Source organism: Rhizobium sp. RU36D (genome assembly GCF_900176345.1).
GTDB lineage: Bacteria > Pseudomonadota > Alphaproteobacteria > Rhizobiales > Rhizobiaceae > Allorhizobium.
In genome coordinates this window covers 1-115,343 of record NZ_FWXU01000015.1, presented here as the reverse complement: position 1 = coordinate 115,343, position 115,343 = coordinate 1, and the positions used below count along the sequence as shown (strand labels likewise).

The following is a 115,343-nucleotide window of genomic DNA, read 5'->3' as shown; positions in this document are numbered from 1 at the left end:
TCGTAAACGGCGAGCGCATCTTTTGCCGCGGGGCGGTCTGGACCAATGCGGATATCCTGAGGCTTCCAGGCGCAGCCGAAGACTACGCGCCCTGGCTCGCCAGCGCCGCTGAAGCCGACATGAACATGATCCGCATCGGCGGAACCATGACCTATGAAAGCGCCGATTTCTTCCGGCTCTGCGATCGCCTGGGAATACTTGTTTGGCAGGACCTGATGCTTGCCAATTTTGACTATCCCGCCGGCGACGAGACATTCGTCGCCCATGTCGAGAGCGAGATCCGGCAACTCCTCGCCGCAAGTCAGGGCTCCCCTTCCCTGGCGGTGATCTGTGGCGGCAGCGAAATCTTTCAGCAGGCCGCCATGCTGGGCCTGCCTGAACGCATCTGGAAGAGTGACTTTTTCGAAGATGCCTTGCCGCGCCTGGTGTCGTCCCATCGCCCCGATACCGCCTATGTGGCCAACTCTCCGTCAGGCGGCCCCATGCCCTTCTCGCCGGGAGAAGGCGTCGCGCATTATTATGGCGTCGGCGCCTATTGCCGACCCCTCGATGATGCCCGTCGCGCCAATCTGCGCTTCGCCGCCGAAAGCCTGGCCTTCGCCCATATCCCACAACAGACGACCCTTGACGCCCAATTGCCGGTTGCTCCGGTTCACGATCCCCGCTGGAAGGCGCGCGTGCCTCGCGACCGCAGCGCATCCTGGGACTTCGAGGATATCCGTGACCACTACCTCACCGAACTCTACGGACTTGATCCGGCCCGGTTGCGCCGAGAGAATCCCGAACGCTATCTTCAGTTCTCTCGCGCGGTGACGGCAGAGGTGGTGACCGAGACCTTTGCCGAATGGCGCCGTCCTGGGTCGAGCTGCAACGGCGCCCTGGTCTGGACGCTGCAGGATCTACAGCCGGGTCCCGGCTGGGGCGTCATCGATTCCACCGGACGTCCAAAACCGGTCTGGTACGGGCTGAAACGCGCCTTCCGTCCCATCCAGGTGGCTTTGACCGATGAAGGCACGAACGGACTGGATGTCCATGTCATCAATGAAAGCCCGCGCCATCGCGAGGTCATCCTGGAACTCACCTGCCGGCGCGAGGGAACACAGCCGGTGGTTTCCGGCCGCCAAACGCTGATCCTTGAGCCCCGCGGCCAGCAGACACTGGCTGCCACCTCGCTTTTCGGTGCCTTTTTCGACACCACCTATGCCTTCCGCTTTGGCCCGCCATCGCATGACGTAACGATCGCCCGCCTCAGCGATGCCACGACGGGCGATATCCTGGCGGAAGCCTTCCACTTTCCGCTCGGGCGAAGCCAGGCACTGCACGCAGCGGACCTGAAGGTCGAAGTAGTGGAAAGCGGCAGGGGCTGGATGATCGAAATCGCCTCCGACACGCTCGCGCAATCGGTTCACGTCGCCGCCGACGGCTATCGTGCGTCAGATGACTGGTTCCACCTCGCGCCGGGCGCTCCTAAACGCGTCAAGCTCATCCCTGAAGGCTCCGCGACGCCGACCGGCAAACCGAGCGGGACCGTCACCCATCTCGGATCGTCAAAGCGCTTCTCGTTCTGATATCAGTTCGCAGGCGCCTTCCGTGCCACCGACTTCACCGCCTCGAAAAACACCTGCCGGGCAGCGGGCGGCGTGAGATTATGGTCGGTGTCCGCCAGCATGGTCAGACGAACATTGGGAAAGCGCGCAAGTCCGCCGCCCGACTTGCCGAAATACTCCGAGAAGTGAATCAGGCCGATATCCTGCTCGCTGTAGATCAGCTCGAAGGGTGCTTTGCGCTCAGCAAGGTCGCGGAACGCCTTCATGATCCAGCGATGGGCATCTCCTGACCCCGGCAAGAGGCGCAGGACAGGCAGCAGGTGGCGACCCAGTCGACGCCCGACGGACTTAAGAACGTTGATGCCGGCTGCGCGAATGTCGATCTGGCCTTTAATGAGCCGCTTTACGGTCGCAAGCTGAAACATGCGTTCCCGATATTCATGGAGCTGGCGCGGCCCCCCATGCAGGATTGCATCGACATCCACACGCTTGTCCCAGAGAAAAGCGTAAGGGTTGGCCGCGACGAGACCGTGAATTCGCCGGTCGGCTACAGCACTCCGGAACGCCAAGTAGCTGCCGCTGCAACGCCCGCTGACCACCGCCGGCAGCAGGGCGCGCGTTTCCAGGAAGTCGAGCGCCGCGATGACATCAACCAGCTGCGCCTCGTGATAAAGCACCTGCGTCGGCACGCCCGGTACCGGCGGACTATCGCCGACATTGGCGGCATCAAACCGCAGCGATGCGATCCCAGCCTGGGCCAGCTTGCGCGCCAGTTCCACCCCGCAGCCGCCCCAGCCGGTGCTCCTGTCATAGGCCGTTCCAAGGATCAGCGCGGTGGCCCCGGATCGCGGCCCCTGCGGCTCGCAGAGAACACCGAACAACCTGTCATTGGCGCCGAAACGGACGGGCGTCTCAAGAAACCCCAATCCGACGAGGGCGGCGGCAGGCGCTAGCGGCGCCGGAGACGATGACCGGCTGCCAGACGCAGCGGGAAGGCCGGTGACCCAGCGAAGGATGTCCTCGGCAACTTCAAGCGGTAAGACCGAAATAAGGGGATTGGAGACAAAGGCATCATAGCCGACATAGTCCCGCAAGGTGACCACGGCACCGGCGGCCGTCAGCGCCTGACCAAGCTCCGCCTCTGCCGGTCGATCCGGCCGATGGACGAGGAGGACATGCGCCGCCGGGGGAGCCTGGAGAGTTGGGACCACCAGCTTCTTGATATCAGCAGCGATCGCATCGGGCATTCTAAAACCGGCAATCGAGACCTGGTCACGGATCCGATCTTCTTCCCGCAGCCCCAGCCCCTCATCCACGACACGCGACCAGATCTGCAGCTCCCGGAGATAGGCTCGCCCCGAGATTACAGGCCCCAGGCATGCAAGCCCTTCCAGCCCCTCAACCCGCTCGGCCACGTGAAGCGACAGCAAACCGCCCAGACCCTGCGAGAGGATCGCAATCCGGTCGCAACCCGACAGCCGCCTGAGCTCGGCGGCCGCCTTGACGATGGCGTCCAGCCATGCCTGAACACCGATTGCAGGATCGTCCAGATCAAGCGCATCGCCGGTTCCGGGTAGGTCGAAACGCAGGCTTGCAATCCCGGCATCGGCCAATTGCTCCGCCAACACGCGCCAGAATTTGTGGGTGCAAAGCTCCTCCAGGCCCCAGGGGCTGACGAAAAGGACGGCGACACCACGGGCCTCGGTGCCAGCAGGCTCAAAAAGCCCTGGCATGCCCGAAAAGGTGACCGGAACCGCCGCCGATCTTTGGCCGGCGAGATGGCGTTGCCCTCCAGATCTCATGTCCATCATTATCCTCCCCAGGATTAACCCGCCGCCGTCTTTGGACCACCCGCAATGAAGCCGATCACTCTCTTGCCGATCGAACCGGGCACGCGCTGCGCAATCCGCTCCAGAACCTGCCGATCATCAGCCGGAACCGCACGAAACAGGCGCAATGAGACCGCATATGTCGCGCCGCCAGCCACGATGGCTAGGATCAGGCCGACAACGCCGGGCAGCTCATAAAGCACAAGCCACGCAACCACCGCACAGGCCACCGATGCGAGAGCGACCCTCGTGACGGGAAGCAGCAGATGGCGCGCGGAGAGGCCGACATCCATCTGTCTCAGCATCAGAATGCTCATGACCAGGAAGACGACAAAGCGGGCAATTGCGGCACCTTCGCCACCCAGCCACGGGATCAACAGGAACAGGCAGGCCACCATGAGACCCGAGCCGAGGGCGAGGATCACCACTCGTTGGCGCACCATATCGTGCGACAGCAGATACTGCGTGCACACCAGGTTGAAGATGTAGACCGGCGAGGCAAGCGCCAGCGTGGCCAGGATCTGCCCGCTGGCGCTGTATTCGGCGCCAAGAACCAGATCCACCAGCCGAGGCGCAATCGCCGCAAGACCGAAGCTCATCGGCAGGGTGACATAGGACAGGCTGCGCACCACGCCTTCGAAGACGCTGGCCGGCAGCTTGTCACCCTCCTGTTGATGCAGCTGTTCAGAGTAGTAGGGCAAGAGGCTGCCGGTCAATTGCACCGGCAGTTGGATGGCAAGGTTGGCAAGCGAAGACGCCGCGGCATAAAGACCGACAGTGGCAATGCCCTGATATTGCTGGAGGAAGAAGAATTCGAGCCGTGTGAGAAACAGCGCATTGAGGAAGAACTCGACCGACAGCAGGAAGGACGAGTTCACCAGATAGCGCGTTGAGACGCCACAGGCATTCGGCCGCGACCTGAGGATGTTGAGGGCATAGATGAACTGGATGATATGGCCGCAGATATAGCCGGCAAGTGCCCCCTCCAGTCCGAAGAACACCGTGCCCAGCACCACGCCGGTCAGTTGCAATCCCCCCGCCGCCGCCGTCATGCGGAAGAAGGTCACCATGGCCTGCTCGCCGATCAGGTAGTTCTTCGAAAACGACCCGATCGACTGCACGAAAAACAGAAGCCCCGTCACCACCACGACCGCGGGGGCATTCTGTGCCCAATGCTCCTGCTCCGCCACCCACATGCCCAAGCCATAAAGGATCACGAACAGGACGGTGGAGGCGACGATGGCCCGCAGCATGCGCGCCGCAAAGCCGCGCCGCTCGGCATCGCTGAAGCCATCTCCCTTCAACTGCGGCAGCAGGCGCATCAAGGTGACGCCGGTGCCCAGTTCCGCGACCAGCGACGCGGTCAGCGTAAGCCATAGCGAGAAGGCAATGACCCCGTTTGCCTCTGGCCCCAACACACGCGCCACCACGACGGAGCAGATGAAGCCGACAAAGAGCAGAGACAGTCCGGCCGCCGCGTTCAAGGCAGATTTGACGACGATACTGTTCGACATGGACTTTACTCTGTCTTGTTGCGTCGCATCCAGGCGCTGACCGCGAGCATGGAGCGATTTTTATCGACCAAAGCTTAATTTTCCGGGGCCGAAGCGCTGCGGCCGGGCACCAGCGACCCGCTGAACAGGATATCCACAGTCTTGTTCCAATCACGAACCGCGCTGGTATCGATAACAGCACGATCATAGCCGATCGCCTTCGCGAAGGCCTTGCGAAGCGATGCCGGGTCACCGGGATCATAGGCGCAGACATGCGGCCGGCCAGCCGCGGCAAACGCAGGTGCCACGATCGGCAGGCGGCAATAGGTATACTGGATCATCTTCAGGCTGGACTGGCTCAGATAATCGGCATTCTCTCCCGCGCCATAGGGCGCCAGTCCGATATCCGCGAATTTGATGAACCCGGCGATCTCGGCAAATGCCACCTCGCCATGAACGACGATATTGCCCCGGGCCTGATGCGGCGCCGCCTTCTTGCCAAACAGGTGAAACGTCCAGTCCGGATAGGCCTCCGCCAGGACTTCCAGCACATCGGCATCGAACAGCATGTCGCCCACCGAAACCGCATTGCGTGGTGTCTTGAAGGGATTTGCGGTCGCCCCGTCAAAGACGTCCTTGCTGATGCCATGGGGCAGATAGAACACCGGAGCGTTCGGCGGAAAATCGGCCCGGAGCGCCTCAGCCATCAGATGGACCGAATCGTAGAGACCGATGGTTTCGTGCAGGACCGAAATCACCACAGGATGCACATTGATGGTCTCAAGCCGATCGGCGGCGTGATAGATGATCTGTGCCTCAGGCGCCGCCTTTCGGATGGCGGGGACCAGCAAGGGAGAGGGACCACTCTCGACCAGGATATGGCTGTAGGACGGAAGGCGCTCGATGATCGCTCTGGGAAGCATCGAGCCGAAACGGCGGAAGAGCGGACCCGTCAATGCGTTCAACCAGGGGGCTTTCAGGTTCAATGGATGGATGGGGGTGAACCAGATGAATTGCTCAAGACCGGGCGCGGCCTCGACCCAACGATTGAGCGCATGGCTGCGGGCAAAGGTCCAGCGGCCATCATCCAGAAATCGGCTTGCATAGCTCAGCCGCCACGAGACAAAGTCGACCGGAACGCCTTGGGCATGCAGGGCGTCCGCGATGAAATGCAGATCCACCTTGCGAGGCGCATCGACAAAATGCTGGCCTGTGAGGATGAGAACCCGGCTCGGCTTCATCTTGTTGGTCCCGCACCATCCACGTCAGCCAAGTCGGGCAAGATGCGACGGTAGACGTCATAGTACCGCGCCGCCATGCGCTGCCAGGAATGACTTTGCGCGTCGGCAATCATCGTCGACCGCAGTTCAGGCTTCGCGATAAGTGCGGCATGCGCCGATATCACCGCATCGGCTGCGGCTTCCGAAGTGGTGAAATCCACCAGGCGGATATCGGGATGGCGTGTAGCAAGGCTTCGAAATGCCTCGTTCGGATGAAGGATGGGCACCAGCCCCGCGCTCATGGCCTCGACGGCCACGAGACCAAACCCCTCATATTCCGAGGCCGACGCGAAGAACGAAGCCTCGCGCATCAAGGCGCCAATCGCGGGATTGTCTATTCCCACATGAAGCACAACGGTATCATTGAGGCCGCGCGCGGCAATCTCACGCCGCAGATCCTCCGCCGACTGATCCGATGGTTGGCCGACGACATCGAGTTTCCAGCCGGGCGCCTTGCGCTTCAGCGATACCATCATGTCCAGCAGCAAATTGAGCCGCTTGTTCACCGAGAACCGACCGATCGTCATCAGCCGCTGCCGAGGTTCCGTCGACGCGAGATCCGTGAACTTGTCGACGTTGACGCCATTTTCCAAGAGTTGGAGCTTCTTGCCGACGATCTGGGAAAACAGCGCATGGTCCGACTGGCTGCAGGTGATGACGCTGCGATAGGCGCTGGCAGACGCACGGGTCATCGTTTTGAACCAGATATCCTTGATCTGGCGGTACTTCTGCGTGTGGAAGAACCCGCCATGGGTGGTGACCACCATCGGCTTGCGATGCAGCAGCCAGCCCAGCGCAAGCGCGTCGTAAAAGAAGTCGATCGCATGGACATGAACGAGATCAGCATCCGCAAGATGACGAAAGACCTGCGGAGCGATCGGATAGCGCGAAGAGCCAGACCAGGGGATCCGCACAACCTCGATCCCGCCGATCACGTCAAAGTGAGGAAGCGTCTTTTTCGGCTCCCTGAACAGCCGGTCGCAGGTGACGACACGCACCCTGAGCCCCCGCTTCAGCAGTTGCTGGCCAAGATTGGCCACCACATCCTCGAGCCCGCCGACCCCTGGCGAAAATTGCCTGACGACATGAACAACCAGCCGTTGGCTTCGGCCTTTGGTTCGTTCGGAGGAATTGTCAACGCGTTCGAGCAATGTCGCTATCCATCCGGCTTGCGGAACCATCCCGCAAGATACCGGGCATTCATTGCGCCAAAACTCTTAAGATGACGTTGTCCGCCATGCGCCTTCAGGCGTTTTCCACGGGCTCTTGCACGACGCAGCCTCCGGCATGACGGCAATTTTTAATTCCCGTTAACCATATTCTGCGAAAACAGGCTCTCGCGTGTCGTTGCGTCGCAAATCGTCACGCACGGCATCCAAGGCAGTCCGGTGGGGGAGATCCCCGCGGGTAGAGACATATCGAACATGGGCCGTCGCACGACCCTGGGCAGGAAAATGGATATCGATATATTTCAGCTACCCGGAATCCTGTGGCGCAGAAAGCATTACATTCTGCTCGGCATCATCGGCTGCGTGGGGGCCGCCGCTCTTTATGTGGCCACTCTCAAGCCTCTTTACACGTCTTCGGCGGAATTGCTGCTTGATCCGGCCGGTCTCTCCGTCAACGGTGGGGATATCGCCAGCCCTCAGGCATCGACCGTCCAGGACCAATCCAACCTCGACAGCCAGATCTACGTCGTGATGTCGCGCAATACGATGGATGCGGTGGTCGACAAGCTCGATCTCTTCAAGGACCCGTTTTTCGTCGGCAAGAATCCGCCGGCGACGGAGCGCGAAGCGGCGGTGGCCGCAGCCGGTGCGCTGAAACAACGTCTCAAGGTCGAACGCGCCGGGCAATCCCTGGTTCTCGCGATCAGCGCCACCCATTCCGACCCCACCAAGGCGGCGCAGATCGCCAATGCCGTGGCCGCCGCCTATCTCAAGCAGGTCGAGGATGCGCGCTCCGATGCCGCGCGCCGGGCCAGCAGCGCCTTCCAGGTCCAGGCCGCCGAATTGCGCGACCGCGTGCTGAAAGCCGAACTGGCGGTCGAAAACTTCAAATCGGAGAATGGCCTGGTCAGCACTGGCGAGAGGGGTCTCGTGGTGGACCAGCAGCTCGCCGGCATCAACGATCAGTTGATCGCCGCACGCGCAACGGAAGAACAGCAGCGCACGATCTATGAGCAGGCGCAGAGGCTGAACGTCGCCGCCGTTGAAGCCGGCGCCATCCCCGAGGTACTGCAATCAGTCAGCATGGGTCAGTTGCGGGATCGCTATACGCAGCTGCTCGACCGGCAAACGCAATTGTCCGCGACCTTGGGCTCGGGCCACCCGCAACTGCGCACGATCCGCTCGCAGGTCGCCAATATGCAGCAATCGATCTCGCAGGAGCTTGAACGCATCCGCCAGTCGATGAAGTCGAATTACGATCGCGCAGCCGCCAATACCAGGGCACTGACCGAGCGGCTGGACGCCATGGCGAAATCGAGCTTCGACAGCGATGAGGCGCAGATCAAGATGCGTCAGCTGGAAAACGAGGCCGACGCGGTGCGCGCGGTCTACAAGACCTTCCTGAGCCGCGCCGAAGAACTGGGACAGCAACAGACCGTCAATACCAACAATTCGCGCATCATCACCGAGGCAACACCGAACCTGAAATCCCAGACAGTGCTGAAGCTCGTGATCCTCGCCGCGGCGGCACTCTTCGGCACGGCGCTCGGAACGGGTCTTGCCGTCGCGCGCGAGATCGGGGGGCGTCTCCTCAGGCGTCCGGCACCCCAAGCCGCGCAGCCGGATCTTCCGCTGATTGCGCGCATTCCGGTCGCGGAACCCGGGGACAAGCCCCGTGGCACGATCATGTTCTTCCTGCCGTCAAAGGCGAAGAACGCGCCGGAGATCACCTCGCGGCGCCATCTCGGCGTATTGAAATCGGCTGAAAACCTGCTGGAGACGTTTCACGATCACCTGCCGGCCAGGGTGGCCTTTGTCGGCATCGGCGAGATGTCCTATGCGAGCGGCGTGGTGTCCGAGATTGTCCAGGCGCTCATCGACTGCGGCCAGGAGGTGGTCTTCGCCCCGGGGAATCTGCAGGATCGACGCCGGTCCTCCAGCCGCATCGGTGGCTACGGACGCACGCGCCATGACGTTGACGATTATGGCAGCAACGGCGACCTGCCGCTTCAGGACATCCTGCAATATGAGCGGCTGACCATCCCGGCCAAGGCGAGGTATGGCGGCCGACCGACCTATTCTCACTTTATCGAACGCACTGACTTCCAGGACAATCAACTGGTGCTGATCAACGCCACCAGCGGTTCCCTGCAGGACTATGTGCCGGCGATTCTTGAGGAGTGCGATGCCTTCGTGGTGATCTGCGAGGATGGCAAGATCGACAAGACCGCCTTGCGGCAGTTCGAAGCCACCTCCGGTCCCTGGCGCGACCGTGCGCTCGGCCAGATCATCCTAGAGCCCTGAGTCCGCGCGCCAATGTCCCTGCAACACCAATCCATGACAGGCTATACCGGCTATCCCGGCCTGGATTGGCACGCGCTGATGCAGCGGCGCGTGGCGATTATGACCATCATCGGCGCGCTGGTGTTCAACCTGCTGCTGTGCTTTGTGAACACCCGCGTCCTGCCGGTGCGTGACAGCTATGTGATGGGCGTGGAAATGCTGCTCATCGGCGCGGCATTCCTGGTGCTCATCGGCCGGCAGCTGGATATCTACCTGATCCTGTTTCTCTATCTCAGCTACATGATGATGCTGTTTGCCCTTCGTGGCGAGGTGGACCTCAAGGCCGTGCGCGACATGCTGGTGCCGGTCGCGTTCTACCTTTTGGGCACGCGCGTGGGCGATCTCCGGCTGGCCGATACGCTGGTGCTGGTCTCTGCGGCCATCGTCATCTTCTTCGGCCTGTTCGAATACCTGCTGACCGAGTTCTATCTCGATAACTTCAACGTGCTCGGCTACTTCCTCGCCCGCGGCTCCCTGTTGCCGGAAGAAACCTTCGGCGCGACCCGCGGATTGTTCATCAGCGGCATCCGGCCGGAACCGCGCACGCTCCTGTCCTTCCTGGGGCAGCATCGTGTGTCCTCGGTATTTCTGGAGCCAGTATCCGCAGGCAATTTCGGCGTGATCGCCTATGCCTGGGCTCTGTTTCGCTCCGACATGCGGGCGCGGTGGCTCACCATGGCGCTCGCGCTCGGCACGATCGTCCTGGCGGATGCCCGTTTCGGCTTCTACACCTGCATCCTGCTGACGCTCATGGTCCCGTTCTACCGTTTCGTCCCCCGCCCGATCTGGCTGGTAGCACCGTTCCTGATGCTCGCCATCATCGCGGCCTACGGGCTTTCGACGGGTACGGAGGGCGGGCCCAACGACATCATTGGGCGCCTGCGCGTAACAGCCTCGATCCTCACCCAGCTCGACCTCCCCATCGTGCTCGGGATTGCGACGACAGACCAGTTCACCGCTGATTCCGGTCTCGCCTACACCCTCACGAAATTCGGCCTGCTGGGCTTTGTGGCACTTTGGGCGCTCTTCATTTACGCGCCGATGAAGTCGCCCACGGCCTGGCGGTTCCATTCCATGGTGATCATCTATCTCTTGCTGCTCATGCTGATCAGCAATTCCTTTTATTCGATCAAGACGGCGGCGCTTCTGTGGTACCTGCTCGGCACCGCCCATCGGATCGAATGGTATCCCGGAGATCCGGCCCGACCGTACTTGGTAGGCGCATCAGCGCCGGTTGAGCGCCGGGCAAACGGAACTCGCTGCCGAGAAATCCTTTAGGTAGGGCGAAAGTCCCTTCATTTGCGGGCGATCACCGCTCGCGGTCGGTTGGATATTGAGCTCCTCGCCCTCCGGCCACCAATCTCCGGCCACCCAATAGGTCCATCCGACCCAGATATCCCTGTTGTCTTCCATCACGGCGACCATATCGCTCAGCGCCTGGATGCATTGAGGCTCAGCCGGAACGCCGAACTCTCCGAGAAATGCCCGATGGCCGTGCTTGGCTGCCCACTGGGTGAAGCGCTCAAGTGCCGCCACGGCATCGGCACCACGGGAACAGTTGTTCTTGGTCCCGGAGAAATCATCGTCGAGATACTGGTGTACTTCAAAGGCCGAGTTGTTGCCGGGATCGACATATCCCAGCATCACGGTGCCATTCGCGCCGCCATAACCGTCGCTTTCCCAGGAATGCGCACCGGTCCAGGAGGTCCCCGGCACGAGTATGAGGTTCTGGGCGCCGGTAGCACGGATCGCCGCAGTGGCCGCGTTGGCGCTGACCAGCCATTGTGCCGCGGTGATCTGGTAGGGCTCGTTCATCAGGCCAAAGGTCACATCCGGCGCGTCCTTGTAGAGCAAGGCCAGCTTGCCCCAGAAATCGGCAAAGGCGCTTTCCGGCACGTCGACGCCCAGGAACTTGCCATGATATTGCGCATAGTTGTGCGGATCGAGAATGACCCTCACCCCGTATTGCCGCAGCAGATCCACCGCACTTTTCAGCCGGTCCACTTCTTCCTGATCGAAAGCGCCGTTCATCTCCGGCTGAAGCCGCTCCCACAGGAATGGCAGTCGCACAGTGTCGAACCCCTTGTTGACGAAGTATCGAACCGTCTCCTCGCTGGGATAGGTATAGTCCTTGGAATAGAGGCCGCCGGGATCGCCGAATTCGGCACCGGAGAGATTGATGCCGCGAAAACAGCCCTGCGCCATGGCTCCAGATGTGGTTGCGAGAAGGGATAATGCCAGGGCCGAGCTCCGCAAAGCCGACCGCATCAGGCCTGAACTCGTCTTCGTGCTAGGTTTCTGCTGCATGGTATTCTCCCATAGCGACATCGCAGGACATGGCGCATCATGCGCAAACGCGCAATTCTTGGGGTCCAATGCCTTTAAAAACCTCTAAGGCGGCTCGAAAATCGAAGGACTGCATGAAAGACACAGACAGCAATATCCAGGACATCGGCTTCATCCTGATACCGGGTTTCGCGCTGATGTGCTTTGCCTCAGCCGTGGAACCGCTGCGAGCCGCCAATCTGCTTGCGGGCAGCGATCTTTACCGGGTGCATGTCTATTCCCCGACAGGCGAGGCGGTTCCCTCCTCCTCGGGGGCCGTTATGCCGGCAGAACCCCTGGCGAAAGCGCGGCGTGAGCGGCTGCATTCGGTCTTCGTCGTGGCGGGCGGCCATCCCTCTGGCTGGCAATGGCCCGCGGTGCATGCCGCCTTGCGCGGCTTCGAGCGGGACGGCGTGCGGATCGGCGGCATCTCCGGCGGCCCCTATCTGCTGGCAGCGGCCGGACTGCTGGCAGACCACCGCTTCACCATCCATTGGGAGCATGCCCCTGCCCTGGTGGAGGACTTTCCCGGCCTGAAACCGGAACAGGCGCGCTATATCTTCGACCGCAACCGCCTGACCTGCGGCGGCGGCGTGGCACCGCTGGACATGATGCATGCACTGATCCTGGCCCGCTTCGGACCAGCCTTCGCGACACGTGTCAGCGACTGGTACCTGCATACCCATGTGGCCTCGGCCGCCGAACCGCAACGCGCCTCGCTCGTGGAGCGCCACGGCCTGCATCATCCTGCATTGCTGGCCGTGCTCGAAAAGATGGAAGCAACAATCGAGCACCCCTTGAATCGTACGGCGATGGCGCGGCTTGCCGGCATCACGCCGCGACACCTCGACCGTCTCTTCGCCGAACATCTCGGTTCGAGCTTCCTGAGGGAATACCGGCGCCTGCGGTTGGAGCAGGCACGCATGCTGTTGCAACAGAGTGCCCTCTCCGTGTCGGAAATAGCCTTTGCCTGCGGCTTCTCCAGCCCTGGCCACTTCGCCAGGCGTTACAAGGAACTCTACGGAACCACGCCGAAGAAGGAGCGCGGCTAAGTTTAACCAAGCAATCTTCGCTCAATTCAATAAAATTTTCATATAAGGAAATTAAGTTTCTCTGGGGTTGATCTCCGCATTTTCCTTTGCTAGCCAAGGTCATCAAGGCGCAAAAAGGAGATCGAGCGATGTGTGGGATTGTCGGCCTGTTCCTCAAAGACAAGAGCCTGGAGCCTCAACTCGGCAGCCTGCTGTCCGATATGCTGGTCATCATGACCGATCGCGGGCCCGATAGCGCCGGCATTGCCATCTATGGCGGCGCCGATGATGGCAAGGCCAAGATCACGGTGCAGTCGGCCAAGCCCGAAGCGGAGTTCGCCGGGCTCGCCGAATTCCTCTCAACGTCCATCGGCGCGATTGCAGACGTAACCGTCAAGAACACCCATGCGGTCATAACGCTGGACGCCGCCAAACTAGACGCCGCGCGCCAGGCGCTGATGACGGAGCGCCCGGGCCTTCGCATCATGTCCAGCGGCGCGGCCATCGAGATCTACAAGGAAACTGGATTGCCGCGGGATGTCGTATCCCGTTTCGACGTGAGGAAAATGTCCGGCACCCATGGCATCGGCCACACCCGCATGGCCACCGAGTCGGCGGTCACCACGCTTGGTGCCCACCCCTTTTCAACCGGTGCCGACCAGTGCCTGGTGCACAACGGTTCGCTCTCCAACCACAACAACCTGCGCCGCGAACTGACGCGTCTTGGCATGAAGTTCGAAACCGAAAATGACTCAGAAGTTGCCGCCGCCTACCTGACGGCGGAAATGGCCGGTGGAAAGAACCTCGGAGCAGCCCTCGAAGGGGCCGTGAAGGATCTCGACGGCTTCTTCACCTTCGTGGTTGGCACCAAATCCGGCTTCGGCGTGCTGCGCGATGCCATTGCCTGCAAGCCGGCTGTGATGGCTGAAACCGACCAGTATGTCGCCTTCGGCTCCGAATACCGCGCACTGGTCGGTCTTCCCGGCATCGAAAACGCCCGTGTTTGGGAGCCGGAACCCGCCACTGTCTATTTCTGGGACCACGATCTGGCTGCCTGAGGAAACCGCACATGCCCATATTCGATCTCGCCGTCGCGCCGTTGCGTGACCTGAACCAGGCGCTGCACCAGATTGCACCCGGCAGCAACGACACCACTTTCGAAGTGCTGAACCCACGTGGGAGCCATTCCGTGGCTGTCGGCGTGGATGCCCCCGTCACCATCGAGGTGCGCGGCAATGTCGGCTACTACTGTGCCGGCATGAATGCGGAAGCCAGCATCACGGTCCATGGCTCCGCAGGCCCCGGCGTCGCCGAAAACATGATGTCCGGCACGGTGATCATCAAGGGCGATGCCAGCCAATATGCGGGAGCCACCGGCCGGGGAGGCCTGCTCGTCATCGAAGGCAACGCGTCCTCCCGCTGCGGCATTTCGATGAAGGGCATCGACATCGTGGTGAAGGGATCCATCGGCCACATGTCGGCCTTCATGGCCCAGTCCGGCAACCTCGTCGTCCTGGGAGACGCGGGCGAGGCGCTGGGCGACAGCCTCTATGAGGCCCGACTGTTCGTGCGCGGCAGCGTCAAAAGCCTCGGCGCTGACTGCATCGAGAAGGACATGCGGCCCGAGCACTTTGAGATTCTCGGCGCCCTGCTCGCGAAGGCCGGAATTGAGGATGTCAGCCCTTCCGAGTTCAAGCGCTATGGGTCCGCCCGCAAGCTCTACAATTTCAACATCGACAATGCCGATGCGTACTGACGAGAGGCAGACATCATGAGCTATCAGAACCCGCCGACCACGCCCCGCAAGTCCGCAACCTTTGACGATTACACGCTGTCCGAGATCCGCCGGGCAGCAGCGACCGGCATCTACGACATCCGCGGCGGCGGCGCCAAGCGCAAGGTGCCGCATTTCGACGACCTGCTGTTCCTCGGTGCCTCCATCTCGCGCTATCCCCTGGAAGGTTACCGCGAGCGCTGCGATACCAATGTCGTCTTGGGTTCGCGCTTTGCCAAGAAGCCGATCGAACTTAAGATCCCGATCACCATTGCCGGCATGAGCTTCGGCTCCCTTTCCGCCCAGGCAAAGGAGGCGCTCGGCCGCGGCGCCACCTTGTCCGGAACCTCCACCACCACAGGCGATGGCGGCATGACCGAGGAGGAACGGGGACACTCCTCAATTCTCGTCTATCAGTACCTGCCATCCCGCTATGGCATGAATCCGCGGGACCTCCGGCGGGCCGATGCCATCGAGGTCGTCGTCGGACAGGGAGCCAAGCCCGGCGGCGGCGGCATGCTGCTGGGCCAGAAGATTTCCGACCGGGTTGCGGAGATGCGCACCCTGCCCAAGGGTATCGACCAGCGTTCCGCCTGCCGCCACCCGGACTGGACAGGGCCTGACGATCTGGAAATCAAGATAAACGAACTGCGCGAGATCACTGATTGGGAAAAGCCGATCTACGTGAAGGTCGGAGGCGCCCGGCCCTATTACGATACCGCGCTTGCCGTGAAGTCCGGGGCGGATGTCGTGGTTCTGGACGGCATGCAGGGCGGCACCGCGGCCACCCAGGAGGTCTTCATCGAGAATGTCGGCATGCCGACACTCGCCTGCATCAGACCGGCGGTCCAGGCGCTCCAGGACCTTGGCATGCATCGCAAGGTGCAACTGATCATCTCGGGCGGCATCCGCTCTGGTGCAGATGTCGCCAAGGCCCTGGCACTGGGAGCCGACGCGGTCTCGATCGGAACGGCGGCACTGGTTGCCATCGGCGACAATGATCCACGCTGGGAAGCGGATTATAACGCGCTTGGCACGACATCAGGTGCCTATGACGACTGGCACGAGGGCAAGGACCCCGCTGGCATTACCACGCAGGATCCGGAGCTATCGAAGCGTCTGGATCCGATCGCAGCCGGTCGGCGCCTGGCAAACTATCTCAAGGTGATGACACTGGAAGCCCAGACGATCGCCCGCGCCTGCGGCAAGAACCACGTGCACAATCTCGAACCGGAAGACCTGTGCGCGCTCACCATGGAAGCAGCCGCCATGGCGCAGGTGCCGTTGGCCGGCACCAATTGGTACCCCGGCAAGGGAGGCTTCTGACCTCCCAAAGCCTGCCATCACCGAAGTGTCGACATAAATCCAATAAGGGGAACGACATGACACTGGATCTCGAAGGCTACGCGAAGGAGCGTGGCATCAAATATTTCATGATCAGCTATACCGATCTCTTCGGCGGGCAACGGGCAAAGCTCGTTCCCACCCAGGCGATCAAGGGCATGCAGGAGGAGGGGGCCGGATTTGCCGGCTTCGCCACCTGGCTGGACATGACGCCCGCCCATCCGGACCTCTTCGCCCTGCCCGATGCCTCCTCCGTCATCCAGCTCCCATGGAAGAAGGAAGTCGCCTGGGTTGCCGCGGATTGCCATATGGAAGGCAAGCCTGTCGAGCAGGCGCCGCGCAATGTGCTGAAACGCCTGATCGCCGAGGCCGCTGCCGAGGGCATGCGCGTCAAGACCGGCGTCGAGGCCGAATTCTTCCTGATCTCGTCGGACGGATCGGAAATCTCCGATGGTTTCGACACGGCCGAGAAGCCCTGCTACGACCAGCAGGCGCTGCTGCGTCGCTACGATGTCATTTCGGAAATCTGCGATTACATGCTGGAACTCGGCTGGGGGCCGTACCAGAACGACCACGAAGATGCCAATGGCCAGTTCGAGATGAACTGGGAATTCGACGATGCGCTGGCCACCGCCGACAAGCATTCCTTCTTCAAGTTCATGGTGAAATCCGTCGCGGAAAAGCATGGTCTGCGCGCGACCTTCATGCCCAAGCCCTTCAAAGGACTGACCGGCAATGGCTGCCATTGCCATATCTCGGTCTGGAATGTGGACGGCACGGTGAACGCATTCGCCGATGCCACCGCCGAATTCGGCCTCTCCGCCAAGGGCCGCAACTTCCTCGGCGGCATCATGACCCATGCCTCGGCAATATCGGCCATCACTAATCCCACCGTGAATTCCTACAAGCGCATCAATGCCCCGCGCACCATTTCGGGCGCAACCTGGTCACCCAACACCGTCACCTGGACCGGCAACAACCGGACCCACATGGTGCGCGTGCCGGGACCCGGCCGTTTCGAACTTCGGCTTCCCGATGGCGCGGTGAACCCTTATCTCCTGCAAGCCGTCATCATCGCCTGCGGCATGACCGGCATCCGCAACGCTGCCGATCCCGGCCAGCATTACGATATCGACATGTATCAGGATGGCCATCTGGTCAAGGACGCGCCGCGCCTGCCGCTCAACCTGTTGGACGCCTTGCGTCAATACGACGGGGATACGCTGTTGAAAGACGCAATGGGAACGGAGTTTTCCGCAGCCTATCTTAAGCTCAAGCATCATGAATGGAACGCATATGCAGCCCATTTCACCCAGTGGGAACGGTCAACCACGCTCGACATCTAGGTGATACGGAACCTCTGTTCCGCTGCAGCACTGCGCGTTCCAGGATCAAGGCGTCGGGGCCTTCCCGGCGCCTTTCGATTGGGATAGACAAAGCGCCGTTCCGTGCGGCGGAGGAGAGGTTTTAGAATGACGAGCTATGTATTGACGGTGTCCTGCAAGTCCACACGCGGCATCGTTGCGGCGATCTCTGGCTATCTCGCGGAAAAGGGCTGCAACATCGTTGACAGTTCCCAGTTCGATGACCTGGACACCGGCAAATTCTTCATGCGCGTCAGCTTCATCTCCGAGGCAGGGGCAACCGGCGACCAGATCGTTGAAGGCTTCAAGCCGATCGGCGACAAATTCGACATGACCTACGAGTTTCATGACGCCACCAAGCGCATGAAGGTTCTGCTGATGGTCTCGCGCTTCGGCCATTGCCTGAACGACCTGCTCTACCGCTGGAAGATCGGCGCCCTGCCGATCGATATCGTCGGCGTGGTTTCCAACCATTTCGACTATCAGAAGGTGGTGGTGAACCACGATATCCCTTTCCACCACATCCCAGTCACCAAGGCCAACAAGCCGCAGGCGGAAGCGCGGATCATGGAAGTCGCCGAGCAGAGCGGCACCGAACTCATCGTGCTGGCGCGCTACATGCAGATCCTGTCGGATAACATGTGCCAGAAGATGTCCGGCAAGATCATCAACATCCACCACTCATTCCTGCCGAGCTTCAAGGGCGCCAACCCCTACAAGCAGGCCTATGAGCGTGGGGTAAAGCTGATCGGCGCCACGGCCCACTACGTCACCGCCGACCTCGACGAAGGCCCGATCATCGAGCAGGACATCGCCCGCATCACCCATGCGCAGTCTGCGGAAGACTACGTCTCGATCGGCCGTGACGTGGAGAGCCAGGTGCTGGCCCGCGCCATCCACGCCCACATCCATCACCGCACCTTCATCAACGGCAACCGCACCGTCGTCTTCCCGGCAAGCCCTGGCTCCTACGCCTCCGAACGCATGGGATAATCGCTCCGGTTGACTGTCGCGCCCATCCTTCGGGATGGACGCGCTGAAATCCTTTGCTAATGTCGCTCTTGAAACGAGTCGCAAGGGAGTGCGCCCATGCCTGATTCCGACCATTTGAAGCGTATGGAACTGGCGAGGCCGAAACTTTCCCTCGAAGATGCCATCGCGCTTCTCAAGGAACATTACGGACGCGAAGGCAGCGTCAGCGAACTCGGCAGCCAGCAGGACAGGAATTTTCTGCTGGCGACGACCGAAGGCAATTATGTCCTGAAGGTCTGCCACGCCTCCTATGCCACGGTCGAACTGGAAGCGCAGAATGCCGCCATGCGCCATCTCGGGGCATTGGGGGCGCCGGCCGTACCCGTGCCCGTTGCAGCACTGAACGGGGATGAGATCCTGCCGCTGGAGATCGATGGCGAGGCTCTGCAGATTCGCCTCCTGACCTTCCTCGATGGTGAACAGCTAACCCGCCAGAAATATCTCGGTACCGACATCGTCGCGGCCATGGGCTCCATCTGCGCGCGCACGGCGCTGGGACTCGCCAATTTCGAGCATGCGGGCCTCGACCGAACGCTGCAATGGGATCTGCGCCGTGCCGGTCCTGTCGCGCTGCAACTGCTGGCGACGATCTCGGACCATGGGAAGCGGGACCGGATCGCCAAGTCGATGATCGCGGCCGTGAAGCGCCTTCATCCTCTCGCCCCGCAATTGCGCGTCCAAGCGATCCATGACGACGTCACCGACGACAATGTCGTGGCGCTGCCGGATGGCCGCGGCGGCTACCTGCCCTTCGGCGTCATTGATTTCGGCGACATCATGCGCGGCTGGCTGGTCGCCGATATCGCCGTTACCTGTGCCTCGCTGCTGCATCACGCCGATGGCGATCCCTTCTTCGTGCTTCCCGCGATCAGGGCCTTTCACGATGTCTATCCGCTACATCAGGAAGAGCTGAAGGCGCTCTGGCCGCTGATCGTCGCCCGCGCCGGCATCCTCGTGGCCAGCAGCGAGCGACAACTGGCGATCGAGCCCGACAATGCCTATGTCGCCGGCAATATCGATCATGAATGGACGATCTTCGACACGGCCACATCGGTTCCTTATTCCCTGATGGAGACGGCGATCCTGTCGGCCGTGGCAGACGAGCCCGTGGAATACCCACCGGTCCCGACATCGCCGCTGATGCCGGATATCGAGCCTGATATCATCGGCGTTGCGGATCTCTCGGTGCAAAGCCTCGATTTCAACAATGACAACTGGTCAGACCCGGAAATCGACTGGAAACTTCTGGCCGCCGCGGCAGGCGATACGGGCATAGCCACCACGCGCTACGGCGAATATCGCCTCTCCTACACCAAGACACTCTCCCCTCGGGCGCCCGCCACCTATGCCCTGCATATCGATATGTGCCTGCCGGCCGGCACGCGCGTGGTGGCACCCTTCGCGGGAACCGTGTTGATGCGGGGGCACCATCTGGTTCTCGTCTCCCCGGATTTCTGCCTGCATATCGACGGGCTGGACTGTCCGCTTGATGCTGGCGATGCGATTGAGCAAGGAGAACCCCTTGGCGTCATTGCAGGCGAGACCGGAGCAATAGGCGGTCTGCGCCTTCAGCTCTGCCGCGATCCGGATCTGGTGCCGCCATTGTTCTCGCGGCCGGAACATGCGCAGGCGTGGTCGGTGATCTGCCCGTCTCCGTCGCCGTTGTTCGGCGTGGATGTCTCAGCACCCGAGCCAGAGACGGCCGCACTTCTTCAGCGCCGGCGTCAGGCCTTTGCGGCATCGCAGAAGTATTATTACGCCGACCCTCCACAGATCGAACGTGGCTGGCAGGAACATCTCTTCGATGTGACCGGCCGCGCCTACCTCGACATGGTCAACAACGTGACCACGGTCGGTCACGGCCATGCCCGCATTGCGCGCGCCGCCGGTCGGCAATGGGCCATGCTCAACACCAATTCCCGGTTCCATTACGGCATCCTGGCGGAATATTCGGAGCGGCTCGCCGCGCTCGCCCCGGAGGGACTGGATACGGTCTTCCTGGTGAACAGCGGCTCCGAGGCGGTGGATCTGGCTCTGCGCCTTGCCTGGGCGAAATCCGGCAAGCGCAATATCCTGAGCCTGCTGGAGGCCTATCACGGCTGGACGGTGGCAAGCGATGCCGTCTCGACCTCGATTGCGGACAATCCCAATGCGCTGGCCACACGGCCGGGCTGGGTGCATCCGGTGCTCTCGCCCAATGCCTACAGGGGCATGTTCCGCGGCGGCAATGCCCTCGCCGGCTATGTCGATGCTGTCTCAGCCAAGCTCGATGAGCTGGGCACGGACGATCTCGCGGGCTTTATCAGCGAAAGTGTCTACGGCAATGCCGGCGGCATTCCCCTGCCCCAAGGCTATCTGAAATCTGTCTACGAGATGGTTCGCGCAAGGGGTGGGGTTTGCATAGCCGATGAAGTGCAGGTCGGCTTTGGCAGGCTCGGCCATTACTTCTGGGGTTTCGAGGAACAGGATGTCGTGCCCGACATCATCACCGTGGCCAAGGGCATGGGCAGCGGCCAGCCTCTGGGTGCCGTCATCACCCGTCGGGACATCGCCGACGCTCTTGAGAATGAAGGCTATTTCTTCTCCTCGTCAGGCGGCAGTCCGGTCAGTTGTGCCGTCGGCATGACGGTGCTGGACATCATGCGCGACGAGGCCCTGCAGCAGAATGCCCGCGAGGTAGGCGACCATCTCAAGGAGGGGCTGCAAGCTCTGGGTGACCGTCACGATCTGGTGGGCGCCGTCCACGGCATGGGGCTTTATCTCGGCCTGGAATTCGTCCGGGATCGGGAAACGCTGGAGCCGGCCACCGAGGAAACCGCAGCCATTTGCGAACGGCTGCTCAAGCTCGGCGTCATCATGCAGCCGACCGGCGACCATCTCAACGTGCTGAAAATCAAGCCGCCGCTTTGCCTCAGCCGAGGAAGCGCCGACTTCTTTGTCTCGATGCTGGACAAGGTGCTGAGCGAAGGCTGGTAGGAGCCTGGCTCAGAAGGCCTTGAAGGTCATTGTCGTCAGCGAGCGGACGATGCCGGGCAGGCAGGCAATGTGTTCATTGACGAACCGGCCGATATCCTGCTCGTCTTCGACATAGGCCTTCAAAAGCAGGTCGTATTCCCCCGAGGTGGAATAGAGTTCGGACACCAGTTCCGTCTTGTAAATCGCGTCTGCCACTTCATAGGCCTTGCCGGGTACGCATTGAAGCTGGATGAAGATCGGTTTCATGGTCATGTCCTGAGAAATGCTGCTGGTGTATTTGACCGATTGCAGGCCGTGCTTGCAAGTCCGTTCACGGTAAATCGCGGCCTGATCGCGCCTCGCGAACGATCCACTCGCGGAAGGCCGCAAGTGGCGGATAGCTGGCGCGCTCGCGTGGATAGGCAAGATAGTATCGCTCCGCGCTTTCAATTTCCCGATCAATCGCGGCCACCAGCTCGCCGCGCTGCAACTCCTCCTGGATCAGGAACACCGGCAAGAGGGCCACGCCAAGGCCTGCAATCGCGGCCTGCGCTGCCGTCGCGAACTGGTCGAACAGCATGCCGTGAACGCTGTCGAACTCCACACCGTTCTGCCGCAGCCATTTTTCCCAGGCGTCCGGCCTGGTCGTCAGATGCAGGAGAGGCGCTTTCAGCACATCGGCCGGTTCTTCGATATGGTGCGCCTGCTTGAAGGCGGAGCTGCAGGCCGGCACCGTCGTTTCCGTCATCAGGAATTCCAGGTCTGCCCCGGGCCACACAGCCTGGCCGAAATGAATCGCCGCATCGATGGCATCGAGGCGAAAATCAAACGGCGCAATCCGGGTGACCAGATTGATGGTGATGCCGGCATTCTGCGACAGGAACCGCCCGAGCCGCGGTGCCAGCCAACGGGCGCCGAAGGTCGGCAGAATTGCCAGGTTCAGGGTGCCGCCATGAGGATTGGCCCTGAGATTGAGCGAGGCGCTGGAAATACGCCGCAACGCCTCGCGGATTTCGCGCGCATAGCCGTCCCCCGCTACAGTCAACCGGATCGTCTGGCGCTCGCGAATAAAGAGCTCCACGCCAAGCTGGTCCTCCAGGGCCTTGATCTGCCGGCTGACGGCGCTCTGGGTCAGATGCAGCTCGCGTGCGGCCGCGGTTATGCTGCCGGTGCGGGCGGCCGCCTCGAAGGCGGCAAGCAGGGAAAGCGACGGTAGGAAGCGCCGGGCCGGCAGCATGTTATGCCTCCAATGAATGAACTCTTGAGTTATTATCGCTAGATGGCTGCAAAATCACGCGCTAAGGTTTGCAGCATTGTACAATTTGGAATGACTGGCGTCTGTTATAACCCGGCGGACGGGCCTGTCGAACCGCATGCAATGCCCCGGCGGCGCGCTCGTGCCGCGTCACGCTATCTGGACGATCCACATGCTGAACGATCCTCGCACGCACGGACTTTGGGAAAAGACCGCCCCACCGGCACCGCAAACCCAGCCGTTGGCGGGCAAAATCGAGGCTGATGTGGTGATCGTAGGTGGCGGATATACCGGCCTGTCGGCTGCCTTGCATTTGGCGGAGGCCGGAACCCGTGTCGTGGTGCTGGAGGCAAAGGAAATCGGCTTCGGCGGCGCGGGTCGCAATGTCGGCCTCATCAATGCCGGCATGTGGGTCATGCCGGATGACCTGCCGGGAGAACTAGGTCCTGTGCACGGGGAGCGCCTGCTCGACCTGCTCGGCAATGGCCCCAGAGCCGTGATGGAGATCATCGAGAAGCACCAGATCGCTTGCGAACTCACGAAGAACGGCACCTTGCATTGCGCGGTTGGCGATAGCGGTCGCAAGGAGATCGAAGCGCGCGCCGAGCAATGGCAACGCCGCGGCGCTCCGGTGGAACTGCTTTCGGCTGCCGAGGCTGAGGCACGGATCGGGACATCGGCGTATCAGGGCGCGCTGCTCGACCGGCGTGCGGGCACGCTGCAGCCGCTGGCCTATGCGCGCGGCCTTGCCCATGCTGCCCTGTCTGCCGGCGCAACGCTGCATACCGGCAGCGCCGTCACCGCGGCCGCCCGCAACGGCACCCGCTGGACGATCGACACGACGGAAGGCACCGTCTCGGCCGACTGGCTGATCGTCGCCACCGACGCCTATAGCCACGGCCCCTGGCAGACCGTCAGGGAAGAACAGGTGCACCTACCCTATTTCAACTTCGCGACCGTCCCGCTGACCGACGATCAGCGCCGCAAGATCCTACCGGGCCTGGAAGGCTGCTGGGATACGGTGGAGATCCTGTCGTCTTTCCGCATGGACGCCCGCGGCCGGCTGGTTTTTGGCAGCGTCGGTGCCTTGCGCGGCCCCGGAGCGACGATCCACGAGGCCTGGGCGCGGCGCGCCCTCGCCAAGCTCTTACCCGAGCTTGCCGACATCGACTTCGAAACCGAATGGTACGGCCAGATCGGCATGACCGACAATGCCTTGCCGCGCTTCCATAAGTTCGGCCCGGCGGCAATCGGTTTTTCCGGATACAATGGACGCGGCATCGCCCCGGGCACCGTGTTCGGCAAGGTGCTGGCGAGACATATCCTCGGCCAAATCTCTGAGGAAGAACTGCCTCTTCCCGTCACCGATCCTAAGGCGCCGCCCTTCCGCACAGCCAAGGAAGCATGGTACGAGGCCGGAGCCGCCATTGCGCATTTCGCCGGCGCAAGATTGTAAAGCAGACTTATATTCGGGATGCCGGAACACGGTTTTGTCCCGCGAACGACCAGCCACGAAACGGAAAGACGATCATGACCCTCGCCAATCTCAATCTCGCCGCGGAAGTGAGCACCATCCTCAGCTCGCTCGGCGTTTCCAAGGAAAGCTTGACCGGCGGCACGCTTGAGGTGCGCTCGCCCATCAATGGCGAGGTCATCGGCAAGATCGCCGAAATTTCCGAGGGTGATGCGAAAGCCGCAATCGACAAGGCCCATGCCGCTTTCCTCGAATGGCGCCTGGTACCGGCGCCGAAGCGCGGCGAACTGATCCGCCTGCTGGGCGAGGAGCTGCGCGCCGCCAAGACGGCCCTCGGCAAGCTGGTATCGATCGAAGTCGGCAAGATCGTTTCCGAAGGCCTCGGCGAGGTGCAGGAGATGATCGACATCTGCGATTTCGCGGTTGGCCTGTCACGCCAGCTCTATGGCCTGACGATCGCGACCGAGCGTTCTGAACACCGGATGATGGAAAGCTGGCACCCCCTGGGCGTGACCGGCATCATCTCCGCCTTCAATTTCCCGGTCGCCGTCTGGTCCTGGAATGCGGCGCTGGCACTGGTCTGCGGCAATTCGACGGTATGGAAGCCGTCTGAGAAGACGCCGCTGACGGCCATCGCGACCCAGGCTATCATGGAAAAGGCAATCGCCCGCTTCAAGGCCGAAGGCGGCACGGCCCCTGATAATCTCTCGGTGCTGCTGATCGGTGGCCGCGCCATCGGCGAAGCCCTGGTCGATCATCCCAAGGTTCCGCTCGTCTCGGCCACCGGCTCCACGGCCATGGGTCGTACCGTGGGTCCGCGCCTTGCCGCCCGCTTTGGCCGCGCGATCCTGGAACTCGGCGGCAACAACGCCGCTATCGTCACACCGACTGCCGACCTTGACCTCACCTTGCGCGGCGTGGCCTTCGCTGCCATGGGCACGGCCGGCCAGCGCTGCACCACGCTGCGCCGTCTCTTCGTCCATGAAAGCGTCTACGACACGCTCGTGCCGCGCCTGATCAAGGCCTATGGCTCGGTCAGCGTCGGCAATCCGCTGGAGGCCTCGACCCTGGTCGGTCCGCTGATCGACGGCGGCGCCTATGCCCGCATGCAGAAAGCCCTGGACGAAGCCAAGACCCATGGCGGCAAAGTTTCGGGCGGCGAGCGCCTGTCCAGGGACGAAGCCGGCGACGCCTATTACGTGCGGCCCGCCATTGTCGAGATGCCGGGTCAGGTCGGTCCCGTCTGCGACGAAACCTTCGCCCCGATCCTCTATGTGGTGAAATACAAGGACTTCGACGAGGCTTTGGCTCTGAACAACGACGTGCCGCAAGGCCTGTCGTCGTCGATCTTCACCAATGACATGCGCGAGGCCGAAACCTTCGTGTCACCGCGCGGCTCGGACTGCGGCATCGCCAATGTCAATATCGGCCCCTCCGGCGCCGAAATTGGCGGCGCGTTTGGCGGCGAGAAGGAAACCGGCGGCGGCCGCGAATCCGGATCGGATTCCTGGAAGGCCTATATGCGCCGCGCCACCAACACCATCAATTACGGCCGCACCCTGCCGCTCGCCCAAGGCGTGAAGTTCGACGTCGGCTAACCCTCGTCATCTGTAACGTGCTTTGATCGCCGTGTCTGCCACACCGCAGGCGCGGCGATTTGCGTCATGGCATGGACCAAGGTCCTACTGGTCCGCATGATGGAAATCGGTGAGGATGACGATAGATGGTGGCGGGGGCGTAGCATTGGATATTCACGATCAGTCTGAGGCGATCGCTTTCCTGAGCCAGGCGGCAAGCTATGGCCAGACCGGCACCGTGAGGATCATCGAAACCCATATCTCCGTCGTCTTCCTGGTCGGCGACCGGGCATTCAAGCTGAAGCGCGCCATCAAGCTGCCCTATGTCGATTTCTCCACCTATGAGCTGCGCCACAAGCTCAGCCTGCGGGAAGTGGAACTTAATAGCCGCGCGACACCCGATCTCTATCTCGGCATTCGCCGGATAACCCGGCAGCCGGATGGCAGCCTTGTCTTCGATGGCGCAGGAGAACCTGTCGATGTCGTCGTGGAAATGGCGCGGTTCTCGCAGCACGACCTGTTCGACCGCATGGCCGACGAGGGACGGCTGACACCTGCGCTCATGGAGCAGACGGCCCATATCATCGCCGACTTCCACGCGAAGGCGCCTGTGCTGCACACATGCAGCGGCTCCGCCAATATCGCCGGCGTGCTAGATATCAACGAAGCGGGCTTTGCCACCAGCCATGTTTTCGAACCTGGAAAACTGGCTGATCTGACCTCAGCCTTCCGCGACGCCTGGCGCACCCATGTCGGCCTTCTCGACCGCCGCGAAGCCGAAGGGCATGTTCGCCTCTGTCACGGCGACCTGCACCTGCGCAATATCTATAGGAGCGACGGCGGGCCGCGGCTGTTCGACTGCATCGACTTCAACGACCAGATCGCAACGGTCGATGTGCTCTACGACCTCGCCTTTCTGCTGATGGACCTGTGGCATCGCGGCTTGCCGGATCTCGCCAATCTCGCCATGAACCGCTATCTCGACCAGACCGGCGATGACGCCGGCTTTGGCCTTCTGCCCCTCTTCATGGCCGTGCGAGCCGCCGTCCGCGCCCATGTGACGGGCACGCAAATCGAAGAAATGGCCGATACCGACGGCCGGATGACCAAAGCTGCGAAGGCCTATTTCGATTTTGCGGCGGATCTCCTGAAGCCATCACAGCCCCGGCTGATCGCCATCGGCGGCTTCAGCGGCACGGGCAAATCGACCCTAGCCGAAGCCCTGGTGCCCCGGATCGGCCAGCCGCCAGGCGCCCGCATTCTCGAAAGCGACCGCCTTCGCAAGGCGCTATACGCCACCGAACTCTCCACGCGTCTGCCGCTGGAAGCCTATCAGCCTGACGTCTCTGCCAAGGTCTACGCGCTGATGCGCGACAAGGCACGCAGCCTGCTCACCAGCGGCGGTACAGTCATCGTCAACGCCGTCTTTGACCGGCCGCAAGAGCGTGCGGAAATCCAGAGAGTTGCCCGCGAGGCCGGGGCTTCGTTTGATGGGGTGTGGCTGAAGGCCGATCCCGAGACCCTACGCCGAAGGATACTGGCTCGGCCGCAGGGCGCCTCGGATGCAACGGTGGATGTGCTGGAGAAGCAGTTGCAAAAGGATATCGCCGACCTGACTTGGCATGAGGTAGATGCCGGGCAGACAATGGCGGCGGTCTTGGCCGCAGTCGAACGGCTTATGATGGCTTGAACTGAAGCGGCCTCATTCTTGGAAGGTCTACATGCGGTTGACGCGAATGTACATGTTGACCTAAGTCGCCGCGCCTTGATCACAATTTTAACTTTCTAAGAGGAAACGTGAGCGTCATTTATGCCTTTGATAAATACGAGTGCTATTTGAATACGAATGCCTGAGTAAAAGAGCCTCCGCCATTCGGAGGTACGGGCAGCGGCGATGAGCGGTGTATAATAGATACTGCCGCTGCGTTTAGATCTGAATCTCCAGTCGAGCTTTTGGCCGCAACCGAGGTAATATTTCCTGCACCGTCGTAGGAAAAACTAATCGTAACAGTTACAGAATCACGAATGTTTTTGTTAACAGATTTGACACGACGGCGAATGTGGGCAGATACTTTTGCTTTCCAATCAGCAGGCTTCATAGAACTACCACGGCCGGCGCTGGTCTGCTGCGCCGCCGTCCTGTTGGACTGCTGCACCTCGGCCTTTGCCACCTGCGCTGCCTTGGAGGCCGGCGGTGGCGGTGGCGGCTTCTTCGCTACCTTCTTTTCCGGCTTTTTCTTCTCGACCTTCTTTTCCGGCACCTTCTGTGGCTCCGGCGGTGGCGGCCGCATGATCGGCAGCGGCACCTCGACATTCTCAAGCGCGGCCGTCACCTGCTCTTCGATCGGCTCGATCTCCTCGATAGGCTCGGCGATGTCTGGCGGCGGGATCACCGGCGCCTCGGGCGGAAGCTCCATCAAGGGCTCGGGCATCGGCTCCGGCACGCTTTCAGTGACAGGTTCCGGATCGGGCTCAATGACGGGTTCGGCCATCTCAGGTGGCGGAATGACCGGCGGCTCCGGCGGAAGCTCCATAATCGGTTGCGGCAGCGGCTCGATCGCCGCCGACTGGACCTCTTCGGACTCCACGACGTCAGATGTTATCTGCTGCTCTTCGACGATGACCGCCTCTGGCTCCGGTGCCAGCTCGATCATGATCGCCGCCGGCGGTGAATCGTCGGCCATCACGGCCTCCGGTTCCTGAAGCATCAGCGCGACCGCATAGGCATGGGCGGCAAACACCACCAAAGCGGCAGAGGACCACAACGCGACCTCACCAATCCGGGCCGCCCGGCTGCGCCGAAATCCGTCTGACGTGCTCATGGCGTTGCTCCTGTCGCCGGTGCAGCCTCTTCCGACGCGGGCGCCGCGGCCGCAGGCGGCTGCGGCAGCGTCTCCAGGCCGACAAGCGCGATCTTCAGGTATCCCGCGTTCCGCAGGAGGTTCATGACCTCCATGAAGGCGCCGTAGTCCACGGCCTTGTCAGCCCTCAGGAAGATGCGCGCATCCTTGTTGCCCTGGGTCAGAGCATCGAGATCCTGTCCGAGCATCTCACGCTGCACGGTTTCATTGCCGAGCGCCAGGCTCATATCCGCCTGCAGGGTAACGTAGACAGGCTCGTCCGGGCGCTTCGCCGGCGTGGCGGAAGAGGCAGGCAAGTCGACATTGATGTCCACGGTGGACAGCGGCGCGGCCACCATAAAGATGATCAGAAGCACCAGCATCACATCGATGAACGGCGTGACATTGATCTCGTGGTTCTCGGCGAGATCGTCGTCTCCGTGATTTTCCCTGATGCCTCCGGCCATGGGCTCACTCCGTGACGAGCTTGATCTTGGGGTTGTTGCGGGCCTCGACCGGGATCTTGCGGAAATCCAGGTCTCGGCTCACCAGGCGTTCAATGCCGGCCGCCGCATCGGCAAGCGATTGGCGATAGGCGGTCACAGAGCGCGCGAACACGTTGTATATGATGACGGCGGGGATAGCGGCCACGAGGCCGATCGCCGTGGCGAGCAAGGCCTCGGCAATGCCGGGCGCAACGACGGCAAGATTGGTGGTCTGCGATTCCGAGATGCCGATGAACGAGTTCATGATGCCCCAGACGGTGCCGAACAGGCCGACGAAAGGAGCGGTCGAACCGATGGTGGCAAGCACGCCGGTGCCCTTCGACATGCCGCGCCCAGCCCGCACCTCGATACGGTTCAGCGCAGAACCGACGCGCTCCTTCACGCCCTCGCCGCCTGCATGGTCGATCGCGGCATCGGAAAGTCTGACTTCGTGGGCAGCGACGCGCACCATGGATGCCACCGTGCCGCCGCGCTGTCCCAGAACCTCAAGCGCACCGGCCAGCGAGCGAGCCGTGGTGACGGCCTTGATGCCTTTCGCCGCCCGCGCCTTGGCGCCGGTCAGTTGCAGCGTCTTGGCGATCCAGACGGTCCAGGTGACAAGCGAGGCGAAAATCAGGGAGAGCATCACGCCCTTCACCACCCAGTCTGCAGCCAGGAACATGCCGATCGGCGAGAGATCATGGGGCAGGTTTTCGTTCCGCTCCGGCAACAGGCCAGGCACGTAGCTCTCGATCAAGGCTTCCATGCCGCTTGGTTCATCCGCAATCGGCTGCAGCTGCGTTTCCGCCGGGGTCAAGCTCTGCTGGCTCGGCGGCGCAAGCTGCACCGGCTGACCGGGCTGGCCTTCCGGTAGAGTGACTGCCGGAGAGGCCGGAGCCTGAGCCTGGGTGGCGCCAGGAGCAGCCTGGGCGCCCGCATCAGAGGACGCCGCCACACCGGGAGCCGGATCGGCAGGCGCCGCGGGCGAGGCCGAGGTCTGCGGTACGGCGGGCAGAGCTGATGACGCGGCAGGCTGCGAGGCCTGAGGCGGTGCAGGCATTGCCTGGGGTTCCGCAGGCGGAGCGACCGCAGCGCCGTCTGCGTTGGCCGGCGTCACCACGCGATCCGTTGTCGGCGCAGGGAGTGATCCTGGAGATACCTGCTGCGTGGGAGCAACCGTCTCGCCCTGCTGCGCGGAGACATCCGCGCTCGCATAGACAAAGGTGGCCAGTGCTACCGCCAAAATGGAAGGTCCCGAATGGCGTTGAAGCATTGGGAGCTCCTTTTAAGTCAGACATTGAACAGAAACCGCGATCCCGGAGGCCGCCGGAGCGTCGGCGGGATCACGTCACGCATTTCTCTTCGATATTTAACCTGACTTATTTTGACAAGTAATATTATGGCTTATGCCACAAAAAATTGAGAAGTCTTGTCTACTTCAGCTCCTCGACGATGTCGGGGAAGAGCCGCTGATAGGCTTCACCATAGGTCATGGCCCGGCCGGAATTGCGCCCGCCTTGCATGCCGCGATTCAGCGCGACCCGGGTGTAATAGTCCCAGAGGTGCTTTTGCGCGGCCAGGATCTCGAAGGCCTTGCGCTTGGTTTCCCAGACATCATCGATGTTGAGAATGACATTCGGCTTGTAATCGCATTGTTCCGGCTGGTGCGGCTCGAACAGGAAGACCGGCGGCGCGGTATAGGCTCGCGTCGGATCCGGCTTGTGGCCCGCCGCCTGGGCAATGACGCGCGCCTCCTGGGCCAGATGCGTGGCCAGCGGATGATCGAAATTGTAGGGGTCGTGCAGCGAGTGCGTGAGCACGAAAGCCGGTTTCACCTCGCGATAGATATCGACAAGCCGATCCAGCATGGCTTCACTGGACCTCAGCGGGTAGTCGCCGGCATCGAAGAACTCGATTTCAGCCCCCAGAATAGCGGCCGCCCGTTCCGCCTCGTCGCGCCGCTGCGCCTTCACGTCTTCCAGTTTCACGCCGGCCTGCTTCCAGGCAAACTGGCTTTCACCGCGCTCGCCATAGGAAAGGCAGGCTATCTTCATGCGATAGCCCTTGCGCGCGTGGAGAGCGATTGCGCCCCCTGCCCGCCAGACAAAATCACCCGGATGGGCCGTGATCACGAGACCCGATTTCTGTTCCATGAGACTTCCTCCATTGATGGATCCGGCAAACGCCTGGGATCCTTGCGATGCGTCTAAAATTGCGAGCGGGCGAAGACTGTGCCGTCGAACAGGGCCCGGGCCGTTCGCAACAGCCCCGCAGAAGCCACCTTGGGGTTATCCTCGGACCCTTCCAGCACCAGCCGGACACTGAATTCGCCGGTCGGATGCTCGACGCTGATCGTCTTGTCCTGCCCCGGATCAAGCCGTGCCACGCGATGCGCCGGCGAGCCCGGCAGCACACAGGCCGTCGCCACCGTGACGGCAGCAAAGACGCCGATCGCGGAATGGCATTCATGCGGAATAAAGCTGCGGGTCGAGACATGGCCACCGGCCGTCGGTGCGGATACCAAGGCGATCTTCGGCACCACCTTGCCCGAGACGTCGCCCAGGTTCATCAGCGGGCCGGCGGCAAGCCGGATGCGCTCCAGCCGCGCCTTGAGTTCGGTGTCCTTGTCCAGTTGATCGCGCGGCTCCTGCCCGGTCCGCCCGACGGATTCCGCCGCCAGCACAATCACCGGCATGCCATTGTCGATCAGCGTGGCCTCCACGCCATCGACCAGATCTACGGCGTTGCCGGTTGGCAGAAGCGATCCGCACATCGATCCCGCCGCATCGCGAAAGTCAATACTGACTGGGGCGGAGGTTCCCGGCACACCATCGATCCGCGCATCACCATCATAGCGAACCCGCCGACCAGGGGTCTGAACCTCCAGTTCCGCCACTGTGCCTGTATTGATCGTGCGCACCACGACACGGGTGGTGCCATCCGTCGCCTCCACGAGACCGCGCTCGATGGCAAAGGGCGCGACGCCAGCCAGAATGTTTCCGCAATTCGGCGAGGTATCGACCACGGGCTTGTCGACCACCACCTGGCAGAAGAGAAAATCGATGTCGCAGCCAGGCTCAGTCGAACGGGAGACGATGGCCACCTTGCTGGTGAGGGGATGCGCGCCACCCACGCCATCCACCTGTCGCGGATCGGGCGAGCCCATCACTTCCAGGAGAAGCCTGTCCCGGCTTTCCAAATCGGAGGGAAGATCCTCAGCCAGAAAATAGGCGCCCTTGGATGTCCCGCCTCGCATCAGCATGCAACGAATGCCGGTTTGCATTTTCAAATCCTCCCATTTCGATGCGCGGGCGATCAACCCTTACCGTTCGCCAAAGCGCCCTGCTCCTGCCGATCGGCAACAGCTCGCGCGAGGCCGCTTTCGAAGCCCATTTCCGCCAGCATGTCGGCCGCCTCCCGCATCTCCGCGGCGCGCCGTATTCCGTGACGTGCGACACGCTCGCCCATCGCGGCCGCCAGTTGAGGCCAGTCAATGGATGGAAATGTCTCGGCCAGGCTGGCATAGACAGCTTTTTCAACGCCCGCCTTTTTTGCCGCAGCAGCGCAGTCCGATATCAGGGCCTCCAGCCCCTTGATCATAATGCTGCGGCAGAGTTTGGTGGCCGAGGCTTCGCCGATTTCGGTCGCAACGGGCGTGATGTTCATGCCAAGCGGATTGAGCTTTTCTGCAAGCTCGACCGCGCGCACCCCACCACCCAGAATCGGCACGGCAAGCTTGGGCGCCAGCACGGCTGCCATGACAGCCCCCTCGACATAGCTGCCGCCCTTGGCCGTGATATGAGCGGCGGCCCGGCGCTTGGTGTTGGGCGAAGCGGAGTTGACGTCAAAGAAGATCTGCTCAGGGGATAGATAGGTTGCCGCGTCCTGCGCAACCGCCTCGCACTGATCAGCCGTGACAGCCGACAACACCACATCCGCGCCCGCTGCGGCGAGAGCCGCCTTGCCCGCAGCCTCCACGCCCAGGCTCTCCGCGCGCTGATGCAGCACCTCGTTGCGACCGAAGGCAATGTCGAAGGCAGATATCGAAACGCCAGAATTCTGGAGAAAACCGGCGGCAAAGGTCTGGCCCACCTCGCCAAAGCCGATCAATGCAATCTTCATATCCGTCATCCCTCCGCACTGGAGGGGCACCATGACCGAAAGAATTCATGCAATCAAATGATAGAATTTTCAGATTTGATGAACCGAGATCATGATTTTCCCGCTGCAACTGCGCGCGCTTTATCTTCCCGGAACTCCCGTTGGACCAGTTCCCGCAATCTGTCGGCCGGTGGACTGAGCGGCACGCCGCGACGGGTCAGGATGCCGATGGTCCTGCTAACCGAGGGGTTTCGGATCGGCACGCCAACGATGCCCGACGCCTCGCTGCCGGCAAGCGCGCCTTCCGGCAAGACCGTCACGCCCAGACCGGCCTTGACCATATTGACCGCCGTGGCGATGTGGCGAACCTCATAGCGCCACAAGAGGCTCTCGCGGCGGGAGCCCAAGGCATCGTCGATCAGGATGCGATTGCCAGTCAGCGTTCCGACGCGAATGAGCGGCATGGCTTCGATATCTTGCCAGGTCACGGTCGCCTGCACCGCCAAGGGGCTGGAGGCCTGGCATGCCACGACGAAATTCTCCTTGAACAGCGGCGTGATCTCCAGATCCGGCGAGGTCGAGGAGACGATCGAAATGCCGAATTCAACCTCTCCCAGCCGCACATGCTCGGTAATCTCTGTGGCGGAATGGTCAAGGATGCGCACACGTACCCCGCCGAAGGAGGCAAGGAAACTGTCGAGGATGCGCGGTAGCATGTAGGAGGCAAGCGTCGGCAGGCAGGCAATCGCCACATGCTCCTGGCCCTCATGTCCGCGCAGCCTAAGCTCGTCCAGCGAGGATGCCATGTCGTCCATCAGCCGCCGTGCCTTGGGCAGCAATTCCAAACCCGCGGGTGTGAGGGAAACCTGGCGCGTGGTCCGCGCCAGCAGCTTGAGCCCCAGATCCTCCTCAAGCTTGCGGATGCGATGGCTGAGCGCCGTTTGCGACAGGTTGAGCGAGGCGGCCGCCCGGTGGAAGCTGCCACGCTCGGCAATGCTGAGAAACGCTTCCAGCCCTAGAAAATCGATGCGCATTCTGCCCACTCATGAACCAATTCGATGAATTGTGACCATTGGGCATTTTGGCGCAAGAGGCATAGCGGCAGAAACCGGCCTTCTTTCGTGTTGCAAGCCCGTGCATTGATCGTTGTCAAAGCGCGCCAGCCAAGCCGGGCCTAGCTTGTCCACAACGGGAAGTGGAACCCGAAAGCAGGAGGAAGCGCTATGTCATCCGATTTTCAGACGATTGCCTGGTTCGAAACCCTTGGCCGACGCGATGTCGCTGGTGTGGGCGGCAAGAATGCATCGCTCGGAGAATTGGTCCAGACGCTGGCAGCCGAAGGAATTCGCGTGCCGCCAGGTTTTGCGACCACCGCCGACACCTACTGGCTCTACGTGAAGGCCAACAACCTTGAGGAGCGCATGACCTCCCTCCTGGCGGACTGGGAGGCGGGCAAGACGACGCTGGCGGATACCGGGCAGGCGATCCGCTCGATCTTCCTGCGCGGCGACTGGCCGGAAGCGGTTTCGGCATCGATTACTGAGGCCTATCGGGAGCTGTCGCGGCGGGCCGGCGTGGTCGGTGTAGAAGTCGCCGTGCGTTCCAGCGCCACGGCTGAGGACCTGCCGGATGCCAGCTTTGCCGGCCAGCAGGAGACATTCTTGAACATCAAGGGCGAGGCCGCGCTCATCGACGCTTGCCGACGCTGCTACGCCTCGCTCTTCACCGACCGTGCCATCAGCTACCGCAAGGCCAAGGGCTTCGACCACATGAAGGTGGCGCTCTCCATTGGCGTGCAGCAGATGGTGCGATCCGATCTCGGCGGCTCCGGCGTCATGTTCTCCATCGATACCGAGACCGGCTTCGACAAGGTCGTGCTGATCAATGCCGCCTGGGGTCTTGGCGAAAACGTGGTTCAGGGGACCGTTGATCCCGATGAATACCAGGTGTTCAAGCCATTGCTGTCAAAGCCGGAGTTGATGCCAATCATCGAGAAGAAGCGCGGCGCCAAGGAGATCAAGATGATCTACGCGACCGGCGACAAGCCGACGCGGAACGTTCCCACCTCCAAAGCCGAACGCGCTGCCTATGTGCTGAACGACCGTGAGATCGTCGATCTGGCGAAATGGGCGGTGACGATCGAACAGCATTATGGCTGCCCCATGGATATGGAATGGGCCCGCGACGGCCGAACCGGCGAAATGTACATCGTCCAGGCTCGACCGGAAACGGTGCAGGCGCGTCGCGATGCCGGCGCTTTCCGCTCCTACTCAATCCAGAACAAGGGCAAACAGCTTGTAAAAGGCCTTTCCATTGGGGATGCCGTCGCCGCCGGCCAGGTCTGCCTGATCGAAAGCGTCAGAGACATCGACCAGTTTGTCGATGGCGCGATCCTGGTGACGCAGACCACCGATCCCGACTGGGTGCCGATCATGAAGCGCGCCGCCGCCATTGTCACGGACCACGGCGGACGGACCTCCCATGCGGCCATCGTCAGCCGCGAACTGGGCCTGCCCGCCATCGTCGGTGCCGGCAATGCGACGGAGGTGCTGCATAGTGGCCAGGAGGTCACCATTTCCTGCGCCGAAGGCGACGAGGGTTTCGTCTATGATGGGACCGCCGATGTCTCGGTGGAAGAACTGGATGTAACCCACCTCCCGGAGACCCGGACGAAAGTCATGCTGAACCTGGCTAATCCCGGCTCGGCCTTCCGCTGGTGGCGGTTGCCATCCGACGGCATCGGGCTTGCGCGCATGGAATTCGTGGTCAGCAACGCCATCCGCGTGCATCCCATGGCCCTGATCCACTTCGATACCCTGAAGGACGCCGCCGCCAAGGCCGAAATAGCAGCACTGACCGCCGGCTATGCCAACAAGCCTGACTATTTTGTCGATAAACTCGCACTGGGCCTGGGGCGGCTGGCGGCGGCGGTCTATCCGGCGCCCGTCATCGTGCGCATGAGCGATTTCAAGACCAACGAATATGCCGGGCTGCTGGGTGGCGCCGAGTTCGAGCGGGCGGAAGAAAACCCCATGATCGGCTTCCGCGGCGCCTCGCGCTATTATTCGCCGCGATACCGGGATGGTTTCGCCCTGGAGTGCCGGGCCATCAAGCGCCTGCGAGAGGAGATGGGCTTCAGCAATGTCGTCGTGATGATTCCGTTCTGCCGATCGGTCAGCGAAGCCGACAAGGTGCTGGCGGTCATGGCGGAAAACGGACTGACCCGCGGAGAGAACGGCCTCCAGGTCTATGTGATGTGCGAGATACCGTCCAACGTCATTCTCGCTGCGAAATTTGCCGATCGGTTCGATGGCTTTTCCATTGGCTCGAACGACCTGACGCAACTCACGCTGGGGGTCGATCGTGACTCAGGCGATCTCGCGGATCTGTTTGACGAACAGGACGAGGCCGTCAAATGGATGATCGAGCGGGTCGTGACGGAAGCGCGCAAGGCAGGCGCCAAGATCGGTCTTTGCGGCCAGGCCCCCAGCGACCATCCCGAATTTGCTGCCTTCCTGGTCGGGTGCGGCATCGATTCCATGTCCGTCACCCCCGACAGCTTCATTGCGGTGAAGCAGATCGTCGCGAAGGCCGAGGCAAAGAACGCTTAAAGCGACTTCGGCTGCGAAGCATAGAGCCGGTGGACATCGCTCCGCCGGCAAAGCTCCGTGCCCGGCGTCATCACCGTGGCCGCACCGGCCGCCAGACCGAAGCGGAACGCCTCCTCGATGCCGTGGCCTTCGGCGATCGACCAGGTCATGGCGGCGACGAAGCTGTCCCCCGCGCCGACAGCCGATTGAACCGGCACCTCGATCGCCGGCACACGCGTCACGCCACCGGCATGTGCCAGGATCGCGCCATCGCCGCCAAGCGTCACCGCGACGTTGTCGGCGATGCCCTTCCTCACGATTTCGAGGGCGGCTTCGCCCGCCGATTGATGGTCCAGCTCCCGCCCGACAAAGCTCTGCAATTCACCAAGGCTTGGCTTCACCAGAAACACATGGGATTGGGATAGGGTCTCCCGGAGCGCATCGCCTGAGGTATCCAGGATGAAGCGGCCACCGTTCTTGCCCACGATGTCAGCCATCCGCGCATAGGTATCGCTTGCTATGCCACGCGGTAGACTGCCGCTGGCGACGACATAGTCCGCATCGCTCTGCTCGAGCAGATCGAAAACCGGCATCAGTTCGGAAGCACTGACCTCAGGCCCTTCGGGAACAAAACGGTATTCGAGATTGGTCGAGGTCTCCCGGACATTATAGGCAACGCGCACCGGATCATGGATTTTCAGCGCATGCTGCACAATGCCAAGGGGCCTCAGCATGGCTTCGAGCAGTTCCCCGGTCGCGCCACCGGAAAAATAGAGAAGCTCGCAACGTCCACCCAGTTCGACGATGACGCGAGCGACGTTTATGCCGCCACCGCCGGCATGCTGCTGCTGGTCATGCGTGCGCGTCTTGTGGGTATGGCGAACCGTCTCTGCATCGGCTGAAATGTCGATGGCCGGGTTCAGAGCGATCGAAAGGATTTTCGACATGTGTTGCTGACCTTGTCACTGTGCCAGCGCAGACGGACCCTGCGCCACTACCTCTTACCTATCGAATGCGACACCCGGGCGACCATGACTTTGATCAAGGCTGGCAGCGCATGTATCTCGTGACCCCTAGACCTGTCCGCAGCATGTATCAGATGAACGGCCGCTTGGGAGGCTCCGAGGGGTGCCAGTTGGCAACGGCCGCCAAGCCGGCGGGGTCCAGCACCTCGCAACCCCGGTCAAGCCAGCGAATGAGACCTCGGGCAGCCAGCTTGCGCAGGGTCTTGTTTGTATGGACGATGGAAAGCCCCAACGTATCGGCGACATGAATTTGGGTTACGGGGATCGGGCCCCGCGCGCTGCCGGAAGGGCTGCAATATTTCTCTCGCTCCTGCAGGAAAGCCAGGAGGTAAGCGGCCCTTTCGACGGCCGACCGCCGGCCAATGCTCAACAGATGCTCGTCCAGAATGCTTTCTTCACGCGCCGCGATCCAGGTCAGATCATAGCTCAGGCCAGGATGTTTCTCGAAAAGCGAGAAAATCCGGCTGCGCTCAAAGACACAGAGCGTGATGGGGGTGAGCGCTTCGACAGAGTGCTGCATTTCCTCCATCAGCGCGCCCTGCAGGCCGATCATGTCGCCCGGCACTACGTAATTCAGGATTTGCCGCCGCCCGTCCTCCAGGATCTTGTAACGGAAGCCCCAGCCATCGAGCACCGTGTAGAGATGTGCACTATGCGTTCCCTCCACGAGAATGGTGGCGCCGGCATCGGCATTCAATTCCCCCGTCTTGAAGTGCGAAACGAAATCAACTTCGCTGGCGGTAAAGGCGCGAAATGCGGGGTTGTCTCTCAGCGGACAGTTCGAACAGGCAACTCTGGCCGTATTCTTGCGATTTTCCCCGTTCATGATGACCCCCGTATATGTCCCAGCAGAGATGACATGATTGCGCACGTCATGTCTTTTTTAAATGACGCATTTTCCAGCCCATGAAAAGAAAGGCGCCTAACGAGGATCAATCAATGCTCCAAACCCAGATGCGGGTTCTCATCGCCGATTCGCACTATCTGATTGCGATGGATCTCGAGCGGATTTTGACGGAAACACTTCTATGCGACGTCAGTCTGTGCCCGCTCACGGACCTACAGACCATGCTGCGTTCGAACAGCTACGATGTCGTGATGGTTGACGCAGTTTCGTCGTTGAAAATCAATCAACAGCACGTCGACGCCGTAAACGCTGCCGGCTCGCGGCCGGTGTTTCTAACGACGATCAATGATTTTCATCAGGCTTATCCGGACCTTGCCGCTTATCCCTTGCTTGAGAAACCTTTTGACCCGGATGCTGTGGCAGCGGTGATATCCAAACTTCGGGATGAGATTGCTCTGGCCCGCCCCGTGCAATGACAGGGCGGGAGGCCGTCTTATATATTGACTTGCTCGGTGATGCAGTCAGCCCAAACAAGAGAGGTTCCGGCCAAGTTCCATGTATCGATCTGGGCGGATTGCTTTACACGGCAAAGGCGCGCTTCGTCACGGCCGCACTGTGGGCATCCGGACCATAGTCAGCCTCGCCCGTGACACCCAGCAACTCCTGGAGTTTGTTACGCGCGCGGTTGATGCGGCTCTTGATGGTGCCGACGGCGCAGCCGCAGATCTCGGCCGCCTCTTCATAAGCAAAGCCCGAAGCACCCACCAGAATAATGGCTTCACGCTGGTCGCTTGGCAATTGTTCAAGCGCCCGCTTGAAATCCTGCATGTCCAGCGAGCCGTATTGCTGGGGATGGACTGACAGCTGCGAGGTGAAGATGCCATCGGGATCGGACACTTCGCGGCCATGCTTGCGCATCTGCGAATAGAATTCGTTGCGAAGGATCGTGAAAAGCCAGGCCTTGATGTTTGTGCCCGGCTCGAAATGATCCTGCTTGGCCCAGGCCTTCATGATGGTGTCCTGCACCAGATCATCGGCCGCATGGTGCCGGCCGGTCAGGGATACGGCGAAAGCCCGCAGGCTGGGAAGAGCCGCGAGCAAGTCCTTTTTGAAGGTACGTGCGATCACCGGATCCTCAGAAATCATGGCGGACCCTCCCTGCTTCCATCGAAGATGCGTCGGACATTTGCCCGGCCGAGGACCGTGAAGCGGCTTTGCGTTCCGCCTCATCCAGCTTCTCAAGAAGCGTGAGCAGCCGGTCCGGAATCTCTTCGTTCTGGATCGAACTGTAAAATTTACGAAGCTGAACGGAGATGCCCGCGCCGACATTGGCATCGACGCTTTCTTCCGTCCTCTCCATACTCATGGACTCGTTGAATTGGGTCATCAGGTTCCACATGTTTCGTTTGCGTGCACCAACAACGGACGGCTTTGTAGAAAGTTCCGGCGAGATTTGATTTTGAGCACCCCACCGCTGCATGGCCGCCATGAATTTTCTGCATTGGCACGGTGACCGGCAGGAACTTCCACGAACACTTCTGCGTTACCGAGCCATTCAACAAGGAGAAGTGACATGCTGTATTATTCCCTGGTATTCCTGGTCGTCGCTCTGGTCGCAGGCGTTCTTGGATTTGGTGGTATTGCTGGCGCATCGGCCGGTATCGCCAAGATCCTTTTCATGATCTTCATTGTGCTGTTCCTGGTCTCCCTGGCAAGCCGCTTGATCCGCCGCGCCTAAACACGTTGACCGTCATGCAACGAATAAGCCCGGACCCCCGGGCTTATTTGTGTTTTCAGCGGACGAAAATAGCAGAGCGCTTGGGCTTCCACTTCCCTAGGCGAAGGCCAGCACCAGACTGCCGACAAGAATAGCCCCCAGCAGGGCGGAAGCGATCCACAACAGCGACGAACCCGAGGCTGCGCCGCTGGACGCCTGCAGCGACTGGCGGCGGACCGAATACTTCGCAAAATCCCGAGTCAGATTTTCTGCTTCTGTCACATCCATGATCACCCCTCCTGTCACCGGCTCGCGACATCGCCACGAGGCGAAGCAAAGGCGGTTTCGCGCGCTGGCCTCTCAGTCAATGCGCCTGCGAGCTTTTGCGGATCGATCGACCGACGGATCTCCGGCTTTCCTGCAAGAAGAGCAGGGTCCACCGGAATGCAATCTCCGTAGACAAACTGTGCAAATTGCTTCGCCTTCTGAACTTCCTTGGGCATGGCCCTTTGGCATTCGGAAGGCGATTTATAGGAGGCGACAGAGAGGGGTTCGTTGATGCAGCCTGATCCATCTGCATGGCAGGCGATAATCACCATCAGGGCTGCAAAACTGTCCATCTTTCGCTCTCCTTTAACGAAAGATGAACGCTGCCCGGTAAACAAAGTTCCCGTTAACGCTATTGCAGCGGCATCGGTGCGTCACTCTGCGCAGCCACGGGATGGATGAGCTCGTGGATGAACTGCAGCTTGGCTATGACCGGTTCTGACAACACAAAAGGATAGAGATCACGCTGGCCCATGGCTCTGTTGATACCATTGACGGCCAGGGTCAGGGGTACCCAGGCGTCCACCAGCACTTGCGCATTCAGCGCCTTGTAGGCATCAAACGTCGTCGTCAAAGCCGGGTCATTGGTAACGGGATCTGTCCGCAGGCCATAGGCATGCGCAGTCTCCAGAGCGTCCACAATGTGGAAGTAGTGGGCCCAGGTCTCGGCAAAATCCTCCCAGGCATGGCTGGATGCATAGGCACTGATGAAGGCCTGTTCCCAGCCGGGGACTGGGCCGTTTTCATAGTAGTTCTGCAGCGCCTGCCCATAGTCTTCGCGATCATCACCGAAGATTTCGCGGCAGCGATCGGCGAGACCCGCGTCCCGCACCAGGCGATCCCAATAGAAATGGCCAACCTCATGCCGGAAATGGCCGACGAGCGTGCGGAACGGCTCTCCCAAAGCCACGCGCCGTGTCTCCCGCTCCGCATCGGAGCCTTCGGCAATATTCAAGGTAATGAGGCCGTTGAGGTGCCCGGTCAACACCGGCTTGTCCGAAGGCGTTGCATCATCTGACAGAAAATCGAAACCGAGGCCGCCCTCCGGATCGTCCACCCGCGTTACCAGGGGCAACCGGAACCGGATCAGCGAATAAAACAGATGGCGCTTGGCCGCCTCAATGCGCCGCCAATTGTCCACGTTGTCGGGATTATCGAGGTTCGGAATGGTCAGGTTGTGGCGACACGCCAGACAAAAAGTATTCGGGTCACCCTCCGCCACCAGCCAGTTGCAGGCGTCATGCTCGGCATTGGCGCACAACACAACCAAATGATTAAGCCCACGCTCGACAGCGACCCAATGGTCGTCCTCGGGCTCCAGCGCCACCATGTCCAGATGGTCAGGCCGAAACCCAAGCCGCCGGTGGCAGGTGACACAGGCCGTATTGTCGAAATGCACAGTGTTGGCGCAACCCGAACAGGTAAAGAGGCGCATGATCGCGTGTCTCCATGAAAAAGAGAAAGAATGCCACCGACGACGTCGGCAGACACTGATGTTGGGAATGCGCAATGAACGACGGCACGGAGATTTTGTTCCGGCCGCTACTGACTGTCAGTCCGCCGCTTCGACTGGGAATACCAGTTCATAAACCAGCCGGCCGCCGTGAAATTCCAGGCTCGCGCGGCCGTTGACCGAGGCGGGAACAACCCGCTCAAGAACAGTGCTGCCAAATTTAGGCTTCGCCGCTTCCGTCTCCGGCTCCGGCTTCGCACTGAACGGCTCGTTCCACGTGACTGTGATCATCTCTCCCTCGGCCGCCACCGACCGACGACAACTCACTTCGATCGCCGAATGCTGGCGCAAGAAGCTACCATGGCTCACCGCGTTGACCGCCAGTTCATGCAGGGCCAGCCCGATATGCAACGACGCATTTGGCGACAACAACACGTTTTCGCCAGAAAAATGCACGAGACCTCGGTTTTCGGGCACGTACTTTTCGACCTGCTGGGTCAGCAGGTCTTTAAAATAGGCCCCTCGCCAGCTGGAATCGGTGATGAGATCTTGCGACTGCGACAGCGAATGCAGTCGTCCGCGAAATTTGTTGAGGAAGCCTTCCAAGGTCCCGGAGTAACGCGCGGTCTGGAAGGCGATGCTCTGGATGATTGCCAGCAGGTTCTTCGATCGGTGGCTCACCTCTCGCAATAGGGCGCGCAGCAATCGCTCGCGTCGACGCTCCTCCGTCCGGTCTATCACCGTCGTCATCAGATAGGTCGCGCCATCGGTCATCTGAATCATGCTGCAGCGAAAATCGAAGGCGCAATCGTCCGGGACCAGGACCTCGATTTCTGCCTTGTCGCCGGGCGCACGCAGGCTTTCCTTCAGCGTCATCAGCCGCTGGCCAACCTCCTCGCCGAAGATCAACGTGTCGGTGAGTTCGCCATCTTGTGGAAGCGACCAACGCGGCGGCAGGGTGGTGATGCAGATGTAGTCTCCCTTCGCGCTCTGAAGGGTCAGGCTGACGCCGACGTCAAGCAAGGCGGATATGAAAAATTCGCGCAATTGCGCGTCCCCGCCCTGAGACCTAAACCATGTCAGCCTGTGTACCAATGTCTCAACTCCGCCGACCGGACGACCCCATTGTCACTATTTGTGCACAAACACCGTCGTCGCAAGGGCGATCGAACCAGCTAAAATATTTTCAGCCATGCCAGATCAATATTCACGACGGCTTACCCGGCCTTCCGGCCGGGTGAAACCGAGAATGCAATACTTGATGCAATGGACTCCGGCACGTTTGAAACGACTTACGCCTTTTCCAAAACGCCTTCGTTGAAGAACAGCGCCTGGCTGATCAAGGCTTTCACCATGTCGGGATTGAACGGCTTGGTGACAAGGAAGGCCGGCTCAGGTCGTTCACCGGTCAACAGCCTTTCGGGGAAGGCCGTTATGAAGATAACCGGAACGGAATCCGACTTGAGGATATCGTTGACGGCGTCGATGCCCGAGCTTCCATCCGCAAGCTGGATGTCGGCAAGAATCATCTTCGGATTGGTCCGCTTGTAGAGTGCCATCGCCTCGCTATGGGTGCGCGCAATTCCGGTCACGCTATGGCCGAGCTCTTCCACCATCTGCTCGATGTCGAGCGCGATCAGCGGCTCGTCTTCGATGATCATGATGTCGGTTGCGACCTGCCTCGAGATTTCGACGGAAGCTTCGTTGAAAAGTTGCATGAAGCCCTTCTCGTCCACACCGAGGATTTCGGCCGCTTCGTCGCGGCTGAAGCCTTCGACCGAAGTGAGGAGGAAAGCATGACGCGCTCTTGTCGGTACCGCTGCAAGATTGGCAGCTGCTCGTTTTTCCCACGCAAAAGGCGAAGACGACGGCCGGATCTCGATATTGGTCGAGTCGAAGATGGTCACGAACAGCTTGTACAGTGCCACCCGGTCGTCGCTGGTTTGCGGAAATACCGACAGATCGGCAATAAGAGCCTCAAGCACGGCGGCGACATAGGCATCGCCAGACGTCTGTGAGCCGGTGACGGCACGTGCATAACGCCTCAAATAGGGAATATGCACGGCGACGCGGGCGGTAATAGACATACGATATCTCCAATTGGCAGAGAGCTGCAAACAACCCTCTTAACGTCGGCCTGCAAAAAAAGTTCCACTGGTGAGGAACATTTTTTTTCGATCTTCGTTCCCAGTGTACTAAATAGTCAATAGCGCGATCGGCTGGGAAGCAGGAATATGACGAACGAAAATTCTGGCGAGAAGAAAGCTCGAAAATCTTCAGGCTCCCGCCGCAACAATGCCAATACACTAATCGGCACGAAACTTCGCACCTATTACGACGCGATCGTGGAAGAAGGGACGCCGGACCACCTTCTCGATTTGTTGCAGCGCCTGGACGAGGCCGAACGCGAGCTGTCAAAAAAGTAGATCGCGTCAAGGTTTTCCTTATTTCGAACTGCGACCCACACCCTTCGATTTTGCAAGCGCATAAGCCAGGCACGCGACGACCACAGTGCTCGCAATCGGACTTTGCCGGATCATCACCGGAAGCAGGGGATGAAGCGCACCCATCAGTTGTCCCTGGAAAGGCGCCATCGCACCCTGCATCGACAGCGCCTGCTGCCGCAGGATCAAGGCCTGCATCCGCGCCCGCCTGTCCAGATAGCCCATGATCGCAAGCGCGATGAGAGCGGACGCAACCGCCAGCGCAGCGACCAGAAACGCTGCCGTTATGGGACCTTCCTCCCGCGCTACATAAAGGCATAGGCCGACCACCAACGCCACATAGGCAGTCAGAAGCAACAGGCCGATGACGAAATAACCGACAATGGACCGCTTGATTGCCGCAGGCGTGGGCAGCACCCCGCCCATCGCAGTCATTGCAAGTCGCTCGAAAAGCTGAAGCATGGTGAATCAGCGCCGCGTCAGGAGGGCAGCGATAAAACCAATGCCGGCAGCGATACCGATGGCCTGCAGGGGACGGCTGCGGATCTGCGCCTCCAAATCCTGCTCCATCGACGCCAGGCTTGAGCGGGTCGCTTCAATCGCCTGCGCCGACCGCTCCGCAACGTCGGCACCCACCATCGTTGCCCGATCGCCAGCTTCCTTGACCTTTGCATTGCCAAAGGCTGCGACGATCTTGGTCAATTCGCTGATGTCCTGGCTGAGTTTTTCCAACTGCTGCTGCACATCGGCTGCGGTCGCCTTGGAGTCGTTGATGTCTTCGACTTTGATGCCGGCCGTGCTTGCCATTGATGCTCTCCTTGCGCTGGACGTCTATCGACGAGGACTTGTTCAGTGTCGCGGTCAAAACGCGCAAAGGTCGGGTTTGTTCCAAGCCACGGGAGATATTCCCGCCACAGGCACACTGAGCACTTAGGACTGCGGCGGGAGCGGAATTTGCATGCGGATGGCCAATCCGCTGCCTGTAGCGATGCGATCAATCAGGCCGCCGAGTTCAGAGCCGATGTTGATATCGACGAGCCGGGTTCCAAATCCTCGCTTGGATCCATTGAATTGCGTGAGGGTGCGAACCTCTCGCCATTCCAGTTCCAGACGCTCTTCGCCATCCTGATCGACAACCCGCCATCGCACAAGCACTTCACCATCGGCCGCACCTGCTGCTCCATATTTCAGCGAGTTGGTCGCCAACTCGTGAAATGTCAGGCCCAGAGCCTGGACCATGCGTTCCGTCAGCCTGACATCCGGACCTTCGAGGCGCGTGCTGTTGAGTGCCGGGCCAAAGACGGGCGCAAGCTCCAGCTTCAGGAGGCTGCGCAGATCCGTTTCCCGTCCCTGAGACCGTGTCAGCACGTCCTGGGCGGCGACCATCGCCTGAAGCCGGGTCGCAAACGACGTGTTGAACTCCTGGATGGACTTGGAACTCAGCCCCGTTTGCCGGGCAATGGCGATGATCCGGGCAATCGAGTTTTTGATGCGATGCTTCGTCTCATGCAGCAACAACTCCTTTTCATCGGCGGCCTTCTCGAGCACATCGTTCACCTCGTGCGCCATGTCGCGCGCGCGCGTCCACCAAAGCGCCGCGAGCGTCGCCAATATGGCGAGCATCGCGAAAATCGTTGAGACAGCATAGGTGAAAACGGGGGGCGCGAGCTTGTAGCCGGGACCCGGCCGGGCGGTGACGGTCCACTCCCGCCCTCCGATGATCACGGCCTGCGATGCCTGGAATGCCTCGGAGAAACGTTGCTCCGCAAAATTGGAGGATTGGTAGAGGACGCTATCCAGATCGCTGGTGGTATCCCGGGTCTGTATTTCGATTTGCGCCGGCTTGGCGTCGCCCAAAACTGCGCGGTGCAGGGCACCGGCCTGAAATGTCGCCTGCACAAACCCTTGAGGGCGCCCGCCATCCTGCGGGGCCGATGGAACGGCACGATAGGCGAAGAAACCTTTTTGTGTGGCGTCACTCCTGCCCGGAAACAATTCCAAGGGCACTGTGATGCTCACCTGGCGGTCCTGCATCGCCTTGATGATGGCTTCCCTGCGGGACAGTTCCGAGAACATGTCATAGCCGAGCAGCCCTCGATTTCGCTCATCCTGAGGTTCTATGAGCGATATGGGCGTCCGCATCGGCTGTTGCGTCGCCGGCCAGACTTCCCTTGTTATGGCATAGTCGGCTGCGAGTCGGTTGACGACGGCCGCTTCCGCACCGGTTGCCACATAGGGAGCATAGCCAATGGCTTGCACGCCGACGTAAGCGTCCTTGAGACGCAGGCTTTCGATATAGCGTCGAAACAGCGCTGCATCGACCTGCTCTCCGGCCACCGAGGCGAGAGCAACTGTGGAGTCCAGCAACCCGAATTCTCGCTCCACATGCTCATGCAAGCGATCTATCAAGGCATCGGCCGTTACCTGAAACGACGCCACGGTAGCGGCGTTTTCAGCGCGGTGTGCCGCACTCGAGCCGATCACTCCAATCAAGACGAAGACGACAAAAACGCCCCAAACGAGGCGCCCCCTGTCACGGGAAAAAGACGCGGCTGCAGGACGCAAGCGGCGAGACTTGGGTTTGGACTTGTTGGCGGACGCATCCCCGCCGGCCCCTCTGGACCGCGAGCCCTCGCCCTGCCTCGGTGCGCCCGATTCCCGCCCCAGCGTTGCAACAATTTTCCGCAGCAAGCCGGAACTCCCGCGATTCAGGCGCGTTCATGGAGCGATGCAAATCACTCATATTCACAAGGAGATGTAGCATGAACTGGAATCAGGTTGAAGGCAATTGGGAGCAGTTCAAGGGCAAGGTCCAGACCCAGTGGGGCAAGCTGACCGGCGACGATCTTGATGTGGTCAAGGGCAACCGCAAGCAGCTGTCCGGCCGCCTGCAGGAGCTTTACGGCAAGTCTCAGGAAGAGACCGAACGCGAGATCGACACCTGGCTTGGCCGTCACTGACGGCCCCGTATCGTCTCCAAACATCTACCATGACGGAGGCTTCGGCCTCCGTCTTGCGTTAGCGGTCATCCCGGTCTAACCCCTGGCAATCTCCTGCAATGTCTCTACGACGATGCGCTGCAAGGCCGTCGGTTGCCATCCCATGCGAAAGGTCATGCCAATGCGCCTTTCGGTATTTTCAAGATCATAAGCGACCACCCCCAGCAGACCGGAATCGATCTCATGGGCGATCTGTCGAGGCGACAGGATGGTAAGCCGGTCCGTTTCCAAGAGAATGCCGCGCACGATGTCCGAAGAGCCCGCGATGATCGGCGGCGAGACAGTGTTGGATATTCCATGAGCGCCTAGGGCCAACCTGTCGAATATCGCCCGCGTCGGCGTTCCCTGCCGTGAGACCACCCAGGGATAGTTCGCCAAATCCTGTCTCGTGACCATCTCCCGCATCAGCAATGGGTGTTTGCGACGGGCGATGACCGATAGCGCATCGCAGAACAGTTCCTGCTGGATCAAGCCCACGTCCTGTGTTGACCTGAGCGCTCCCACCAGCATGTCGATACGCCCCGCCACAAGGGCTGCGATCTGGCTGTCGTAATCGCCATCGCTGATCTCGAACACCGCTTGCGGGTGTTGCCGCGACACGCGCGCCACGAGTTGTGGCACGATACTGTTACGCACGAGCGGCAGCGTGCCGATCCTCACGCGGCCCGAAAAACTGCCCTCGTATTCCAGAAGTTCTTCATGGGCACTGACGATCTCAGCGAGAAAAAGATTGGCCTGCACAGCCAGCAGACGGCCTACCGACGTTAGCCTGAGGTGTCGGCTGCGCTCCTCGAACAGCGGCACGCCGGCGATGCGCTCAAGTTGGCGCGCCGCTCGGTGCACGGAGGACTCGGCCTGATCCAGAAACTTGCCGGCAGCGGCGAAACTTCCGGTATCTGCAAACGCAGCTATCGCCCGTAGATGCGCAATCGTCGAATGGGTCTCCAGGATATCAGACGCTCCGCCGTCGACCCTTGACTGCCTCTGGATATCCTGACCGGCCTTGCGAAGGCACTGAAGCGCGCGGCGGAAGCGTGCAACAACCAGCGCCCCTCTTTCTGTCAGCGATATGCCATTGCTGCCGCGGAGAAGGAGTTGCACGCCAAACTGCTCTTCCAATCGCGTAATGGCCTGCGTCGCCGCAGGCTGCGAGATATGGATCTCGTTGGCGGCGCGGGACAGCGAGCCGCAGGCGGCCGCACTGTCGAGCAAGCGGATATGCCGCAGGTTTGGATAGGAGCAGCGGGCGGGCCGCTCCTCCATCTCTTCATTCGTAGGCGCCTGCCTCTGATCGACAAAGTTAAGCATGGCTTTTCCTCCCGCCGCGCCGGATGGCCCGCCTCCTACAGCACCTCCGAGCAGCGATTTCGATGTCCAGCAGTCCTTCCTTGACGAGCCCTCGAACGAACAGTCGCCCGCATCAGACCGCCGAAACGCCGCCTGTCAGATATACTTCAATCCCTTTTCCGCCAGTCGCTCGCGCATGGAGTAGATGTCGAGCCCCAACTCACCGGCTGCCAGCCGACGCCGCTTGTCTTCCTCTGCCGCGACGCGTGCTTGTGCCTTTTTCAAAACGTCCGCGGCCTCCTCGCGGCGGACGATGCACACGCCATCATCATCGGCAATGATGACATCGCCCGGGTTGACCAGCGCACCGGCGCAGACGACGGGGATATTGACCGAACCCAACGTCTCCTTGACAGTACCCTGGGCAAAAACGGCTTTGGACCAGACCGGGAAACCCATCTTGGTCAGATCACGGACATCTCGCACGCCGGCGTCGATGATCAGGCCCACACCGCCGCGCGCCTGCATTGATGTCGCCAACAGGTCGCCGAAATAGCCGTCTTCGCAGGGCGAAGTCGGTGCCAGCACCAGGATATCGCCCGCCTTCACCTGCTCGATCGCGACATGCACCATCCAGTTGTCACCGGGGGCCGCGGAGATCGTGACGGCGCTGGCGCCAACCTGCGCGCCGGCAAAGATCGGCCGCATGTAAGAGGCCATCAGGCCCTTGCGCCCCTGGGCCTCGTGCACGGTGGCCACGCCGCATTCCGCAAGCCCCGCGATCACTGCGCTGTCAGCGCGCTCGATATTCTGCACCACGACCGCCATGTTTTTCCTCCCATCTGCGAACACGTATCCAGATGGCCCCAGGGGCCATCGAAATCATCACTTCGTCATCGGTTCGATCCGATGCGCCTGAAAGCTATCAGGCAGGCGGGTGATCTCAATGGTTTCCACCACACCGCCTTTGTTGAAAGGGTCGCCTTCGGCAAAAGCTCTTGCCTGCTCAAGGCTGTCGGCCTCCAGGATACCGAAGTTTCCAGACCCCTGCTCGCTTTGAGGGTCCAGCAGAGCGCTGCCGATCAGCACCCGTGCCGTGCCGCCACCTCCATCAGCCACATAGGCCCTGTGAGACGGACGCAACTCGTCACGCAGCGCGGCGACACCTGATTTGTGCCGGTTGATCATCAGGAAATACATCAGGCAGCCGCCTTCAGGTTTTCCAGCACCACCATCCCGGCACCCGTCAGCGACGCCGGTGCGAAATAGTGCTTGTGGACCGTTTCGACGTCGGCATCCATGGCGCCACGCATGACCAGCCACATGATGAGTTCGGCACCCTCGCTGCCGAAGGTCTCGACATAGTCCTGCCGCGTCATATTGCGGTATTTTTCCGGATTGCTGCCAATCTCGTCGATCCAGGCGCGGTCGGCGGGCTGGTTGATGAAGCCGGCGCGCGAACCCTGCAACTGGTGCGACAGGCCACCGGTGCCCATGATGACGATGCGCTCATCAGTCGGCCAGCTTTCGACCGCCTTCCGCAAGGCCTTGCCGAGATCCCACATGCGCTGGGGTGTCGGGATGGGATACTGGATCGTATTGACGAAGATCGGCACAACCTTGACCGGCCAGCGATCCGGCTTGCCGAAGAACAGCTCCATTGGCACCTGAAGGCCGTGATCCACCTCGATTTCACGGCAGATCATCGGGTCGAAATGGTTTTCCACAAGCTGATCGACAAAATGCCAGGAGAAATCGGCTGCGCCCTCGAAATCCGGAATGGCGCGAGGGCCCCAGCCCTCATCGACAGGCTTGTAGCTTTCCGCAACACCCACTGCGAGGGTGGGAACGCGATCGAGAAAGAACGAGTTGCCGTGATCGTTGAAAACAACGACGGCGATATCGGGCCGCGCCGCCTCTATCCATTTCTGCGCCGGAATATAGCCGTCAAAGAACGGCTTCCAGTCCGCGGTATCACGCAATCCGCGATCCAGCGCCACACCGATAGATGGGACATGCGAGGTTCCGAGCCCTCCGATAAGCTTAGCCATTGATTTTCTTCCCCAGGCGCTTCACCAGAAATTCGTTGTGTTCCATGCCGGCCTGCGCCGCGCCGATGGCCGTGATCGGCACCGGATCGACGGCCGCGATCTTCAGGATGAAGAACAGGTTGCCGCCAAGGCGCACCATTTCCTCCCAGTCGCGGGCCAGAACCGCTGCCTTCTGCTCTTCCGTCAGGCCGAAGCGATCGAGATAGGCGGGCTCATCGGCCTTGAATGCCGCGCGGTTTTCGGGCTGGCCAAGCGACATGCCCATCTTGTTCAACTGATAGCCGTAGCTGGCCCGCGCCCGGTCATAGAGCGGCGTCTCGGGAATGCGGTCTCCTTCCGCGCGGGAAGCAAAAGCCTTGTCGATCATCATGCCTATCCTTCAGTGAGATCTCATCCACGCCTTGAGCACGCAAGCCACCGGCTCCGGCCTTTCGACAGGTGCGAAATGTCCGGCATCCTCGATCACATCAAGGGATGCGTGGCGAATATGGGTCTGCATCGCTTCGTGCTGTGCCAGCGGGCTCCAGGCATCCTGCCGCCCGACGATCAGCGCGGTCGGCACTGCAATCTTCTGCAAGACCGGCTCAGCCGCGGGCCGGTCGAGCAAGGCCTTGATCTGCCTTTCGTGCAGTTCCGGCGTCATGCGCTCGACCATGGCGGTCAGTGGCGCCATCAATGTCTCATCCGTCAGTCGATCGGGATGCACCATCGGCGGCAGCCATTTTGCCGCCAGCGCCCTCATGCCCTCACGATAGGCCAGATCCACAAGCTCCTGCCGCTTGACCTCCTCGCCCGGCTTGCGCGGATGCACGCCGGTATCGAGCAATGCCATGCGGCAAATGCGATCGGGCGCCAGGCGCACCATTTCCAGCGCCACGCGCCCCCCCATGGAATGCCCTGCTACAGCAAGGGATCCCTCAACGGCATCAAGCGTATCGACCGCCATCTGGGTTATCGAATCCTGGGTGGAGCAATCGGCAATGACGATCGCCATGTCGGCCTCAAGCCTGTCGACGACAGGCTGCCACGCGGCCCCATCACATAGCAGGCCTGGTATCAGCACCAGCGTCTGATCAGCCATTTTCCTCTCCTCCCAACCGCGCCTCCGTGCACAGTTTGTATGCCGAACCTATCAAACGCTAGGGCGAACAGACATCATTATCGTCAGCACTCGCCGAACTTCCTAAGGCCGCCCGCCACAAAAAACCAAGAGAGCCCTAGGCTTCGTTCCTCGTCAGATTATGATTAATTATTGTTTTGCAACAATAAAAATCACAACCTTTCGCTTCCCACTCCCCTGCCCTTATGGCAAGCCGACAGACACAAAACTCCTCGACACAAACTCAGTCATGACATCGAAGGCCATCGTCCTCGTACATAATGTATACATTTTTGGCTTTTGTGCCAGAGAAATTTTGCTCGCCACTGTCAATTGCCGTCCAGGATCGGCGCCGGAAGACATGGCGACCGATCCGAGCAATGGCCACCCACTTTGCAAACCTCCCCTTCTTCGCGCCGCTGCGCCGTGCTAAGGAAGACACCGGCCGGGGGAACTGCCTGGGGACCAGGGCAGGCCAAGCCAATTCACATAGCGGGAGATGACGTCGATGCGGGCGCTTTTGGGACTTTTCACCCTTGTTCTCACGATCTCAGGGCTGGTCGCGCATCCCGCTGCTGCGGCAGACCGAACGGTGGTCCTGTCACAGGACAGCGACTATTTTGGTTTCGACCTCAGGACCGAACAGAACGTCTCGCAGAAGCAGTGCGAGGCAAGCTGTATTGGCGATGAAGCCTGCCGGGCCTTCACCTACAATCCCAAGGTCAAGTGGTGCTTCCTGAAGAGCGATTTCAATCAGCTCAACAATTTCGTCGGCGCCGTGGCCGGCCGTATCGTCACAACAGGCGCGGAGCCCGACATCGGCGCGCCGCCAAAGCTGCCCTTCATCTCTGAACAGCTGGCGCAGGATTCCCGCGAGGCCAGGGAAAACCTGTCCCTCACCGAAGAGCAGATGTCGCAAGGGTTGGTCGGCTATCTCACCGATGCCCGCAACGCCGCCGCCAATGGCCAGGTGGACAATGCGATCGCAGGCTTCAAGGCATCGCTCGCCATCGATCCCGACAACGTCGAGACGTGGCTCGAGCTGTCCCGGACCGCAGCGAGCGTCACCAACAACAGCAGCTATGCGACCGAGGCCATGACCTCCGCCGTCAACGCCTATGAGCTTTCGCGCACCCGAGAGAGCCGCGCCGACGCGCTGGCAGCACTGGCACTGGCTTTCGAGCGGGCCGAAAACTATCGCCCTGCGCTGACCGCCTACAAAGAAAGCCTGGCGCTCGTCTCGTCGAGGACCGTACAGGCCGCCTATCGGGACCTGCGCGAACGTCGTGGCTTCCGCGTCGTCAACAATACCATCGACGCCGATGGCGTCACGCCGCGTGCCTGCGTCGAGTTTTCCGAACCGCTGGTGAAGTCCGGCGTGGACTACTCCTCTTATGTTATGCTGGATGGTGCTCCGCCCCAGGCGACCGACGCACGGGGCAGCCAGATCTGCGTCGAGGGCCTGCGCCACGGCCAGCGCTACCGCCTGTCCTTGCGCGCCGGCTTGCCATCGTCAGTCGATGAAAACCTGGAAGTGCCTGCCGACCTCGACCTATATGTAAAGGACAGGGCCGCCAGTGTGCGCTTCACCGGCGACAACTTCGTCCTGCCCTCCAGCCTGCGGCGCGCCATACCGCTGGTTTCGGTAAACATCGAAAGCGCCCAGCTGAAGCTTTATCGCATCGGTGACCGTGGCCTGGCCCCGCTTCTGGCCAAGTCGCAGTTCCTCACGCAATTGGCCGGCTACGATGCGGATGAAATCGAGGCGAGCGCGGGCGAACTTGTGTGGCAGGGCGCAATCGAGATCGCATCGGAGTTGAACAAGGATATCACGACGAGCTTCCCGGTTGATGAGGCCCTGCCGCAGCGCAAGCCAGGGGTCTATGTGCTGACCGCCGCGCTTCCCAACAAGGAAGCCGATAGCTGGGATACCCGCTCCACCCAATGGTTCGTCGTCTCGGACATCGGCCTCTCGACCTATGCCGGCACTGACGGCCTGAACGTCTTTGCCCGCTCCCTGGGACAGGCCGGGCCGCTGGCCGGCGTGGAAGTGCAACTGCTGGCGAAGAACAACGAAATATTGGGGACTGCCACAACCGACACCGACGGACGGGCGACCTTCAGCGCCGGACTGGTGCGCGGCTCGTCGGGACTTGCCCCTGCTGTGCTGACGGCAAAGAACAGCGCAGGGGATTATGTATTCCTGGACATGACTCGGGCCGGTTTCGATCTCTCGGATCGCGGTGTCACGGGCCGCGCCGTGCCGGGCGCGGTCGATGTCTTTGCCTGGACGGAACGCGGGGTCTACCGCGCGGGTGAAACCGTGCATGCGGCAGCCCTGGCCCGTGACAACACCTCGACCGCCGTCGAGCGCCTGCCTTTGACCTTCGTTTTCCTGCGGCCTGATGGCGTCGAAGACAGGCGCATGGTGGCAAATGGCGAAGCGCTGGGAGGTTATGCGGTTGACCTGCCGCTGCAGTTGAATGCGATGCGCGGCACATGGACCATGCGCATCTTCACCGACCCGAAGCGCGCGGCGATCGGCGAGAAGCAGTTCCTGGTGGACGACTTCGTGCCGGATCGCACCGAGTTTGAAATGACCAGCGAGCAGACGGCGCTGCAACCGGATACCGAGGCGGTGATCGAGGTCAAGGGGCGCTATCTCTATGGCGCGCCGGCCGCAGGTCTGAGCCTGGAAAGCGAAGTCAGCCTGAAGCCGACGCGCGAAAACCCAGCCTTCCCACGCTATCAGTTCGGCTTAGCCGATGAGGGTGATGTCGAGGAAAGCCAGTTCTCGCTGGACGACATGCCGGTTCTCGATGAGGACGGAGCCGCCAGTTTCTCGTTCACCCTGGATGAGCTTCCGGCCACCACGCGCTTGCTGAATGCCGATGTTACGGTCCGCATGATCGAGGCCGGCGGCCGCGCTGTCGAGCGCAAGTTGACGCTGCCGGTACTGCCCGATGGACCACGCATCGGCGTCAAGCCGGAATTCTCCGGCGATCTCGCCGAAAATTCGGTCGCACGCTTCCACGTGATCGCCATTGACCCCGAGGCCAACAAGCAGGCCATGCAGGGGCTGATCTGGAAGCTTTACAGTCTGGAGCGAAACTATCAGTGGTATCGCGACGGTTCGTCATGGCGCTACGAAACCGTGATGACCAGCAAGCAGGTTGCCGACGGCAAGCTCGACCTCACCACCGATGGTGCCGAGATCTCCACGCCCGTGGGCTGGGGCCGCTATCGCCTGGAAGTCGAAAGTGCTGCCGCCGATGGTCCCGCCACGTCGGTGGAATTCGATGCCGGCTGGTATGTCGCCGCCACATCGACGGAAACACCGGATGGCTTGGAAATCGGACTCGACAAGGATGCTTACGCGGTCGGCGAGACAGCCAAACTAAAAGTATCGCCCCGCTTCGCCGGCGAACTTCTGGTGACGATCGGCACGGAAAGCCTGATTTCCGTACAAACCGCCAGCATCCCACTGGAAGGCGGCGAAGTGGATATCCCGGTAACCTCGGCCTGGGGCGCCGGCGCCTATGTCACGGCCACGCTGTTCAAGCCGGCCGGAACGGAAGCGAGCCGCATGCCCTCGCGTGCCATCGGTGTGAAATGGGCCAAGGTCGATCCTGCGGATCGCAAGCTGTCGGTCACACTCACTCCGTCCGAAAAGATGCGGCCGCGCCAGCCACTGGAAATACCGATCGAGGTCAAGGGCGCCGGCGTGGGCGAAGAAGCCTATGTCACCGTGGCCGCCGTCGATGTCGGGATCCTCAACCTGACCCGCTATGAGGCCCCGGATCCGGACGGCTGGTATTTCGGCCAGCGGCGTCTCGGCCTGGAAATTCGCGACATCTATGGGCGACTGATCGACGGCTCGCTCGGTGCGCTGGGTCGTCTGCGCACCGGTGGCGATGGTGGCGCCGTGATGCTGCAATCCAGCCCGCCCACGGAAAAGCTAGTGGCCTTCTTCTCTGGACCGGTCAAGCTGGACCAGGACGGCAAGGCCGTGGTCAGCTTCGACATCCCGCAGTTCAACGGCACGGCCCGCGTCATGGCCGTCGCCTGGAGCAAGCAGGGCGTCGGTCATGCCAGCACCGATGTGATCATCGGCGACCCTGTCGTGGTGACCGCAAGCATGCCGAAATTCCTTGCTCCGGCTGACAATGCGCAACTGCTTCTCGAGATCGCCAATACGGACGGCGCAAAAAGCGACTATACGCTGCAGGTAACGCCCAACGAAGCCGTGGCCATCGACAGCACCAATCTGCCGACAAGCCTCAGCCTCGATGCTGGCGCAAAAACCGCCTTCACCCTGCCGCTGACAGGCATGCAACCTGGGTCAGGCACGATTGAAATCTCCCTCACCAGCGCGTCGGGAGAAAGCTTCGACCAAACCGCGTATATCCCGGTCCGGCCGGCGTCGCTGCCGGTCACGACCCGCCGGCCGCTGACGATTGCCGCCGGTGCCAGCCTCACGGTCGATGGCGAACTGCTGGCAGATAGCATTCTCCAGGATGCCGAAGTCAGCCTGCGCGTGGCCCGTGCCGACGGGCCGGACGTCCCCGCACTTCTGATGAGCCTCGACCGCTATCCTTACGGCTGCGCCGAGCAGACAACGAGCCGCGCCCTGCCGCTACTCTACATGAGCGAGCTTTCGGAAGGCACCGGCATTGCCGTGGATGAAGGGCTGCGCAAGCGCATCCAGGATTCCATCTACCGCGTCTTGTCCTACCAGTCTTATTCCGGCAGCTTCGGTCTTTGGTCGCCAGGCTCAGGCGATCTGTGGCTGGATTCCTATGTCACCGACTTCCTGACGCGGGCGCGTGAACTGAAATACGACGTGCCGGAAGAAGCCTTGGTGTCGGCGCTCGACAACCTGCAAAACGTCACCGGCTATGACACCAACATCAAGGAAAAGGGCGATTCCATCGCCTACGCCCTGTATGTCCTGGCGCGTAACCGCAAGAGCGCCATCAGCGACCTGCGCTACTACGCCGACACCCTGCTCAACGACTTCCCGACGCCGCTGGCCAAGGCCCATATCGCGGCTGCCTTGTCGCTCTATGGGGATACGGAACGGGCGCGCAAAGTCTATGTCGAAGCACTCGGCATGACGGAGACCGGACTGGTTCAGAATGTCAGCCTCAGCCGCTCCGACTATGGCTCCAACTTAAGGGATTCCGCAGCGATCCTGGCACTTGCCGCCGAAAGCCGTCCGGTCCCGCCTGTCATCCCGGCGCTGACCAAGCTCATTGATGCCGAGTTGAAGAAAAAGACCTATACCAGCACCCAGGAACAGGCCTGGATGCTGCTGGCGGCGCGTGCCCTGCAGCAGACGGACAACAACCTGAAGCTTGACGTCAACGGCGCGGTGCACACCGGCAGCTACACTGCTCGCATCGGTGGCGATGCGCTGCTCGCCGCTCCCGTCACGGTCACCAATCGCAGCAGTGAGCCTGTGACCGCGGTCGTGACGACGGTTGCCGCACCCAGCCAGCCGCTGGCCGCGGGTGGGGATGGCTTCGAAATCGAGCGCACCTATTATTCGCTCGACGGCGAAGAGGTGAATGTCAGCCAAGTCCAGCAAAACGAGCGATACGTCGCCGTTCTCTCGGTCACGCCGAGCAATGACTGGGCGTCGCGGATCCTGATCACAGATCTCCTGCCCGCAGGCTTTGAAATCGACAATCCAAGCCTGGTCGACAGTGCCCGCCTGGCAAACTTCGAATGGCTCGGCGACATGCAGGCCGCCCATCTGGAGTTCCGCAGCGATCGCTTCGTCGCCGCCTTCGACCGCTCGGCCGGCGACAACAGCGAGATCACCCTGGCCTACGTGGTGCGTGCGGTGACCCCCGGCACCTATGATCACCCCGCAGCCGTGGTGGAGGACATGTACAGACCGCAGTTCTCCGCCCGCACGGCGACGGGACGCATGGAGGTAACGGCAGCACAGTAATGCGCGGCTTGCGGAAAGTCGGTTGGCTCAGTCTCGGCGTGACCGCCATCATTGGAATGGTGGTGGTCGCGCTGGATCAGCTTGATCGCGCCTACCCCCCGCCGCTCGTACTCGGCCAAACCGTGTCGCAGGAAATGCGCGATGCGGACGGGCAATTGTTGCGAGCCTTCGCGACACCGGACGGTCGATGGCGCTTGAAGACCGCCGCCGGCGATGTCGACCCTTTGTTCATTCGCATGTTGGTCGCTTACGAAGACAAGCGGTTTCACGATCATCGCGGCATTGATGTCCTGGCCTTGGGCCGCGCGGCGTTTCAGCTAGCAACGAATGGGCGCATCGTCTCAGGCGCCTCGACCCTATCCATGCAGGTCGCGCGACTGATGGAGCCGCGCCAGGATCGTTCTCTGACGGCCAAGGCCAGGCAGATGCTGCGCGCGCTGCAGATCGAGCGCCGCCTGAGCAAGGCGGAGATCCTCGATCTCTACCTGACGCTCGCGCCCTATGGCGGAAACATCGAAGGTATCCGCGCCGCAAGCCTTGCCTATTTCGGCAAGGAACCGAAGCGTCTTGGCATAGATGAAGCCGCTCTGCTGGTGGCACTGCCTCAATTGCCGGAACGCCGTCGTCCGGATCGCTTTCCAGAAGCCGCCACCGAGGCACGAAAGCGGGTGCTGGATCGCATGGCCGCCGCTGAAATTGTCGGGAAGGACGAAACCGCGCGCGCGATGATGGCCGCGGTGCCGCGTTCCAGGAAAAACCTGCCCGCACTTGCCGCCCATATGGCCGATGCTGCCCGTCGCAAGGCGCCGCAGGAAACCGTCTATCGCACGACATTGCGCAAAAGCGTGCAGCAGGGCCTGGAAAGCGCGGCCTCGGAAGCCGCCGCCAAACTCGATCCAAAAGTCTCCGTTGCCTTGGTCATGGCCGACGCTTCAACAGGTGAAATTCTGGGTGAAGTTGGCTCTGCCGGCTTCTTCGACACGTCTCGCGCGGGCTTTGTCGACATGACCAGGGCCAACCGATCACCGGGTTCGACATTGAAGCCGTTCATTTATGGCTTGGCCTTCGAAGAGGGCCTGGTCAGCCAGGAAACGGTCATCGAGGACCGACCGGCCGATTTCTCAGGCTACCGCCCCAAGAACTTCGACCTGACCTATCAGGGCGATGTTAGCGTGCGCGAGGCGCTGCAACTCTCCTTGAATGTTCCGGCCGTGCAATTGCTGGAGGCGGTGGGCCCGATCAAGCTGCTTTCCCGTTTCCGACGGGCCGATGTGCGACCGATCCTGCCCACGGGTGAGGCTCCGGGTCTTGCAATCGGGCTGGGCGGGGTGGGCATCACCCTGAAAGATCTCGTCCAGATCTACGCGGCCATCGCCAATCGCGGGCGGCCGGTCCATCTGGGCGACGGTATCATCGAGCAAGCCGATGTCATTGATGGCGCTCCCTTGCTGTCGCCGGTCGCCGCCTGGCACGTCGCCGATATCCTCTCCGCCATCCGCCCGCCACCGGGCATTGCCGCCCGTCCCATCGCCTATAAGACCGGCACGAGCTATGGCAATCGGGATGCCTGGTCTGTCGGATATGATGGACGCTATGTGCTCGGTGTCTGGATCGGCCGCGCCGACAATGGCGCCGTGCCCGGCCTGACGGGGTATAGCCACGCCGCGCCGCTTCTGTTTTCGGCCTTCAATGCCTCGGGAGTTGCGTCCGTACCGTTCCCCGCGCCACCTCCGGGTGCGGTCCGTATCGCCCAATCTCAACTTCCGCCGAGCCTCAAGCGTTTCGCAGTCGATGGCTATGGCTTGACCGCAATATCGGCCCGCGAAAAGCCACCGCAGATCGTCTATCCCCCTGAAGGGGCGCGGGTGGAACTGGGGACATCAGCGGATGGAACGCCGCTTCCGCTGGTTCTGAAGATGCAGGGGGGGCGCGCGCCTTTCCGCTGGCTCGCCAATGGCAGGCCCCTGGAGGCGGTGTCCCGCAACCGAACCAGCCAATGGATGCCGGACGGCGCGGGCTACGCCACCCTGACCGTGATCGATGCGATCGGCAGGGCAGCCAGCGTTGCCGTGTTCCTCAAATAGAGCTAACGGGCTCCTCTATCGCCCAAAGCACGGACCACGGGCCGATCTCCTGGTCCGTCATCTCGCCTTCGATGAACAACCGTCGTGTTGCGGGCAGCGGGTGAAACGGCCGTGTTGTTGCATCGAGATTGGCCACCAGAATGAGCCGGCTCCCATCTCCCATCCGCCAGGTCACATGCACGACATCTCCATCAAGACTGTAGCTGCCGGAATGCCCACCAATACCCTGCAGCCGCGGCACGATTTCCGCTTTGCGCAACTCGATCAGCCGCCGATAAAGCGCCAGGAATTCGGCATGATCGCCCTGCCCCATGGCGTCCCAATCGAGCTTCGCCGACAGAAAGCTGGTTTCAGCCGTGGGATCAGGCACGTCTTCGGCGTGACCGTCAAAACCCGGCAGTCGCGCCAGCTCCTCGCGTCGTCCCTTGCGCACCAGTTCATTCAGCTCTGGCGGAAAATCGCAGAAGAAGGGAAATGGCCGACGGCTTGCCCACTCCTCGCCCATGAAGATCATCGGTATCTGCGGCGAAAGAAGATAAATGGCGGCACCTGCCCGGAGCGCGGCCACCGAGATGGTATCTGCCATTCGATCGCCAAAAGCCCTGTTGCCGATCTGGTCATGGTTCTGGATGAACGAGATGAATGCTGTTGGCGGAAGCTCGGCACTCGGTTGCCCCCGCGGCGATCCGCGATAGGCCATCTCCTCGCCCTGAAATACAAATCCTTCGGCCAGACCCCGCCCGATCTTTGCTCTGTCGTCGGCATAGTCGGCGTAATAGCCGAAATCTTCCCCTGTCATGGCCACGTGCAGCACGTGATGAACATCGTCGTTCCACTGGGCCGTATAGAGGCGGTCGGCATGGTCAACGCCGCCCGATAGCAGGCTGCTGTCGTTTTCTTCATTCTCGACAACAAGATGCACCGGTCGCTCCCGCGTTACAGCGCGAACCCGTCGCGCCAGTTCCTGCAGCAGATGCTCCCGGCTATCGTCCTTGATCGCGTGAACGGCATCGAGCCTCAGTCCGTCCACCCTGAACTCGTCGATCCAGTAGAGCGCATTTTCGATGATGAAATCCCGGACGAAGCGGGCCTGCTCGCCATCGAAATTGATGCCGGCGCCCCAGGGCGTCTTGTGGTTGTCGGTAAAGATCGGCGAATAGGACGGCAGGTAATTTCCATCAGGGCCGAAGTGGTTGTAGACCACGTCAAGAAACACCGACATGCCCCGCAGATGCGCTGCATCGATCAATGCTCTCAGATCCTCAGGTCGACCATAGCTGCTTTCAGGCGCATAGGGCAGGACGCCGTCATAACCCCAATTGCGGCTGCCGGGAAAATCGGCAATCGGCATAAGCTGGATGGCAGTCACGCCGAGGTCTCGCAAATGATCAAGACGCGAAATGACGCCGAGGAAGGTGCCCAGATCGCTAAAGGCTCCAACATGGAGCTGGTAGATAATGGTCTCGCTCCACGGACGGCCACGCCAATCCTGGCAGCGCCAGTCGAACTGGTCGCTGACGACTTCGCTTGGCCCATGCACATCCGCAGGCTGATGGCGTGATGCCGGATCGGGAACCTCGATGCCATCAGCCAGGATGAAGCGATAGCGGCTGCCAATCCCGGCCTCCGGGCTCTCATGCATGTGCCATCCATCCGCTGCGAGGTCCATGCGCACCGGCGGACGATCGTCAATCACAAGATCCACCCGCTGCTGCTTCGGTGCCCAAAGCCGGAAAAGCACGCCCCGTTCTGAAACCACGGGACCAAAGGAAAATCGGTTCATGCCTTCAATCCTTGTTCGCCGGTCTTCTGCTCTGCGGGGACGAGAACCGAGATTGGCTGTTGGCCCAGGAGCGTTTCGATCGGTATCCGGTCTGCCCCGGGGATCCGTATCTCATCCATCAGACTGCTCATCTCCCCGCTAAGACCAGCGGGAAGAACCAGGCTGGTGTCCTCCCAAAACCCCACTGACGCACACAAGCTGTCGGGATCGATCCTGTTGAGCATCAACCGCGGTGCAACAGCGATTGCGAACCTGCCCTCATGCTCCCGCGCAAATGCCACGACATGATCCCGGCGCGCGCCTGTCACCTCGAGCGGCAGATAGCGACCTTGCGCAAAAAGCTGCGGCTCGGCCTGTCGCAAGCGGAGAACCGAGCGGATCAGCGCCCGTTTCGCAGCGGCGATGTCCTGTCCGTAAGAAGAACCGGGCCAAGTCGGAGTCGCTGACAGAGCGGTAAAGTCTGGCACGCGCCTGTTGTCCGGATCGACCAGACTCTGATCAAGGATCTCGGCCCCCTGATAGATATCCGGAATGCCGGGCGCCAATAGCTTGATCAGCGTCTGGGCGAGGCTGTTGAGATTGCCCGCCGCGACGAAGGGCAAAAGTGTCTTCTGAAAATCATCCCGGAAATCCGCGTTTTCGGCCGATAGCAGGTGCCGGGCATAGCGCGCGACCGCCTGCTCGTATTCAGCATCGGGACTGTTCCAGTCCGTATGGATTTTGGCCTCGCGCATGGCCTTTTCCACATAGGCCTCGAGCCTTTCCGAGAGAGCGCCAAGATCCGGCTCCTGGACATCGACTGCCCAGACCCCCGCCAAAGATTGATACAACAGCCATTCCACATCAGGCCCAGGCGCTGAGCTTTCCGCCATCGGCGATAGATGGGCACCGTTCATCCCCCGCCAGCGTTCCACACCCTCGGCCCAGACATCCGCCCCCTCGCTGATGGCATAGAGCCTTGCCCGGGCATCTTCGCCGCGCTTGGTGTCATGGGTTGATGAGGCGGAGAGACCGTGCGGTTGCGTGGCCAGACGCTCCTGCATCAGTTCATGAAAATGCGCCACGCCTTCGACTGGTGCATTTGGCTCGCCACCCACCTCGTTGAGAGCGATCAGCCGGTTGTATCGATAGAAGGCCGTATCCTCCATCGATTTGGCCATGATCGGACCGCTCAACTGCTGGAAGCGAAAGCGGAACTCGCAAGCATCAGGGCCTTCCACCTGGCCCGTCAGCAGCCGCACGATCTTGTCGAGTGCAGGATCGTCTCGAAGATCGCCAGGCAGTTTTTGCAGCGCGTCCGCCAGCACGGCTTCGTCCTGCGGATCGAGGCCGCCTTCAGTGCCGTAGGTCCGATAGACCGAAAAGCCGCCCAGCAACTGCCGGATGACCTCAGCGAAATCGCTATCGGATGTACCCTCGAAACAAGCCGCCGCCAGTCTGCCCAGCCGCGAAACCTCGCCGGCGAAATTGCGCTCCGCCATCAGTTTCTTGGATGCCGCGAGCACGGTTTCGAAATCGCCGTTGTCGCCGGCCAAAATTCGGTAGTGCTGACCCAGCCTATCCAGACCGTCGGCATGCACAAACAGATGGGGCATGGCCGCGATGAATTCGTAGCCTGTCGTACCGGATACCGGCCAGCTCTCGGGCAGCACTTCGCCTGGCCCGAGAATCTTCTCGACCACAAGATAGATATCCGGGCCGACGGCCTGCCGCAGTTGCTGCAGGTAGGCTCCGGGATCAGACAAGCCATCGATATGGTCAATGCGCAAACCATCGACCATGCCCTTGCCCACCAGCTCCAGGATCAAGGCATGCGTAGCAGAGAAGACTGCCGCATCTTCCACCCGCACGCCGACCAATCCGGTCACCTCAAAGAAGCGTCGATAGCTCAGATCTGTCGCCCCATCGCGCCAGTTCATCAGCCGCCAATGCTGCTCGTCATGCAATTCACGCAGAAACTCGCGATTTTCAGAAAGGGCTGCCAAGGTGTTCGGACGCAAGTCATCCACCCGTCGAAGAACTTGGTCGCGGCTCTCCGGTCTCAGCGGAAACAGATTGTCGAAATAGCCGAGCGACAGATTGCCATGGACCTCGTCAAAGACGAGACGCAGATCCCCTGCCTCCAAGACCTCATCGAACGAGGCCCCAAGCTGCGGCAAAGTGAGCCGCCGGCTCCAATCGATGTCGAAGACACCGGCATGGGGGCTCGATGATCCAAGCTCCAGGACATTGCGCCACCAGCGGTTCTCCAGGGACGCTGCCATATGGTTTGGCACGATATCGAGGATGACGCCCATGCCGGCCGCCTGCAAGGCGGAGACCAGCATCTCGAAATCACCGCGCCCGCCAATAGCCGGATCGATCTCATTGGCGTCGGTCACGTCATATCCATGGGTGGAACCCGAGACGGCCGTGAAGATCGGCGAGAGGTAGAGATGGCTGATGCCTAGGTCTTGCCAATAGGGCACGAGCTTGCGGGCACGCTCAAAAGTCATGCCGTTTCTAAGCTGCAGTCGGTAGGTGGAGGATGGAATGGTCATGAACGCGCAAACCCCAGAGAGAACTAGCGGCGAACGGTTTTCGCCGCTGTTTGTTCCCGCGAGACGCGAAGGCATCTAGCCAAGGAATTTTCTTTTCAACGCAAAAATTGTGATTTAAGAAAATTTGCAACGACAATTGGGAGGAATCCATGACCCGACACCCCGCCTCCGCCTGGGCTCAGGAGCCTGCCGTTCGCCAGTTCCTTGACTGCAACCCCCTGCACCAAAATCCGCTGGCCTCCCGCGAGGACCTGAAGCAGGCCGTGCTGGATCTCTACGAGCCGCTGCGTCCCTGGTTCTCGGAGGGAAGCGCCCGGCTTCGGCTCGGCATAGGCGGGGTCCACTACGGTAGCGCCGCGGCCGAGATGGAAGCCTTTGTGAGACCTTTGTGGGGCATCGCACCCCTGGTTGCCGGTGGCTTCGATTTCGATGATCTGCCGCGCTACATCGACGGGCTCTCCAATGGAATGAACCCCGATCATCCCGAATATTGGGGTGATGTCGGTCCCTTCGATCAGCGCATGGTGGAGATGGCCGGTATCTCGCTCGCCCTCATCCTCGCGCCGGGCAAGTTCTGGGACCCGCTGGCGGACACCGCGAAAGACCAGATCGTCCGTTGGATGCTGACCATCAACGACTTCCCGACCGCCGACAGCAACTGGCTCTTCTTTCGCGTCCTGACCAATCTGGCACTGCGCAATGTCGGCCGCGAATGGTCTGAAACCGCTGTTCGCGCAGCGCTCGATCGCGTGGACAAGTTTCATATCGCGGATGGCTACTATCGCGATGGGAAATGGTATCAACTCGATTACTACACGCCGATGGCGATGCATTTTTACGGGCTGATGGTGGCCAAGATCGCCGGCGACGTGTTCCCGAATCATGCGGCGCGGTATCGCGAGCGGGCCAGGGCTTTCGCCAGGGATTTCCAGCACTGGTTTGCCGATGACGGGGCGGCCATCCCCTTCGGCCGCTCCATGACCTATCGCTTCGTGCAGGCTGCGTTCTGGGCAGGCTGCGCCTATGCTGACGAGGAAGTCCTTCCCTGGGGCCGCATCAAAGGGCTGGTGCTGCGGCACTTGCGCTGGTGGGGCACCCAGCCGATCGCCGATCGCGACGGGATTCTATCGATCGGCTACAGCTATCCCAACCTCCTGATGTCGGAGGCCTATAATGGCCCCGGCTCGCCCTATTGGGCATTGAAGACGTTCATGGTCCTGGCCCTGCCGGACGATCACCCGTTCTGGACATCGGAGGAAGAACCGGGCGACGCCCTGCCGGGAGGTCGCGTCCTGGCGAAGGCCGGCGGCTTCATCACCCGTCGAGCCAAGGGCGATGCTGTCGTGCTGACCGGCGGGCAGGATGGCCGTGAACATCGCTGCTACGACGCCAAATATGGCCGCTTCGCCTATTCCTCGGCCTTCGCCTTCTCCGTCTCCAGCGACGCCACGGCGCCCGACAGGCCGGAACGCAGCGCTGTCGATTGCGGCATCATGGTTTCCCGCGATGGCATCGCCTGGATGTCCCGCAACCGCATCACCGAGGCGGGGATCGACCGCTATATGGCCTGGGGTCGATGGCAGCCGGATGACGGGCTGGTTATCGATAGCTGGCTGGATTTCGCCAGCGATGGCTGGCATGTCCGGCTACACAGGATCACCACGTCGATGGATCTGCATGTTGCGGAAGGCGGCTTCTCCGTGGATCGCACGGGGGATGGGCATCAGTCGCCCCAGGACTGGTTTGATGTCTCCGCCGGCCGCGGTTTCGTCCGCACGCTCTCCGCCGTCTCGGGCATCCTTGATCTCACGGGCGAGCGAGAGGCCAGCATCATCCGTGCCGCACCAAACACGAACCTGCGCTTCCCGCGCACCTTCTTCCCACGGCTGGCCACATTGGTGCCTGCGGGCACGAACTGGCTGGCGACCGCTGTTTTTGGCGTCCCGGATCCGGCAGCAACGGTTACGCCTCTCGAGTTGCCGGAAACATTGTTGGCGCTTTGCAGCGAGCATGGGGTTAAGCTCACGCGCTGAGGATTTCGGCAAGAGGCATCGATGGCGGAAGACGTGACGCGGGAAATGACGGAAACGGGCTTGAGCCGCGGCAAGGTGACCCTGCGCGAGATCGCCGAGAGCGCAGGAGTTTCGATCAGCACGGCTTCCCGCGCACTAAGCGGATCGCCGGGCCTGTCCGATGCCGTCCGGGTCAAGGTCCAGGCTGCGGCCGATCGGCTGAACTATGTCGGCACCTCCAGCTCTTCCCTCGCCGTCACGGTGCTGACCACCATCGACGTCGGCGCCGCCAGTTCACCGGATTTCCAGCTCGAACTGTTTTCCGGTATCGAGCGGGAATGCCGCGACTTGGGGATTGTCCTGTCCTATGGCATGATGGGGCACGGCCAGCCCACGCCCATCCCTGCCGCCAGGGATGACGGCGCGCGCCACGGATACATCCTTTTATCCTTCCATGACGAGGATCTGATCGAGCGCCTGGCGCGCGATGGTCAGCCTGCGGTCATCATCAATGGCATTGATCCGCTGATGCGTTTGGACGCGGTGTCGGCAGGCAACCGGTCGGGCGGCTTTGCCATCACGCGGCACCTCCTGGATCTCGGGCATCGCAGGATCCTGGCATTGACCCACAACAAGCGCCAGCCCGTCCGCGACAGATTGGCGGGCTCAGAAGAGGCCCTTCGCGCCGCGGGCCTGTCCCTCGATCCGTCTCTGGTCATCGATCCCCCGGCCATGCGGGCCGACAGCGCTTATGCCGCCATAGGCCAGCGGCTGGAGGCAAACGGCGGGAAGCCCGACTTCACGGCCATACAGTGCTGCAACGATGCGAGCGCCTTCGGCGCCATGACGGCCATCACCGAAGCGGGGCTCAGCATACCCGGCGATATCTCCATCACAGGGTTTGACGACATCCCGATGGCCGCGATGGCGACGCCGCCGCTGACCACCGTGCGCGTACCCCGTCCGGAAATCGGGGCTGCGGGCCTGCGCCGACTGCTGGAGCGCATGAAGTTTCCGGAGACCTTGGTGACCTATACGGAATTCGCCGGACCACTCGTTGTCAGAGGGTCCACCGGCCCGGCGAAACCGTCGGTCACTTAGCGCAGGTCCTCGGGCTGTACGAAGTCCATGTCGGTATAGTCGACATTGTCGCCGGCCATGGCCCAGATGAAGCTGTAGCTGCAGGTTCCGGCGCCGGAATGGATCGACCACGGCGGCGAAATCGCCCCCTCTTCATTGCCGATAAACAGGTGGCGCGTCTCCTGGGGCTCGCCCATCAGATGCAGCACGCGGCCATTGGCAGGCAGGTTGAAATAGAGATAGGCCTCCATGCGACGATCATGCACATGGGCCGGCATGGTGTTCCAGACCGAGCCGTCTTCCAGCGTTGTGTAGCCCAGCACCAGCTGGCAGCTTTCCATGACGAGCGGATGGATGAACTGGTTGATCGTGCGTTTGTTGGAGGTCTCGACCGCACCGGTCTTGATCTGCTTGCTTTCGCTGAGCGTGATCAGTCGCGACGGACAAGCGCGATGGGCGGGCGATGACACGATGTAGAACCGGCCCTTGCCGGCAAAGGTCACCGGACCGGAGCCCATGCCCAGATAAAGCACGTCGCCGCGTTCGAGCGTATAGGTCTGGCCGGCCGCCTGCACCGTGCCTGTCTCGCCGATATTGACGACGCCCATTTCCCTTCGCTCGAGGAAGTTGGCCGTCTTGGTCTCTGCCACCACGTCGAGGACCAGCGCCTCGCCGTTCGGGACGGCACCACCCATGACGAACCGATCGTAATGGGTGTAGATCAGGCGGATCTCGCCGTCCGCAAACATGCCCGAAGCAAGAAAATGATGGCGCAGTTCGTCCGTGCCCATGCTGAAAGCATGTTCGGGATGGATGGCATGGCGTGTCTCGACGGAAAGCATGAGGATGTCCTTGGTGTTGCGCGGATGGAAGCGACGCACAGGCGCCGCCTCCATCTGCTACTTCAGTGCTGTTACTTCTTGATGATGTCCTGAACGCCCTGGTTCATTTCCTTGATGCCATCATCGATCGAGATGTTCTCGGTCATCAGCGCATCATGGGCGCGGTTCAGCACCAGCTCTATCTTGGCGGCATTGAGGTCCACCGGCAGCTCAAGATAGGACTTGACCGTCTTCAGCGCTGCCTTGCTGTTTTCGTCGGCCGGGAAGCCAGCCGTCGACGAGATCGTGTCAACGACCTTCTCGTCACGCAGAGCGGGGATGGTGCCGGTGGAGGCAACGATAGCCGCACCTTCAGGACCGCTGACCCACTTGATAAAGTCGAGCGCGGCCTTCTGGTCCGGCGAGTTCTTGTTCACGCCGAGGCTGGTGAGCTGCGCAGCCGTGGTTCCCGCTGCAACGCCTTCCGGATGCGGATAGGTGACGATGCCCCAGTTCTTGGCCAGCGACTCGCCGGACTTGACCTTGGCGATCTGCGTGCCGACGAACCAGGTGCCCATCGGCAGCATGGCGATCTGTTGGTTGAAGAACGGACCGGAATAATGGGTATTGGTAGACTTCAGCGACCCATAGGGCTGGATGACGCCTTCCTTCTGCAGGGCGATTGCACGCTCATACCAGGGCTTCAGGAACTCATACTTGCCATCAACAAGCGTCTGCTTGCCGTCGAGAACGGCGGGCAGCTGGACGGTGGAGCGCCAGGTATGCAGGTGCGCACCGTAGACCTTCTGCGCGCCAAAGCCGCTGGTCAACTTGCGCGCCGTCTCGTCAAACTGGGCCCAGGTCCAGTCATTGGTTGGATAGGCGACGCCGGCCTTATCGAACAGGTCCTTGTTGTAGTAGACGACCCAGAAGTCCGTACGGAACGGCAGCGCATAGAGGCCGCCATCGACTGTGAGTGCTTCGATCAGGCCGCCATAGCCCTTCGTATCCGCGGGCTTGGCGCCGGCTTCGGCAACATTGATCAGGGCCTTAGTGCTGACCAGCTGCGCATAGCCCGGAACGTCCTTGACCGTGACGATGTCGAGGTCGGTCGCTCCACCGGTCAACTGCGTCATCAGCATGGTGTTATAGTCGGCAGAGCCGAGGTCCGTATGCTCGATCTTGACGTTGGGATTGGCCTTTTCATAGGCCTCGATCAGGGGCTTGTAGAAGGCCACCTTGTCCCAGTCCCAGAGCGCCCAGTTGAGCGTCACCTTGTCCTGGGCGAATGCCGCGGCCGGGGCCACGCTGGCAGCAAGAATAAGCGTCAGTTTAAGCAGATTTCGCATTTCAGATCTCCTCTCCGATTATCTTCTGCGCATATGCGCGTCTGCGAATTCTTTCGTGCGCCCCTGCGGCGTCGAGCCGGGTAGCGAGAGCACGAAATCCGTGGCCTTGAGCACGGCGAAGGTGATCGCCAATGTCCCAAGGGAAAAATTGAACACCGCCGGCATGAAAACCGAGACGGGGTAAAAGACGACATGGGCCAGCCACAAGGCCGCCACGAAGACGAAGGCGCTGAGGGCCGGCAAAGGCCGCGCCAGTGTCGCGATTAACGCCAGTCGCAGCAGTTGAAGCAGGGTCATCGGCCTGACGGCCAGGAGCACCATGAAATGCGCTGCAATCATCGAGACGAACACGAAGGTGGCAACGGCAAGCGCTAAAGGGGCGGCATAGACATAATTCACGAGCGCCAACTGTCCGTAGATGAAGATGGCATAGCCGCTGATGACAAGCCCGACCGCAAAGCCCATCCCACCCAATGTTGCTGTCACCCAGGTATCGCGCAGCGCATCCCGGAAATCGCGATAGAGATAGCGGTTTTCGTCGCGCACCATCGACACACAGATGCGCGTTGCCGCGGCATGGACGGCGGGAATGGTGATGATCGGCAAGGACAAGACCACGATCATCAGGTTCAACGCGAACAGGTCCCAGGCCTCGCGACCGATGATCTGTCCAAAAAGCGCAAGGCCGCGCTTCTTGGGAGCATCCTTGGGAATGCCCGGCCCTTCCCGCTCAAATCTGTCCCTCAGCCATTTCATGCCGGTGGCCCTTTGTCGCCGTTCCGCTAGTGGTTGATCGAAAGTTCTGTTTTCTTGTCGAAGAGATGGGCATAGCTCATGTCCACCACGAGCCGGATCGTGTCGCCATCCCGGGCCTTGCACCGCGGCGAAACGCGCGCGATCATGGTGTGGCCATTGCAAACGACATTGAGGTGCACCTCGGAGCCCATGGGTTCCGCGAGCTCCACTGTCGTATCCAACTGCGCCGTGTTTTCGACCGGCACGTCGGGCGGAGCAATCTCGTGGAAATTCTCAGGCCTCAATCCAAGGACGACGGTCTGCCCATCATAGCCGGCAAGGCGGGAAGTATCGACAGATGCAGGCAACGGCAATTCCTTGCCATCGAAGACCGCAACGAACCTGTCGCCGCGCCGCGCGATGGTCACATCAAGCATGTTCATCTGCGGCGCCCCAATGAAACCGGCAACGAACATATTGACCGGCTTGTCATATAGGTTCTGCGGCGTATCGACCTGCTGAATCCGCCCGTCCTTCATGACCACGATCCGGTCCGCCATTGTCATGGCCTCGACCTGGTCGTGCGTCACGTAGATGAAGGTGGCATCAAGCCGCTTGTGCAGCTTGGTGATTTCGGCGCGCATCGTGCCGCGCAGCTTGGCGTCGAGGTTGGACAGCGGCTCGTCCAGCAGGAACACTTCCGGATTGCGCACCATGGCACGGCCGAGTGCAACGCGCTGACGCTGGCCACCGGACAGCGCCTTGGGTTTGCGATTGAGCAGGTGTTCGATATCCAGGATCTTGGCCGCCGCCTTGACCTTCACGTCGATCTCTTCCTTGGGCGCGCGCCGAAGCTGAAGACCGAAGGCCATGTTCTTGTAGACCGTCATATGCGGATAAAGCGCATAGTTCTGGAACACCATGGCGATATCCCGATCCTTCGACGGCACGTCATTGACGAGGTCACCGCCGATCCACAGCTCGCCACCGGAAATCTCTTCGAGCCCGGCAATCATACGGAGCGTAGTGGATTTACCGCATCCGGAAGGACCGACCAGGATGATGAATTCCTTATCCGCAATCTCCAGGTCGATATCGTGGACCACGGTGAGTGCGCCAAAGGACTTGTTGAGTTTCTTGAGTGAAATGCCTGCCATGAATTCCTCCGGACCTGCGTCTGGCCGTGCTTACCAATAGGTGGACCAGTTGCGGGCGAGGCGCGTCAGCGCCTCCATAAAATAATAGTCGCCCCAGGACACGCACTCATCGACGCCTTCGCCGCGGCAGGTGTTGTAGGGGGTTTTCTTCGAATAGGTGCCGTGCAGCACCAAGCCGTTGGAAAGGCTCGGATCCCTAACGGCATAGGTGTCTACCAGGCTCTTCATCATCCGCCGGGCCAGCAAGCGGTAGGCATCAGCCTGCTCTCCGCCCACGATATCTGCCATTTCCAGCAGGCCGCAGGCCACGATGGATGCGGAGGAGGAATCCCGGGGCTCATCACCATCGGTGAAGATCAGGTCCCAGTAGGGCACGAGGTCCGCTGGCAGGCGCTTGACGTAAAAGGCCAGGAGCCGGTTGAACGCATCGCGATATTCCGGCAGCGGCTCATAGCGGTAAGACAGGGCCATGCCATAGATAGCCCAGGCTTGACCGCGTGCCCACTCGCTATCGTCGCTATAGCCCTGCTTGGTGGCGCCGCGCACCGGCCCGCCGGTCACCGGATCCATGTAGAAGGTATGATAGGTGGAATCGTTAGGCCGTACCGAATGGGCCAATGTCGTGCGGGCATGGATCAGCGCGACGTCCCGATATTTGGTGTCGCCAGTTTCGCGGCTTGCCCAATAGAGCAAGGGCAGGTTCAGCAGGCAATCGATAATGTAGCGATAGTTGTCGGGTGCGCCCATGGCACCCCAGGCCTGCAGGAACCCGCCGACCGGGTGGAAGCGATCAAGCAACTGGTCCGCGGCCAGGATCGCGGCCTTGCGCCCGTCTTCGTCGCCGACTAGCTTCCAGGCAGCGACGCAGGTCGGAGAATAGAGAAAGCCCATGTCATGGTGGTCCGTCGCAATCCGGTTCTCGATCCGGTGCAGGAAGCTCTGCACATGGATCTGCGCGGCGTAGCGAAAAACCTTGTCGCCGGTATGCTCATAGGCGAGCCAGATCTGTCCCGGCCAGAAGCCGGCGGTCCACTGGTCATTCTCCACCGCCGGATAGACATTGTTCACGCTGGAGTGGTTCTGCGCCTTGTAGGTGAAATCGGGCAGATTACGCCTGATCTGCGCGATCGCGACATCGAGCGCGGCCTTGACTTCCTCATCGGAAATCGGAGCAATCGCGAACTCAGTGGACATGGCATTCATGCGATCAACCTTTCAGGCCCGAGCTTGCGACACCCTCGACGAAGAAGCGCTGCAAGGCCAGGAAGACGACGAGAACCGGGATGAGCGCGACGACGGAAGCCGCCATGATCAGCCCGTATTCCGCCGAATATTGCGAAATGAACATGCGAAGCCCGATCTGGATGGTCTTGAGCTCCGTTCGGGTGAGGTAGATCATCGGCCCGAGGAAGTCGTTCCAGGTGTTGACGAAGGTGAAAATCGTCAGCGTCGACAGTGCCGGCTTGGACAGCGGCAGCATGATCTTCGCCCAGATCTGGTATTCGTTCATGCCATCGATGCGCGCCGCCTCGCAGAGCTCATCCGGGATCGACATGTAGAACTGGCGCATCAGGAACACGCCGAAGGCGGTGAATGCCTGCAGGCAGATCAGAGCCAGATGCGTGTTGTTCAAGCCGAACTCGCGCATCAGCAGGAATTGCGGCACCATATAGACCTGCCAGGGCATTGCGATGGTGGCGATGTAGCCGAGAAACAGGAAATTCTTGTAGGGGAAATGCAGCTTGGCAAAGGCATAGGCTGCAAAACTCGACGTGAACAGCTGCAAGATGGTGACGATGATCGTCAGCTTCGAGGTATTATAGACGAACAGCGCCAGCGGGATCTTGGTCCAGATGTCCACATAGTTCTGCCATTGCGGCTGCGGCGGAATCCAGACGATCGGGAAGGCAAAGACGTCGCGGTTCAGCTTGAGGGACGCCGACAGCATCCAGGCGAATGGCAGCAACATCAGAATGGTGATGCCGATGACCGCCGCGTAGATCATGACGCGCTTGAGCGTGATCTTGATACCGAAGATTTTCATGGGTTTCGCGCCGCCTCCTCAGTCTTCACGCACATAGCGGAACTGCGCGATGGTGATCACCAGCACCAGCAGGAACAACACCAGCGCCACCATGCTGGAGTAGCCGAGATCCCAGGAGATGAAGGCTTCGTTGTAGATGTGATAGACAAGCACCAGCGTTGAGGTTCCAGGACCGCCCTGGGTGATCATGAAGATCTGGTCGAACACCTTGAACGACTGGATCGTCAGCATGACCGAAACGAAGAAAGTCGTCGGCGCCAATTGCGGAACGGTCACATACCAGAACTTCTGCCATGCGGTGGCGCCATCCAGGTCGGCCGCTTCGTAGAGTTCGGCATTGATGCCCTGAAGTCCGGCCAGATAGATGACCATGTAGTAGCCCATGCTCTTCCAGATGCCGAAGAGGATGACCGTCACCATCGCCCAGTTCCGGTCCGCCGCCCAGCCGGGCATGCTTTGCGGGTCCAGCCCCATCGTGTAGAGGATCATGTTAACAGGGCCCATTTCCGGGTTGAACAACATGTTCCAGACGACGGCGACCGCGACCAGCGAGGCGACGTAAGGAAAGAACATCGCGGTGCGGAAGAAATCCCGACCGAAGATCTTCTGGTTCAACAGCACCGCGAGCCCGAGCGCGCAGGCCAGCGTCAGCGGCACCGAAAACACGGTGTAGATGATGGTGTTCCAGAACGCGGCCTTGAAGGCCCGGTCATCGAACAGCTTCCAGAAATTATCCAGCCCGGCAAAGGTAATGGGGTTGGAGCCGTCCCAGTGCATGAAGGCCAGCGCGAAGGCGAAGATGATGGGGCCAAGAGTGAAGATCGCAAAGCCGATGAAATTCGGCGCGATGAAGGAATAGGCGACGAGATTGGAGCGCAGCCTGCGCTGACGCTTCGACATCACGGGCTTGCGGCGAGCTTCCGCCCGCGCCTCGCTGTTTACGGTGGCGGCCACCATGTCATCCTCCCTGTCACCAACAGGCGTCGATAGACACCATTGGCGATCCTCATCGTCATGCGCGAGCACCGCAGCCGATCCATTTCGTCGCGATGCTCAGCTTGTATTACATTTCATTTACAGGTAACACAAGTGGGGAGATGAGATAACAATTCGGACGGAAAACGTGCCTGATATGTATGATGATGTGTGGCGGCTGGAGGAAGAGGTGGCGTTCGCCCGAAACGACCTGATGGGTCCTGCATACCAACATCATCAGCGCGCCCTCGGGCGTGGCCGGACCCAGGTGATGCTATGAGCGGCCTCTTCACTGACAGGCTCACTACCCTGCCGGAAGCTCTGAAGCCGTCTGGCGCCATTCCGCCTGCCGGCGATCGCGAAACCTGGGCAGGACTGCCGGAGGATATAGCCGCGCGCCTCGTGGCATCGGGCGAAACGGCATTGTCTGAGCCCTGGCACATTCTCCCAGCAACCACCTATCTCGACTATGTCAGAAACGGAAACCGCACTCGGTTCGAGGAACTGTATTTCGCCCGCCGCCGCAAGCTGAATGCCCTCGTGCTGGCAGAATGCGTCGAGCAGAGCGGCCGGTTCCTGGACGGCATCATCGACGGCATCTTCCTTCTCTGCGAGGAAAGCGGCTGGCAGTTGCCTGCGCACAATTCCTATGTGAGGGGTGGCAGCCGTCTCGCCCTGCCTGACAACAGTCGCCCTGTCATCGACCTGTTTGCCGCCGAAACCGGCGCACAACTGGCTGTGCTCGCCTCTTTGCTGGGCGACGAGTTGGATCGCGTCAGCCCGGAGATAAAGGCCCGGATCGATCGTGAAATCGAAGAGCGCATCCTGACACCCTATCTCTCCAGCCATTTCTGGTGGATGGGCAACGGCGACGAGCCGATGAACAACTGGACGGCCTGGTGCACGCAGAACATCCTGCTTGCGGCGGTGAGCCGCCCGATACCGGAGGAGCGCCGCCGCGCCGTCGTCATAAAGGCAGCCGGCAGTCTTGACGCATTCCTCAAGGATTATGGCGACGACGGCGCCTGCGAAGAAGGCGCGCTCTACTACCGCCATGCCGGGCTCTGTCTTTTCAACGCATTGAACATCTTGGCGGACATTGCCCCCGATGCTTTTGAAGGCCTCTGGCAGCAGCCGAAGATCCGCAACATCGCCGAATACATCCTGCATGCGCATGTGGCTGACCAACGCTACTTCAACTTCGCCGACTGCTCCGCAGTCACAGAGCGATGCGGAGCGCGTGAATTCCTGTTTGGCCTGGCGACCGGCTCCGATCTGCTGGCAGATTTCGCGGCTCAGGACTGGAGCCGGGATGAAGCACCCGATCAGCCCGATGAAATCAACCTGTTCTACCGGGTGCAGGGAGCGCTGACGGCAGGCGCGATGCGTGAGCGGGCCAGTGGAAACATCGTCAAGCCGGATATCTACTATCCCAGCATAGGACTGATGATCGCCCGCGACGAGCGATTTGCACTCGCGGTAAAGGCTGGCGACAACGGTGACAGCCACAATCACAACGATGTCGGCAGCTTCACGATCTACAAGGAGGGCAAGCCCTTCCTGATCGATGTTGGCGTGGAAAGTTACACGGCCAAGACCTTTTCTCCCAACCGCTATGACATCTGGACGATGCAATCGGCCTACCACAACCTGCCGACATCAGGCGGGGTGATTCAGCGGGATGGCGAGGCCTATGCCGCCCGCGATGTGGCTGTATCCTTGACCCCAACGGAAGCGCGCATGGAAATGGACATCGCCGGCGCCTATCCCGCAGAGGCGGCGCTCAGAAGCTATCATCGCACCGTCAGACTGCTGAAAGGCGAGGCCATCGAGATCGAGGATGTGGCGGATGGCGACCTGCCGATCACGCTGTCGCTGATGTTTGCCGAACGGCCCCTCCTGACCGCCGGAACAATTATCCTGGGCAATCTTGGCCAGGTGTTCTTTTCCGGCGCCGACATGCCGGAGCTTGAGGAAATCGAAATCACCGATCCGCGGCTGCGCAAGGCGTGGCCGCAGCATCTTTACCGCGTGCTCCTGCCGTTTTCCGGCAGGCGCCTGCATCTGACCGTTGTTTGAGAGACTTGCTCATGGAGCTTACCCTGAAGATCGTCGACGGGAGCGGAAATGTCCGCTCCCAGCAGCAAGGCGCCGATGAGGTCGTGCTGGTATACCGTGCCGAATACGCCGAAGGAGATTGCATCGCGCTCGAGACTGATGGCGATGCAAAATTCGTTCTGTTGTGCCTGGATGAGGCCATGCCGCAAGCCCTCGTCTACCTGAAGGGTGGCCGTGCCTTCATCCCAATACCCTTCGGCCCCAAGAGAAAGCCCTATTCCCCAAAGGCCTTCACCGGTTCGCTTCATCGATTGTCTGCGCGGCTTGCCCGCCCGGAAGAGGTCGCGGCCCGGCGCAATCTGGCGCTGAACCCCTATGACGACCATGCCAACGGCGCGCTCTACCCGCACGCCCATGCCAATGTCGAAACGCGCGGGGAGGCCGCGTTTGCTGCTCGTAACGCAATCGACGGGGAGACGGCCAATGACGACCATGGGTTCTGGCCCTATACCAGTTGGGGCATCAACCAGGATCCCAATGCAGCGCTGGTGATCGAATTCGGCCGACCGGTGCGGATCGATGAAATCGCACTCTATCTCAGGGCGGACTTTCCCCATGATGCCTGGTGGGAACGGGCCAGCCTGACCCTGTCAGACGGCCAGACCTTCGATGTTCCCCTTACGAAATCAGCGCATGCGCAGAGATTTGCGATCGAACCTGTCGTCATCGACTGGGTGCGTCTTCACAGCCTGATCAAGGCCGACGATCCATCGCCATTCCCGGCGCTGACGCAGATCGAAGTATGGGGAACCGAGGCCTGACCACGGTCCCCAACGGCAACATCAACCCAGAATGACCTTCGGCTCGGCGACACCGCGCACCGACAGCTTTCGCTGGAACACCATACCGCCCTGCGGTTCGGCCGCACGCGCCGCCTCGTCCATGCCCTGCAATGCGGAGGTCGCGAACAGGATATCGAGGTCTGCGCCGCCGAAAGCCGGGCAGGAGATCTGCGAGGCGTCGAACATTTCGGCACCCTTGAAGCTTCCATCGGGCGCATAGCACGCCACGCGGCTGGCGCCCCACTGGGCATTCCAGAAATTGCCTTCGGCATCGGTCACGGCACCATCGGGAGAAAGACCCTCGTCCTTTAAGTCCAGGTACAATTCGGGCGAACCGACCGGCCAGCCGTTGGCCGCATCCAGCCGCTGCGTCCATACCCGCCCGAGCTTGGTGTCGGAAAAATAAGCAATTTCCCGCGACGCATCGAAGCAAATCGCGTTGGTGATGCTGATCTTCGGAAACAACTCGCGCATCTCGCCCTTGTAGTAGCGCCAGATGCTGCCAGCCTCATGCTCTGCCTTCTTGCCCATGGTGCCAATCCAGAAGCCGCCCCACGGATCGGCGCGCCCATCATTGGAGCGGATGTCGGGCCGATCGGCCGACAGGGGAACCAGCCGGTCGCGGGTTTTCGTCACGAGATTGAGCTTCCAGAGTGCAGTCTCGGACGCAACGATCAGTTCGTCCTGAGAAACCCACCCGGCTGCGGAGGCGAACTCGTCAAAGTCCCAGCTGATCGTCTGGCCATCCTGTTGGCTGAGCAGCTTGCCGGCAAGGATATCGAACCAGAAGAATTGCTGCCGCTCCGGGTGCCAGAATGCACCTTCGCCGAGTTCGCACCGTCGATTGTCGTACACAGTCATACCACTCTCCGCTCCCGAGACGGCTTCGCCCCGTCACCATCAGGGGCGAGGCAGTGAGGCGTCTTGCATTTCCAAACAGATGGCAATCCGCATACGACGGGACCGCAGACATGACAAGATGGCGAACGAGACGGACTGGAATATGTTCTCCTAGACCGCTCCTTGTATGGTAACCCCGAACCGCATCCGGCCGAGAATCGTCATGATGAACGATATTGATCGGTGACTTGCTGCGCGTTGGATCGCAACGGCATTGATACTTGTTTGTATTTGTCATACAGGTGTTGACAACGTATCAGTCCTGGCAGCGTTTGATGCGGCGGGACAATGGCATGACGCGACAAGGATTCGCGGCGGGGGTAGGCAGTGAGCACGCAGGTGAAGGATCGAACCAAGGGTGCACGGACACTGGTCACGCAGGTCAGCGAAGCCCTTCGCCAGCTGATCATGAACGGGGATTATGCCCCGGGCGACAAGCTGCCGAGCGAGGCCCAATTGACCGAAGCCCATGGCGTCAGCCGCACCGTCGTGCGCGAGGCGGTTGCCGCGCTCCGCTCCGACGGCCTGGTGGAGGCCCGCCAGGGCGCCGGCATCTTCGTTCTCAATCCCCCGCGCTTTGCATTTTCACCGCGCAACATCGACAAGGCGCGCCTTGCCTCCGATTTGGAGATCCTGGAGATCCGCACGCCGATTGAGGTGGAGGCCGCAGGCCTTGCCGCCCTTCGGCGTTCTCCATCCCAGGAGGAAACCATTTTTGACCGGCATGCCGCCGTGCTCGCCTGCATCGAAGCCGGCCAATCCATTCGCGAGGCCGATTTCGCGCTGCATCTGGCTATCGCGGAAGCCACCAACAACCCGCTGTTCCGGCAATTCCTGGAAATGCACGGCACCTCCGCCATTCCCCAATCCAAGCTCGTCACCGAAAACCGGACGGAGGCAGAGACAGCCTATCGCCGCCTGATCCACCAGGAACATGAAAAGATCATCGTAGCGATTTCCAACGGGGACGAGGAAGGCGCGCGAAATGCGATGCGCGGCCATCTGAAAGGCAGCCAGATCCGGTATCGCGACCTGCTGCGCGACGAGCGCCTCAGGCCATCATCCCGCAATTGAACAGACCCCCATTAAGAAACCGGGCCAGGCCGTGGGGCGCGACCCGGTAAAGCCTGCGTGATACTCAACCCTTTATCGCCAGCGCACGCCGCTTCTTGGCACGCCGTGACGACTCTATTTCGACAAAATTCGAAATATAGCATTGACGAACACGTCAGCGCGGCCTAGCATATTTCCATGAAAATCGAAATAGCAGCGTCACAACTGGAATCCCTTGGCAATCCGACACGCCTGCGGCTTTATCGTGCACTGGTCCGCGCAGGTCACGACGGCATGCCTGTCGGCGGCTTGCAGCAATCGCTTGATATTCCCGCATCGACCCTGTCGCACCACTGCAAGAAGCTGGTGGAGTCAGGTCTCGTCTCCCAGGAGCGGCAGGGTACCACCCTGATCTGCCGCGCAAACTATACCGCAATGAACGCGCTGATCGGCTATCTCGCCGACGAATGCTGCGCCGATGAGCGCTGCAACGCCAAGTCTGTCGAAATCGAGATCTAACCTCGTCGGGCCAGATATGGTCCAAATGGCAAAGGAGTGAGAATGATGGAACAAAGCCAACTGCCCATCGTGATCATCGGTGCGGGTCCGATCGGCCTTGCCGCCGCAGCACAGGCCGCCCGTCGCGGCTTGCGGGCACTCGTCTTGGAAGCCGGGCCATCCGTCGGCACCGCACTCTGGGCATGGGGACATGTCAGGGTCTTCTCCCCCTGGCGCTATCTGATCGATGAGGCAGCCCGCCAACTGCTCATGGCGCAGGATTGGCCAGAGCCAGACCTAGACGCGCTGCCTCTCGGCCGGGAGATCGTGAAAGACTATCTGGAACCGCTTTCGCAGCTTCCTGAAATCGCTCCTCTGTTGCATGTCAACGCGACGGTCACATCTATTTCCCGATCCGGACTGGATAAGATGTCGGATGCGAACCGGGCATCCACGCCTTTCGCCGTGCGATACAGAGATGGGACGGGATCGGAGCGGCATCTCCTGGCACGGGCCGTCCTTGACGCTTCGGGGACCTGGAATTCCTCCAACCCCATGGGCATCGATGGCCTGCCGGTTCCCGGAGAGGAGATGGCTCGGGACCGGATCGCTTACGGTATGCCCGACGTGGTGCATGCGGAGCGCCATGCCTATGCCGGCCGCCATGTCCTCGTTGTTGGAAGCGGCCATTCGGCCATCCAGGCCGTCCTCGCTTTGCTTGAATTGAAAGGCCAGGAGCCGGGAACCACGATTTCGTGGGGACTGCGTCGCAATAATTTGGATAAGCTGTTCGGCGGAGGATTGAACGATCAATTGCCGGCCAGGGGCGCCCTAGGTCTCGCCGCAAAACAGGCTATCGAGCAAGGCGCGATCAGGCTTTTGACACCGCTATCCATCCAAGCGATCAACCGTCAGGCAGACGCGCTCGCCGTGGATGCCCTCGTGGGCGACAAACCGGAAACCTTGCCGGTCGATCGGATCATCGTCGCCACAGGCTTTCGCCCCGATCTCGGCATGCTCAGGGAAGTTCGCCTCGATCTCGATCCCGCCGTGGAAGCTCCGCGCCGGCTGGCGCCGATGATAGACCCCAACCTGCATTCCTGCGGCAGCGTGCCGCCCCATGGCGTAGAGGAGTTGAGCCAGCCCGATACCGGCTTCTACATCGTCGGCTCCAAGGCCTATGGTCGCGCGCCTACCTTCCTGATGGCGACGGGCTATGAACAGGTAAGGTCCGTGGTGGCGGAACTGGCAGGCGACAGCAAGGCCGCGCGAGAGGTGCATCTCGTCCTGCCGGAAACAGGCGTTTGCAGCACGACCAGCGCTGCAGCCGGCAAAGGCACCAGCCAATCCGGATGCTGCGGCGGGCCGGCCCCGGCTGAAGCAAATGCCTGCTGCGTGGCTGACGCCGTGGCCAAGGAGCAGGGTCGACCCGGTTGCGGCTGCAGCAGCGAAAAGCCGGAACGACAGACAGAGGCTGCGGAATGAGCGAGCAGAAAGCGCCGGCGCGGCTTATCTGGGCTCTCGGCGCAACGCAGATCATCGGCTACGGAACGCTCTACTATTCCTTCAGCATCCTCGCACCCGCCATCGCCACCGATTTGGTCATTCCCCTCGATTGGCTATTCGGTCTGCTGTCGGTCGCGCTGTTATGCGGCGGACTGATCGCACCGAAGGCTGGCCGCTGGGCCGACCGCTTTGGTGCCGGTCGCCTGATGGTGCCTGGATCGCTGGCCGCCGGCATAGCGCTCCTCGCCGCAGCCTTTGCTCCCAAGGCAACCATATTCGCCATCTCGCTTGTCGCCATGGAGCTCGCATCGGCCTTTGTGCTTTATGGCACGGCCTTCACGGCGATCGTCCAGATCGGTGGGCGCAGCGCCCATCGTAGCATCACGCACCTGACCCTGATCGCCGGCTTTGCTTCCACGCTGTTCTGGCCGCTGACCGCAACACTGCACGAGCATCTGTCGTGGCGGTCAATCTACATGATCTTCGCTGCCCTCAATATCCTAGTGTGCTTGCCCATCCATGGCTGGATATCCCTGTTGCCCCGGACCTCGGACAAAAGCGAGACCGATGCCGCAAAGCCGACACCGCAGGCCTCGGCCCCTGCCTCCATGCCACGCAACGATCTGTTCCTGATCATGCTCGCCGCTTTCGCCGTGCAGGGCCTCGTCCTGTCATCCATCCTGGTCCACATGGTGCCGATGGTCACGGCGATGGGTCTCGGCACAGCCGGCCTGATGATCTCAATGCTGTTTGGCCCCGCACAAGTCGCCAGCCGCCTGACCAACATGCTCTTTGGCGGACGGCTGTCACAATCCATGCTCGCCGTCATTGCAGCTTTGCTGCTGCCGACCGGGCTCGTGCTGCTATTTGCGTCAAGCCCCTGGCTGCCGGGCGTCATCGTCTTTGCCCTGCTGTTCGGTTTTGGCTCCGGCCTTTCCAGCATCATCGGCGGCACCTTGCCGCTGGAACTGTTCGGCCGCACGGGCTATGGCGCGCGTCTCGGCTGGGTGACGGCCGCGCGGCAGTTTTCGTCAGCCTTCGCCCCCTTTGCCTTCGCTTTCTCGATGGAGCGCTGGGGCATTAATCAGTCGCTGGTTATTGCCATCACGGTTGGCTGTCTCAGCGCGCTGCTGTTCGGCACCATCGCCTTCATGCAGAGCCGACGCGGGCGGGTAGCGACATCCATGGCCGCTTGAGACTTAAGCCTGGATAGACAAGCGACCACAGACATCGGCGATATGACGAAGTTGCGGCTGAGCCCTTCATCCGTCCTTGGCAGCGGCTAGAATGACGTCGATGAAACGCTGCGCGTTTAGCGCATCCTGCCCCGTAACCTTGACCTTCACGTCGTCGCGAATGGCCGTGACGAAATCATCAATCAGTGCCCTATGGAGATCATGGCCAAAGGCCATGGGATCGGCCCCGCTGCCTGAACCAACCGCACCACCGCCCTCGCTAAAAACGGTGCCGTCCGTAAAGCGCACCTCGAGTTGTGAACCTGTAAGCACGGCCGAACCCTTGGTGCCGATAAGCATGATCTGCTCGGGATAGCCGGGAAAGGCCGTGGTCGTGGCGGTAAGGGTGCCCATCGCGCCATTGGCATAGCAAAGAGCCGCACAGACCTGATCTTCGGTCTCCATCCTATGCACAGGACTTGTGCGCGCGAAAGCCTTTACGTCCGTGGGAATGCCGGCAAGCGTCAGCAGAAGGTCGATGGTGTGGACGCCTTGGGTCAGCAGTACGCCGCCACCATCGCGCGTTTTCGTACCCCGGCCCGGCTCGTCGTAATAGCTTTGCGGACGCCAGTTGCGGATGCTCGCCGACGCCTCCACCAATTCCCCAAGCCGACCCTCCAACAGCAGCTTTTCCAAAGCCAACATCGCCGGACGATAACGGTTTTGCAGCATGACAGACAGCGTCACGCCGGCGGCATCGGCAACGGCCACAATGGCCTCCGCCCGTTCCAGGGTGATATCGAGAGGCTTTTCGAGCAGGATATGCTTGCCGGCCTTGGCCGCCCGTTCCACCAACTCCAGATGCGTATTTGGCGGCGTCAGGATGGCGACGGCGTCGATCGTTGCATCCCCGAAGATCGCGTCGGCATTGTCCAAGGTGGGAAAGCCGTAAGCCTTGGCAAACGCCTCTCGCCGTGATGCCGTGGGGCTGAATGCAGCCGCCACCTCCACCTTGTCGGCCAGGTCCGCAAAGCTGCGGGCGTGATGTCCCGCGGCCATTCCCAATCCGATGATGCCGACCCGCAATCTGCTCATGCTTCCTCCCGTTCACCCACCGGCACGGACCACCCCCGTCGCATCGCGCCGCCGTCACCGCGAAAGGAGTAACGGGGTTTGTCGGGATTGCCAACCACTCTCACTTCCCGCCTTCTGCACGCAGTATGAGGATCAGCCATGTAGCCAGGCCAAGCGTGATGGTCCCAGCCGCGAGGAAACCCAATAGCTCCACGGCCATCGACGATGCCGCCTCCAGATTGCCCGTGAAGACATAGCCAAGGCCGACATAGAGGCTGACCCAGACCATTTCGCCGGCAACGGCCCAGAAAGTGAAGGCAGGCCATGGTTGATGGGCCGCTCCGGCCGCCAGATTGACATAGGGGCCGAGCGCCGACACCAGCCATCGCGAGAGAAACACGGCAATACCGCCGCGGCGGGCCAAGAGCGCGGTCGCCTTGGCAAGCGGCGCGGCACGGGCTTCCGCGGCATGCATGAAGCCGGATCCGCCCATGCGACCCGCGAAATACCCCACCTGATCGCCCGCGACCGCGCCAGCGAGAGCGGCACCGGCACTGGCAGGCAAGGACAGATCGCCCGCTGCGACGAACCCACCCGCCGCCAACATCAGGATGGAAGCGGGTATGGGCACGGCGACACAGGAACAGAAGGTGCAGACGGCCAGCAGCCAGGCGCCATATTCCGGTACGAGCGAAAGCAGCCAGTCCGTCACGGCTCCTGAGCCTTCAATCTGTTAATCGCCTGTTGCGCCTGCTCGATAATTTGCTCCACCGGCACCCCGCGTTCGCGCGCTATGTCATTGAGTGTCCGCGGATGCCCTTGGGGCGGAGGAAAACCGGCTTCCTTGTCGATCGCTCGCGGATTAAGGTCCCAGCTTCGCCCGATATAGCCAACCGTCATCCAGGGGCGTATCGGCTCCTCGTGATGCGCCGCCCAATAAATGGCGCCCGCAACGAACCTGACGGCGAAGAACAGGGTCAGTGCCCCTGCGATGGCCAATGCGCTCACCAGATAGGGGTGTCGGCGGAACAATTGTCTCATCCCGCACCGCCTTCCGCTTGCTGCCCACCAGAGCACCGGCGCGGCATGGCCTTGCCTGCCAGGCTGCCAGACCCGCAGCCATCCATGTAGTCACGCTTCTCAAACAGTTCCGGTAGGCGATGCTGCTGACTCATATCCAAGTGATGCAACGTCGCTGCCGATGAGGCAATAGATTGTCAGCAATGCTGGTGGAGATGACCTGACTGAACCGTCGACCCTTTGGCTAGACCAGTCTGAGCACCTGGCACGTCACGAAACCACGTCGGCAATGTGATCGGCTAGCCACGATAGCGATCGAGGAAGCGCGTATCGTTCCAGTGCTTCCAGGCAGCGACCCAGCGGCCCGTTGCGGAGATGCCCCACTTGTCGGCAATGGCCCGCCCATCGGCCAGCGAGATGAGAACCAGCCATGCCTGTTGCGGCAGGTAGGATTGCAGCGGCTGCTTCAATACAGACCGACGCAAATTCTCTGCAAGGATCGGACCTTGGCGAACGGCAAACACGCCGGCTTTGGGGCGCGGGTCAGGCAGCGATGCGATGTCACCGGCGGCGAATACCTCGGGATGGGAAAGCGATCGAAGCATGGCATCGACCCGGATAAAGCCTGCGGGATCGAGGCTGAGACCACTGGAGCGCAGCCATGTTGGCGCGCCACTGGAGGTCGTCCAGACCACCTCGTGTACGGCAACTGTTCGACCATCGCGCGCGACGAGTTCTCCATTTTCGAAGGCTTGAACGTCGAAGCGCGGATGATGTGCGATACCGACCTGCCGCAACTCGGCCAGCACCTTCGCCTGCGCCGAAACGCTACGGTCTGCAATCGGACGGTCTGCCCGCCCGACAAGCATGACCTCGACGCGACGGCCAAACCTCTTCTGCAAAGCGAACGCCATCTCGACGCCGGCCACCCCTTGGCCGACAACGGCGAGCCGCCCGCCTCCCGTTCTGGAGTGCATCTGGTCCAGCCGGGCAAGCCGTTCGGTAAAACTTGCGATCGGCTTGACGGCGATCCCGCCTGTCACGCCCGACGGTAGGATGGGCGTCGAGCCGATATCGATCGACAGCCGGGAGTAGCTGAGAACGCGTCCATCTGCGAGGGTTACGTGCATTTGTTCCACATCGATCGCGGTTGCGGTCGTCATGAGGAATGACACGCCGCTGCGCGTGCACAGCCGGGCCAGATCAATGTGAAAATCCTCAAAACCATATTGTCCCGCGACATAACCCGGCAGCATTCCGGAATAGGGCGCGCAAGCCGAGGGCGACACGAGAAGAACCTCGCAACCGAGTTCCGCTGCGCGGAGCTTTCGCACCACTTCGACATGGGCATGGCCACCTCCGATCAGGACGATCGGCGCGGCTTTACCCGCTGCGTCACCCATCAGGCGCCCCCTTGCTCCCGATCCGATACACGGCGCCGCCGGCCGCCTCGGCATCGGCCTCGTCATGGGTTACCAAGATCACCGGCAGCTTCGCATGGCGGGCCATGTCGAATACCAGGCTTCGCATCTGGGACCGCAACTCCATATCGAGCTTCGAGAAGGGTTCATCCAGCAACAGCAGTCGGGGCCGAGAAACAAGCACGCGCGCCAGCGCCACCCGCGCCTTCTGTCCGCCGGACAAGGTTGCCGGATCACGGGACTGAAAGCCGGCAAGATCCATATCCCCAAGGATCTCCGATGCGATCCTCTGTCTCTGCTTGCGATCGCGAATGTCGGCGGGAATGGCAAAGGCGATATTGGCGCCGACGGACATGTGGGGAAAAAGCAAGGGATCCTGAAACAGGATGCCCGCCCGCCGCCTCTCCGGTGGGAGGGCCAGAAGATCGACACCGTCCACCATCACCCATCCCTGCCCGACGAAGATTGGAGCCAGGAAGCCGCCGAGGAAGGATAGCAGGGTCGACTTTCCCGAACCGGATGGACCCATCACCGTCAGCACCTCGCCCGGCGCAACCACGGCGGACACGTCGAACAGGGTATGATCGCCGAGCCTAACGGTAACACCTGATAGTTCAAGGCCCTTTGCTGTGTCGAGCGTCAGCATCGATCACACCCTCATGGCAGGACGGTCACGATGAACGACCGATGTCACCAAGGTGACGAGTGCGAAAGCGAGGAACGGCAGAACCGTCTGCAACAGCGCATACACCCCGATGATACGGCGATTATTGCCGGAAGCCAGCGCGACGCCCTCCGTCGTAATCGTTTGCAGCCGCCCCTCGCCGATCAGGAGTGTCGGCACATATTGTCCTACGGACACGGCAAATCCAACGGCAAATGCGGTGAGGAGCGGGTGCAACAGCAGCGGCAGCCGGATGAAAGCCAGAACGCTGAGCCGCGACCGCCCCAACCCCGTTGCGATGATCTCATAGCGCCGGTCCAGCGCCCGCCAGGGATCGGCGAGTGACAGGAAAACGTAAGGCAAGACGAACACGAGATGGACAAGCACCAGAGCCACAAACCTCTGCTGGATGCCGCTGCCGATGAAGAGCAGTTGCAACCCGAAGACAAAGGTAATCTGCGGCACGATCAACGGAAGATAAAGGAAAAGCAGACTGCGCCGCCCGCCATCCGCTCCAATTTGCAGCTCGCGCTCAAAGCATCCCACCGCCAGAACAACGGCAATCAGCGTCGACGCCATGCCGACCGAAAGCGTCGTGACAAGCGGATCGACGACCCTTGGCAGGGCGCTGTTCCAACTGCGCCAGGTCAGGCTTTCAGGCAGGAGATCTGGAAACTGCCACAGCCCGGCCACGGACCAGAGCGACAAGAGAGCCAGGCCGGCAAAGACGGTGACACCAATAACGACCACCCAGAACGCCGCCAACATGCGCAAGGACTTGTCGTGCGCAAACCGGAAGCCATGGTCTCGCTGGATCATGGTCAATGTCCGGCAAAGTCTCTCCAAACCGTACCATAGAAGCAATGCCGTCAGCGTCACCCCCAATTGCAGCAGCGCGCCGGCCGAGGCAAGGAAGCGCGCGGAGAGATCGGCATCCTGCATCCACTGCACCAGGCGGGTCGCAAGCGTACCGGGAAGATTTGGCCCGAGGATTAGCGCGACATCGACCACGGATGTGGAATAGGCGATGACAGCATAAACCGCGAGGCGGATCTGTCGGTAAAGCGCCGGCCAGAGCAGATAGACGAAACCAGCGATACGCCCATAGCCAAAAGAAGCCGCCAGCATTCGCCCCGATGCAAGCTCGACCTGTGGCAAGGCCGCAAGTGTCACCAGGAAGAGAAACGGCGTCTCCTTGACGACCAGTCCGACAATCATCGAAAGGCCCATTGGGTCGTTCAGGATCAAAAGGTCGGGCGGCCGGTCAAGTCCGAAGATGGGCGCCACGAGACGGACCAGATATCCCGAAGGCGCGATGAGAAAGGCAAGCCCGAACGCCGCCGCCGCATGGGGAATGGCCAGCAAGGGGGACAGCATATGCTGCAGCCGGGAGAACAGTGGCGTCCCGGCGAAACCCGCAACAAAGACAAGGCAGATGGCAAGCGAGATGGCGGTGGAGGCCAAACCGGTCACGAGGCTTAGACTCGCAGCATTCAACAGGCCAGGCGTGGAAAACAGGCTGCGAAAGACGTTCAGATTAATATCGTTTCCGCCCAAGGCCGGCAGATAGCCAAAAGCCGGCAGCAGCGTGCCCAGGAGACCGAAGGCGATCGGCAGCAACAGCAGGGACAGCGTGACGATCACCGCCCCCTTGGCAAAAAATGCCACGGCGTCGCCCTGCTCTGCTCGACCGCCCGATCGTCTTAGCACGGGTCAGTTGCCGCTGGCGTAACGGCGACGCCATTCGGTTTCGATGCGTTCCATCCAGCTCGCATGGGGCTCGGCAAGCACCGGCCCCAACTGGTCCGGCGCCAGCGTGGCCACACCGAGATCGAGCGACTGGAACGCGGCGCGATCCGCCGCCGGCAGCTTGTCCATCGCCAACACAGTCGGATCGCCCCAATATTGCGGATCCTGCTTGCGCAATTGTGCCTCGGGGGACAGCAGGAAGTTCGCCACCAGCAAAGCGCCGGCCTTGGCATTGGCATTGTAGGGGATGGTCACGAAATGGGTATTGCCGAGCGTACCGCCCGAAAACACGAAGGAGCGCACCGTGTCTGGAAGTTCGCCGGCTTTGATCGCCGCCGAGGCCTCAGCCGGATTGAAGGCGAAGATAATATCGAGCTCACCATCTCCAAGCTTCTGCTTCATGTCGGGATAGTTCTGGGGAAACGCCTTTCCAGCCCGCCAAGCCATGGGGTGCAGGGAATCGAGATAGGCAAACAGCGGCTCGACATCCTTTTCGAAGCGCGTCTCGTCCAGGGGCTTCAACAGCTTCTCGGGATCGTCGATCACCTCGGTCAAGACCTGCTTGAGGAAGGAGGAGCCGATGAAATCCGGAGGTGCGGGATAGGAGAAGCGACCTGGATTGGCCTTGGCCCACGCGAGCAATTGCTTCGCGCTGTCAGGCAGGGCACTCGCCTCGGTGCGGGCGCTGTCATAGAAAAACACCATCTTCGCGCCGCCCCACGGGCTTTCCAACCCTTCCGTCGGCTCGGTGAAATCGGTGAGGATGGTCGGCTGGTTCTGCGTGTCCACATAGGTCCAGTTGGGCAGCGAGGTCACCCAGTCCGGCGAGAGAAGAAGCTTCTGGTTCTTCATGGAGACGAAATTCTCGCCGTTGATCCAGATCAGATCGACGGAACCACCTTCATTCTTTCCGGCAGCCTTTTCCGCCACGACCTTGGCGACGGCGCTCGCCGTATCGTCAAGCTTCACTTGGACGACATCCACACCATAGCGCTTCTGCATCTCCGAGCCCACCCATTCGATGTAGCTGTTGATGCTCTCAGAGCCACCCCAGGCGTTGAAATAGACCGTCTGGCCAGCCGCCGCCTTTTCGACGGCAGCCCAATCGGAGGGATCTGGCTCTGCGGCAACTGCCGGCAAACTGCCGGCAAGAGCGACAAAGCTGGCCGTCAGGAGCCGAGTGATCAACCGCATGATATGCCTTCCCTTTTGGTTTATTGCCGCATGATGTCGCGTCATGAAGAACGGCTCCGTTTGCGCAGCAGTTTTGCAATGACAGGGATAACCGCGACAAGCGCCAGCGCCGCCAGCGCGAATTTAACGTCTTTGGTGACCAGATCAGAGAAATGCACCTGCCGACCGGAGGCCTGTGCCGCAACCAGAATACTTTCGACGCCCTGCCCCAAATAGGTGTAGGCAAAGGTAACGGGCAGGATACCAATAAAGGTGGCGGCCATGAATCGTCCAAGACTGATGTCGAACAAGGCCGCGGCAATGTTCACGGCGAAAAATGGAAATATCGGCGCCAGGCGCAGCGCCACCAGATAGGCAAAAGCGTTCTGCTCAAACCCGTCCGCAAAGCGTTTCGTGAACCCTTTGGCCCTTTGCCGCAGAAAGCCACCAAAGGCCGAGCGTGTGGCAAGAAAAAGGATAGACGCACCAAGGGTCGCGCTGATGGCAACCAGGGCACCGCCCAGCTTCCAGCCAAAAAGGAAACCGCCGAAGATCGTCAAGATAGACGCGGCCGGAAAGGAGAAGGCAACCGCCAGAATGTAAGAAATGACAAACAAAATGGCCGACCAGAGCCGATGCTCCGCCACATACTCCTCCAGGGACATTCGTTGCGCCACGAGCCAATCGAGGGTCAGGTAGTGATGCAGGCCAAACACATAGCCGACGACGAGACCAACCAGGATAATGGCGATGGGCAACAGGCGCCAGGCCGGTGCCGCGGTCCTTTGTCGAGCGGACGTCATGTCTTCGTCGCTCCCCTTCAAGAAGCGCCGCGATTGGATATCACTTCTGGCCATCAGTTTTCCCCCGGCGCGATTCGTCGCCGTTCGAGATAGCGTTATCCTTGAAAAGGCAGGATCGGGTGTCACGATGTCTTGAAGACGGGAGATGAGGGCTACAGGCAATGCATTTGGATGCATTGACCATAAATGCGGCGGACCATGGTTGCGCTCTCATGGCTCGTCTCCCGAAAATGCCACCCAGGCCTGGCGCCACCGGATCACGGTCGTCAGGGCGCAAAGCGCCGCGAAGCTGTAGGCGATGATCGAGAAACTCTCAGGCAGGATGCACATCAGCGTGAATACCGCGATGGTCTCGAAGCCCTCCGCCAGACCGCCGACATAGTAGATACCCTTGGTCGGAAATGAAGGCGCCTTGTGGCCCAGCTTTGCCGCAACCGTCGAATAGGCGAGGAAAGACGAGCCGGTCCCGACAAAGGAAACAATCAGAACTGCGGCCGGCAGCGCATAAACTGCTGGATCCTGCACTGCAAATCCGAGCGGGATCAGGGCGTAAAACACCATATCCAACGCGATATCGAGAAAGGCCCCGCGATCCGAGGGGCCCTGGATGCGTGCGACTGCACCGTCAAGTCCATCCATGATACGGTTGCTAGCGATGAAGAACAGCGCCAGCAATTCGCTGCCGAAACAAAGCGCGGCAAACGCGACAAGGCCCAGCAGAAAGCCGGCAATGCTGATCGTGTCTGCCCTGACGGCACGGCGCGCCAGGAAAAGCGCGACAGGCTGCAGGGCCGCCCGTTGCAACGGCAGGATCCGCGCATCGATCATCGGCGTCTCCAGGTTTGAAACCGCTCAAGCAGCGACAGCAGGAAGGCATTGAGATGCTTGCGGCGCCACTGGCCGGCGACCATTTTGTTGGCCTCGGCGAGCGTCGGATAGATATGGATCGTCGAGAGGATCTTGCCGAGACCGTGGCCATGCTTCATGGCGAACACGAATTCGGCGATGAGATCGCCGGCATGCTCGCCGACAAGCGTCGCGCCGAGAATCCTGTCTTTGCCGGGCACCGTCAGCACTTTGACGAAGCCATGGCCCGCCCCATCCGCAACCGCCCGGTCGAGCTCACCGAGCTCGAAACGCGTCACCTCATAGGGGATGTTCTTCGCCTTCGCCTCGGCTTCTGATAGTCCGACCCGAGCCACCTCGGGATCCGTGAATATCGCCCAGGGTATGACGCTATAGTCGACCCGGAAGCGCTTGATGTCGCCGAACAAGCCATTGATGGCTGCAAACCAGGCCTGGTGACTTGCCACATGTGTGAACTGGTAGGGTCCGGCCACATCGCCCGCCGCGAGAATGTTCGGGTGGAGCGTCTGCAGGTATTCGTTGGTCTGCACCACCCGATCCGTCTTGATACCAAGCGCCTCCAGGCCAAAACCCGTAAGCCGCGGCGCACGTCCCACCGCAACGATGATTTCATCGAAGGGGACACGATGCCTGTGGCCATCCTGCTCGACCTCGATCCACTTTTCGCCGGCATCCATGCCGCAGGCGATCGCCTTGTGATCGGTCAGCAATTGCACGCCATCCGCCTTCAAGGATGCCTCGACAAGAGATGCGACATCAGCGTCTTCGCGCATCAGCACCCGCGGCGCCATCTCGATTTGCACGACGTGGGAACCCAGCCGCGCAAAGCTCTGCGCCAGTTCGCAGCCGATGGGCCCGCCGCCGAGCAAGACCAGCCGTTTCGGCGCCTCGGGCCGCCCCCTCAAAGCGTCCCATAGGCTATCGGAGGTCAACGGCCTCACCGCCTCGAGACCAGGAATTGGCGGCATGATAGGCTGGGCACCCGTGGCGATGATGATGGCGCGCGTCGTCAGCCGCTGCACCCTGCCATCATGGAGTTTGATATCGACGGTCCAGGGGTTCACAATCCCAGCATGCCCCTGGAGAACCTCGACACCCAATCCCGTATAGCGTTCGACGCTGTCATTCGGCTCGATCCGGGCGATCACCTGGTGCACCCGTTCCATGACATCGGAAAACGGTATCACGGGTTCGACCGCAGCCAGTCCATACCGGTCCGCGTGGCGCATCTGGTGCGCCAGTTTCGCACTACGGATCAGCGCCTTTGATGGCACGCAACCGAAATTGAGGCAGTCGCCGCCCATCTTGTGAGCCTCGACCAGCGTGACCTTGGCCTTGGCCGCCGCCGCAATATAAGCAGACACAAGGCCGGCCGCTCCGGCGCCAATCACGACCAGATTCCGGTCAAAGCCCTTGGGCCTTGTCCATCGGCGATTTGAAGCGACGACCTCTTGATCATCCATGACGAACGTTTTCCTCGCGAAGGACTGGTGCGTCACGGTATATTCCACGCAACACCCAGCCTGAAATCAAATACGCTTGGCGAGGAGGAAATGTTACATACGGTCACGCGATGAGAGCACGGGTAGGCCTGCCGATGCCATCACATGTTCGTGTACCCAAACTTGGGATGCAAGAAGCCGCTGCAGGCGGCTTACATTACGCCGAACCGCCGCAAAATCTCGGCAATCTTGGCATCCTGCTCCGGATCGGGCAGCAGTGCCGGCTGGCGGCTGGCACCGACGGATGCGTCCTGCAGGTAGAGCGCGCGCTTGACCATGGCGGGCGCAAAGCCCAACGCATAAAGGTCGGTTCGGAAGGCGGTGAAGATCGCCTGCTGGCGCTCGGCCTCGGCGATGTCGCCGCTGTTATAGCCGTTCAAAATGCCCGCAAGCACGTCAGGAAGTGCGTTGCCGAGGCCAGAGATACAGCCGGCCGCACCATTTTGCAGCGCCCAGAGCACGAGATGGTCAGGGCCGGAATAGACGTCGAAACCCGGCACGTCACGGGAGACGGCAAGATAGGCTTCCAAGGTTTCCTTGGCTCCGCCGGAATCCTTGATGCCGGCGATGTTGCCGTGGGCCGCCAGCTTGCGGGCCGTTTCAGGCTCGATATGGTTCTGGGTGCGGGCGGGAATGTCGTAGAGATAGATTGGTGTCTTCACGGCATCGGCAACGGTCGAAAAATGCCGGATGAGGCCGTCCTGGGTGCAGGCGATGAAGAAGGGCGTGATCACGGCAATCGCCGTCACGCCGATGCGGTCGAATTCCTTCGCCAGCTTGATGGTCTCAAACGTCGCCGGCATCCCGGCATTGACGATGACATCGACCTTGCCGCCGACTTCATCGACGACCGCCTCGGCCAGTGTCACCTTCTCCTCGAATGTCAGCGCGGTGAAATCACCATTGGTGCCCGCGCACATGATGTTGTTGCCGGCCTTGACCTGGCGGCGCACCTGGGCACGGGTCGCCTCGTAATTGATCGTTTCGTCTTCGTTGAAGCAGGTGACGAGCGCGACAAAGGCTTTTTTGGACATGGATTGTCTCCGGGGATTGATGTCAGGACGCGCGGCTCAGCCGCGCCGCCCGGTTCTGGGCCTGCACTTCCGGATCGGGATCGAGCCCCGCGGCGAGCAGCGCCTGGGTATAGGCCTTCTTCGGTGTCTCGAAGATCTCGCGCACGGTGCCGAGTTCCACCACCTCACCCTTCTGCATGACCATGACATGGTCGGCGAAATCACGCACCACAGGCAGGTCATGGGCGATGAAGATAAAAGCGATGCCCATCTCTTTTCGCAGCTTGTCGAGCAGCGCGATCACCTGGGACTGTACCGACACATCGAGCGCCGAAACCGCTTCGTCGCAAATGATCAGTTGCGGCTCGAGCGCGAGAGCCCGGGCAATGGCGATACGCTGGCGCTGACCGCCCGAAAACTGGTGCGGATAGCGCCCCATATGCTCCGGCCCCAAACCGACCTGGGTCAGCAGTTCCGCCACCCGCTCCCGCCACTTCGCTTTCGGCAGGATGTCGGGATGGATGACCCAAGCCTCCGAGATCAGCTGGTAAACCGTCATGCGCGGATTGAGCGACTGCGTCGGGTCCTGGAACACCATCTGCAGGTCGCGCCGGAGCTTGTAGAGTTCCGCCGGCAACAGCTGGAACAGGTCCCGGCCCTTCCACAGCGCCGATCCGGAATCCGGCTCATCGAGCCGCAGCAGGATACGCGCAAGTGTCGATTTGCCCGACCCGCTTTCCCCGACGACAGCCATCGTCTCGCCAGCGAGCAGATCGAAGGAAACCCCTTTCAATGCGGCAAAGGCACCGTAATTCTTGCGCACATCCCGCACGCTCAACACCGGCTCCGCCCCCTTCAGAGGCTCGTGCATAGCGCCCTTGCCCGGGGCGGCTGCGATCAGCTTCCTGGTATAGGGATGCTGCGGGTTCTTGTAGACCTCCCGCACCGAGCCGGCCTCGACCAGCACGCCCTTCTCCATTACCACGACACGGTCGGCGATCTCAGCGACGACGCCGAGATCATGGGTGATGATGAGAACGGCCATTCCCGTTTCCCGCTGCAACTCCTTCAGCAGCGCCAGCACTTCCGCCTGCACGGTGACATCGAGCGCGGTGGTCGGCTCGTCCGCGATCAGCAGATCCGGCCGCAGCGCCAGCGCCATCGCGATCATCACGCGCTGCCGCTGGCCGCCGGAAAACTCATGCGGGTATTTGTTGAGGGCATGTTCGGGATCGGGGATGCCGACACGACCGAGAAGCCGCAATGCCTCGGCCTGCGCCTTGGCGGCATCGGTCCCATGGGTCGTCAGCGCCTCGCGGATCTGCCATCCCACGGTATAGACCGGATTGAGATGGCTGAGCGGATCCTGGAAGATCATGGCGATGCGGCGCCCGTTGACCTCGCGCCGTTCGGCAGCCGGCATTTTCAGAAGATCGACGCCATCGAGCAGGATCTCGCCGGAACTGATGCGCCCTGGCGGCATGTCGATGAGGTTCATGATCGCCGAAGACGAGACCGACTTGCCCGAGCCACTCTCGCCGAGAATGGCCAGCGTTTCACCCCGATCGAGATGATAGGACATGCCGCGCACGGCCTTGACCACGCCGACCGCCGTATGGAACTCGACGGAGAGGTTGCGGACTTCGAGCAGGTGATCAGCCATTCTTGCCGCCTTTCATTTCCAGACGCCAGCGCTGCACGGGATCAAGCGCAATCCGCAGCCAGTTGGAGAGAAGGTTCAGCGACATCGTCGTGAGGATGATCGCCAGACCCGGCCAGAAGGATAGCCACCAGGCATTGGTAAGGTATTGCCGTCCCTGGCTGATCATCAGCCCCCAGGTGATCTCCGGCGGCTGGATGCCGATGCCGAGGAAGGACAAGGCGCTTTCGGCCAGCATAACATAGGCGAAGTCGAGGGTGGCGAGCGTCGTCAGCGTGGGCAAGACCACCGGCAGGATGTGGCGGAAGAGGATGCGCTTGCTCGACGCTCCCATGACGCGGGCAGCCTGCACGAACATGCGCTCGCGGATCTCAAGCACCTCGGCCCGGGTCGTCCGCAAATAGACGGGGATGCGGGTGATCGCCAGCACCAGCATCAGGTTCAGGATCGACGAGCCAAGGATGTAGAGCACGATGACGGCGATCAGCAGCGACGGGAAGGACATGATGACGTCGGCGAGACGCATGATGATCTGGCTGACGCGCGGTGATGAAAACCCGGCGAAGAGGCCGAGCACCGTTCCCACCACAGCCGAAATCAACACGGCACCGGCCGCCACCATGATCGTGTTCTGCGTCGCAACGATGATACGCGCCAAAAGCGGCCGGCCGAGCGCATCCGCCCCCATCCACCAGACCCAGGCCTTTTCGAAATCGAAGGGCGCGGCATTGCGGCCGCGCAGGTTCTGCTTGGTGGCGAGATCGCCAAGCCAGCTCGGGCCGACGAAAGCAACCACCACGACGATGAGCAGGAAGATGGCGGCACAGAGCGCAAACTTGTCGGCAAGCAGCATGCGGAACATGCGCTTGTAGAAAGGAGGCTCGTCCAGAATGACGGCAGCGTCAATCGACATCGTCAGCTCCTCAATGCCGGATGCGCGGATCGAGCAGCGCATAGGCCAGGTCGATCAGCAGGTTCATGAGGAAAATGGCAAGCGCCGTCACCAGGATCGCCGCCAGCACCACGTTGAAATCGCGCTGCAGGATGGAATCGATCATCAGCTTGCCGACTCCGGGGAAGCCGAAGATCGTTTCGATGATGACGGCGCCGTTGAGCAGGCTCGCCGCCTGGTCGCCGATCACGGTGATGACCGGCAGCATGGCATTGCGCAGCGCGTGGATGAAGATGATCGGGGTTGATTTAACCCCCTTGGCACGCGCCGTCTTGACGTAGGCGGACGACAGCGCCGAGATCATCGACCCACGCACCACCTGAACGATGATGCCGAAGGGACGGACGAACAGCACCGCGATCGGCAGGATCCAGTGCCAGATCGTCCCGGTGCCAGAGGTCGGAAGCCAGGCGAGGTTGACGGCAAAGATGACGATGGCGACGATTGCCAGCCAGAAATCGGGGACCGAGGCACCGACAAGCGACAGGATGGAGGAGACGCGGTCGAAGAAGCCACCCGCGCGAAACGCGGCGAGCGAGCCGACGACGATGGCGGCGGCGGTCACGAGGCTCATGGTGATGACGGCAAGCCAAAGCGTCCAGACAAAGGCTTCGAGCACAACGTCGAGCGCCGGCCGGGCCTTGCGCAGGGATTCGCCGAGATCGCCCGTCAGGACATCACCGACATAGCGGCCGAACTGAACCATCAGGGGATCGTTGAGACCATGCAACTCCCGGAACTGGTTCTTCATCTCTTCCGACGCTTCGACCGGCAGGAACAGTGCGGCCGGATCGCCGGTCAGGCGGGAGAGGAAAAACACCATGACCACGAGCCCGATCAGGGAGATCAGACTGGCCACGGCGCGTTTTCGAATGAAGCTCAGCATGGCGCCCTCGAAGAAAACGGTGCGGCGGGATCATCCCGCCGCATGACTTGCGTTGAGTGGACGGCGATGCCGCCCGGCACTTACTTTATCTTGATCTCGGAAAGCTGGAGCATGGAATTCGTCGCCATGGTCGGCTTGAAGTCCAGGCGCTCGGAGACACGCGAGAAGCCGACCATATGGAAGAGAAGGACATCAGCGACGACATCATCATGCAGGTAGGCGATCAGTTCCGACCACAGCTTCGGACGCTCGTCGCCGACGGCCGCGGATGCGCGCTTGATCAGGTCATCGACCTTCGGATCCGAGAAGCCAGACTGGGTGCCCTCGGTCGCATACTTGAAGAACATCGAGAAGGACGGATCCCCCTTCGAATTGTCGTGCATGGCGGCGACGAGCTGCGGGCCGCGACCTTCGGCGAAGGGCTTGGAGTAATACTGCTCGTGCTCGGCGACTTCGACGAACTTCAGCTCGACCTTGAGGCCGACTTCCTGCAACTGCTGCTGGATCGCTTCCATGATCTCGGTGACGTTCGGGAAGTTGGCCGAACGGGCGATGATGGTGATCGGCGTATCGACCTTCACGCCAGCGGCCTTGGCTTCCTCGATCAGCTTCTTGGCCGCTTCGGGATCATAGGCCGGAACCTTCACGTCCTTGTTCCAGCCAAGGGTCGGCGGCGGCACCATCGCGGTCGCCAGGATCGCACCGTCCGGAACCAGGGTACCGATAAAGGCCTGGCGGTCGATGGCAAGATTGAGTGCGCGGCGCACACGGATATCATTCAGCGGCTCGATGTTGTGATCGATGCGCAGATACACGGTTTCGCTGTCGAGATAGGAGAAGTCCGTGGCCGGATTGGTCGCATCGAGCTGCGAGATCGACGGCGACAGATCAGCCTCACCGGCCTGAACCATGGCGGCACGAACGGCAGGGTCGGCGCGGAACAGGTAGGTCGCTTCCGTCACCTCGGGCTTCTTGCCCCAGTAGTCGTCGCGGCTGGTCAGAACGATCTGCTGGCCGGGCGTCCAGTTGGTCAGCTTGTACGGTCCGGTACCGACTGGCTCGCGAACGAATTCAAGCGGGGTCTCTTCCGGAACGATCGTGACCAGCGACATCAGCAACGGCAGGATCGGCTGCACCGGATCAGCTTTGAAATCGACGGTATAGTCATCGACGATTGTCGGCGTGATGGTCATGCCGCCGAAATAGCGGCGGGATTCGCAGGCATTCTTGTCGCTCATGATGCGGTCGAAGCTGTGCTTGACGTCCTTCGCGTCAAGGCCCGTACCGTCGGAGAACTTGACCCCCTGGCGCACATGGAAGCGCCAGCTGCCGTCAGCGTTCTGCTCCCATTTCTCTGCCAGCCGGGGCTGCACGCCGGTGCCGCCGCGAACGTCGAGCTCGGTCAGCGTCTCGCTGACATTCTGCATGATGATACGGCCGATATTCGAGCGCGTCGCCATGCAGGGCTCCAGCAGATCGGCCTCTTCAGCCAGAACCACCTTGATGGGGCCAGACCCCGCATAGGCAGGCGATAGCGCAGAGCCCATCGCCAGGGCGCAAAGCAATGCAGTCTTTCTCATGTTCATTCTCCTCCCAGATGATTCTATCCAAAGCCCAGGCGGCCAAGCGCGCGGAAATACGATATCGCGGGAAATCGTCCTTGCCGCTCCCGCCTGCATGACCGCCTCCCGCGCCGACCTCCAGGCCGGCATGGCCAAACCATCCATCACCGCACTGTTTTTGTCAAATCATTTAGCGATGTAAGTTCGATCCAAAATCAAAATCCAAAAATAAGCTATATTTTTCAATATTTTATAAAGCGAATATGATTCGCTCAATCGTCACATCAACATAAATAAACTTGACAACTTTGCAAAAAAGACGGATTTCGACAGGCAAGAGGAGCGATCATGACACCTGACGACATCGCCCGGAAGATGACCGGCGCACTCACTGAAGCTCAGCCTGGACGATTGGAAGCACTTCTTCCTTCGCCGATGGTGCAGAACCATGCTTCCTTTCTGCATCTGCGTGAGGATGGCAGCCTGATCTGCGCATGGTTCGGTGGATCGCTGGAGGGGAAGTCAGACATTTCGATCTATGCCTCCGTTCTGACGCCAGATGCCTCCAACTGGGGGCCGCCGCAACGCCTGAGCTTCGACCCTGCGCATTCCGAACAAAATCCAGTGCTGTTTCAGGCGCCCGATGGACGCCTGCTTCTGTTCCACACCTCGCAGCCCTCAGGAAACCAGGACGAATGCCGCATCCGCATGGCCGAAGTGGCGAGCGATGCCTCCGACCCAACAAAACTGACGACGACAGAAGGCCGCTATCTCGACCTGCCGCGCGGCAGCTTCGTGCGCGCTCCGGTGGTCGTGCGCTCCGATGGCGCCTGGCTGCTGCCGATTTTCAGATGCATTCCCCGTCCCGGGCAGAAGTGGAACGGCAGCCATGACACGGCAGCCCTCGGCATCAGCGAAGACGCTGGCGCAACCTGGCGGCTGGAAGAACTCCACCAGTCCATCGGCTGTGTCCACATGTCACCGGTGCCGCTGGCTCCGAAGAACATGGCTGCCTTTTTCCGGCGGAGACAGGCTGATTTCGTCTACCGAACGGAGAGCAACGACGACGGCCGGACCTGGAGTGCTCCACAGCCAACCGACATGCCGAACAACAATTCCTCGATTGCAGCAATTTCCTTGGACGGGGGACGCATCGCGATCATCGGCAATCCCGTCAACGCCGCGGCCTCCCCAGACCGTCGAACCTCCCTCTACGATGAACTCGGCGAGGCGGACGACAGGCCGGAGGCGGACCCGACCGGGGGCTGCGCCCCGATCTGGGGAGTGCCGCGCGCGCCGGTTGCCGTCTGCATTTCCGCGGATGGCGGCAAGACATTCCCGCATCGCATCCTGATCGAGGATGGTCCGGGCACCTGCCTGTCGAACGACTCCACCGATGGACGAAACAAGGAAATGTCCTATCCCTGGCTGCTTGCCGGCCCCGATGGCACCTTGCATATCGCCTACACCTATCACAGACGTGCGATCAAATATGTCCGGCTGGCCCCCGGCTGGGATCGTCGCGAAAATGGAGAATGACATGAGCGGTATTATCGGCATCACCATGGGCGATCCCTGCGGCGTCGGGCCCGAAATCTCGGTCCGGGCGTTGGCCGAGATGTCGGCAGATGACCGCGCGGCAACGCGCATCTATGGTAATCTCGCGACGCTAGAGGCCGCTCGCCAGGCGCTCGGCATCAGCCTGGATCTTGGCCCTCACGTCATCGACCTGGAGGTAGAAGGTGCGCCGCTGCCCTGGGGCACGCTGACCCCGGTCGCCGGCGACGCGGCCTTTCGTTTCATCGAAAAGGCCGTGCGAGACGCCGAGGCGGGCGTGATCGATTGCATCGTGACCGCCCCGATCAACAAGGAGGCCCTGAATCTTGCGGGCCACCATTATGACGGCCACACCGGCATGCTGCGCAGCCTCACCGGCTCGAAAGCCGCTTACATGCTGCTCGCCTCCGAGCGCCTCAAGGTGATTCACGTCTCGACCCACGTCTCGCTGCAGGAAGCGATCCGCCGCGCCACGACCGAGCGGGTTTTGGCGACGATCAAGGCCGGCAACGCGCACCTGAAGCGCATCGGTTACGACAAGCCCCGGATTGCCGTGGCCGGCGTGAACCCCCATTGCGGAGAAAACGGGCTGTTCGGCACCGAGGATGATGACCAGATTGCACCGGCTATCGCAGTCGCCCGCGCCGAAGGCATCGACGTACAGGGGCCTATTTCTGCCGACACCGTGTTCTACCGGGCCTATTCCGGCGCCTTCGACCTGGTTGTCGCCCAGTATCACGATCAGGGCCATATTCCTATCAAGCTCGTGGCCTTCGACACCGCCGTCAATGTCTCCGTCGAATTGCCCATCGACCGCACCTCGGTCGACCACGGCACGGCCTTCGACATCGCCGGCAAGGGCATCGCCAACCACGGCAACATGAATTCCGCCATCGCCTATGCCCGCAAACTGGTGGCCGGCAAAGCCAAGCAAGGATGACACCCATGACCGCAGCCATCACCCTGCACCAGCCACGACGCCTTATCGTCGGCGCCGGAACCATCGGCGAGGTCGGCGGTCTCCTTGGCACTGCGGCCTCGACGCTGGTCATTGCCACCCCGATCACCGCCGGCTTCGTCGATCGCCTGAAGCTGTCGGGCAAGGTCGAGGTCTTCGACGCGATACCCGGAGAGCCGGATATCGCGACCCTGGAAGCGGCACTCGGCGTGGCACGCAAGCTACGTCCGCAGGCCGTCATCGGGCTCGGCGGCGGCTCGGTTCTCGACGTGGCCAAGCTTGTCGCCGCGCTTTGGGACGGCGAACAGACACTCGCAGACGTCGCCGGTCCCAACAAGGTCTTGGGTCGTAACACGCGTCTGGTGCAAGTAGCGACCACCGCCGGTACCGGATCGGAAGCCGGTATCCGCTCGCTGATCACTGATCCGGTGAAGGGCGCAAAGATCGCCGTCGAAAGCCCCCACATGATCGCAGACGTCGCGATTCTCGATCCGCAACTGACCTTCACGGTGCCGCCGGCCGTCACCGCGGCAACCGGGGTCGATGCCATGGCCCATTGCGTCGAGGCCTTCACCAACAAGCGCGCCCATCCCATGATCGACGGCTTTGCCCGTATGGGTTTCCGCTTGGTCGGCAAATATCTCGCCCGCGCTGTGAAGGACGGCGCCGATACCGAAGCGCGCGAAGGCATGATGCTGGCCTCTTACTATGGCGGGATCTGCCTCGGCCCGGTCAATACCGCCGCCGGTCACGCCATCGCCTACCCGCTCGGCACCCGGCTCGGCCTGCCACACGGGCTGGCGAATGCCATCGTCTTCCCGCATGTGCTCGCCTTCAACCAGCCCGTGGTCGCCGAGAAGACGGCGGAAGTCGCCGAAGCTCTGGGCTTCAGCGCCAACACACGCGATGCCCTGCTGGACGAAGCATGCCGCTTCTGCTCAGACCTCGATATCGAGATGCAGCTGTCGCGTCACGGCGCTGCGGAGGATGCGCTCGCGGGCTACGCGGCCGAGGCGCACGCCAATCGCCGGCTGATGGACAACAATCCGGCCGACATGTCGGTCGAGGACGCGCTGGCCATCTATCGGGCTGCCTATTGAGGGCATTTCATAGAGAAATAGAGAGGCCCCTCGGGTCCCCTGTCGGTCTTCGGGAGCGCCATTGCTTCAAGCCGCCCGGCGGCTCATTCCTCGGATGACGCCATGAGCGAGCCGCTGGCCTGAAACAGGCGCGCGCGCGAGCCGGTCAAATGGGCATGCATCAGCTCTTTGGCCCGAGCCCCTTCGCCCGACTCGATTGCCTGCGCAATCGCCTCATGTTCCGCAAAGACCCGCAACAGACCGGCATTGTCACGCTTGACCGAAACACCGTGAAACCGCATGCCGACTGCAATATGGTCCTTCAGCGCCTCCATGGCGGTGGAGAAGTAGCTGTTGTTTGCCGCCCGTGCGATGGCGAGATGGAACTGGAAATCTGCATCCTCACGATGCGCCTGTCGGTTGGTCGCATCCCGCATCAATTCCAGCGCCTCCCGGATCGATACCAAAGCGGCAGGGGTGTGCCGCATGGCCGCCGCTTCAGCTGCCGCCGGCTCGACGGTCAGCCGAAACTCGTAGCAGTTCAAAAGATCCGCCACATTCTCCAACTGACCAAAACCCAGGGGCTGCTTCATGCCGACAGAACGAACGAAACTGCCTGCTCCGCGCCTGGAATAGATCAGGCCCTGATCACGCAGCCGCCGCAGGGCCTCGCGGATTATGGGACGCGACACCTCGAACTCGATGGCAAGGTCGTGCTCCGTCGGAAGACGCTCGTCCGGCTGATAGGCGCCCGATTTGATGGCCCGGTGCATCCGCTCGAAGACGAGGTCGGGCAGGCTTTTTCGCGCAGTTCCGCTTTGTAGTCCCATCGTCAATCCATGCCCTTGTGCAGCGCTTGGGCGAGATGCACCAATGTCTCGGGTGGCCCGAACCCGCCTGATTTGGCGATGATGCATTGCTTGCCGGCATAGGCCAGCCCAAGACCGGGCAGGCACTCGCCTTGCAGCCGAAAGCACTCAATCCCCATGCGGGCCAGAACAGCCTCGGCCGTGGCGCCGCCACACAGAAGAAGGGTCTCAGCCCGCTCCGTCAATTCAGGATGCACTGACGAGGCCAGGTTTTGCGCAACATCATCGGAGGAGATAACTGTTTTACCCGGTGTGGCCTGGACAAGAATTTGCGAGGCGTCCTCAGGAACGGCGCTTGCCAAAATACCGTTTGGAGCCGCGACCGCATGGACGCTGGAGAGGCCGCGAAGACGATCCATCTGTTCAAGCGTGATGCGGTCATGCGAACCGATGACAAAAAGCCCATTGCCTGTCGGCGGCCTCACGAGTTCCGCATCCGCCCGACCGGTCATGTCCCGTGCCAGCGCCTCAGCCAACCCCCTCGCGCCGACAAGCAAGTCAATGCCCTCGGCATCAGCCTCGGCCAGAGCCACCTGCAGATCCTGCTCAGATTCCGCGTCAACGATACGCGATCGCGACGCATGGTGCCTCAGAGCACCTGCCACGGAAATCGGTTCAACCACACCGAAACCCTGGACGTGTCCGTCACGGACAACACGGCCGAATGCGGGAATGGCGGGGGCGACCAGAGCGTGACGAAAGGGAATGGCGTCGAGCTCGGCTGCCACATGACCCTTGAGCCGGGAGTCGATCTTCTTGAACAGGCGAATCCCAGGCGGAAGCAACTCCATAACCCGGCTTGCGGCCTGGAATGCCTCGCGGTCCGATTTCTCCCGGGAAGCAAGGTTGATAGACAGCACCTCAGGCGCTTTCGCCACACCTCTCGTGACCGCTTCCACCGTCAGGGCGACCTCAGTATGCAGGCCGCGCGCAGCAAACGGAGCCGCCGTATCCAACGCCCCCGTCAAATCGTCCGCGATGATGACCAGCACGAAACGCACTCCATGTTGTTATCTTCTTGACGAGAATATGCTCGCCTTTCCAGTAAGATGCAACGATAGAATGACAAATGGTGTAGACTTGAACACCTATGTCTTTTTTGGGAGGGCACTGCCTTATCAGGCGGGTTTGTCTGGCGAAGAACGGTGGCGGAGATCCAACCCATCATCTCTGGCGATCGAACGCCTAGCCGTTCCAAGCATACAAGGCCCATTCAGCATTGCCACCCAGTCGGCTCCATCCAGCTGGCATGACCCGGCTAGCCTTCACGACAGCGGCAAACGACGTGTACGGGCGAGACATGTCGACGGCATCAGGTCGAATTTGTCCCGACAGCACAGCCTCGTTCGTCTGGTAGCGTTGGCTTTTGGCTTCCGCGTTGGTTCGCAGACTGGATTGAACCCAGTTCGCGACGTAGACTTGCCTGGTTCCAGATACAACGACGCTGTTCTTGCCGGTTACTGTTCCGGCATCATCGGGTGACGTCTGGTCGGTGAAAACCAGGGTATCTGGCTCCGTCTTGCTGCGCACCTGCGCCCAGATTTCCATGGCGTCGAAGGGAATGGCAACGGGATGTGTTGCCACACTCAGATGCTTGGATTCCACCGCAACAACCAGAAGTCCGATCATGCCGAGGGCAAAGCCCGATATCCGGCATGCGGTCGAGACATAGTTTGACGCCTGCTGCCGAAAAGCAGAAAAAGCCAGGGCACAACAGAAAATGCCTGCAACGACCGCGAACCAGATGGGGCCAGTCATAATACCGGACGGATCGGTAAAGAACATGGCGGGGACGGTCAGCACGATAGCTGTCGTCCAAGGGACAGGTGCCCGACGGAAGATATCCGGCCCGATCACGAAGAACAAAGCCAGGCTCAATACCGCCAGAGCCATGTTTATCTGGAAAAGATAAGGGTAAGCAAGAAACGTGACGAATGCGACCGCAACGCTAAACGGCATCGGAAGAAGCCAAACGCATAGCGCCAGGAGAAACAAAACGCCGCAATCCCGGGCAATAAAAGGCCAGGCAGCAAGAATATTCGCGTCGATGCTCCAGTAATATCGGTAGCTTTCCGAACCAAACCGGCCAATCGACAGATACATTTGCCCATAAACCAACAGCATCAAAACCACATAGGCGCCGACAATAATCCCTCCCACGAGCAGGACGGACTTCGGAATTCGATGGAGCTTCTGCTTGTCTCCATCGAACGGCCACAGACTGAGACACACAAAAAACGACAAGGATACAATCTTCGAAACTGCAGAGCCGAGCACGCCCGCGAGAATGCCAGCGGCTATGCCTTTGGCAGTCCCTTTTAAGCGCAGACTGTACCAGAAAATCGACACCGCAACGGGTATGGCATGAGCAACTGGAGGACTTTCGGCTATCCAGTAAGGATAACGACCGGCCGCTATGAGCGCGAGCACCATAAAGACCTTAACCGCCGGTGCGATCGGGGCATGCCGATGTTCGCAGAGAAAAGCCGTCAGAAGAATACCGATGCCCAAGACATAGGCCATCGTGCTGAATGAGATGACGAAGAGATATGGATCGAGTGGGATAGCCTTGGCGAAGATTGCGCCAACCATGGGTATCAGCATGTTCGGCACGCCGGCTTGAGCAAACTTTTCACCGTCGACAGCGAGATTGGGCATCGGGAGCCCATAGGTTTGTAGAGACCAAATGCTGTTTGAATAAAATGAGAGGTCCCCTGATGTTAGCCCTCCGGCTCCCGCAAAAGGGCCGTGCCAATCAAGGCCGATCCAGAGGGCATACAACAAACCAAAGGGGCATAGGGCCGCCACCAGCACGGAATAATGCCGAAGAAGCTGCCGATCGACCGACAACATCCTCCATCCCAGAGCTGCAGCGACCAGGACTGCGACCGATATGACCCAGCCATAGGAGAGCGCCAGGAAGGACACCACGCCCGCTGCCACCAGACCCAGACCTATCGGATAGCCCGCGAGCATAAGACCATGCAGAGACAAGGACCTGCCGAATTTGGTATGACCAAGCGCTCCGCACCCCATGAGAAAAGGCAATAAAATGCCAAACAGGCTCCCCAGCGCATGCAATACGATCGCACTAGCCAGGCCGGACGGCTTGGCCTGAACGGCCAGCATTGGCTCGAAACCTGCAGCCCCGACATTCATGGCGGGGAAAAGCCCCAAGCTGAACCCTACTGCGACAACGGCAAGAAACCCGGAAACCAGATAGGCGAGGCGCCGCAGTATATGGGGAACCTTCCAGCGGAGCCCAAATACATCGAAGTATTCGAAGACGGCGGAAACCGCGACAGTAGCCATGACCATAAGCGATGCGCCAAATATATTGGGCAGCGACACGGCCTCACCGTCCTGCTTACCCATGCCTAAAAACACCAGGACGCAAACGAGATAGAATATAACCGAGCCGACAATAATTCCTGCTCTCTTATTGTCTCGTATCAGCAGCAAATAGTCGCGCCAGCGGAAGAGCCACAGCAAGACCGCCACCAGAAAACTCGCCATCACGACGCCGGGATTGGGCGCAGCTGCTGCGCTAGCCGTGTAAGTACGGCCATTGGTCCTCGGATCGCTGCCGTCACTGCTGGAAAAAAGCAGTCCGCCATTCCAATGTGAATAGGCCCCCAAACCGGCCTGACGTATCTGACCGTGAGAGGAATGCGCGGGACCTAGACGACGACCATCCTCGTAGAGGCTCAGGCTCGAATCTGCTGGAGCACCCGGACCATCTGAAGAGATTACGAAGGGAAACGGTGCAACCAGACCCGGAAGCTCAACGACATAGGCGAAACCTTGGTCGGATCTGATCTGCGGAATCTGGATTTGGGACTGCTTTGTCCACAAACCCAGGCCCGGGACGAGCTGCGTCATCAGCACGAGAACTATCAGAACGTGCGCAAGTAATTCTAAAAAAATTCTCGGATTTATTTGCATCATCGATTTCAATCATCACTCACGCAGCTTCAGAGTGCGATATATCGCAACTGTCCCGTTTTTGGCGACGGACAAATGGTCAGAAGTCCTGAGCGACAGGCTTTGAGCGATGACTGAAGACGACATGGCTTGAGGCGTCCTGGCCACTCCAAGCCACGCCGTACCAAACGGCGCAAAATAGGCTTCGATTGAGTTGGGAAAATGCTCTTAACCAAGGTGGCTGGAAAGCCGCAAATTTGCAGGAGCATCCTATTTTACGGTTTACATTTGGTTAAAAAAAATGGAATTCAAACTAAGCTGATCAGGCAACCCAATGATCCAGGTAGCAAGGTGGTACATATGCGTTTCCGGTTCGGAGAAAATTGGGCAAATTTTCTTGAACAGTCCTTGTCAGAAGATAGACTCGCAATTTCACCAATCACATCAAGAAGTGCATGCGGCCTGCATTTGGCGCCGGCACATGTCTCGCATGAAGCCTGATCACGGATCGGGGCAATTCCTGATGTGGCCCACAAGACTTACCTTGCAGCTTCCAACTCAACACATTCGAACGTCAATGGTCGTCGCTACTCATGCATTGCGAACTGGCGGATCCCAAGCATCTGATGCGCTTGCGAGTGGGTGATCTGGTGTTGAATTATTGCGCCAGCCGTGGATGCATGGCACATGCTCTCTTTGCTAGCGTAGATCAAATGTAAAACGGCTGCCTCGTTCAGAGTCACCATACTGGATTGATGTAACCGAGATGCCATCCGTAATGAGGAACAATCAAGAATGTGCGGTATAGCTGGTCTGTTCTCATCGCAAAATGCGGTGTTGTCAGTTGAACAAATGCGCGATCAAGTAACCGCGATGACCGATGCGATCCGCCACCGAGGCCCTGATGGCTCCGGGGTCTGGGTGGATCCCGCGCGCCGGGCTTGCCTTGGCCACAGACGTCTAAGCATCATCGACGTGACGTCGGCAGGATCGCAACCGTTCTTCTCCAGGGATGAGCGTTATGCTCTCACGTTCAACGGCGAGATCTACAACTTTCTGGAAATTCGCGAAGAGCTTGAACGAGCGGGCATCCAGTTCACAAGCCGCAGCGACACTGAAGTTCTGATCGAGGGGCTGGCCTATTGGGGACCATCCGCAATTTCCCGCTTCGACGGCATGTTTGCTTTTGCCCTGTTTGATCGGAAAACCGGTGAACTGACCGTAGCCCGCGACCCCTTCGGCGAAAAGCCCCTGTATTACACGACGCTGAATGATGGCACTTTTGCCTTCGCTTCAGAATTGCGCGCCCTTGAGGTATTGCCCGGCTTCGACAACACGGTCGATCCGGATGCGATAGCCGAATACTTCGCCTTTCAATATATCGGCGCACCACGGACGATATATAAATCGGTGTTCAAGCTCTTGCCGGGACACTACGGCACCAAGAGCGCATCAGGCACCCTGGAAACCACACGCTATTTCGCTTTCGAACCGCGTTACAACCCGAAGCCCGATAGAAGCATTGCCGATTTCGCTGATGAGCTCGAAGAAATTCTCGTCACGAGCCTGAAGCGCCGGTTGATTGCCGACGTTCCGCTCGGCGCCTTCCTGTCCGGCGGTGTCGATTCTTCCATCGTGTGCGCGCTCGCGACCCAGCGTCTCGGTACGGAACTGCACACCTATTCGATGGGCTTTCAAGATTCGCCGTCGAGCGAGCATGAAATTGCCCGTGCATTTGCGTCTCATCTTGGTACCCGCCACCATGAGCAGATCGTGCTCCCGGATATGGCAGAGTTCATCACGTCGGCCTCGAACGTGATCGATGAGCCGAATGGCGATACCTCCTGCATGCCGACCTACATGCTGTCGCAGTTTACCCGCAAGGACGTAACGGTTGCCGTCTCGGGTGATGGCGGCGACGAAATGTTCGGCGGCTACGGTCGTTACATTGCCACCCTGGCGGAACACGAATATGGGCTGCGCGAAGATCTGCCATTATGGCGCCCCGGCAACGTTTACTATGGTCCGCGTATCCTGCCGATGCCCCTGGAGCGGCTGACAGACTTTTTCGGCCAGGTACCACCGGCCGTCAGGGCACATGTTACGAAGCTTCGCGACGAACTGAATGGAGCGGGACCTGCTCTTCTGGCTGCAATGCGGCGTACCGACGTCAATAACTATCTCCCTGGCGCCGTTCTGCCCAAGGTGGACGTCATGAGTATGCAGCATGCGCTTGAGGTTCGCACACCGTTCCTCAACGTCGATGTCGCACGCTTCGCCGAAGGTCTTTCTGACATTCATATGATCAACCTGGGCAAGGGGAAAAGAGTCCTGCGCGAGGTAGCCTATCGCTATCTGCCGCGGCATCTGATCGATATGCCCAAGCGCGGTTTCGGTCTTCCGATGGGCCTCTGGGGCCAGGATCATATGGTCTCTCTGATGAAGGAAAGACTAGGCGCTGACAGCGTCTTGCGTTCTTTCCTCGGCGATCAGGTCATATCTGAATTCCTGAAGCGTCATGACAGCAGCTCTGGCTTCAATCTTTATGAAATCTGGCCGGTTCTGATTCTGGAGCAGTGGCTGCGTGGGCGCAGCATCAAATTGCCCCAGTACCAGCCTCAGTCACGTCCGAAGAGGTCAAACAAGCTCTACGGATTTGCGATAGCCGAGAAGACTTTCCTGGTTACGCTAGGCGCCGACCTCAAGGAGCTTGAGTACGAGAGTGGCCTGCCTTGGCCGATGGACCTGGATCCGCTCTGCGGGAAACTCTACGATCGAAAGTTTGCCGTCACGAGCACTGGCCCCGCATTTGCTCTTTCCGCATGGGGTAAGCCTGTTGAAGCAAGCGCGGAGCTGACATCCCTGGCCGAAAGCACATTGGTCTTTGTTGACGCAGACGCTGCTCATCATCTTGACACTGAAGAGCTTCAAAAACTGGCGTCGCTCGGAGTGCATCGCGTCATCTGCTGCCATCGTGTTCCGGGGCGAGAGCCCGAGGACATAACGCTGAATAAGTTCAGCTTCACGCAGAAGCTGCGAAGGAAATTTGCGCTGAAGCGTGATGCCGTCGCAACCTTTTCGGCCGACGCTAAGAGAGTGGGCGGGCGCGTCGCTCCGATGGCTCGAGTTGGCGGTCATCTTTTCCACAGTGGTCCGTTCAAGGGCATTCTGCGGGAGCCTGGGGAAATCACATCGAAATACGCAATCTTCGAGAATGACAGGCAGTTGTCCCCGGTTCAAATGGGGCAGGACGAAATCCTTGTTGCCGGTGCCGGTCGAAACTGCGTCATCGACCAAATTGTTTGCCTGTCCGGAACACGGCAGAATCCCGATGGACAGGCGCTCTACACGATCGTACCAGTCAAGGCCCAAAACAGGGACCTTATTAATTACATCCGCACTCCGGATGACGATGAGACGCGCAGCCAGTCCCGCGATATAAAGCCAATAGACCTGTTTTATAAGAAACTGCTCTCACAGGTTCCGCCCATGCGGCCGAAGACGCCACTGGCGCCTGGTTCAAAAGTTGCATTGGTAACCCATGCGCTGCCATCGGGCGGTGCCGAACGGCAATGGACCTATCTGGCCCAGACGCTCAAGGAGGCGGGATATGATGTCAGCGTGGTAACCTATTCTCCGCTCCACGATGGAAACGACCATTACCTGGATCTCCTGGGGAAATTTGGCGTTGAGGTCGTGGATACTGCATCCATGCATGTTGTCCCGGAGATCATTTATCTGAGACGGCGCTTCGGAAATGACTTTCCGAACATCGAAGGCCTGGCACGCCTGAGTGTTGCTTTCCGGGCACTTCAGCCGGATGCAGTGATTTCACAGCTGGATGAAGCAAACATTTTGTCCGCGACGGCCGGGTTGCTGAACGCGGTGCCGCACATCGGGATTTCCTTCCGAAACTACAATCCTACGCATTTTGGTTATTTCCATCAGGATTGGTTCTGGACTGCCTATAAGACGCTTCTGAAGACCGGACGTGTCGTGGCGACCGGAAACTTCAGCGAGGCAAATATCGATTACGCCAACTGGCTGAAAATCGACGCTCGTGACATCGCGACAATCACAAATGCGATCGATGATCAGATATTCCCTCCAGCTTCGGAGCAGGATGTCAGCAAGCTCAGATCGGCATTGAATATCAGTTCCGCCGATCAGGTCATCCTCGGTGTGTTCCGCCTGTCTGAAGAGAAGAACCCGCTGGACTTCGTCAAGGTTTGCGCGAAGGTCGCCGTTGAGAATCCAAATGCTCTCTTTCTACACGCGGGCACTGGCCACATGGCAAAGACCGTGAAGGAATATGTAGAGACGCTTGGATTGGCCAATCGCTTTCGATTTTTGGGCGTTCGCAAGGACATCAATGTGTTGATGGGCCTCTCGACAATGCTTCTTCACACCGCGCAATTCGAAGGCACGCCCAACGTCGTGCTGGAATCCGGCTTCACAGGCATACCAGTTGTTGGAACGGACGCGGGCGCGACCCGCGATATCGTCCTTGAGGGAAAGACAGGCTATGTAAGACCAAAGGGCGATGTGGACGGATTGGTCGAGGCGAGCCTCAGATTGCTGCGGGACGGTGATCTTCGCAACGCCATGGGCGCGGCTGCAAAGTTGCATGTTCGCGAGAAATTCAGCCGCAAGCATAGCATGGATGTCATTATCGCTGCCATGAATGCATCAAGCGCGACGAACTAGGCGGAACCGCATCATGGCGTCGATTTTTGAACGTATACGCCATCGAATCTGGAGACACAGAAAGAAATCGGACAGCGACGATCAAAAAGTCGAGACGGACAAGACACCTCGCGAAGAAGTACTGGAGACCAGCCTGTTATGGCAGGATGAGGATCGGATATTCAGGACAACCTGCTGGTTGACGGCTGAGGACGAGCACACCATGGTGCCTCGCGCCTTGATTACCGAAAATCCGCTGTCCTTTAAGTTGGCGGTGCCACCGAAGCCGCCACTCGGGCTTGATGTCCGCATCTTCACTTACGGCCGACAAACTAACAGCCCCGTATCGATAAAGCTGGAGACCACTGAAGGGGAACCGCTCCTCGAACGCACACTCGACACAACAGGATTGCATGACGGCGCGTCCGTAAGAATTCTGGACTTGCATGATCTCAAGCTTATGCCGGGAGCCCTGCTGTCTCTGAAGCTCTCCTCAGAGGCGAATACTGAAAATTGTATCGCGCTTCCTGTGGCGACCGTACCGGTGGGCCGACATTCTACGCGCAACCTTCTCGTCGACTATCGTCAGGATCGGGCTTTTGTAGAGGGCGGCTCGCGGAATTTCCGTGACCGCGTAACGGTTGTTGCAAATCTGTCCTCGGGGCAGGAACAGGCTCTTTTCGACCGGATATCCTCCATGTTCGCGGACATGTCCGTGCTTTTGGTGGATACCGCGCATATTGACGATGAGTGGGCGAACCTTGCGGAAAGCGACCTGGTGGCTTTTGTCGCAACTGGCTTTGCGGATTTCAATATCCCGCGATTTGAAGCAATCTGCTTCGCCCTTCACCGCCGGGGCGTGACGACACTCTTCATCGATAGCTTCCAGGAACAACGCTCTCGGATCCGGATGAGCGCATCATCTTCACGGCTGGTTGGCGCACTTGAAAGGCAGGCACAAAGCTGCCACTTCCAGTGTCGTCTCATTGCCGGAAATGCCGAAATCACGGATTCCATCTCCCACAATGTGCTTGCCCTTGGATATCCGCTTTCGTCATCGGTCGTGCAGGATCTGATATCGCACGCGCGTCGCCGCCGACACGACGTCGACCTTGTTGTGGTCGCACCGCCTCAGACGGATCTCCAACTAGACCTTTCGACTTTCGATCTCGTTCCCGGTCAGACACTGACAATCTTTCCTGTCAATTGCCAGGTACATTCAACAAGCGGACAATGGCCCGACGCCGTGCACATCAGGCCACCCGCCGCAACGATAATGGAGGCGGCAAAAGCAGGATCCAGCGAGATCCTGATGATCGCCGAATCTGATCGTGACGGCTTGAGTGAGGATCTTGCCGAACATATCTTCGAGCATTTTTTTGACGACGTCGATATCGTCGTATCGAGGAGATCCTTCGATACGGCGGAACCTGTGATAGAAGCAGGCTTGGACCGTGTGTCGGTGAAACGCTCCACCACTCTTCCAGCCTTGGTCGAGGCATTAAACTTCCTGCCGTCAGAGCATTCGGAATGGTCCACCGCTCGTGCCGCGCTTGAATTGGGACTGTCGGTCTACAGAAATGGCGGAGTCGTCCGCCAGACACACGGTGTAAGACCATTCCGATCTGCCTCTTTACCGCGTTTGCAGGATACACTTAGCGAGGCAATTCCGGGTCGGGATCAGGAGATAGCCCTGGCATTGCGACGTTTGGCAAATGTCGCATCAGAAACAGTTGCCGCACCTGCTGTTGCCCGAAGGGCGCCCATCCGGATCCTGAGCTACCGTTGGCATGCGCCTCATCAATATGAGCTACATCGGCTTCCGGCCCAATTTACGATGATCAGCGGCGCAAGCGGAATGCCCGGTTTCGAACAGTGGCCATATAACGAGCGACCAAAGAGACCAAATGTCAGGATCCTGCCCTGGCAAGAGCTTCGGCCCACCGACTACGATGTTGCCCTGCTCCACTTCGACGAAAACCTGCTGATACCATTTCTATCCAACGGGCGTCTGCCACCTGGATGGGGGGAATCTGCCCGCAGGCTGTCAGAGACTGGTCTTCCAGTCATAGGTTTGTGCCATGGCACTGTGCCTTTCATTGGTCAGTACGGAGTGGCTGATGGACCGATTGATGAGTTCATCCAGATAGAATCAGCGCGGCAGCAGCTGGTTTCCTGGTTCGAGAACCTTGGCGCACCTGTGGTCTGCAATTCGTTCCAGGCCCAGGCGGAATGGGGCTTCAATCGCTCTCGGGTGTTCTGGCACGGATTTGATCCCCTTGAATATCCCCGGGCATCGTTGACCCGCGACGTTCTGGTTGTTGGTGGCAAGGACAGGCCTCACTACCGCGGCTACTATGAAGAGGAAGCGGTGCGGGCTCATCTTCATGATCGAATACGCGTTGAACGACTGCCTGCACGCGTGGTGCCCCTGGAGCGGGAAACCGGCAACCCGTTCGCAGTGCGCAAATTTCGTGCCTATGTGGACGCCGTGCGCAGCTTTAGCTTCTATCTGAATACTACGCTGCGGTCCCCCATGCCGCGATCTCGAGGTGAGGCCATGATGACGGGCGTCATACCGGTTTCCCTGCGAAATCACGACGTGGAGCTCTTTATCGAACAAGGTGTAGATGGGTTCTATGCGGACGATCCTGAAACGCTCGCAACATTCATAAATGACGTTCAGGCTGATCGCGACCGGCTGGAGCGCATGAGCAAGGCGGCTCGTTTGAAGGCATTCGATGTGTTCAACCACGATCGAAACCTCCAGGGCTGGATCAGGCTGCTGGACGAAGTCTTGTGATCAAACTTGGCTCGCGCGGCTCTCGCATCCGGCACCTCCGGCATTGACCGAAATTCAGATCCAGTCGTTCGTGAAGAATTCGGATATCGCTGATATCGCTTGGTAATATCCAGTTTGAAATATTGGTTTTTGCAAGACTTCTCGGTTGTGGGCAGAGGAAACTTGCAAATTGCGCAGCCTGGCAAATCATGATTCTCTGGGCTTGGCAGGGTGTTCATGAGAGCATTGGCATGCGTCCGAGAGAGCGTAGAGACAGCGGGCAGTCGGTGGAGCGCCCCCGTTTGACCGGACAAGTAGGCTAGTTTGATTTAGCCCTGATGAACCGCCGAGGGGAAGCCATCTTGAGCGCGGAATGGGGATGGATTTCGTTGTAGTCCTCGATCCATCCGTCGATGAGCGTAAGCGGTGTTCTTAGGCCACGGCCTTTGAGATGGGCTTCTCGGCATAGGCCCATGGCATAAGGTCATCGATCCGGCTATTTGGATGGCCGTTG

At 60.6% G+C, this 115,343-nt stretch carries 93 protein-coding genes and 1 pseudogene (1 of these 94 running past the window's edge); 33 read left to right on the top strand and 61 right to left on the bottom strand.

Annotated elements, in window-relative coordinates:
- Window positions 1–1,568, top strand: the 3' portion of a protein-coding gene (locus B9A97_RS18120) for a glycosyl hydrolase 2 galactose-binding domain-containing protein (RefSeq protein WP_084366768.1). 916 nt of this gene lie to the left of the window's left edge; only the last 1,568 of its 2,484 coding nucleotides appear in the window; its start codon lies off the left edge, out of view; it ends in the stop codon at window positions 1,566–1,568.
- 2 nt (window positions 1,569–1,570) lie between these two features.
- Here the strand turns inward: B9A97_RS18120 and B9A97_RS18115 are convergent, their stop codons facing one another.
- The 4 genes from B9A97_RS18115 to B9A97_RS18100 form a co-directional block, all read right to left on the bottom strand.
- Window positions 1,571–3,349, bottom strand: a complete 1,779-nt coding sequence (locus B9A97_RS18115) for an alpha/beta hydrolase family protein (RefSeq protein ID WP_244564279.1) — start codon at window positions 3,347–3,349, stop codon at window positions 1,571–1,573.
- Window positions 3,350–3,372: 23 nt separating this feature from the next.
- Entirely contained in the window at window positions 3,373–4,890 is a 1,518-nt protein-coding gene (locus tag B9A97_RS18110; RefSeq protein ID WP_084366766.1) for an oligosaccharide flippase family protein, read from the bottom strand.
- Window positions 4,891–4,964: 74 nt separating this feature from the next.
- Window positions 4,965–6,110, bottom strand: a complete 1,146-nt coding sequence (locus B9A97_RS18105) for a GumK N-terminal domain-containing glycosyltransferase (protein WP_084366765.1) — start codon at window positions 6,108–6,110, stop codon at window positions 4,965–4,967.
- Window positions 6,107–7,300: a glycosyltransferase family 4 protein gene (locus B9A97_RS18100; RefSeq protein WP_244564278.1), complete on the bottom strand. Its 1,194-nt coding sequence runs from the start codon at window positions 7,298–7,300 to the stop codon at window positions 6,107–6,109. The genes B9A97_RS18105 and B9A97_RS18100 overlap by 4 nt, the downstream gene beginning before the upstream one ends.
- A gap of 303 nt (window positions 7,301–7,603) precedes the next feature.
- Here B9A97_RS18100 and B9A97_RS18095 point away from each other — a divergent pair, with 303 nt between their 5' ends.
- Both B9A97_RS18095 and B9A97_RS18090 read left to right on the top strand, forming a co-directional pair.
- Window positions 7,604–9,622 carry a GumC family protein gene (locus B9A97_RS18095; RefSeq protein WP_179145330.1) on the top strand — a complete coding sequence of 673 codons (2,019 nt, stop codon included), beginning with the start codon at window positions 7,604–7,606 and terminating at the stop codon, window positions 9,620–9,622.
- Between the two features lie 33 nt (window positions 9,623–9,655).
- A complete protein-coding gene (locus B9A97_RS18090; protein ID WP_084366762.1) occupies window positions 9,656–10,939 on the top strand; it encodes a hypothetical protein in 1,284 nt (427 codons plus the stop codon).
- Here B9A97_RS18090 and B9A97_RS18085 read toward each other — a convergent pair.
- Entirely contained in the window at window positions 10,886–11,968 is a 1,083-nt protein-coding gene (locus B9A97_RS18085) for a glycoside hydrolase family 5 protein (protein WP_244564277.1), read from the bottom strand. The two genes, B9A97_RS18090 and B9A97_RS18085, sit on opposite strands and share 54 nt — an antisense overlap.
- Before the next feature lie 113 nt (window positions 11,969–12,081).
- On the opposite strand from B9A97_RS18085, the gene B9A97_RS18080 reads away from it, so the two are divergent.
- The 7 genes from B9A97_RS18080 to B9A97_RS18050 all read left to right on the top strand — a co-directional run bounded on the left by B9A97_RS18080 (window position 12,082) and on the right by B9A97_RS18050 (window position 21,507).
- Complete coding sequence (locus tag B9A97_RS18080) at window positions 12,082–13,038, top strand: GlxA family transcriptional regulator (RefSeq protein ID WP_084366761.1); 957 nt, start codon at window positions 12,082–12,084, stop codon at window positions 13,036–13,038.
- 128 nt (window positions 13,039–13,166) lie between these two features.
- Window positions 13,167–14,075 carry a class II glutamine amidotransferase gene (locus tag B9A97_RS18075; protein ID WP_084366760.1) on the top strand — a complete coding sequence of 303 codons (909 nt, stop codon included), beginning with the start codon at window positions 13,167–13,169 and terminating at the stop codon, window positions 14,073–14,075.
- An 11-nt stretch (window positions 14,076–14,086) separates the two neighbouring features.
- Window positions 14,087–14,773: a GltB/FmdC/FwdC-like GXGXG domain-containing protein gene (locus B9A97_RS18070; RefSeq protein WP_084366759.1), complete on the top strand. Its 687-nt coding sequence runs from the start codon at window positions 14,087–14,089 to the stop codon at window positions 14,771–14,773.
- 15 nt (window positions 14,774–14,788) lie between these two features.
- Window positions 14,789–16,117 (top strand): FMN-binding glutamate synthase family protein, encoded by a 1,329-nt coding sequence (locus tag B9A97_RS18065; protein WP_084366758.1) that lies wholly within the window; start codon window positions 14,789–14,791, stop codon window positions 16,115–16,117.
- Between the two features lie 56 nt (window positions 16,118–16,173).
- A complete protein-coding gene (gene glnT, locus B9A97_RS18060; protein ID WP_084366757.1) occupies window positions 16,174–17,481 on the top strand; it encodes a type III glutamate--ammonia ligase in 1,308 nt (435 codons plus the stop codon).
- Between the two features lie 126 nt (window positions 17,482–17,607).
- On the top strand, window positions 17,608–18,492 hold the full coding sequence (purU, locus tag B9A97_RS18055; protein WP_084366756.1) for a formyltetrahydrofolate deformylase: 885 nt from the start codon (window positions 17,608–17,610) through the stop codon (window positions 18,490–18,492).
- A 96-nt stretch (window positions 18,493–18,588) separates the two neighbouring features.
- On the top strand, window positions 18,589–21,507 hold the full coding sequence (locus B9A97_RS18050) for an aminotransferase (RefSeq protein WP_084366755.1): 2,919 nt from the start codon (window positions 18,589–18,591) through the stop codon (window positions 21,505–21,507).
- A 9-nt stretch (window positions 21,508–21,516) separates the two neighbouring features.
- On the opposite strand, the gene B9A97_RS18045 is transcribed toward B9A97_RS18050, so the two are convergent.
- Window positions 21,517–21,753: an Lrp/AsnC ligand binding domain-containing protein gene (locus B9A97_RS18045; protein ID WP_084366754.1), complete on the bottom strand. Its 237-nt coding sequence runs from the start codon at window positions 21,751–21,753 to the stop codon at window positions 21,517–21,519.
- Window positions 21,754–21,817: 64 nt separating this feature from the next.
- On the bottom strand, window positions 21,818–22,723 hold the full coding sequence (locus B9A97_RS18040) for a LysR family transcriptional regulator (RefSeq protein ID WP_084366753.1): 906 nt from the start codon (window positions 22,721–22,723) through the stop codon (window positions 21,818–21,820).
- 190 nt (window positions 22,724–22,913) lie between these two features.
- Between B9A97_RS18040 and B9A97_RS18035 the strand changes: the two genes are divergently transcribed.
- The 3 genes from B9A97_RS18035 (at window position 22,914) to B9A97_RS18025 (ending at window position 27,482) form a co-directional block, all read left to right on the top strand.
- Window positions 22,914–24,197, top strand: coding sequence for an NAD(P)/FAD-dependent oxidoreductase (locus B9A97_RS18035; RefSeq protein WP_084366752.1), 1,284 nt, complete (start codon window positions 22,914–22,916; stop codon window positions 24,195–24,197).
- A gap of 74 nt (window positions 24,198–24,271) precedes the next feature.
- Window positions 24,272–25,813, top strand: coding sequence for an L-piperidine-6-carboxylate dehydrogenase (locus B9A97_RS18030; RefSeq protein ID WP_084366751.1), 1,542 nt, complete (start codon window positions 24,272–24,274; stop codon window positions 25,811–25,813).
- A gap of 145 nt (window positions 25,814–25,958) precedes the next feature.
- Window positions 25,959–27,482, top strand: coding sequence for a bifunctional aminoglycoside phosphotransferase/ATP-binding protein (locus B9A97_RS18025; protein WP_244564276.1), 1,524 nt, complete (start codon window positions 25,959–25,961; stop codon window positions 27,480–27,482).
- Window positions 27,483–27,624: 142 nt separating this feature from the next.
- Here B9A97_RS18025 and B9A97_RS18020 read toward each other — a convergent pair whose 3' ends face one another.
- The 7 genes from B9A97_RS18020 to B9A97_RS17990 form a co-directional block, all read right to left on the bottom strand.
- Window positions 27,625–28,614, bottom strand: coding sequence for a TonB family protein (locus B9A97_RS18020; protein WP_084366749.1), 990 nt, complete (start codon window positions 28,612–28,614; stop codon window positions 27,625–27,627).
- Window positions 28,611–29,099 carry a TonB system transport protein ExbD gene (gene exbD / locus B9A97_RS18015; RefSeq protein WP_084366748.1) on the bottom strand — a complete coding sequence of 163 codons (489 nt, stop codon included), beginning with the start codon at window positions 29,097–29,099 and terminating at the stop codon, window positions 28,611–28,613. Before exbD ends, B9A97_RS18020 begins: the two co-directional genes overlap by 4 nt.
- A gap of 4 nt (window positions 29,100–29,103) precedes the next feature.
- Window positions 29,104–30,390: a tonB-system energizer ExbB gene (gene exbB, locus B9A97_RS18010; protein ID WP_143530571.1), complete on the bottom strand. Its 1,287-nt coding sequence runs from the start codon at window positions 30,388–30,390 to the stop codon at window positions 29,104–29,106.
- Between the two features lie 160 nt (window positions 30,391–30,550).
- The gene (locus B9A97_RS18005) at window positions 30,551–31,270 is read right to left on the bottom strand and encodes a PIG-L deacetylase family protein (protein WP_084366747.1); all 720 of its coding nucleotides are present in this window, start codon (window positions 31,268–31,270) and stop codon (window positions 30,551–30,553) included.
- Window positions 31,271–31,323: 53 nt separating this feature from the next.
- Window positions 31,324–32,400 carry a 4-oxalomesaconate tautomerase gene (locus tag B9A97_RS18000; RefSeq protein WP_084366805.1) on the bottom strand — a complete coding sequence of 359 codons (1,077 nt, stop codon included), beginning with the start codon at window positions 32,398–32,400 and terminating at the stop codon, window positions 31,324–31,326.
- A gap of 32 nt (window positions 32,401–32,432) precedes the next feature.
- Complete coding sequence (locus tag B9A97_RS17995) at window positions 32,433–33,239, bottom strand: NAD(P)-dependent oxidoreductase (protein WP_179145329.1); 807 nt, start codon at window positions 33,237–33,239, stop codon at window positions 32,433–32,435.
- An 89-nt stretch (window positions 33,240–33,328) separates the two neighbouring features.
- Window positions 33,329–34,252 carry a LysR family transcriptional regulator gene (locus B9A97_RS17990; RefSeq protein ID WP_084366745.1) on the bottom strand — a complete coding sequence of 308 codons (924 nt, stop codon included), beginning with the start codon at window positions 34,250–34,252 and terminating at the stop codon, window positions 33,329–33,331.
- A 189-nt stretch (window positions 34,253–34,441) separates the two neighbouring features.
- Between B9A97_RS17990 and ppsA the strand changes: the two genes are divergently transcribed.
- Window positions 34,442–36,829, top strand: coding sequence for a phosphoenolpyruvate synthase (gene ppsA / locus B9A97_RS17985; protein ID WP_084366744.1), 2,388 nt, complete (start codon window positions 34,442–34,444; stop codon window positions 36,827–36,829).
- Here ppsA and B9A97_RS17980 read toward each other — a convergent pair.
- Window positions 36,826–37,755 (bottom strand): 1-phosphofructokinase family hexose kinase, encoded by a 930-nt coding sequence (locus B9A97_RS17980; protein WP_084366743.1) that lies wholly within the window; start codon window positions 37,753–37,755, stop codon window positions 36,826–36,828. The genes ppsA and B9A97_RS17980 overlap by 4 nt on opposite strands.
- Before the next feature lie 148 nt (window positions 37,756–37,903).
- Complete coding sequence (locus tag B9A97_RS17975; protein ID WP_084366803.1) at window positions 37,904–38,659, bottom strand: Crp/Fnr family transcriptional regulator; 756 nt, start codon at window positions 38,657–38,659, stop codon at window positions 37,904–37,906.
- A 113-nt stretch (window positions 38,660–38,772) separates the two neighbouring features.
- On the opposite strand from B9A97_RS17975, the gene B9A97_RS17970 reads away from it, so the two are divergent.
- Window positions 38,773–39,156 carry a response regulator gene (locus tag B9A97_RS17970; protein ID WP_084366742.1) on the top strand — a complete coding sequence of 128 codons (384 nt, stop codon included), beginning with the start codon at window positions 38,773–38,775 and terminating at the stop codon, window positions 39,154–39,156.
- A gap of 103 nt (window positions 39,157–39,259) precedes the next feature.
- On the opposite strand, the gene B9A97_RS17965 is transcribed toward B9A97_RS17970, so the two are convergent.
- Together B9A97_RS17965 and B9A97_RS17960 are read right to left on the bottom strand one after the other, a co-directional pair.
- Window positions 39,260–39,826, bottom strand: coding sequence for an RNA polymerase sigma factor (locus tag B9A97_RS17965; protein ID WP_084366741.1), 567 nt, complete (start codon window positions 39,824–39,826; stop codon window positions 39,260–39,262).
- A complete protein-coding gene (locus tag B9A97_RS17960; protein ID WP_143530569.1) occupies window positions 39,816–40,169 on the bottom strand; it encodes a NepR family anti-sigma factor in 354 nt (117 codons plus the stop codon). The genes B9A97_RS17965 and B9A97_RS17960 overlap by 11 nt, the downstream gene beginning before the upstream one ends.
- 84 nt (window positions 40,170–40,253) lie before the next feature.
- Here B9A97_RS17960 and B9A97_RS17955 point away from each other — a divergent pair, with 84 nt between their 5' ends.
- The gene (locus tag B9A97_RS17955; RefSeq protein WP_084366739.1) at window positions 40,254–40,418 is read left to right on the top strand and encodes a DUF1328 domain-containing protein; all 165 of its coding nucleotides are present in this window, start codon (window positions 40,254–40,256) and stop codon (window positions 40,416–40,418) included.
- A 96-nt stretch (window positions 40,419–40,514) separates the two neighbouring features.
- Here the strand turns inward: B9A97_RS17955 and B9A97_RS29815 are convergent, their stop codons facing one another.
- From B9A97_RS29815 to B9A97_RS17935, 5 genes are all read right to left on the bottom strand, one after another.
- Entirely contained in the window at window positions 40,515–40,685 is a 171-nt protein-coding gene (locus B9A97_RS29815; RefSeq protein WP_179145328.1) for a hypothetical protein, read from the bottom strand.
- Window positions 40,686–40,699: 14 nt separating this feature from the next.
- Complete coding sequence (locus tag B9A97_RS17950) at window positions 40,700–41,017, bottom strand: hypothetical protein (RefSeq protein WP_084366738.1); 318 nt, start codon at window positions 41,015–41,017, stop codon at window positions 40,700–40,702.
- 59 nt (window positions 41,018–41,076) lie between these two features.
- Window positions 41,077–42,159: a zinc-binding metallopeptidase family protein gene (locus B9A97_RS17945; RefSeq protein WP_084366737.1), complete on the bottom strand. Its 1,083-nt coding sequence runs from the start codon at window positions 42,157–42,159 to the stop codon at window positions 41,077–41,079.
- A 117-nt stretch (window positions 42,160–42,276) separates the two neighbouring features.
- Entirely contained in the window at window positions 42,277–43,224 is a 948-nt protein-coding gene (locus B9A97_RS17940; protein WP_244564275.1) for a sensor histidine kinase, read from the bottom strand.
- Between the two features lie 245 nt (window positions 43,225–43,469).
- A complete protein-coding gene (locus tag B9A97_RS17935) occupies window positions 43,470–44,264 on the bottom strand; it encodes a response regulator (RefSeq protein WP_084366735.1) in 795 nt (264 codons plus the stop codon).
- Window positions 44,265–44,411: 147 nt separating this feature from the next.
- On the opposite strand from B9A97_RS17935, the gene B9A97_RS17930 reads away from it, so the two are divergent.
- Window positions 44,412–44,603: a NepR family anti-sigma factor gene (locus B9A97_RS17930; protein WP_084366734.1), complete on the top strand. Its 192-nt coding sequence runs from the start codon at window positions 44,412–44,414 to the stop codon at window positions 44,601–44,603.
- Window positions 44,604–44,621: 18 nt separating this feature from the next.
- On the opposite strand, the gene B9A97_RS17925 is transcribed toward B9A97_RS17930, so the two are convergent.
- The 3 genes from B9A97_RS17925 to B9A97_RS17915 form a co-directional block, all read right to left on the bottom strand.
- Window positions 44,622–45,083 carry a hypothetical protein gene (locus tag B9A97_RS17925; RefSeq protein WP_143530567.1) on the bottom strand — a complete coding sequence of 154 codons (462 nt, stop codon included), beginning with the start codon at window positions 45,081–45,083 and terminating at the stop codon, window positions 44,622–44,624.
- Between the two features lie 6 nt (window positions 45,084–45,089).
- Window positions 45,090–45,428 carry an ElaB/YgaM/YqjD family protein gene (locus B9A97_RS17920; protein WP_084366732.1) on the bottom strand — a complete coding sequence of 113 codons (339 nt, stop codon included), beginning with the start codon at window positions 45,426–45,428 and terminating at the stop codon, window positions 45,090–45,092.
- Between the two features lie 123 nt (window positions 45,429–45,551).
- A complete protein-coding gene (locus tag B9A97_RS17915) occupies window positions 45,552–47,312 on the bottom strand; it encodes a CHASE domain-containing protein (RefSeq protein WP_084366731.1) in 1,761 nt (586 codons plus the stop codon).
- A 71-nt stretch (window positions 47,313–47,383) separates the two neighbouring features.
- Between B9A97_RS17915 and B9A97_RS17910 the strand changes: the two genes are divergently transcribed.
- Complete coding sequence (locus tag B9A97_RS17910) at window positions 47,384–47,581, top strand: CsbD family protein (protein ID WP_084366730.1); 198 nt, start codon at window positions 47,384–47,386, stop codon at window positions 47,579–47,581.
- A gap of 75 nt (window positions 47,582–47,656) precedes the next feature.
- On the opposite strand, the gene B9A97_RS17905 is transcribed toward B9A97_RS17910, so the two are convergent.
- From B9A97_RS17905 to B9A97_RS17880, 6 genes are all read right to left on the bottom strand, one after another.
- Window positions 47,657–48,928, bottom strand: coding sequence for a LysR family transcriptional regulator (locus B9A97_RS17905; RefSeq protein WP_084366729.1), 1,272 nt, complete (start codon window positions 48,926–48,928; stop codon window positions 47,657–47,659).
- A gap of 135 nt (window positions 48,929–49,063) precedes the next feature.
- A complete protein-coding gene (locus B9A97_RS17900; protein WP_084366728.1) occupies window positions 49,064–49,735 on the bottom strand; it encodes a 4-carboxy-4-hydroxy-2-oxoadipate aldolase/oxaloacetate decarboxylase in 672 nt (223 codons plus the stop codon).
- Window positions 49,736–49,792: 57 nt separating this feature from the next.
- Entirely contained in the window at window positions 49,793–50,107 is a 315-nt protein-coding gene (locus B9A97_RS17895; protein ID WP_084366727.1) for a YciI family protein, read from the bottom strand.
- Window positions 50,107–50,958: a class III extradiol dioxygenase family protein gene (locus B9A97_RS17890; RefSeq protein WP_084366726.1), complete on the bottom strand. Its 852-nt coding sequence runs from the start codon at window positions 50,956–50,958 to the stop codon at window positions 50,107–50,109. The genes B9A97_RS17895 and B9A97_RS17890 overlap by 1 nt, the downstream gene beginning before the upstream one ends.
- On the bottom strand, window positions 50,951–51,328 hold the full coding sequence (locus B9A97_RS17885) for an extradiol ring-cleavage dioxygenase (RefSeq protein WP_244564274.1): 378 nt from the start codon (window positions 51,326–51,328) through the stop codon (window positions 50,951–50,953). The genes B9A97_RS17890 and B9A97_RS17885 overlap by 8 nt, the downstream gene beginning before the upstream one ends.
- A 9-nt stretch (window positions 51,329–51,337) precedes the next feature.
- Window positions 51,338–52,039 (bottom strand): alpha/beta fold hydrolase, encoded by a 702-nt coding sequence (locus B9A97_RS17880; protein WP_084366725.1) that lies wholly within the window; start codon window positions 52,037–52,039, stop codon window positions 51,338–51,340.
- 526 nt (window positions 52,040–52,565) lie between these two features.
- On the opposite strand from B9A97_RS17880, the gene B9A97_RS17875 reads away from it, so the two are divergent.
- The gene (locus B9A97_RS17875; RefSeq protein WP_084366724.1) at window positions 52,566–58,016 is read left to right on the top strand and encodes an alpha-2-macroglobulin family protein; all 5,451 of its coding nucleotides are present in this window, start codon (window positions 52,566–52,568) and stop codon (window positions 58,014–58,016) included.
- Window positions 58,017–58,072: 56 nt separating this feature from the next.
- Window positions 58,073–60,100, top strand: coding sequence for a penicillin-binding protein 1C (pbpC, locus tag B9A97_RS17870; RefSeq protein WP_244564280.1), 2,028 nt, complete (start codon window positions 58,073–58,075; stop codon window positions 60,098–60,100).
- Here pbpC and treZ read toward each other — a convergent pair.
- Window positions 60,093–61,883, bottom strand: coding sequence for a malto-oligosyltrehalose trehalohydrolase (gene treZ, locus B9A97_RS17865; protein WP_084366722.1), 1,791 nt, complete (start codon window positions 61,881–61,883; stop codon window positions 60,093–60,095). The genes pbpC and treZ overlap by 8 nt on opposite strands.
- Window positions 61,880–64,378 carry a malto-oligosyltrehalose synthase gene (treY, locus tag B9A97_RS17860; protein WP_244564273.1) on the bottom strand — a complete coding sequence of 833 codons (2,499 nt, stop codon included), beginning with the start codon at window positions 64,376–64,378 and terminating at the stop codon, window positions 61,880–61,882. The genes treZ and treY overlap by 4 nt, the downstream gene beginning before the upstream one ends.
- Before the next feature lie 194 nt (window positions 64,379–64,572).
- Between treY and B9A97_RS17855 the strand changes: the two genes are divergently transcribed.
- Window positions 64,573–66,456: a DUF2264 domain-containing protein gene (locus B9A97_RS17855; protein ID WP_084366720.1), complete on the top strand. Its 1,884-nt coding sequence runs from the start codon at window positions 64,573–64,575 to the stop codon at window positions 66,454–66,456.
- 21 nt (window positions 66,457–66,477) lie between these two features.
- Complete coding sequence (locus B9A97_RS17850; protein ID WP_084366719.1) at window positions 66,478–67,536, top strand: LacI family DNA-binding transcriptional regulator; 1,059 nt, start codon at window positions 66,478–66,480, stop codon at window positions 67,534–67,536.
- Here B9A97_RS17850 and kduI read toward each other — a convergent pair.
- The 7 genes from kduI to B9A97_RS17815 all read right to left on the bottom strand — a co-directional run bounded on the left by kduI (window position 67,533) and on the right by B9A97_RS17815 (window position 74,578).
- Window positions 67,533–68,357, bottom strand: a complete 825-nt coding sequence (kduI, locus tag B9A97_RS17845; RefSeq protein WP_084366799.1) for a 5-dehydro-4-deoxy-D-glucuronate isomerase — start codon at window positions 68,355–68,357, stop codon at window positions 67,533–67,535. The genes B9A97_RS17850 and kduI overlap by 4 nt on opposite strands.
- Before the next feature lie 71 nt (window positions 68,358–68,428).
- Entirely contained in the window at window positions 68,429–69,685 is a 1,257-nt protein-coding gene (locus B9A97_RS17840) for an ABC transporter substrate-binding protein (protein ID WP_084366718.1), read from the bottom strand.
- A gap of 18 nt (window positions 69,686–69,703) precedes the next feature.
- Window positions 69,704–70,441 (bottom strand): DUF624 domain-containing protein, encoded by a 738-nt coding sequence (locus tag B9A97_RS17835; protein WP_084366717.1) that lies wholly within the window; start codon window positions 70,439–70,441, stop codon window positions 69,704–69,706.
- A 26-nt stretch (window positions 70,442–70,467) separates the two neighbouring features.
- Entirely contained in the window at window positions 70,468–71,577 is a 1,110-nt protein-coding gene (ugpC, locus tag B9A97_RS17830) for an ABC transporter ATP-binding protein (protein ID WP_084366716.1), read from the bottom strand.
- Window positions 71,578–71,607: 30 nt separating this feature from the next.
- Window positions 71,608–72,780: a glycoside hydrolase family 88 protein gene (locus tag B9A97_RS17825; RefSeq protein ID WP_084366715.1), complete on the bottom strand. Its 1,173-nt coding sequence runs from the start codon at window positions 72,778–72,780 to the stop codon at window positions 71,608–71,610.
- 4 nt (window positions 72,781–72,784) lie between these two features.
- Window positions 72,785–73,621, bottom strand: a complete 837-nt coding sequence (locus B9A97_RS17820) for a carbohydrate ABC transporter permease (RefSeq protein WP_084366714.1) — start codon at window positions 73,619–73,621, stop codon at window positions 72,785–72,787.
- Between the two features lie 18 nt (window positions 73,622–73,639).
- The gene (locus B9A97_RS17815) at window positions 73,640–74,578 is read right to left on the bottom strand and encodes a carbohydrate ABC transporter permease (RefSeq protein ID WP_084366713.1); all 939 of its coding nucleotides are present in this window, start codon (window positions 74,576–74,578) and stop codon (window positions 73,640–73,642) included.
- Window positions 74,579–74,872: 294 nt separating this feature from the next.
- Here B9A97_RS17815 and B9A97_RS17810 point away from each other — a divergent pair, with 294 nt between their 5' ends.
- Entirely contained in the window at window positions 74,873–76,675 is a 1,803-nt protein-coding gene (locus B9A97_RS17810; protein WP_084366712.1) for a heparinase II/III domain-containing protein, read from the top strand.
- Between the two features lie 11 nt (window positions 76,676–76,686).
- Window positions 76,687–77,475 (top strand): carbohydrate-binding protein, encoded by a 789-nt coding sequence (locus tag B9A97_RS17805; protein ID WP_084366711.1) that lies wholly within the window; start codon window positions 76,687–76,689, stop codon window positions 77,473–77,475.
- 21 nt (window positions 77,476–77,496) lie between these two features.
- Here the strand turns inward: B9A97_RS17805 and B9A97_RS17800 are convergent, their stop codons facing one another.
- Window positions 77,497–78,357, bottom strand: coding sequence for an SMP-30/gluconolactonase/LRE family protein (locus B9A97_RS17800; RefSeq protein WP_084366710.1), 861 nt, complete (start codon window positions 78,355–78,357; stop codon window positions 77,497–77,499).
- A 366-nt stretch (window positions 78,358–78,723) separates the two neighbouring features.
- Between B9A97_RS17800 and B9A97_RS17795 the strand changes: the two genes are divergently transcribed.
- The 4 genes from B9A97_RS17795 to arsK all read left to right on the top strand — a co-directional run bounded on the left by B9A97_RS17795 (window position 78,724) and on the right by arsK (window position 82,649).
- Entirely contained in the window at window positions 78,724–79,470 is a 747-nt protein-coding gene (locus B9A97_RS17795) for a FadR/GntR family transcriptional regulator (protein WP_244564272.1), read from the top strand.
- 177 nt (window positions 79,471–79,647) lie between these two features.
- Window positions 79,648–79,968 (top strand): ArsR/SmtB family transcription factor, encoded by a 321-nt coding sequence (locus B9A97_RS17790; RefSeq protein ID WP_084366709.1) that lies wholly within the window; start codon window positions 79,648–79,650, stop codon window positions 79,966–79,968.
- Between the two features lie 42 nt (window positions 79,969–80,010).
- Window positions 80,011–81,432, top strand: coding sequence for an FAD-dependent oxidoreductase (locus B9A97_RS17785; protein ID WP_084366708.1), 1,422 nt, complete (start codon window positions 80,011–80,013; stop codon window positions 81,430–81,432).
- Window positions 81,429–82,649: an arsenite efflux MFS transporter ArsK gene (gene arsK, locus B9A97_RS17780; RefSeq protein ID WP_084366707.1), complete on the top strand. Its 1,221-nt coding sequence runs from the start codon at window positions 81,429–81,431 to the stop codon at window positions 82,647–82,649. Before B9A97_RS17785 ends, arsK begins: the two co-directional genes overlap by 4 nt.
- Before the next feature lie 66 nt (window positions 82,650–82,715).
- On the opposite strand, the gene B9A97_RS17775 is transcribed toward arsK, so the two are convergent.
- From B9A97_RS17775 to B9A97_RS17705, 15 genes are all read right to left on the bottom strand, one after another.
- A complete protein-coding gene (locus tag B9A97_RS17775; protein ID WP_084366706.1) occupies window positions 82,716–83,723 on the bottom strand; it encodes a Gfo/Idh/MocA family protein in 1,008 nt (335 codons plus the stop codon).
- Window positions 83,724–83,823: 100 nt separating this feature from the next.
- Window positions 83,824–84,414: a DedA family protein gene (locus tag B9A97_RS17770; RefSeq protein WP_084366705.1), complete on the bottom strand. Its 591-nt coding sequence runs from the start codon at window positions 84,412–84,414 to the stop codon at window positions 83,824–83,826.
- Window positions 84,411–84,743 carry a hypothetical protein gene (locus B9A97_RS17765; RefSeq protein ID WP_084366704.1) on the bottom strand — a complete coding sequence of 111 codons (333 nt, stop codon included), beginning with the start codon at window positions 84,741–84,743 and terminating at the stop codon, window positions 84,411–84,413. Before B9A97_RS17765 ends, B9A97_RS17770 begins: the two co-directional genes overlap by 4 nt.
- A gap of 278 nt (window positions 84,744–85,021) precedes the next feature.
- Window positions 85,022–86,125 carry an FAD-dependent oxidoreductase gene (locus tag B9A97_RS17760; protein ID WP_084366703.1) on the bottom strand — a complete coding sequence of 368 codons (1,104 nt, stop codon included), beginning with the start codon at window positions 86,123–86,125 and terminating at the stop codon, window positions 85,022–85,024.
- Window positions 86,118–86,789, bottom strand: a complete 672-nt coding sequence (locus B9A97_RS17755) for an ATP-binding cassette domain-containing protein (protein ID WP_084366702.1) — start codon at window positions 86,787–86,789, stop codon at window positions 86,118–86,120. Before B9A97_RS17755 ends, B9A97_RS17760 begins: the two co-directional genes overlap by 8 nt.
- 3 nt (window positions 86,790–86,792) lie before the next feature.
- Window positions 86,793–88,475, bottom strand: a complete 1,683-nt coding sequence (locus B9A97_RS17750) for an ABC transporter permease (protein ID WP_084366701.1) — start codon at window positions 88,473–88,475, stop codon at window positions 86,793–86,795.
- 45 nt (window positions 88,476–88,520) lie between these two features.
- Window positions 88,521–89,753 (bottom strand): ABC transporter substrate-binding protein, encoded by a 1,233-nt coding sequence (locus B9A97_RS17745; protein ID WP_084366795.1) that lies wholly within the window; start codon window positions 89,751–89,753, stop codon window positions 88,521–88,523.
- A 38-nt stretch (window positions 89,754–89,791) separates the two neighbouring features.
- Window positions 89,792–90,586, bottom strand: coding sequence for a TVP38/TMEM64 family protein (locus tag B9A97_RS17740; protein ID WP_244564271.1), 795 nt, complete (start codon window positions 90,584–90,586; stop codon window positions 89,792–89,794).
- A 156-nt stretch (window positions 90,587–90,742) separates the two neighbouring features.
- Complete coding sequence (locus B9A97_RS17735; RefSeq protein WP_084366700.1) at window positions 90,743–91,360, bottom strand: CDP-alcohol phosphatidyltransferase family protein; 618 nt, start codon at window positions 91,358–91,360, stop codon at window positions 90,743–90,745.
- Window positions 91,357–92,862, bottom strand: coding sequence for a dihydrolipoyl dehydrogenase family protein (locus B9A97_RS17730; protein WP_084366699.1), 1,506 nt, complete (start codon window positions 92,860–92,862; stop codon window positions 91,357–91,359). Before B9A97_RS17730 ends, B9A97_RS17735 begins: the two co-directional genes overlap by 4 nt.
- 191 nt (window positions 92,863–93,053) lie before the next feature.
- A complete protein-coding gene (locus B9A97_RS17725) occupies window positions 93,054–93,935 on the bottom strand; it encodes a dihydrodipicolinate synthase family protein (RefSeq protein WP_084366698.1) in 882 nt (293 codons plus the stop codon).
- 22 nt (window positions 93,936–93,957) lie between these two features.
- Entirely contained in the window at window positions 93,958–95,577 is a 1,620-nt protein-coding gene (locus B9A97_RS17720; protein ID WP_084366697.1) for an ABC transporter ATP-binding protein, read from the bottom strand.
- Window positions 95,570–96,487: an ABC transporter permease gene (locus B9A97_RS17715; protein WP_143530563.1), complete on the bottom strand. Its 918-nt coding sequence runs from the start codon at window positions 96,485–96,487 to the stop codon at window positions 95,570–95,572. Before B9A97_RS17715 ends, B9A97_RS17720 begins: the two co-directional genes overlap by 8 nt.
- Before the next feature lie 10 nt (window positions 96,488–96,497).
- Complete coding sequence (locus B9A97_RS17710) at window positions 96,498–97,412, bottom strand: ABC transporter permease (RefSeq protein WP_084366696.1); 915 nt, start codon at window positions 97,410–97,412, stop codon at window positions 96,498–96,500.
- Window positions 97,413–97,492: 80 nt separating this feature from the next.
- On the bottom strand, window positions 97,493–98,992 hold the full coding sequence (locus tag B9A97_RS17705) for an ABC transporter substrate-binding protein (protein ID WP_084366695.1): 1,500 nt from the start codon (window positions 98,990–98,992) through the stop codon (window positions 97,493–97,495).
- A gap of 330 nt (window positions 98,993–99,322) precedes the next feature.
- On the opposite strand from B9A97_RS17705, the gene B9A97_RS17695 reads away from it, so the two are divergent.
- Genes B9A97_RS17695 through B9A97_RS17685 form a run of 3 tightly spaced genes read left to right on the top strand, consistent with a single transcriptional unit; the run spans window position 99,323 to window position 102,589 of the window.
- Window positions 99,323–100,513: a sialidase family protein gene (locus B9A97_RS17695; RefSeq protein WP_084366693.1), complete on the top strand. Its 1,191-nt coding sequence runs from the start codon at window positions 99,323–99,325 to the stop codon at window positions 100,511–100,513.
- 1 nt (window position 100,514) lies between these two features.
- Window positions 100,515–101,471 (top strand): 4-hydroxythreonine-4-phosphate dehydrogenase PdxA, encoded by a 957-nt coding sequence (gene pdxA / locus B9A97_RS17690; protein WP_084366692.1) that lies wholly within the window; start codon window positions 100,515–100,517, stop codon window positions 101,469–101,471.
- 5 nt (window positions 101,472–101,476) lie between these two features.
- Window positions 101,477–102,589: an iron-containing alcohol dehydrogenase gene (locus B9A97_RS17685; protein ID WP_084366691.1), complete on the top strand. Its 1,113-nt coding sequence runs from the start codon at window positions 101,477–101,479 to the stop codon at window positions 102,587–102,589.
- A gap of 83 nt (window positions 102,590–102,672) precedes the next feature.
- Here the strand turns inward: B9A97_RS17685 and B9A97_RS17680 are convergent, their stop codons facing one another.
- The 3 genes from B9A97_RS17680 to B9A97_RS17670 all read right to left on the bottom strand — a co-directional run bounded on the left by B9A97_RS17680 (window position 102,673) and on the right by B9A97_RS17670 (window position 107,394).
- Complete coding sequence (locus tag B9A97_RS17680) at window positions 102,673–103,398, bottom strand: FadR/GntR family transcriptional regulator (protein ID WP_084366690.1); 726 nt, start codon at window positions 103,396–103,398, stop codon at window positions 102,673–102,675.
- 2 nt (window positions 103,399–103,400) lie between these two features.
- Window positions 103,401–104,429, bottom strand: a complete 1,029-nt coding sequence (locus B9A97_RS17675; RefSeq protein WP_084366789.1) for a four-carbon acid sugar kinase family protein — start codon at window positions 104,427–104,429, stop codon at window positions 103,401–103,403.
- Between the two features lie 193 nt (window positions 104,430–104,622).
- Window positions 104,623–107,394 carry a hypothetical protein gene (locus tag B9A97_RS17670; RefSeq protein ID WP_143530561.1) on the bottom strand — a complete coding sequence of 924 codons (2,772 nt, stop codon included), beginning with the start codon at window positions 107,392–107,394 and terminating at the stop codon, window positions 104,623–104,625.
- Between the two features lie 762 nt (window positions 107,395–108,156).
- Between B9A97_RS17670 and asnB the strand changes: the two genes are divergently transcribed.
- Together asnB and B9A97_RS17660 are read left to right on the top strand one after the other, a co-directional pair.
- Window positions 108,157–112,068 carry an asparagine synthase (glutamine-hydrolyzing) gene (gene asnB / locus B9A97_RS17665; RefSeq protein WP_084366688.1) on the top strand — a complete coding sequence of 1,304 codons (3,912 nt, stop codon included), beginning with the start codon at window positions 108,157–108,159 and terminating at the stop codon, window positions 112,066–112,068.
- A 13-nt stretch (window positions 112,069–112,081) separates the two neighbouring features.
- The gene (locus tag B9A97_RS17660; RefSeq protein WP_084366687.1) at window positions 112,082–114,850 is read left to right on the top strand and encodes a glycosyltransferase; all 2,769 of its coding nucleotides are present in this window, start codon (window positions 112,082–112,084) and stop codon (window positions 114,848–114,850) included.
- A gap of 298 nt (window positions 114,851–115,148) precedes the next feature.
- On the opposite strand, the pseudogene B9A97_RS29480 reads toward B9A97_RS17660, so the two are convergent.
- Window positions 115,149–115,259: pseudogene (locus B9A97_RS29480) on the bottom strand (integrase core domain-containing protein); the annotation flags it as partial.
- Between the last annotated feature and the right edge of the window lie 84 nt (window positions 115,260–115,343).

Coding starts and splice junctions, on each gene's coding strand:
- B9A97_RS18115 (WP_244564279.1), bottom strand. CDS start 3,349: ATGAGATCTGGAGGGCAACGCCATCTCGCCGGCCAAAGATCGGCGGCG.
- B9A97_RS18110 (WP_084366766.1), bottom strand. CDS start 4,890: ATGTCGAACAGTATCGTCGTCAAATCTGCCTTGAACGCGGCGGCCGGA.
- B9A97_RS18105 (WP_084366765.1), bottom strand. CDS start 6,110: ATGAAGCCGAGCCGGGTTCTCATCCTCACAGGCCAGCATTTTGTCGAT.
- B9A97_RS18095 (WP_179145330.1), top strand. CDS start 7,604: ATGGATATCGATATATTTCAGCTACCCGGAATCCTGTGGCGCAGAAAG.
- B9A97_RS18090 (WP_084366762.1), top strand. CDS start 9,656: ATGACAGGCTATACCGGCTATCCCGGCCTGGATTGGCACGCGCTGATG.
- B9A97_RS18085 (WP_244564277.1), bottom strand. CDS start 11,968: ATGCAGCAGAAACCTAGCACGAAGACGAGTTCAGGCCTGATGCGGTCG.
- B9A97_RS18080 (WP_084366761.1), top strand. CDS start 12,082: ATGAAAGACACAGACAGCAATATCCAGGACATCGGCTTCATCCTGATA.
- B9A97_RS18075 (WP_084366760.1), top strand. CDS start 13,167: ATGTGTGGGATTGTCGGCCTGTTCCTCAAAGACAAGAGCCTGGAGCCT.
- B9A97_RS18070 (WP_084366759.1), top strand. CDS start 14,087: ATGCCCATATTCGATCTCGCCGTCGCGCCGTTGCGTGACCTGAACCAG.
- B9A97_RS18065 (WP_084366758.1), top strand. CDS start 14,789: ATGAGCTATCAGAACCCGCCGACCACGCCCCGCAAGTCCGCAACCTTT.
- glnT (WP_084366757.1), top strand. CDS start 16,174: ATGACACTGGATCTCGAAGGCTACGCGAAGGAGCGTGGCATCAAATAT.
- purU (WP_084366756.1), top strand. CDS start 17,608: ATGACGAGCTATGTATTGACGGTGTCCTGCAAGTCCACACGCGGCATC.
- B9A97_RS18050 (WP_084366755.1), top strand. CDS start 18,589: ATGCCTGATTCCGACCATTTGAAGCGTATGGAACTGGCGAGGCCGAAA.
- B9A97_RS18045 (WP_084366754.1), bottom strand. CDS start 21,753: ATGAAACCGATCTTCATCCAGCTTCAATGCGTACCCGGCAAGGCCTAT.
- B9A97_RS18040 (WP_084366753.1), bottom strand. CDS start 22,723: ATGCTGCCGGCCCGGCGCTTCCTACCGTCGCTTTCCCTGCTTGCCGCC.
- B9A97_RS18035 (WP_084366752.1), top strand. CDS start 22,914: ATGCTGAACGATCCTCGCACGCACGGACTTTGGGAAAAGACCGCCCCA.
- B9A97_RS18030 (WP_084366751.1), top strand. CDS start 24,272: ATGACCCTCGCCAATCTCAATCTCGCCGCGGAAGTGAGCACCATCCTC.
- B9A97_RS18020 (WP_084366749.1), bottom strand. CDS start 28,614: ATGAGCACGTCAGACGGATTTCGGCGCAGCCGGGCGGCCCGGATTGGT.
- exbD (WP_084366748.1), bottom strand. CDS start 29,099: ATGGCCGGAGGCATCAGGGAAAATCACGGAGACGACGATCTCGCCGAG.
- exbB (WP_143530571.1), bottom strand. CDS start 30,390: ATGCTTCAACGCCATTCGGGACCTTCCATTTTGGCGGTAGCACTGGCC.
- B9A97_RS18005 (WP_084366747.1), bottom strand. CDS start 31,270: ATGGAACAGAAATCGGGTCTCGTGATCACGGCCCATCCGGGTGATTTT.
- B9A97_RS18000 (WP_084366805.1), bottom strand. CDS start 32,400: ATGCAAACCGGCATTCGTTGCATGCTGATGCGAGGCGGGACATCCAAG.
- B9A97_RS17995 (WP_179145329.1), bottom strand. CDS start 33,239: ATGAAGATTGCATTGATCGGCTTTGGCGAGGTGGGCCAGACCTTTGCC.
- B9A97_RS17990 (WP_084366745.1), bottom strand. CDS start 34,252: ATGCGCATCGATTTTCTAGGGCTGGAAGCGTTTCTCAGCATTGCCGAG.
- ppsA (WP_084366744.1), top strand. CDS start 34,442: ATGTCATCCGATTTTCAGACGATTGCCTGGTTCGAAACCCTTGGCCGA.
- B9A97_RS17980 (WP_084366743.1), bottom strand. CDS start 37,755: ATGTCGAAAATCCTTTCGATCGCTCTGAACCCGGCCATCGACATTTCA.
- B9A97_RS17975 (WP_084366803.1), bottom strand. CDS start 38,659: ATGAACGGGGAAAATCGCAAGAATACGGCCAGAGTTGCCTGTTCGAAC.
- B9A97_RS17970 (WP_084366742.1), top strand. CDS start 38,773: ATGCTCCAAACCCAGATGCGGGTTCTCATCGCCGATTCGCACTATCTG.
- B9A97_RS17965 (WP_084366741.1), bottom strand. CDS start 39,826: ATGATTTCTGAGGATCCGGTGATCGCACGTACCTTCAAAAAGGACTTG.
- B9A97_RS17960 (WP_143530569.1), bottom strand. CDS start 40,169: ATGGCGGCCATGCAGCGGTGGGGTGCTCAAAATCAAATCTCGCCGGAA.
- B9A97_RS17955 (WP_084366739.1), top strand. CDS start 40,254: ATGCTGTATTATTCCCTGGTATTCCTGGTCGTCGCTCTGGTCGCAGGC.
- B9A97_RS29815 (WP_179145328.1), bottom strand. CDS start 40,685: ATGGATGTGACAGAAGCAGAAAATCTGACTCGGGATTTTGCGAAGTAT.
- B9A97_RS17950 (WP_084366738.1), bottom strand. CDS start 41,017: ATGGACAGTTTTGCAGCCCTGATGGTGATTATCGCCTGCCATGCAGAT.
- B9A97_RS17945 (WP_084366737.1), bottom strand. CDS start 42,159: ATGCGCCTCTTTACCTGTTCGGGTTGCGCCAACACTGTGCATTTCGAC.
- B9A97_RS17935 (WP_084366735.1), bottom strand. CDS start 44,264: ATGTCTATTACCGCCCGCGTCGCCGTGCATATTCCCTATTTGAGGCGT.
- B9A97_RS17930 (WP_084366734.1), top strand. CDS start 44,412: ATGACGAACGAAAATTCTGGCGAGAAGAAAGCTCGAAAATCTTCAGGC.
- B9A97_RS17925 (WP_143530567.1), bottom strand. CDS start 45,083: ATGCTTCAGCTTTTCGAGCGACTTGCAATGACTGCGATGGGCGGGGTG.
- B9A97_RS17920 (WP_084366732.1), bottom strand. CDS start 45,428: ATGGCAAGCACGGCCGGCATCAAAGTCGAAGACATCAACGACTCCAAG.
- B9A97_RS17910 (WP_084366730.1), top strand. CDS start 47,384: ATGAACTGGAATCAGGTTGAAGGCAATTGGGAGCAGTTCAAGGGCAAG.
- B9A97_RS17905 (WP_084366729.1), bottom strand. CDS start 48,928: ATGCTTAACTTTGTCGATCAGAGGCAGGCGCCTACGAATGAAGAGATG.
- B9A97_RS17900 (WP_084366728.1), bottom strand. CDS start 49,735: ATGGCGGTCGTGGTGCAGAATATCGAGCGCGCTGACAGCGCAGTGATC.
- B9A97_RS17895 (WP_084366727.1), bottom strand. CDS start 50,107: ATGTATTTCCTGATGATCAACCGGCACAAATCAGGTGTCGCCGCGCTG.
- B9A97_RS17890 (WP_084366726.1), bottom strand. CDS start 50,958: ATGGCTAAGCTTATCGGAGGGCTCGGAACCTCGCATGTCCCATCTATC.
- B9A97_RS17885 (WP_244564274.1), bottom strand. CDS start 51,328: ATGATGATCGACAAGGCTTTTGCTTCCCGCGCGGAAGGAGACCGCATT.
- B9A97_RS17880 (WP_084366725.1), bottom strand. CDS start 52,039: ATGGCTGATCAGACGCTGGTGCTGATACCAGGCCTGCTATGTGATGGG.
- B9A97_RS17875 (WP_084366724.1), top strand. CDS start 52,566: ATGCGGGCGCTTTTGGGACTTTTCACCCTTGTTCTCACGATCTCAGGG.
- pbpC (WP_244564280.1), top strand. CDS start 58,073: ATGGTGGTGGTCGCGCTGGATCAGCTTGATCGCGCCTACCCCCCGCCG.
- treZ (WP_084366722.1), bottom strand. CDS start 61,883: ATGAACCGATTTTCCTTTGGTCCCGTGGTTTCAGAACGGGGCGTGCTT.
- treY (WP_244564273.1), bottom strand. CDS start 64,378: ATGACTTTTGAGCGTGCCCGCAAGCTCGTGCCCTATTGGCAAGACCTA.
- B9A97_RS17855 (WP_084366720.1), top strand. CDS start 64,573: ATGACCCGACACCCCGCCTCCGCCTGGGCTCAGGAGCCTGCCGTTCGC.
- B9A97_RS17850 (WP_084366719.1), top strand. CDS start 66,478: ATGGCGGAAGACGTGACGCGGGAAATGACGGAAACGGGCTTGAGCCGC.
- kduI (WP_084366799.1), bottom strand. CDS start 68,357: ATGCTTTCCGTCGAGACACGCCATGCCATCCATCCCGAACATGCTTTC.
- B9A97_RS17840 (WP_084366718.1), bottom strand. CDS start 69,685: ATGCGAAATCTGCTTAAACTGACGCTTATTCTTGCTGCCAGCGTGGCC.
- B9A97_RS17835 (WP_084366717.1), bottom strand. CDS start 70,441: ATGAAATGGCTGAGGGACAGATTTGAGCGGGAAGGGCCGGGCATTCCC.
- ugpC (WP_084366716.1), bottom strand. CDS start 71,577: ATGGCAGGCATTTCACTCAAGAAACTCAACAAGTCCTTTGGCGCACTC.
- B9A97_RS17825 (WP_084366715.1), bottom strand. CDS start 72,780: ATGAATGCCATGTCCACTGAGTTCGCGATTGCTCCGATTTCCGATGAG.
- B9A97_RS17820 (WP_084366714.1), bottom strand. CDS start 73,621: ATGAAAATCTTCGGTATCAAGATCACGCTCAAGCGCGTCATGATCTAC.
- B9A97_RS17815 (WP_084366713.1), bottom strand. CDS start 74,578: ATGGTGGCCGCCACCGTAAACAGCGAGGCGCGGGCGGAAGCTCGCCGC.
- B9A97_RS17810 (WP_084366712.1), top strand. CDS start 74,873: ATGAGCGGCCTCTTCACTGACAGGCTCACTACCCTGCCGGAAGCTCTG.
- B9A97_RS17805 (WP_084366711.1), top strand. CDS start 76,687: ATGGAGCTTACCCTGAAGATCGTCGACGGGAGCGGAAATGTCCGCTCC.
- B9A97_RS17800 (WP_084366710.1), bottom strand. CDS start 78,357: ATGACTGTGTACGACAATCGACGGTGCGAACTCGGCGAAGGTGCATTC.
- B9A97_RS17790 (WP_084366709.1), top strand. CDS start 79,648: ATGAAAATCGAAATAGCAGCGTCACAACTGGAATCCCTTGGCAATCCG.
- B9A97_RS17785 (WP_084366708.1), top strand. CDS start 80,011: ATGATGGAACAAAGCCAACTGCCCATCGTGATCATCGGTGCGGGTCCG.
- arsK (WP_084366707.1), top strand. CDS start 81,429: ATGAGCGAGCAGAAAGCGCCGGCGCGGCTTATCTGGGCTCTCGGCGCA.
- B9A97_RS17775 (WP_084366706.1), bottom strand. CDS start 83,723: ATGAGCAGATTGCGGGTCGGCATCATCGGATTGGGAATGGCCGCGGGA.
- B9A97_RS17765 (WP_084366704.1), bottom strand. CDS start 84,743: ATGAGACAATTGTTCCGCCGACACCCCTATCTGGTGAGCGCATTGGCC.
- B9A97_RS17760 (WP_084366703.1), bottom strand. CDS start 86,125: ATGGGTGACGCAGCGGGTAAAGCCGCGCCGATCGTCCTGATCGGAGGT.
- B9A97_RS17755 (WP_084366702.1), bottom strand. CDS start 86,789: ATGCTGACGCTCGACACAGCAAAGGGCCTTGAACTATCAGGTGTTACC.
- B9A97_RS17740 (WP_244564271.1), bottom strand. CDS start 90,586: ATGGCCAGAAGTGATATCCAATCGCGGCGCTTCTTGAAGGGGAGCGAC.
- B9A97_RS17735 (WP_084366700.1), bottom strand. CDS start 91,360: ATGATCGATGCGCGGATCCTGCCGTTGCAACGGGCGGCCCTGCAGCCT.
- B9A97_RS17730 (WP_084366699.1), bottom strand. CDS start 92,862: ATGGATGATCAAGAGGTCGTCGCTTCAAATCGCCGATGGACAAGGCCC.
- B9A97_RS17725 (WP_084366698.1), bottom strand. CDS start 93,935: ATGTCCAAAAAAGCCTTTGTCGCGCTCGTCACCTGCTTCAACGAAGAC.
- B9A97_RS17720 (WP_084366697.1), bottom strand. CDS start 95,577: ATGGCTGATCACCTGCTCGAAGTCCGCAACCTCTCCGTCGAGTTCCAT.
- B9A97_RS17715 (WP_143530563.1), bottom strand. CDS start 96,487: ATGTCGATTGACGCTGCCGTCATTCTGGACGAGCCTCCTTTCTACAAG.
- B9A97_RS17710 (WP_084366696.1), bottom strand. CDS start 97,412: ATGCTGAGCTTCATTCGAAAACGCGCCGTGGCCAGTCTGATCTCCCTG.
- B9A97_RS17705 (WP_084366695.1), bottom strand. CDS start 98,992: ATGAGAAAGACTGCATTGCTTTGCGCCCTGGCGATGGGCTCTGCGCTA.
- B9A97_RS17695 (WP_084366693.1), top strand. CDS start 99,323: ATGACACCTGACGACATCGCCCGGAAGATGACCGGCGCACTCACTGAA.
- pdxA (WP_084366692.1), top strand. CDS start 100,515: ATGAGCGGTATTATCGGCATCACCATGGGCGATCCCTGCGGCGTCGGG.
- B9A97_RS17685 (WP_084366691.1), top strand. CDS start 101,477: ATGACCGCAGCCATCACCCTGCACCAGCCACGACGCCTTATCGTCGGC.
- B9A97_RS17680 (WP_084366690.1), bottom strand. CDS start 103,398: ATGGGACTACAAAGCGGAACTGCGCGAAAAAGCCTGCCCGACCTCGTC.
- asnB (WP_084366688.1), top strand. CDS start 108,157: ATGTGCGGTATAGCTGGTCTGTTCTCATCGCAAAATGCGGTGTTGTCA.
- B9A97_RS17660 (WP_084366687.1), top strand. CDS start 112,082: ATGGCGTCGATTTTTGAACGTATACGCCATCGAATCTGGAGACACAGA.